General features: G+C 44.9%; 118 protein-coding genes, 1 pseudogene and 3 other annotated features (1 of these 122 cut by a window edge). Of the genes and pseudogenes, 106 read left to right on the top strand and 13 right to left on the bottom strand.

Features of this window, described 5'->3' with window-relative positions; translation table 11 throughout:
- The 3 genes from pheT to queA all read left to right on the top strand — a co-directional run.
- A protein-coding gene (pheT, locus tag B5G33_RS03730) for a phenylalanine--tRNA ligase subunit beta (RefSeq protein ID WP_087416797.1) crosses the window boundary here: on the top strand, nt 1-1,978 show its 3' portion. It extends 440 nt beyond the left edge of the window; 1,978 of the gene's 2,418 nt are visible here — the last part of the coding sequence; its start codon lies off the left edge, out of view; it ends in the stop codon at nt 1,976-1,978.
- 43 nt (nt 1,979-2,021) lie between these two features.
- A complete protein-coding gene (locus B5G33_RS03735) occupies nt 2,022-2,627 on the top strand; it encodes a histidine phosphatase family protein (RefSeq protein ID WP_087416798.1) in 606 nt (201 codons plus the stop codon).
- Between the two features lie 149 nt (nt 2,628-2,776).
- Nucleotides 2,777-3,802, top strand: a complete 1,026-nt coding sequence (gene queA, locus B5G33_RS03740; protein ID WP_087416799.1) for a tRNA preQ1(34) S-adenosylmethionine ribosyltransferase-isomerase QueA — start codon at nt 2,777-2,779, stop codon at nt 3,800-3,802.
- An 88-nt stretch (nt 3,803-3,890) separates the two neighbouring features.
- Here the strand turns inward: queA and B5G33_RS03745 are convergent, their stop codons facing one another.
- Complete coding sequence (locus B5G33_RS03745) at nt 3,891-5,222, bottom strand: MATE family efflux transporter (RefSeq protein WP_087416800.1); 1,332 nt, start codon at nt 5,220-5,222, stop codon at nt 3,891-3,893.
- Nucleotides 5,223-5,484: 262 nt separating this feature from the next.
- Here B5G33_RS03745 and B5G33_RS03750 point away from each other — a divergent pair, with 262 nt between their 5' ends.
- Together B5G33_RS03750 and B5G33_RS03755 are read left to right on the top strand one after the other, a co-directional pair.
- Nucleotides 5,485-6,624 carry a glycerate kinase family protein gene (locus B5G33_RS03750; RefSeq protein WP_087416801.1) on the top strand — a complete coding sequence of 380 codons (1,140 nt, stop codon included), beginning with the start codon at nt 5,485-5,487 and terminating at the stop codon, nt 6,622-6,624.
- 122 nt (nt 6,625-6,746) lie between these two features.
- On the top strand, nt 6,747-8,282 hold the full coding sequence (locus tag B5G33_RS03755; RefSeq protein WP_087416802.1) for an ASKHA domain-containing protein: 1,536 nt from the start codon (nt 6,747-6,749) through the stop codon (nt 8,280-8,282).
- Between the two features lie 56 nt (nt 8,283-8,338).
- Here the strand turns inward: B5G33_RS03755 and aroA are convergent, their stop codons facing one another.
- Nucleotides 8,339-9,616 (bottom strand): 3-phosphoshikimate 1-carboxyvinyltransferase, encoded by a 1,278-nt coding sequence (gene aroA, locus B5G33_RS03760; RefSeq protein ID WP_087416803.1) that lies wholly within the window; start codon nt 9,614-9,616, stop codon nt 8,339-8,341.
- An 8-nt stretch (nt 9,617-9,624) separates the two neighbouring features.
- The gene (locus B5G33_RS03765; RefSeq protein WP_087416804.1) at nt 9,625-10,722 is read right to left on the bottom strand and encodes a prephenate dehydrogenase; all 1,098 of its coding nucleotides are present in this window, start codon (nt 10,720-10,722) and stop codon (nt 9,625-9,627) included.
- Nucleotides 10,723-11,025: 303 nt separating this feature from the next.
- Between B5G33_RS03765 and B5G33_RS03770 the strand changes: the two genes are divergently transcribed.
- The 3 genes from B5G33_RS03770 (at nt 11,026) to leuS (ending at nt 17,783) form a co-directional block, all read left to right on the top strand.
- On the top strand, nt 11,026-13,113 hold the full coding sequence (locus B5G33_RS03770) for an elongation factor G (RefSeq protein WP_087271120.1): 2,088 nt from the start codon (nt 11,026-11,028) through the stop codon (nt 13,111-13,113).
- A gap of 209 nt (nt 13,114-13,322) precedes the next feature.
- Entirely contained in the window at nt 13,323-14,975 is a 1,653-nt protein-coding gene (locus B5G33_RS03775; RefSeq protein ID WP_087271118.1) for a hypothetical protein, read from the top strand.
- A gap of 85 nt (nt 14,976-15,060) precedes the next feature.
- Nucleotides 15,061-15,297, top strand: a binding site (T-box leader).
- Between the two features lie 71 nt (nt 15,298-15,368).
- Complete coding sequence (leuS, locus tag B5G33_RS03780) at nt 15,369-17,783, top strand: leucine--tRNA ligase (RefSeq protein WP_087416805.1); 2,415 nt, start codon at nt 15,369-15,371, stop codon at nt 17,781-17,783.
- A 440-nt stretch (nt 17,784-18,223) separates the two neighbouring features.
- Here leuS and B5G33_RS03785 read toward each other — a convergent pair whose 3' ends face one another.
- The gene (locus B5G33_RS03785) at nt 18,224-18,829 is read right to left on the bottom strand and encodes a GNAT family N-acetyltransferase (RefSeq protein ID WP_087416806.1); all 606 of its coding nucleotides are present in this window, start codon (nt 18,827-18,829) and stop codon (nt 18,224-18,226) included.
- Nucleotides 18,830-19,044: 215 nt separating this feature from the next.
- On the opposite strand from B5G33_RS03785, the gene B5G33_RS03790 reads away from it, so the two are divergent.
- From B5G33_RS03790 to B5G33_RS03860, 15 genes are all read left to right on the top strand, one after another.
- Nucleotides 19,045-20,118 carry an alpha/beta hydrolase gene (locus tag B5G33_RS03790; RefSeq protein WP_087416807.1) on the top strand — a complete coding sequence of 358 codons (1,074 nt, stop codon included), beginning with the start codon at nt 19,045-19,047 and terminating at the stop codon, nt 20,116-20,118.
- Between the two features lie 86 nt (nt 20,119-20,204).
- Nucleotides 20,205-20,660: a flavodoxin family protein gene (locus B5G33_RS03795; RefSeq protein WP_087416808.1), complete on the top strand. Its 456-nt coding sequence runs from the start codon at nt 20,205-20,207 to the stop codon at nt 20,658-20,660.
- Between the two features lie 6 nt (nt 20,661-20,666).
- Nucleotides 20,667-21,380, top strand: coding sequence for a RibD family protein (locus B5G33_RS03800; protein ID WP_087416809.1), 714 nt, complete (start codon nt 20,667-20,669; stop codon nt 21,378-21,380).
- A gap of 71 nt (nt 21,381-21,451) precedes the next feature.
- A complete protein-coding gene (locus B5G33_RS03805; protein ID WP_087416810.1) occupies nt 21,452-22,321 on the top strand; it encodes an alpha/beta fold hydrolase in 870 nt (289 codons plus the stop codon).
- Between the two features lie 142 nt (nt 22,322-22,463).
- Nucleotides 22,464-22,820, top strand: a complete 357-nt coding sequence (locus B5G33_RS03810; protein ID WP_087416811.1) for a hypothetical protein — start codon at nt 22,464-22,466, stop codon at nt 22,818-22,820.
- Between the two features lie 204 nt (nt 22,821-23,024).
- Nucleotides 23,025-23,303, top strand: coding sequence for an acylphosphatase (locus B5G33_RS03815; protein ID WP_087416909.1), 279 nt, complete (start codon nt 23,025-23,027; stop codon nt 23,301-23,303).
- Nucleotides 23,304-23,321: 18 nt separating this feature from the next.
- Nucleotides 23,322-23,687, top strand: a complete 366-nt coding sequence (locus B5G33_RS03820; protein ID WP_087416812.1) for a DUF4186 domain-containing protein — start codon at nt 23,322-23,324, stop codon at nt 23,685-23,687.
- Nucleotides 23,688-23,718: 31 nt separating this feature from the next.
- Entirely contained in the window at nt 23,719-24,306 is a 588-nt protein-coding gene (locus B5G33_RS03825; RefSeq protein ID WP_087416813.1) for a GNAT family N-acetyltransferase, read from the top strand.
- A 10-nt stretch (nt 24,307-24,316) separates the two neighbouring features.
- Nucleotides 24,317-24,646 carry an MmcQ/YjbR family DNA-binding protein gene (locus B5G33_RS03830; protein WP_087416814.1) on the top strand — a complete coding sequence of 110 codons (330 nt, stop codon included), beginning with the start codon at nt 24,317-24,319 and terminating at the stop codon, nt 24,644-24,646.
- A gap of 11 nt (nt 24,647-24,657) precedes the next feature.
- Entirely contained in the window at nt 24,658-25,749 is a 1,092-nt protein-coding gene (locus B5G33_RS03835; RefSeq protein WP_087416815.1) for a hypothetical protein, read from the top strand.
- A 9-nt stretch (nt 25,750-25,758) separates the two neighbouring features.
- Nucleotides 25,759-26,112, top strand: a complete 354-nt coding sequence (locus B5G33_RS03840; protein ID WP_087416816.1) for a hypothetical protein — start codon at nt 25,759-25,761, stop codon at nt 26,110-26,112.
- A gap of 19 nt (nt 26,113-26,131) precedes the next feature.
- Nucleotides 26,132-26,968, top strand: coding sequence for a hypothetical protein (locus B5G33_RS03845; RefSeq protein WP_087416817.1), 837 nt, complete (start codon nt 26,132-26,134; stop codon nt 26,966-26,968).
- A complete protein-coding gene (locus tag B5G33_RS21595; RefSeq protein WP_204247336.1) occupies nt 26,925-27,158 on the top strand; it encodes a hypothetical protein in 234 nt (77 codons plus the stop codon). The genes B5G33_RS03845 and B5G33_RS21595 overlap by 44 nt, the downstream gene beginning before the upstream one ends.
- 114 nt (nt 27,159-27,272) lie before the next feature.
- Nucleotides 27,273-28,466, top strand: a complete 1,194-nt coding sequence (locus tag B5G33_RS03855; protein WP_087416819.1) for an MFS transporter — start codon at nt 27,273-27,275, stop codon at nt 28,464-28,466.
- Nucleotides 28,456-29,328, top strand: a complete 873-nt coding sequence (locus tag B5G33_RS03860) for an aminoglycoside 6-adenylyltransferase (RefSeq protein ID WP_087416820.1) — start codon at nt 28,456-28,458, stop codon at nt 29,326-29,328. Before B5G33_RS03855 ends, B5G33_RS03860 begins: the two co-directional genes overlap by 11 nt.
- Here the strand turns inward: B5G33_RS03860 and B5G33_RS03865 are convergent.
- Entirely contained in the window at nt 29,322-29,801 is a 480-nt protein-coding gene (locus B5G33_RS03865) for a YbaK/EbsC family protein (RefSeq protein ID WP_087416821.1), read from the bottom strand. The genes B5G33_RS03860 and B5G33_RS03865 overlap by 7 nt on opposite strands.
- Nucleotides 29,802-29,892: 91 nt before the next feature.
- A complete protein-coding gene (locus B5G33_RS03870) occupies nt 29,893-30,354 on the bottom strand; it encodes an ABC transporter permease (RefSeq protein ID WP_330396632.1) in 462 nt (153 codons plus the stop codon).
- Here B5G33_RS03870 and B5G33_RS03875 point away from each other — a divergent pair.
- The 6 genes from B5G33_RS03875 to B5G33_RS03900 all read left to right on the top strand — a co-directional run bounded on the left by B5G33_RS03875 (nt 30,311) and on the right by B5G33_RS03900 (nt 33,728).
- Nucleotides 30,311-30,967: a lysoplasmalogenase family protein gene (locus B5G33_RS03875; RefSeq protein ID WP_087416822.1), complete on the top strand. Its 657-nt coding sequence runs from the start codon at nt 30,311-30,313 to the stop codon at nt 30,965-30,967. The two genes, B5G33_RS03870 and B5G33_RS03875, sit on opposite strands and share 44 nt — an antisense overlap.
- A gap of 30 nt (nt 30,968-30,997) precedes the next feature.
- The gene (locus B5G33_RS03880; RefSeq protein ID WP_087416910.1) at nt 30,998-31,465 is read left to right on the top strand and encodes a methylated-DNA--[protein]-cysteine S-methyltransferase; all 468 of its coding nucleotides are present in this window, start codon (nt 30,998-31,000) and stop codon (nt 31,463-31,465) included.
- A 151-nt stretch (nt 31,466-31,616) separates the two neighbouring features.
- Nucleotides 31,617-31,988, top strand: a complete 372-nt coding sequence (locus B5G33_RS03885; protein WP_087416823.1) for a GntR family transcriptional regulator — start codon at nt 31,617-31,619, stop codon at nt 31,986-31,988.
- Nucleotides 31,989-31,990: 2 nt separating this feature from the next.
- Nucleotides 31,991-32,842: an ABC transporter ATP-binding protein gene (locus B5G33_RS03890; protein WP_087416824.1), complete on the top strand. Its 852-nt coding sequence runs from the start codon at nt 31,991-31,993 to the stop codon at nt 32,840-32,842.
- Nucleotides 32,839-33,492 (top strand): ABC-2 transporter permease, encoded by a 654-nt coding sequence (locus B5G33_RS03895; RefSeq protein ID WP_087416825.1) that lies wholly within the window; start codon nt 32,839-32,841, stop codon nt 33,490-33,492. The genes B5G33_RS03890 and B5G33_RS03895 overlap by 4 nt, the downstream gene beginning before the upstream one ends.
- 14 nt (nt 33,493-33,506) lie before the next feature.
- Entirely contained in the window at nt 33,507-33,728 is a 222-nt protein-coding gene (locus tag B5G33_RS03900; RefSeq protein ID WP_087271047.1) for a hypothetical protein, read from the top strand.
- Nucleotides 33,729-34,267: 539 nt separating this feature from the next.
- On the opposite strand, the gene B5G33_RS03905 is transcribed toward B5G33_RS03900, so the two are convergent.
- Nucleotides 34,268-36,013: an Rqc2 family fibronectin-binding protein gene (locus B5G33_RS03905; protein WP_087416826.1), complete on the bottom strand. Its 1,746-nt coding sequence runs from the start codon at nt 36,011-36,013 to the stop codon at nt 34,268-34,270.
- A gap of 163 nt (nt 36,014-36,176) precedes the next feature.
- On the opposite strand from B5G33_RS03905, the gene B5G33_RS03910 reads away from it, so the two are divergent.
- The 7 genes from B5G33_RS03910 to B5G33_RS03940 all read left to right on the top strand — a co-directional run bounded on the left by B5G33_RS03910 (nt 36,177) and on the right by B5G33_RS03940 (nt 41,480).
- Complete coding sequence (locus B5G33_RS03910) at nt 36,177-37,055, top strand: YicC/YloC family endoribonuclease (protein WP_087416911.1); 879 nt, start codon at nt 36,177-36,179, stop codon at nt 37,053-37,055.
- Nucleotides 37,056-37,069: 14 nt separating this feature from the next.
- The gene (locus tag B5G33_RS03915) at nt 37,070-37,342 is read left to right on the top strand and encodes a DUF370 domain-containing protein (RefSeq protein ID WP_087271042.1); all 273 of its coding nucleotides are present in this window, start codon (nt 37,070-37,072) and stop codon (nt 37,340-37,342) included.
- Entirely contained in the window at nt 37,335-37,967 is a 633-nt protein-coding gene (gene gmk / locus B5G33_RS03920; protein WP_087271039.1) for a guanylate kinase, read from the top strand. The genes B5G33_RS03915 and gmk overlap by 8 nt, the downstream gene beginning before the upstream one ends.
- A 4-nt stretch (nt 37,968-37,971) precedes the next feature.
- The gene (gene rpoZ / locus B5G33_RS03925; protein WP_087271036.1) at nt 37,972-38,226 is read left to right on the top strand and encodes a DNA-directed RNA polymerase subunit omega; all 255 of its coding nucleotides are present in this window, start codon (nt 37,972-37,974) and stop codon (nt 38,224-38,226) included.
- A 75-nt stretch (nt 38,227-38,301) separates the two neighbouring features.
- A complete protein-coding gene (gene rimO, locus B5G33_RS03930; protein ID WP_087416827.1) occupies nt 38,302-39,642 on the top strand; it encodes a 30S ribosomal protein S12 methylthiotransferase RimO in 1,341 nt (446 codons plus the stop codon).
- On the top strand, nt 39,626-40,168 hold the full coding sequence (pgsA, locus tag B5G33_RS03935; protein ID WP_087271030.1) for a CDP-diacylglycerol--glycerol-3-phosphate 3-phosphatidyltransferase: 543 nt from the start codon (nt 39,626-39,628) through the stop codon (nt 40,166-40,168). Before rimO ends, pgsA begins: the two co-directional genes overlap by 17 nt.
- Nucleotides 40,169-40,184: 16 nt before the next feature.
- Nucleotides 40,185-41,480, top strand: a complete 1,296-nt coding sequence (locus B5G33_RS03940; RefSeq protein ID WP_087416828.1) for a competence/damage-inducible protein A — start codon at nt 40,185-40,187, stop codon at nt 41,478-41,480.
- Here B5G33_RS03940 and B5G33_RS03945 read toward each other — a convergent pair.
- Entirely contained in the window at nt 41,452-41,769 is a 318-nt protein-coding gene (locus B5G33_RS03945) for a hypothetical protein (protein WP_191386464.1), read from the bottom strand. The genes B5G33_RS03940 and B5G33_RS03945 overlap by 29 nt on opposite strands.
- Nucleotides 41,762-42,130, bottom strand: coding sequence for a hypothetical protein (locus B5G33_RS03950; RefSeq protein ID WP_087271021.1), 369 nt, complete (start codon nt 42,128-42,130; stop codon nt 41,762-41,764). Before B5G33_RS03950 ends, B5G33_RS03945 begins: the two co-directional genes overlap by 8 nt.
- Nucleotides 42,131-42,382: 252 nt before the next feature.
- On the opposite strand from B5G33_RS03950, the gene B5G33_RS21600 reads away from it, so the two are divergent.
- From B5G33_RS21600 to rpsA, 36 genes and pseudogenes are all read left to right on the top strand, one after another.
- Nucleotides 42,383-42,532, top strand: coding sequence for a hypothetical protein (locus B5G33_RS21600; RefSeq protein WP_164496689.1), 150 nt, complete (start codon nt 42,383-42,385; stop codon nt 42,530-42,532).
- Nucleotides 42,533-42,705: 173 nt separating this feature from the next.
- On the top strand, nt 42,706-45,345 hold the full coding sequence (gene alaS / locus B5G33_RS03955) for an alanine--tRNA ligase (protein ID WP_087416912.1): 2,640 nt from the start codon (nt 42,706-42,708) through the stop codon (nt 45,343-45,345).
- A 137-nt stretch (nt 45,346-45,482) separates the two neighbouring features.
- Nucleotides 45,483-45,659 carry a 30S ribosomal protein S21 gene (rpsU, locus tag B5G33_RS03960; protein WP_004222305.1) on the top strand — a complete coding sequence of 59 codons (177 nt, stop codon included), beginning with the start codon at nt 45,483-45,485 and terminating at the stop codon, nt 45,657-45,659.
- 59 nt (nt 45,660-45,718) lie between these two features.
- On the top strand, nt 45,719-47,254 hold the full coding sequence (cls, locus tag B5G33_RS03965; RefSeq protein WP_087272336.1) for a cardiolipin synthase: 1,536 nt from the start codon (nt 45,719-45,721) through the stop codon (nt 47,252-47,254).
- Between the two features lie 64 nt (nt 47,255-47,318).
- Nucleotides 47,319-48,491: a D-alanyl-D-alanine carboxypeptidase family protein gene (locus B5G33_RS03970; RefSeq protein ID WP_204247337.1), complete on the top strand. Its 1,173-nt coding sequence runs from the start codon at nt 47,319-47,321 to the stop codon at nt 48,489-48,491.
- A gap of 142 nt (nt 48,492-48,633) precedes the next feature.
- Nucleotides 48,634-49,992 carry an MATE family efflux transporter gene (locus B5G33_RS03975; RefSeq protein WP_087271969.1) on the top strand — a complete coding sequence of 453 codons (1,359 nt, stop codon included), beginning with the start codon at nt 48,634-48,636 and terminating at the stop codon, nt 49,990-49,992.
- A 100-nt stretch (nt 49,993-50,092) separates the two neighbouring features.
- Nucleotides 50,093-50,911, top strand: a complete 819-nt coding sequence (locus B5G33_RS03980) for a metallophosphoesterase (RefSeq protein ID WP_087416830.1) — start codon at nt 50,093-50,095, stop codon at nt 50,909-50,911.
- Nucleotides 50,908-51,840 carry an AAA family ATPase gene (locus B5G33_RS03985; protein WP_087271975.1) on the top strand — a complete coding sequence of 311 codons (933 nt, stop codon included), beginning with the start codon at nt 50,908-50,910 and terminating at the stop codon, nt 51,838-51,840. Before B5G33_RS03980 ends, B5G33_RS03985 begins: the two co-directional genes overlap by 4 nt.
- A gap of 1 nt (nt 51,841) precedes the next feature.
- Nucleotides 51,842-52,966 (top strand): DUF58 domain-containing protein, encoded by a 1,125-nt coding sequence (locus tag B5G33_RS03990; protein WP_087416831.1) that lies wholly within the window; start codon nt 51,842-51,844, stop codon nt 52,964-52,966.
- Nucleotides 52,963-54,186 carry a DUF4129 domain-containing protein gene (locus tag B5G33_RS03995; RefSeq protein ID WP_087416832.1) on the top strand — a complete coding sequence of 408 codons (1,224 nt, stop codon included), beginning with the start codon at nt 52,963-52,965 and terminating at the stop codon, nt 54,184-54,186. The genes B5G33_RS03990 and B5G33_RS03995 overlap by 4 nt, the downstream gene beginning before the upstream one ends.
- Before the next feature lie 46 nt (nt 54,187-54,232).
- Complete coding sequence (locus B5G33_RS04000) at nt 54,233-54,988, top strand: segregation and condensation protein A (protein ID WP_087271984.1); 756 nt, start codon at nt 54,233-54,235, stop codon at nt 54,986-54,988.
- 5 nt (nt 54,989-54,993) lie between these two features.
- Nucleotides 54,994-55,563, top strand: coding sequence for an SMC-Scp complex subunit ScpB (gene scpB / locus B5G33_RS04005; protein ID WP_087271987.1), 570 nt, complete (start codon nt 54,994-54,996; stop codon nt 55,561-55,563).
- 85 nt (nt 55,564-55,648) lie between these two features.
- Complete coding sequence (locus tag B5G33_RS04010; RefSeq protein WP_087416833.1) at nt 55,649-56,878, top strand: D-alanyl-D-alanine carboxypeptidase family protein; 1,230 nt, start codon at nt 55,649-55,651, stop codon at nt 56,876-56,878.
- 46 nt (nt 56,879-56,924) lie between these two features.
- A complete protein-coding gene (locus B5G33_RS04015) occupies nt 56,925-57,443 on the top strand; it encodes a nitroreductase (RefSeq protein ID WP_087271993.1) in 519 nt (172 codons plus the stop codon).
- 13 nt (nt 57,444-57,456) lie between these two features.
- A complete protein-coding gene (locus B5G33_RS04020; RefSeq protein WP_087416834.1) occupies nt 57,457-58,206 on the top strand; it encodes an arginase family protein in 750 nt (249 codons plus the stop codon).
- An 83-nt stretch (nt 58,207-58,289) separates the two neighbouring features.
- On the top strand, nt 58,290-60,173 hold the full coding sequence (cooS, locus tag B5G33_RS04025; RefSeq protein WP_087416835.1) for an anaerobic carbon-monoxide dehydrogenase catalytic subunit: 1,884 nt from the start codon (nt 58,290-58,292) through the stop codon (nt 60,171-60,173).
- 16 nt (nt 60,174-60,189) lie between these two features.
- Complete coding sequence (locus B5G33_RS04030; RefSeq protein WP_087272003.1) at nt 60,190-60,636, top strand: 4Fe-4S dicluster domain-containing protein; 447 nt, start codon at nt 60,190-60,192, stop codon at nt 60,634-60,636.
- Between the two features lie 2 nt (nt 60,637-60,638).
- Nucleotides 60,639-61,877 carry an NAD(P)/FAD-dependent oxidoreductase gene (locus tag B5G33_RS04035; RefSeq protein ID WP_087416836.1) on the top strand — a complete coding sequence of 413 codons (1,239 nt, stop codon included), beginning with the start codon at nt 60,639-60,641 and terminating at the stop codon, nt 61,875-61,877.
- Nucleotides 61,878-61,959: 82 nt separating this feature from the next.
- Nucleotides 61,960-62,213 (top strand) — a binding site (T-box leader).
- Nucleotides 62,214-62,637: 424 nt separating this feature from the next.
- Nucleotides 62,638-63,861, top strand: a complete 1,224-nt coding sequence (gene tyrS / locus B5G33_RS04040) for a tyrosine--tRNA ligase (protein ID WP_087272009.1) — start codon at nt 62,638-62,640, stop codon at nt 63,859-63,861.
- A 484-nt stretch (nt 63,862-64,345) separates the two neighbouring features.
- Nucleotides 64,346-65,035, top strand: coding sequence for a hypothetical protein (locus B5G33_RS04045; RefSeq protein WP_087416837.1), 690 nt, complete (start codon nt 64,346-64,348; stop codon nt 65,033-65,035).
- A 35-nt stretch (nt 65,036-65,070) separates the two neighbouring features.
- Nucleotides 65,071-65,353 (top strand) — a binding site (T-box leader).
- Nucleotides 65,354-65,476: 123 nt separating this feature from the next.
- Nucleotides 65,477-66,776, top strand: a pseudogene (locus tag B5G33_RS22560) (anthranilate synthase component I family protein).
- Nucleotides 66,773-68,377 (top strand): bifunctional anthranilate synthase component II/anthranilate phosphoribosyltransferase, encoded by a 1,605-nt coding sequence (locus tag B5G33_RS04055; RefSeq protein ID WP_087416838.1) that lies wholly within the window; start codon nt 66,773-66,775, stop codon nt 68,375-68,377. The pseudogene B5G33_RS22560 and the gene B5G33_RS04055 overlap by 4 nt, the downstream one beginning before the upstream one ends.
- 3 nt (nt 68,378-68,380) lie before the next feature.
- A complete protein-coding gene (gene trpC, locus B5G33_RS04060) occupies nt 68,381-69,178 on the top strand; it encodes an indole-3-glycerol phosphate synthase TrpC (RefSeq protein ID WP_204247338.1) in 798 nt (265 codons plus the stop codon).
- Between the two features lie 37 nt (nt 69,179-69,215).
- Nucleotides 69,216-69,773: a phosphoribosylanthranilate isomerase gene (locus B5G33_RS04065; RefSeq protein ID WP_242974500.1), complete on the top strand. Its 558-nt coding sequence runs from the start codon at nt 69,216-69,218 to the stop codon at nt 69,771-69,773.
- Nucleotides 69,774-69,777: 4 nt separating this feature from the next.
- Nucleotides 69,778-70,962: a tryptophan synthase subunit beta gene (gene trpB, locus B5G33_RS04070; RefSeq protein WP_087272027.1), complete on the top strand. Its 1,185-nt coding sequence runs from the start codon at nt 69,778-69,780 to the stop codon at nt 70,960-70,962.
- Nucleotides 70,955-71,731, top strand: a complete 777-nt coding sequence (gene trpA / locus B5G33_RS04075; RefSeq protein WP_087416840.1) for a tryptophan synthase subunit alpha — start codon at nt 70,955-70,957, stop codon at nt 71,729-71,731. The genes trpB and trpA overlap by 8 nt, the downstream gene beginning before the upstream one ends.
- 128 nt (nt 71,732-71,859) lie before the next feature.
- Entirely contained in the window at nt 71,860-73,296 is a 1,437-nt protein-coding gene (locus B5G33_RS04080) for an acyl-CoA carboxylase subunit beta (RefSeq protein WP_087416841.1), read from the top strand.
- 14 nt (nt 73,297-73,310) lie between these two features.
- Nucleotides 73,311-74,081 carry an OadG family transporter subunit gene (locus B5G33_RS04085; protein WP_087272035.1) on the top strand — a complete coding sequence of 257 codons (771 nt, stop codon included), beginning with the start codon at nt 73,311-73,313 and terminating at the stop codon, nt 74,079-74,081.
- A 25-nt stretch (nt 74,082-74,106) separates the two neighbouring features.
- Nucleotides 74,107-74,484 carry a biotin/lipoyl-binding carrier protein gene (locus B5G33_RS04090; RefSeq protein ID WP_087416842.1) on the top strand — a complete coding sequence of 126 codons (378 nt, stop codon included), beginning with the start codon at nt 74,107-74,109 and terminating at the stop codon, nt 74,482-74,484.
- Nucleotides 74,485-74,532: 48 nt separating this feature from the next.
- Entirely contained in the window at nt 74,533-75,681 is a 1,149-nt protein-coding gene (locus tag B5G33_RS04095; protein ID WP_087272041.1) for a sodium ion-translocating decarboxylase subunit beta, read from the top strand.
- A 47-nt stretch (nt 75,682-75,728) separates the two neighbouring features.
- Entirely contained in the window at nt 75,729-77,141 is a 1,413-nt protein-coding gene (locus tag B5G33_RS04100; RefSeq protein ID WP_087272345.1) for an oxaloacetate decarboxylase subunit alpha, read from the top strand.
- 133 nt (nt 77,142-77,274) lie between these two features.
- Nucleotides 77,275-78,207, top strand: a complete 933-nt coding sequence (locus B5G33_RS04105) for a MurR/RpiR family transcriptional regulator (RefSeq protein WP_087272044.1) — start codon at nt 77,275-77,277, stop codon at nt 78,205-78,207.
- A gap of 38 nt (nt 78,208-78,245) precedes the next feature.
- A complete protein-coding gene (locus B5G33_RS04110) occupies nt 78,246-79,502 on the top strand; it encodes an NAD(P)/FAD-dependent oxidoreductase (protein WP_087272047.1) in 1,257 nt (418 codons plus the stop codon).
- A 4-nt stretch (nt 79,503-79,506) separates the two neighbouring features.
- Nucleotides 79,507-80,184: a (d)CMP kinase gene (cmk, locus tag B5G33_RS04115; protein WP_087272049.1), complete on the top strand. Its 678-nt coding sequence runs from the start codon at nt 79,507-79,509 to the stop codon at nt 80,182-80,184.
- A gap of 4 nt (nt 80,185-80,188) precedes the next feature.
- Nucleotides 80,189-81,040 carry a 4-hydroxy-3-methylbut-2-enyl diphosphate reductase gene (gene ispH, locus B5G33_RS04120; RefSeq protein ID WP_087272052.1) on the top strand — a complete coding sequence of 284 codons (852 nt, stop codon included), beginning with the start codon at nt 80,189-80,191 and terminating at the stop codon, nt 81,038-81,040.
- Nucleotides 81,021-82,130: a 30S ribosomal protein S1 gene (gene rpsA / locus B5G33_RS04125; protein ID WP_087272055.1), complete on the top strand. Its 1,110-nt coding sequence runs from the start codon at nt 81,021-81,023 to the stop codon at nt 82,128-82,130. Before ispH ends, rpsA begins: the two co-directional genes overlap by 20 nt.
- Nucleotides 82,131-82,159: 29 nt before the next feature.
- On the opposite strand, the gene B5G33_RS04130 is transcribed toward rpsA, so the two are convergent.
- Entirely contained in the window at nt 82,160-83,278 is a 1,119-nt protein-coding gene (locus B5G33_RS04130) for a ribonuclease H-like domain-containing protein (RefSeq protein ID WP_087272059.1), read from the bottom strand.
- A gap of 106 nt (nt 83,279-83,384) precedes the next feature.
- On the opposite strand from B5G33_RS04130, the gene B5G33_RS04135 reads away from it, so the two are divergent.
- From B5G33_RS04135 to B5G33_RS21605, 24 genes are all read left to right on the top strand, one after another.
- Nucleotides 83,385-84,308: a putative ABC transporter permease gene (locus tag B5G33_RS04135; protein ID WP_087272061.1), complete on the top strand. Its 924-nt coding sequence runs from the start codon at nt 83,385-83,387 to the stop codon at nt 84,306-84,308.
- A 51-nt stretch (nt 84,309-84,359) separates the two neighbouring features.
- On the top strand, nt 84,360-85,682 hold the full coding sequence (gene rsxC / locus B5G33_RS04140) for an electron transport complex subunit RsxC (protein ID WP_087272064.1): 1,323 nt from the start codon (nt 84,360-84,362) through the stop codon (nt 85,680-85,682).
- Nucleotides 85,683-85,694: 12 nt separating this feature from the next.
- Nucleotides 85,695-86,654: an RnfABCDGE type electron transport complex subunit D gene (locus tag B5G33_RS04145; RefSeq protein WP_087272067.1), complete on the top strand. Its 960-nt coding sequence runs from the start codon at nt 85,695-85,697 to the stop codon at nt 86,652-86,654.
- Nucleotides 86,651-87,259 (top strand): RnfABCDGE type electron transport complex subunit G, encoded by a 609-nt coding sequence (locus B5G33_RS04150; protein WP_087272070.1) that lies wholly within the window; start codon nt 86,651-86,653, stop codon nt 87,257-87,259. Before B5G33_RS04145 ends, B5G33_RS04150 begins: the two co-directional genes overlap by 4 nt.
- A 1-nt stretch (nt 87,260) precedes the next feature.
- Entirely contained in the window at nt 87,261-87,965 is a 705-nt protein-coding gene (gene rsxE, locus B5G33_RS04155; protein WP_087272073.1) for an electron transport complex subunit RsxE, read from the top strand.
- 14 nt (nt 87,966-87,979) lie between these two features.
- Nucleotides 87,980-88,564: an electron transport complex protein RnfA gene (locus tag B5G33_RS04160; protein ID WP_087272077.1), complete on the top strand. Its 585-nt coding sequence runs from the start codon at nt 87,980-87,982 to the stop codon at nt 88,562-88,564.
- A gap of 13 nt (nt 88,565-88,577) precedes the next feature.
- Complete coding sequence (gene rnfB / locus B5G33_RS04165; RefSeq protein WP_087416843.1) at nt 88,578-89,366, top strand: RnfABCDGE type electron transport complex subunit B; 789 nt, start codon at nt 88,578-88,580, stop codon at nt 89,364-89,366.
- Nucleotides 89,367-89,471: 105 nt separating this feature from the next.
- Complete coding sequence (locus B5G33_RS04170) at nt 89,472-89,927, top strand: GNAT family N-acetyltransferase (protein WP_087416844.1); 456 nt, start codon at nt 89,472-89,474, stop codon at nt 89,925-89,927.
- A complete protein-coding gene (locus tag B5G33_RS21035) occupies nt 89,906-90,226 on the top strand; it encodes a hypothetical protein (protein ID WP_143276494.1) in 321 nt (106 codons plus the stop codon). Before B5G33_RS04170 ends, B5G33_RS21035 begins: the two co-directional genes overlap by 22 nt.
- Before the next feature lie 128 nt (nt 90,227-90,354).
- Nucleotides 90,355-91,344, top strand: coding sequence for an Rpn family recombination-promoting nuclease/putative transposase (locus B5G33_RS04175; RefSeq protein ID WP_087272086.1), 990 nt, complete (start codon nt 90,355-90,357; stop codon nt 91,342-91,344).
- A gap of 185 nt (nt 91,345-91,529) precedes the next feature.
- Nucleotides 91,530-91,898 (top strand): NusG domain II-containing protein, encoded by a 369-nt coding sequence (locus B5G33_RS04180; protein WP_087272089.1) that lies wholly within the window; start codon nt 91,530-91,532, stop codon nt 91,896-91,898.
- 12 nt (nt 91,899-91,910) lie between these two features.
- Nucleotides 91,911-92,402 carry a Gx transporter family protein gene (locus tag B5G33_RS04185; protein WP_087272092.1) on the top strand — a complete coding sequence of 164 codons (492 nt, stop codon included), beginning with the start codon at nt 91,911-91,913 and terminating at the stop codon, nt 92,400-92,402.
- Complete coding sequence (gene ruvA / locus B5G33_RS04190) at nt 92,399-93,010, top strand: Holliday junction branch migration protein RuvA (RefSeq protein ID WP_087272095.1); 612 nt, start codon at nt 92,399-92,401, stop codon at nt 93,008-93,010. Before B5G33_RS04185 ends, ruvA begins: the two co-directional genes overlap by 4 nt.
- A gap of 93 nt (nt 93,011-93,103) precedes the next feature.
- Nucleotides 93,104-94,093 (top strand): Holliday junction branch migration DNA helicase RuvB, encoded by a 990-nt coding sequence (gene ruvB, locus B5G33_RS04195; protein WP_087272099.1) that lies wholly within the window; start codon nt 93,104-93,106, stop codon nt 94,091-94,093.
- 68 nt (nt 94,094-94,161) lie between these two features.
- Entirely contained in the window at nt 94,162-94,569 is a 408-nt protein-coding gene (locus tag B5G33_RS04200; RefSeq protein WP_087272102.1) for a cell division protein ZapA, read from the top strand.
- Nucleotides 94,570-94,647: 78 nt separating this feature from the next.
- The gene (locus tag B5G33_RS04205) at nt 94,648-96,906 is read left to right on the top strand and encodes a U32 family peptidase (RefSeq protein ID WP_242974493.1); all 2,259 of its coding nucleotides are present in this window, start codon (nt 94,648-94,650) and stop codon (nt 96,904-96,906) included.
- A gap of 8 nt (nt 96,907-96,914) precedes the next feature.
- A complete protein-coding gene (locus tag B5G33_RS04210) occupies nt 96,915-98,252 on the top strand; it encodes an FtsW/RodA/SpoVE family cell cycle protein (protein ID WP_087272106.1) in 1,338 nt (445 codons plus the stop codon).
- Entirely contained in the window at nt 98,218-99,717 is a 1,500-nt protein-coding gene (locus B5G33_RS04215) for a peptidoglycan D,D-transpeptidase FtsI family protein (RefSeq protein ID WP_087416845.1), read from the top strand. The genes B5G33_RS04210 and B5G33_RS04215 overlap by 35 nt, the downstream gene beginning before the upstream one ends.
- A gap of 102 nt (nt 99,718-99,819) precedes the next feature.
- Nucleotides 99,820-100,272 (top strand): NUDIX hydrolase, encoded by a 453-nt coding sequence (locus B5G33_RS04220; protein WP_087272112.1) that lies wholly within the window; start codon nt 99,820-99,822, stop codon nt 100,270-100,272.
- Between the two features lie 136 nt (nt 100,273-100,408).
- Nucleotides 100,409-101,923: a polyphosphate:AMP phosphotransferase gene (gene pap / locus B5G33_RS04225; protein ID WP_087416846.1), complete on the top strand. Its 1,515-nt coding sequence runs from the start codon at nt 100,409-100,411 to the stop codon at nt 101,921-101,923.
- 25 nt (nt 101,924-101,948) lie between these two features.
- Nucleotides 101,949-102,281, top strand: a complete 333-nt coding sequence (locus B5G33_RS04230) for a hypothetical protein (RefSeq protein WP_087272118.1) — start codon at nt 101,949-101,951, stop codon at nt 102,279-102,281.
- Nucleotides 102,282-102,285: 4 nt separating this feature from the next.
- The gene (locus B5G33_RS04235) at nt 102,286-103,224 is read left to right on the top strand and encodes a DUF2953 domain-containing protein (RefSeq protein ID WP_087416847.1); all 939 of its coding nucleotides are present in this window, start codon (nt 102,286-102,288) and stop codon (nt 103,222-103,224) included.
- Nucleotides 103,225-103,243: 19 nt separating this feature from the next.
- Nucleotides 103,244-103,663, top strand: a complete 420-nt coding sequence (locus tag B5G33_RS04240) for a GerW family sporulation protein (RefSeq protein WP_087272124.1) — start codon at nt 103,244-103,246, stop codon at nt 103,661-103,663.
- A 65-nt stretch (nt 103,664-103,728) separates the two neighbouring features.
- Nucleotides 103,729-103,866, top strand: coding sequence for a hypothetical protein (locus B5G33_RS21605; RefSeq protein ID WP_164496692.1), 138 nt, complete (start codon nt 103,729-103,731; stop codon nt 103,864-103,866).
- A gap of 79 nt (nt 103,867-103,945) precedes the next feature.
- On the opposite strand, the gene rpmB is transcribed toward B5G33_RS21605, so the two are convergent.
- Nucleotides 103,946-104,134: a 50S ribosomal protein L28 gene (gene rpmB / locus B5G33_RS04245; protein ID WP_087272127.1), complete on the bottom strand. Its 189-nt coding sequence runs from the start codon at nt 104,132-104,134 to the stop codon at nt 103,946-103,948.
- 173 nt (nt 104,135-104,307) lie between these two features.
- Here rpmB and B5G33_RS04250 point away from each other — a divergent pair, with 173 nt between their 5' ends.
- From B5G33_RS04250 to B5G33_RS04265, 5 genes are all read left to right on the top strand, one after another.
- The gene (locus tag B5G33_RS04250; RefSeq protein ID WP_087272131.1) at nt 104,308-104,664 is read left to right on the top strand and encodes an Asp23/Gls24 family envelope stress response protein; all 357 of its coding nucleotides are present in this window, start codon (nt 104,308-104,310) and stop codon (nt 104,662-104,664) included.
- A gap of 17 nt (nt 104,665-104,681) precedes the next feature.
- Nucleotides 104,682-106,343 (top strand): DAK2 domain-containing protein, encoded by a 1,662-nt coding sequence (locus B5G33_RS04255; protein WP_087416848.1) that lies wholly within the window; start codon nt 104,682-104,684, stop codon nt 106,341-106,343.
- Nucleotides 106,344-106,369: 26 nt separating this feature from the next.
- A complete protein-coding gene (locus B5G33_RS22190; protein WP_275532370.1) occupies nt 106,370-106,492 on the top strand; it encodes a hypothetical protein in 123 nt (40 codons plus the stop codon).
- Nucleotides 106,489-108,546, top strand: a complete 2,058-nt coding sequence (gene recG / locus B5G33_RS04260; protein WP_087416849.1) for an ATP-dependent DNA helicase RecG — start codon at nt 106,489-106,491, stop codon at nt 108,544-108,546. The genes B5G33_RS22190 and recG overlap by 4 nt, the downstream gene beginning before the upstream one ends.
- Nucleotides 108,547-108,711: 165 nt before the next feature.
- The gene (locus B5G33_RS04265) at nt 108,712-109,122 is read left to right on the top strand and encodes a DUF6465 family protein (protein ID WP_242971329.1); all 411 of its coding nucleotides are present in this window, start codon (nt 108,712-108,714) and stop codon (nt 109,120-109,122) included.
- A gap of 133 nt (nt 109,123-109,255) precedes the next feature.
- Here the strand turns inward: B5G33_RS04265 and B5G33_RS04270 are convergent, their stop codons facing one another.
- Nucleotides 109,256-109,480 carry an alpha/beta-type small acid-soluble spore protein gene (locus B5G33_RS04270; RefSeq protein WP_087416850.1) on the bottom strand — a complete coding sequence of 75 codons (225 nt, stop codon included), beginning with the start codon at nt 109,478-109,480 and terminating at the stop codon, nt 109,256-109,258.
- 286 nt (nt 109,481-109,766) lie between these two features.
- Between B5G33_RS04270 and B5G33_RS04275 the strand changes: the two genes are divergently transcribed.
- Genes B5G33_RS04275 through B5G33_RS04290 form a run of 4 tightly spaced genes read left to right on the top strand, consistent with a single transcriptional unit; the run spans nt 109,767 to nt 111,976 of the window.
- Nucleotides 109,767-110,159: a methylglyoxal synthase gene (locus B5G33_RS04275; RefSeq protein ID WP_087272144.1), complete on the top strand. Its 393-nt coding sequence runs from the start codon at nt 109,767-109,769 to the stop codon at nt 110,157-110,159.
- Nucleotides 110,160-110,178: 19 nt separating this feature from the next.
- Nucleotides 110,179-110,730 (top strand): 16S rRNA (guanine(966)-N(2))-methyltransferase RsmD, encoded by a 552-nt coding sequence (rsmD, locus tag B5G33_RS04280; RefSeq protein WP_087416851.1) that lies wholly within the window; start codon nt 110,179-110,181, stop codon nt 110,728-110,730.
- Between the two features lie 2 nt (nt 110,731-110,732).
- A complete protein-coding gene (gene coaD / locus B5G33_RS04285) occupies nt 110,733-111,224 on the top strand; it encodes a pantetheine-phosphate adenylyltransferase (RefSeq protein WP_087416852.1) in 492 nt (163 codons plus the stop codon).
- 59 nt (nt 111,225-111,283) lie between these two features.
- Nucleotides 111,284-111,976, top strand: coding sequence for an ATPase (locus tag B5G33_RS04290; protein ID WP_087416853.1), 693 nt, complete (start codon nt 111,284-111,286; stop codon nt 111,974-111,976).
- Here the strand turns inward: B5G33_RS04290 and B5G33_RS04295 are convergent.
- Nucleotides 111,944-112,888: a hypothetical protein gene (locus B5G33_RS04295; RefSeq protein WP_087416854.1), complete on the bottom strand. Its 945-nt coding sequence runs from the start codon at nt 112,886-112,888 to the stop codon at nt 111,944-111,946. The two genes, B5G33_RS04290 and B5G33_RS04295, sit on opposite strands and share 33 nt — an antisense overlap.
- Before the next feature lie 134 nt (nt 112,889-113,022).
- Here B5G33_RS04295 and B5G33_RS04300 point away from each other — a divergent pair, with 134 nt between their 5' ends.
- Nucleotides 113,023-114,474, top strand: a complete 1,452-nt coding sequence (locus B5G33_RS04300; RefSeq protein WP_087416855.1) for an aminoacyl-histidine dipeptidase — start codon at nt 113,023-113,025, stop codon at nt 114,472-114,474.
- Nucleotides 114,475-114,564 lie beyond the last annotated feature (90 nt).

A 114,564-nucleotide genomic window follows, 5' to 3' on the forward strand; every position in this document is an offset into this window, starting at 1 on the left:
TGGAATTTATATTTTCCCTGAAGACGCAGTAGTGGGAGAAAGCGCTATCCACGCTCTGGGACTGGACGACGTGATCTTTGAATATGAGATTACTTCCAACAGAGTGGACTGCTACAGTGTTATCGGTATTGCAAGAGAGGCTGCGGCAACTTTTAATAAAAAATTCGTTCCTCCTGTAGTTGAGGTAAAGGGAAACAGCGAAGACGCTCATGACTATGTAAAGGTTACTGTGGAAGATACAGAATTGTGCCCAAGATACTGTGCGAGAGTGGTAAAAAATGTAAAAATCGGACCTTCTCCAAAATGGATGCAGAGATGTCTGGCAGCCAACGGCATCCGCCCCATTAACAACCTGGTAGATATTACCAATTACGTTATGGAAGAGTTTGGACAGCCTATGCATGCCTATGACATGGATACAGTTGCAGGACAGGAAATCGTTGTCCGCCGGGCAAAGGACGGAGAAAAATTTGTGACCCTGGACGGCCAGGAGAGAACTCTGGATGATTCTGTGCTGATGATCTGCGACGGTGAAAAGCCTATCGGTCTGGCAGGTATCATGGGAGGAGAGAACTCTATGATCACAGACCACGTTTCCACTGTACTTTTTGAGGCAGCTAATTTCAACGGAGTAAATATCCGTCTTTCCAGCAAAAAGGTAGGGCTTCGTACAGACGCTTCCGGAAAGTTCGAGAAAGGTCTGGATCCCAATAATGCCCAGGCAGCTATTGACAGAGCCTGCCAGCTGGTGGAAGAATTCGGCTGCGGCGAAGTCGTAGGAGGAATGGTGGATGTATACACCACAAAGAAAGAGCCTGTACGGGTTCCTTTCGAGCCGGAGAAGATCAACAACCTTCTGGGTACAGAACTGTCCAAAGAGGAAATGCTGGAGTATTTTAACAGAGTAGAACTGGCATATGATGAGAAGACTAATGAAATCGTAGCGCCTACTTTCCGCCATGACATTTTCCGTACCGCAGACCTGGCAGAGGAAGTAGCAAGATTCTATGGTTATGATAATATTCCTACCACTCTTCCAAAGGGAGAGGCTACTACGGGAAAACTGCCTTTTGATCTGCGTATCCAGCAGACAGCCAGAGATATGGCAGAGTTCAACGGATTTTCTCAGGGATACTGCTATTCCTTTGAGAGCCCTAAAGTATTTGACAAGCTTCTGCTGCCCGCAGATGATCCTCACAGAAAGGCCATTGTGATCGCAAATCCTCTGGGAGAAGACTTCAGCATTATGCGTACCCTTTCCTTAAACGGTATGCTCACTTCTCTGGGAACTAACTACAAGAGAAGAAATAAGAATGTCCGCCTGTATGAGATGGGAAATATCTATATTCCAAAGGCTCTTCCATTAACAGAGCTGCCTGATGAGAGAATGATCTTTACTCTGGGTATGTACGGGGATGGAGATTTCTATACCATGAAAGGCGTGGTAGAGGAATTCCTGGATAAGATCGGTATGAGCAGCAAGGAAGACTATAACCCCAATGCAGGAAAGACCTTCCTTCATCCGGGACGCCAGGCAAATATTGTCTATGAAGGAACTGTTATCGGTTATATGGGAGAGGTGCATCCTACTGTTGCAGCCTCCTATGGAATTGGCGACAGAGCTTATGTAGCTGTGCTGGATATGCCCTCTATCATGAAGTTTGCTACCTTTGACAGAAAGTATGAAGGAATCGCAAAATTCCCTGCAGTGAGCCGCGATATCAGTATGGTGGTGCCGAAAAATATTCTGGCAGGCCAGATTGAGCATATCATTGCCCAGAGGGGAGGCAAGATCCTGGAGAGCTATGAACTTTTCGATATTTATGAAGGAAGCCAGATCCAGGAGGGCTATAAGTCTATGGCCTACTCTGTAACCTTCAGAGCTAAGGACAGGACTTTGGAAGATGCCGATGTAAATGCAGCTATGAAGAAAATCCTGAATGGTCTGGAAGGACTGGGAATCGAGCTGAGAAAATAAAAACGGACTGAGATGCAGCCGGGCATAAAAGGAGTATGTATAAGTGAAGATTTATATTGTACGACATGGAGAAACCTGCTGGAATGTCCAGAGGCGGCTTCAGGGCGCTTCAGACACAGAACTAAATGAAAAAGGGACAGCCCTGGCTGAGATTACGGGAAAGGCACTGAAAGAGGTGCCTTTTTCCTGCTGTTTCACCAGCCCCTTAAAAAGAGCAAGGGACACGGCCAAGCTGGTGCTGGGAGAACGGGAAATCCCTATTTATGATGACGAAAGGATCCGGGAGATTTCCTTCGGCGTATGGGAGGGGAAGGACTCCGCCCTTCTTCCCCAGGAAATGCTGGACAACTTTTTCCATCACCCGGAAAAGTATATTCCCCCGGAAGGAGGAGAACCCCTGCCTCATATTCTTCAGAGAACAAAGGACTTCTGGAAGGACATTACCTCCCGAAAAGAACTTCAGGACAAGACGGTGCTTATCGCATCCCATGGCTGTGCCATACGGGCCCTTCTCCACAATGTATATAAGGAAGAAGGGCTGGAAAATTACTGGCATGGGAAAGTGCCGCCTAACTGCTGTGTGAACATAGTGGAAGTCCGGGAAGGAAAGGCAGCGCTGCTGGAGGAAGATAAGGTGTATTATCATTGAACTGCTTGACAAATCCTGCCTGATGATATATAACAAGACATTGCAGACCAGAGCAGAAACTGCCAAAACAGGGACTGATGTCCCAGGTTAGAATACAGCGGCAGGAAAACTCTTTTGGTCTCAGAGTATTTGGAAGATAGGAATAGATTATGAAAACATCAGATTTTTATTATGACCTGCCGGAGGAGCTGATCGCCCAGGACCCTCTTGCAGACAGGTCCTCCTCCAGGCTCATGCACCTGGATAAGAAAACAGGAGAAATTACCCATACAGACTTTAAGCATGTGATTGATTACCTGAATCCGGGAGACTGCCTGGTAATCAATGATACAAAGGTAATCCCTGCCCGGCTTTATGGAAGCAAGATCGGCACAGAGGCCGGCATAGAAATCCTGCTTTTAAAGAGAAAGGGAGACAATATCTGGGAGACTCTGGTAAAACCGGGGAAAAAGGCGAAAGTGGGAACCAGGATCAGTTTTGGCGATGGCCTTCTGATCGGAGAGGTTATTGATATCGTAGAGGAAGGAAACCGTTTGATCCGCTTTGAATATGAGGGGATTTTCGAGGAAATCCTGGATAAGCTGGGAGAGATGCCTCTGCCTCCTTATATCACCCATAAGCTTCAGGATAAAAACCGGTATCAGACGGTCTATGCAAAACATGAGGGCAGTGCGGCAGCTCCCACAGCAGGCCTTCATTTTACTCAGGAACTTCTTCACCAGATAGAGGAAAAGGGTGTGAAGATTGCTCATGTAACCCTTCATGTAGGGTTGGGAACTTTTCGTCCGGTAAAGGTAGACGATGTAGAAAGCCACCATATGCACTCGGAATTTTATGTGGTGGAAGAAGACCAGGCGAAGCTGATCAATGATACGAAGAAGGCGGGAAAAAGAGTTATTTCTGTAGGAACCACAAGCTGCAGGACCCTGGAATCTGCTACAGATGAGAATGGAATCCTTCAGGCTAAGAGCGGCTGGACGGAAATTTTTATTTATCCGGGATATCAGTTTAAGATGATTGATGCTCTGATCACTAATTTCCATCTGCCGGAATCCACCCTTTTGATGCTGGTGTCTGCACTGGCAGGAAAGGAACATATCCTGGCGGCCTATGAAGAGGCAGTGAAGGAAAGGTATCGGTTCTTTAGCTTTGGAGATGCTATGATTATTGAATAAGAACAGACAGAACCCCGGAAATGCTGATAAAATGGGCATTTCCGGGGGTTGTTTTATGCCATAGCGTCTTTTACGCAAGCAGCTGATGTTAATGGCTCCTGACTGCTCTGCGGTAGATAAACACAGAAATCACCCCGGTCACAGCTTCTGCAATCCAGAATGCATTCCAGACTCCTGCAGGACCAAAAGCTCTGCCAAGGAGGAAAGCAGCGGGGATAATGATCACCACATAGCGGAGCAGGGAGATAATGAGAGAAGGGGTTCCCTTTCCCAGGCCTTCCAGGGCGCCGCAGGAGGTGATGGATAAGGTGGAGACAAGGAAACCTCCGCTGATGATCCGAAGGGCCAGGCTTCCTGCTTCTATAGTCTGAGGATTTTCTGTAAACAGTCCCATAAGCTGATCAGGGATCAGAAGACAGATGACGGTTCCGATAACCATGATACAGCCGTCAATAGCCAGGGTAGTGAGATAAATTTTATTTACTCTGTGATATTCCTTTGCACCGTAATTATACCCTACCAGAGGCCGGATCCCCTGGATGATGCCGTTGGCAGGAAGATATAAAAAAGTCTGGAGCTTATAGTAAATTCCCAGGATCGTTACATAAATCTGGGAAAAAGAAGTCAGAATCACATTCAGGGAGGCAATCAGCAGGGATGGAAGGGCGATGTTCAGAGAAGCCGGAATGCCAATGGAATATAACCGGGCCGTAAGCCCCTTTTCCCTCACCAGATGCTGAATCCCGATATGGAGAGGAAGGGTCCCTGAAAAATAGACTCCCAGATAGATCACAAGGGATACTACCTGTCCCAGCCCGGTGGCCAGGGCTGCTCCTTCGATTCCCATTTCCGGGCAGGGACCAAGGCCGAAGATCATGATGGGATCCAGGATAATATTAGTGATACATCCAGCCATAAGACTGACCATACTGACGGTCATCTGGCCGGTAGACTGGAAGATTTTTTCAAAAGAAATCCCCAGAGTAATTATGGGAGAAAAGGCAAATACGATCATGGAATAGCGCATGCCCAGATCAAAGAGAGAAGCCTGGGAAGTAAACATCCGGAGAAAGGCAGGCATTAGGGCAATGGATCCAACAGCCAGCAGCAATCCATGGAACAGAGCCAGAACAAGTCCCCAGGTAGCCGCCCGGTTGGCCTTTTCTTTTTCCGAAGCGCCCAGATAAAATGCAATGACGGCATTGATCCCTACGCCAAAACCAATGGCGATGGCATTGATAAAGTTCTGGACAGGATAGACCAGGGATAGGGCCGTCATGGCGTCTTCGCTGATCTTTGCCACAAAAAAACTGTCTACAATATTGTACAGAGAATTCACCAGCATAGAGATCATCATAGGAAATCCCATGGATAAGATCAGAGAGAATACTGGTTTTTCCTTCATAAAAGTTTCGTTCATTTTTCTTATCACTCCTTGTGTAATAATATTTACCGCCGCTATGAGCAAAAGAAAAGCCACATAATCACCGACGGCGATTATGTGGCGAAAAATGGGATGCTCCCAGAAAAATCCACATGGAATTTTAGCAGTACCATTATATGCAGAACCTTCCAAGATTGTCAAGATATTATTTAACAAGAAAATACGTTGAACTGCGAAAGGATTCGTTTTATAATCAAAGAGATTGAAAGAACAGAAGAACCAGACAAGGAGTAAGGGTATGAAAGTAGTGATTGCGATTGATTCATTTAAAGGGAGCCTGTCTTCTCTGGAGGCAGGAGAGGCAGCAAAAAGGGGAATATTGAAAAGTAATCCTCAGGCACAGGTAGAGATCAGACCGCTGGCAGATGGAGGCGAAGGAACCGTAGAAGCATTGGTCCAGGGAATGGGAGGACGTACCTGTAAAGTGACAGTTACAGGACCTCTTGGAAATCCGGTAGAGGCAGAATATGGAATTGTAGGAGAGAACACGGCGGTAATCGAAATGTCTGCGGCAGCAGGAATTACTCTGGTTCCGGACCAGATGAGAAATCCTCTCTATACCACTACCTATGGAGTAGGAGAAATGATAAAAGATGCTGTTGAAAAGGGATGCAGAAGATTTCTGGTGGGAATCGGAGGCAGTGCTACCAATGATGGAGGAGTGGGGATGCTCCAGGCTCTGGGTTATGAATTTTTGGATGCTGAAGGGAATGAGGTTCCTCTGGGGGCCAGAGGGCTGGAACAGCTGTCAGCCATCAAAGACGAAAAAGTTCTTCCCCAGTTAAAGGAATGTGAGTTCCGTGTTGCCTGTGATGTGGAAAATCCTCTGTGCGGACCTCAGGGCAGCAGCGCCATCTATGGCCCTCAGAAGGGGGCAGATGCGGAAATGATCGACAAGATGGATAAATGGCTGGGTGCTTATGCAGAGCTGGCTGGAAAAACTTTTCCTCAGGCAGACCCGGAAAAACCGGGGACCGGAGCAGCAGGCGGCCTGGGCTTTGCTTTTCTTACTTTTACAAACAGTGTTCTGGAATCAGGGATACAGATTATTCTGGAAGAAACCAGACTGGAAGATTACGTGAAAGATGCAGATGTGGTTGTTACCGGAGAAGGACGCCTTGACGGACAGACGGCTATGGGAAAAGCGCCTGTAGGAGTAGCCAGCCTTGCAAAAAAATACGGGAAGACTGTAGTTGCCTTTTCAGGAAGTGTGACCAGAGATGCAGTAAAATGCAATGAAAAAGGAATCGATGCATTTTTCCCTGTTGTCAGGGGAACCTCCACTTTGGAAGAAGCTATGGAGCCGGAGACTGCAGGGCAGAATCTGTCTGATACGGCAGAACAGGTATTTCGCCTTATAAATTTAAAATCTATATAAAGCAAAATATATACCCTCTCTGAACAAGAGGCCTGTGTGTCCCTGTACAGAGAGGGTAGGATTTTTCCAGCATAAGACAGCTGGAAGGGATAGAAAGATGAAGGACAGAAAAGGAGAAGAGAATGGAAACAGAGAAAAAGCCAGAGGGCTGGAGCCGGAAAATTTATCTGGAACTGACGCCTCCAAGCCAGGAGGATAATGTCTCGGATCAGGAGCGGATTTTGAGGGCTCTGAGAGGGGAATATGGAGAAGTCAGCTGCAGCCTTCCGGTCTTAAAGAAACTATATCCTCTCTGCTGCCAGGCGGACTGGAAGATTACACTGCTTCTTGTATGGAACGGGAAAAGCTGGGAGCTGGCAAATATAGAACCGGGAGATACTTCAGATGAACATTATGGGTTCTGTGCGGATTTGGGGAGTACGATTTTAGCCGGAGAGCTGGTAGATATGAATACGGGGAAAGTTCTCTGGCAGAAGTCTGTGTTTAACCATCAGATCGCCTATGGAGAAGATATTCTTACAAGAATTTTTTACGGAAAGGATAATCCTCAGAAGCTGGAAGAAATCAGGAAAGCCACAGTAGACAGCTTTTTGGAACTATTTGAAAAAATGGAGCAGGATACCGGAATCTCCGGGGAGCAGTGTGCATCTATGGTCATAGCGGGAAACACTACGATGATGCATTTTCTCTATGGTCTGGACGCTTTCTGCGCATTTTCCGCCCCTTACGCGGTGCGCACCCTGAAACCGGACTGCTATAGAGCCGTGGACCTGGGCTTTCCTTTAAAAGGATATGTATATGGTTATCCTGGACAGGCGAACTATCTGGGAGGAGATATTTTAAGCGGTATAGTAGAAACAGAAATATACAAAGGGGAAGAGATTTCGGTTTTTCTGGATATCGGGACTAACGGAGAACTGGTCATTGGAAATAAGGATTTCCTGGTGGCAGGTGCAGGAGCTGCAGGACCGGCTCTGGAAGGCGGTGTAGTAAAAACAGGTATGCGGGCGGAACCGGGAGCCGTGGACCGGGTTCATATAGAAAATGGACAGGTACAGATTCATGTGATCGGTGAAAGGGCGCCGGCAGGTATCTGCGGTTCCGGTATTGTGGATCTGCTGGCTGAGATGTTTCTCAATGGCTGGATTGATGTAAGAGGCCGTTATGTGGAGGAAGCTTCTGAAAAAATCCGGAAAGTAGAAGGAGAACTGGCTGCCGAATATGGGCCCGGCCTCTTTTTCTTCCAGAAGGATATAGAAGAGTTTCTGAAGACAAAAGCCGCAGCCGGGACCATGGTAGAATATATGATGGGAGAAGTAGGACTGGAAATGAAGGATATTGGGCGCTTTTATGTGGCAGGAGCCTTTGGAACCCATATTTCTAAAGAGGCTGGAATTACTGTAGGGCTTTATCCGGATATTCCCAGAGACAGGCTTCTTCTTCCGGGAAACAGTTCTCTGGCCGGCGCAAGGAAAATGCTTCTCCATAAAGAGATTAAGGAAGCGGTAGAGAAAATCCTGGATAAGATGACCTATATCCAGTTTGGGGCCGTAGACAATTTCCTGCATCTCATGGTGGCGGCAGAGGCCATTCCCCATACAGATATCGGCAGATATCCAACAGTGGAAAAAGAATTGAAAAAAAGAGGACTGCTGTAGCAGGAAAGAGCCGGAAAATTCCGGGACATCTTCACTGGGGACAGCAGTCCTCTTTTTTAATGCTGAAGACTTTGAAGGTCTTCGTAGAAGTTTGGATAAGAGATATTTACACAATCTGCCTGGGTAATCTCTGTCTCTCCTTCTGAAGCCAGCCCTGCTACAGCGAAGGACATGGCAATCCGGTGATCCAGATGACTGTCCAGCTGGGCTCCGTGGAGAAGAGGGCCTCCTTTAATGATCATACCATCTTCTGTAGGCGTTACATCGGCCCCCATAGCCTGTAAATGATGGACCATAATATCCAGGCGGTTAGATTCTTTTACTTTCAGTTCCTGGGCATCTCGGATCACTGTGACGCCTTCTGCAAAAGCAGCCATTACCGCTATGACAGGAAGTTCGTCGATGAGAGTGGGAATCAGCTCTCCCTGTATCACAGTACCTTTCAGGGAGCTGTATTTTACAAGAAGATCTGCCGCCGGTTCCTGACAGTGCTCACGCTGATTTAAAATCTGGATATTGGCGCCCATCTGCCGGCATACCCGTAGGATTCCGTCTCTGGTAGGATTGATTCCCACATTCTTGATCAAGATTTCAGAGCCTGGCACCAGAAGACCTGCGGCTATAAAATAGGCAGCGGAAGAAATATCTCCCGGTACCTGGACTTCCTGGCCGGTGAGAGCAGGTTCCGGTTCAATAGTTACAGTTGTATTTTGGCTTGTCACTGTGGCCCCAAAGGAGCGGAGCATTAACTCAGAATGGTTTCTGGAAAGGAATGGCTCTGTAACACTGGTAGGCCCATCGGCGTAAAGACCTGCAAGAAGCACACAGGACTTCACCTGGGCGGAACTTACCGGGGAATTATAATGAATCCCTTTGAGAGGGCTGCCCTGGATCTCCAGGGGTACACAGTCGTTGCCACGGATGCTTTTTATATTTCCGCCCATAGCGGTAAGAGGAGTGATAATTCGTCTCATAGGCCTCTTCTGAATGGATTCGTCCCCGGTCAGAGCACTTTGAAAATTCTGGCCTGCCAGGATACCGCTGAGGAGACGGACAGTTGTGCCGCTGTTGCCTGCGTCCAGAATATCAGAAGGAGCAGTAAGGCCGTGGAGTCCTTTTCCATGGATAAGGATTTCACCCGGTTTTTTCTCGATTTCAATTCCCATTTTCTGAAAACAGTCTATAGTGGAAAGACAGTCCGCGCCTTCCAGAAAATTAGTAATACTGGTGGTACCCTTGGAAAGAGCGCCCAGCATTACACTGCGATGGGAGATGGATTTATCTCCCGGAACCGTCACTTCCCCTTTTAATGGAGCTGATTTGCTGAATTTCATAGATTTTTCTACCTCTCGTAAATAATATAATTTCGCTTTTTAAGCTGCTCTGCAGCAAGCTTCTGGGCTTCCTCTTCATAAAATTCGATTCGGAGAACGCCGTCTTCAAACTCACGGTTGTGGACAATGCCGATATTTTTAATACTTATATTGTTCATGGAAAGAATCGTGGCAATGGTGGCAATGGCGCCTGTTTCGTCTACCACATCACAGTATAAGGTAAAAGATTTTTTCAGAGGACCGCTGGGAGCGTCACTGAAAGAATTCCGGTATTCCCGTGACTGGGCAAACATTTCATAGAGACCGTTCTCATCTCTCTGGTCTACCAGATACTTGGCCTGGACAATCTGCCGGATATACTCATCCAGGACTCTGGAAATATACTCCGGGTTCTCCAGGCAGATCTGCTGCCACATATGAGGAGAAGAAGAGGCAATCCTGGTAATATCCTTAAATCCTCCGGCGGCAATGGTCTTCATATGCTCCTGAGGAGAATCCAGTTTCTTTACTACGTTTACCAGAGAGGCTGCTACAATATGAGGCAGATGACTGACAGAGGCAGTGATAAAGTCGTGCTCATCCCAGGACAGGATTATAGGCAGGGCTCCGATAGAGGAAACCAGTTCTGTATAAGCACCGATTTTATCAAGTCCCGCTTCCTCCGATGGAGTAAGGATATAATAAGCATTTTCAATTAAGTGATCGGTAGAATATTCATAACCTGTTTTTTCGCTGCCGGCCATGGGATGACCACCGATAAAATTGCCCGCCATGCCAAGAGCAGTGACCTGACGGTGGATTTCTCCTTTTACACTTCCTACATCTGTGAGGATACAGCCTGGCCGTATGGTTTCTTTCAGCCAGGGGAGACACTCCAGATTATAATCTACTGTGGCGCAGAGAAAGATATAATCGCAGAGAGCAAAACGGGTATCCCGTTCTGTGCAGGGGATATCCACAATGCCGTCAAAGACTGCGTCCTCCAGAACCTCTTTGGTCCTGTTATAGGCCAGGATCTGGTAATCCGGATGAAATTTTCGAATCGCTTTTGCAATGGAGCCTCCGATGAGCCCCAGTCCGATAAAACCTATGGTGGTGGTTTCCATTTAAATGTGTACTCCTTCTGAAACTTAATATTCTGACATGCAGAGAGCTGATAAGCTGATACCTGGGTTCATGTACCAGTTTTGCTGACTACCAATAGTAATAATTTTATGATAGGTGTTGAAAAATGTCAACAGTTTAGTGCTTTAAAGTGAAAAATAAAGAGGATTTACAACAAGTAGGGCAGAATACCCTGTGATTTCAGAAATGGTTTGTAAAAACCTTGTCTAATTTGAATGAAATACTTGAATTGTTGAGAAATTTTTAGTAGAATATACACATATTAAGTTTGGGAGGTATTACATATGGACGTTTTTAGAACCGACAGAATTAGAAATGTGGTCCTGCTCGGCCATGGCGGTGCCGGTAAGACGAGTCTGGTAGAAGCGATGGCTTATTTATCAGGTATTACAAGCCGCTTGGGGAAAGTGACAGATGGAAACACCGTGAGCGACTATGATAAAGAGGAGATAAAGAGAAAGTTTTCAATTTCAACATCTGTTGTACCAATCATATGGGGTAAGGTAAAAATCAATGTATTGGATACGCCAGGCTATTTCGACTTTGTGGGGGAAGTGGAAGAAGCTGTTGCAGCGGCAGATGCAGCTATTATCGTGGTTTCCGGTAAGGACGGCATTCAGGTAGGAACCCAGAAAGCATGGGAGCTTTGCGAGAAATATAAACTTCCGAGAATGTTCTTTGTTACAGAGATGGATATTGACGATGTCAGCTATCGTCAGGTAGTGGAGGATCTTACAGAGATGTACGGAAAGAAGATCGCTCCTATCCATATGCCCATCCGTGAGGAAGGAAAATTTGTAGGATATGTAAATATCGTAAAACAGGCCGGAAGAAAATATATCGACAGAGGCAAGAAAAAAGAATGCCCGGTGCCGGATTATCTTCAGGAGTATCTGGAAAAATATCACGAAATCCTTATGGAATCTGTGGCAGAGATCAGCGAGGAATTTATGGACCGTTATTTCGCCGGCGAAGAATTCTCAGTAGCTGAGGTTTCCGCAGCACTGAAGATGAATATTTCTGAAGGCAGCATCATTCCTGTATGTATGGGCTCTACTATCAATATTCAGGGCGTGGCAAATCTGCTGGATGATATCTGCGGATACTTCCCAAGCCCGGATCAGAGAACCTGTGCAGGTATGAATTCCAAGACAAATGAAATCTATCAGGCAGATTACGATTTCACAAAAGCAAAATCTGCTTATGTATTTAAGACTATCGTAGACCCATTCCTGGGCAAATATTCTCTGGTCAAGGTATGCTCCGGCGTTATCAAAGGAGATGATACCCTTTACAACACAGGCAAAGAAGCAGAGGAAAAACTGAATAAGCTTTATGTTCTGGAAGGCTCCAAGCCGCTGGAAGTTCCGGAACTTCATGCAGGGGATATCGGCGCTATTGCAAAACTGAGTACTGTAGCCACAGGAGACACCCTTGCTACAAAGAATACCCCGCTCCTCTATGGCAAAACTGAGATTTCCACACCATATACTTATAAGAGATATAAGACCGTGAATAAAGGTGATGAGGATAAGGTATCACAGGCTCTGAGCAGAATGATGCAGGAAGACCTGACTTTGAAAGTTGTAAATGACTCCCTGAACCGCCAGACTTTGCTCTATGGAATTGGTGAGCAGCATCTGGATATCGTTGTTAGTAAATTAAAAGAACGTTATAAAGTAGACATTGTTCTTTCTGAACCTAAGGTTCCATTTAAAGAAACCATCCGGAAGAAAGCAGATGTAGAAGCAAAATATAAGAAACAGTCCGGCGGCCATGGTCAGTATGGACATGTTAAGATGATCTTTGAGCCATCCGGAGATCTGGAAACTCCCTATGTATTTGAACAGACCGTTGTAGGCGGAGCCGTTCCAAAGAACTACTTCCCTGCAGTAGAAAAAGGTGTTCAGGAATCTGTGGTAAAGGGACCTCTGGCTTCTTATCCTGTAGTTGGTATAAAGGCTACACTTTATGATGGATCTTATCATCCGGTAGATTCTTCGGAAATGGCATTTAAGACTGCTGCTATCCAGGCCTTCAAGAAGGGCTTTATGGAAGCTTCACCGGTACTCTTAGAGCCTATCGTTTCCATGAAAGTCAGTGTTCCTGACAAATTTACAGGAGACGTTATGGGTGATCTGAATAAGAGGAGAGGCCGTGTGCTGGGAATGAATCCAGACACAGATCATAAAGGAAACACAGTGATCGAGGCTGATGTTCCGATGCTTTCCATTTATGGATATTCTACAGACCTTCGTTCCATGACAGGCGGCAGCGGAAACTTCTCCTATGAATTTGCCCGTTATGAGCAGGCTCCTTCTGATATTCAGGAAAAAGAAATCGCAGCAAGAGCAAAAGCAGAAGAAGACTAAACTTTACCAAGGTAAATCTCTTTCTTATAACTTATAAAAGGAAACCGCCCTTATACAGGAAAACTGTACAGGGCGGTTTCTCTTTTTCAAAGCCCCTTTTGCGGGCTTTTTCTTTTCTGTGAGAAATCGGATGACAACCTGCAAAGGGAGTGTTACAATGGAACAACACAGACCAGAACAAACTGTGTAGAAAGGTATGGTAAAGATTTATGAAAAAGAAAATTCTGGCAGGGTTGGTCATCATTTTTCTGGCCTTTATTTATTACTATGTGACTCTTCCTGCTGTGAACATCCACGAAAGCGGATTCTGGGCCTTTCTGGGGGGACTGGTGCTGCTGATCCTTATTATTTACGGCATTCGGAAAAGAATTGCCACCATCCATCAGTTGAAGTCCGATAAGGTACTAAAGGGCGGGCTGGTGCTCATATTGGCCATTGCAGTTGTCTATGCAGTTGGAGCCCTTTTGTCTTCTCCAGTTGTCAATGCAGAAAAATATCAGGCTCTGATGGAACCGGAAGAACGGAACTTTGCAGAAGATATCAAAGAAATCAGCTATGACCAGATTCCCCTTTTGGATAAAGAGTCGGCAGAACTGCTGGGAAACAGAAAGATGGGAAGTATGGTGGATATGGTGTCCCAGTTTGAGGTGAGCAGTCTCTATTCCCAGATCAATTATAAGGAGCAGCCCTATCGGGTAAGCCCCCTGGTCTATGCCAGTCCTATTAAATGGCTGACCAATCAGAAGGAGGGGATTCCTGCCTATGTGCGTATTGATATGGCGACACAGAATACAGAGCTGGTAAAGTTAGATGAAGGGATCAAGTATTCGGAATCAGAATACTTCAACAGAAATATTTACCGGCATTTGAGATTTAAATATCCTACCTATATGTTTGACCAGATAAGTTTTGAGATTGATGATGACGGAACTCCTTATTGGATCTGTCCGGTAAAGAAGTTTAACATCGGTCTTTTCGGAGGCCAGACCATAGGCAGAGTGGTACTATGCAATGCCCAGACAGGAGAGTGCCAGGACCTGAAGATCGAAGACTGTCCCAAATGGGTAGACCGGGCATATCCGGCAGATCTTCTGGTGGAACTGTATAATTATCATGGCATGCTGCAGAATGGATTCTTTAACAGTGTGCTGGGACAGAAGGGATGCCTTCAGACTACAGAAGGATATAATTATCTGGCCCTTGATGATGATGTGTGGGTTTACACAGGGGTGACCTCTGTGAGCGGAGATAAATCCAATGTGGGATTTGTCCTTATGAACCAGAGGACTATGGAGACCAGATACTATGCCTGTGAAGGCGCTCAGGAGCGGTCCGCCATGGACTCTGCAGAAGGACAGGTGCAGAACCTGAAGTATACAGCGGCATTTCCCCTTCTTCTGAACATCTCTGACCAGCCCACTTATTTCATGGCTTTAAAGGACGGAGCCGGTCTGGTGAAGAAATATGCCATGGTCAATGTTCAGAAATATCAGAATGTAGCCATCGGAGATACGGTTCAGGAATGCGAGGAGAATTATGTGGAACTGCTGAAAAGCAGCGGTATTGAAGTCAGCGGAGCTTCAGACAGTGACCTCAGTGCAGAGGGCGTCATATACCGCATGGCCCAGGCTGTGCTGGATGGAAACTCTCATTTCTACATTACACTGGAAGGACAGGAGCTGATTTTTGATATTCCGGTAACAGAGTTCCCGGAAATCGTAGGCTATGATACCGGAGACCAGATTTCTCTCAGGTATGAGGAAGAAGAATCCATCTGTACTGTTACCCAGCTTGAAGGCCGGGAAGCGGAAACTAAGCAGGTACAGACAGAGGAAGAGACTTCCGGGGAAGAAGAGGGATGATTTTCCTTTTTTGAACGGGAAGAAATCTCGTTCAGGGGTTGACAAATGGAAAATCCCTGAGTAAAATGTGTAATAGTTTTATAAACTAAAAACTGTGAAGAGGATTATTAAGAAACCCTGCGTGTCAAGAGAGCTGCCGTCTGGTGCAAGGCAGTCACGTAAGCTTCCCAACTGGCCTCGGAGTTCCCAAATCGAACTTTCCCCATTGGCGGATCAGTAGATGCGGGCGGGATTTCCCGTTACAGAAAAAATGAGTGCACAGAATAATTTAAACCTGTGAATTAGAGTGGTACCACGGAATTTAAGCCCTTTCGTCTCTAGCTGGAGAAGAGAGGGCTTTTTGTATTGCCGGTACGATCAGAAACCGGCAGAAAGAATAAGGAGGAAAAGAAAATGGCAGTACCATATAATCATAAGGCCATTGAAGCAAAATGGCGTAAGATCTGGGATGAAAAACCAGTAAACGTAGATGACGGCAAAAAGCCAAAATATTATTGCCTGGATATGTTTCCATATCCATCAGGAAACGGACTTCACGTAGGACACTGGAGAGGTTATGTAATCTCTGACGTCTGGAGCCGTTACAAATTAATGCATGGATATTATCTGATCCATCCTATGGGCTGGGATGCTTTTGGTCTTCCGGCAGAAAACTATGCCATTAAGATGGGCGTACATCCTGCAAAATCTACTGCAGAAAATGTGAAAAATATCAAGAAACAGATTCAGGATATCGCTGCAATCTATGATTGGGACAGAGAGGTAAATACTACAGATCCTAATTTCTACAAATGGACTCAGTGGATCTTTGTAAAAATGTTTAAAGAAGGCCTGGCCTATGAGAAGGAATTCCCCATTAACTGGTGTCCTTCCTGTAAGACTGGTCTGGCAAATGAAGAGGTAGTAAACGGTAAATGTGAGCGCTGCGGTGCAGAAGTAACCAAGAAAAACCTTCGTCAGTGGATGCTCCGCATTACCAAATATGCAGACCGTCTCTTGAATGACCTGGACAAACTGGACTGGCCGGAAAAGGTTAAGAAGATGCAGACCGACTGGATCGGAAAATCCTACGGCGCAGAGGTGGATTTCCCGGTAGAAGGCAGAGATGAGAAAATCACTGTGTACACTACAAGACCGGATACTCTCCATGGAGCAACCTTCATGGTTCTGGCTCCTGAGCATGCTCTGGCAAAGAGCCTGGCTACAGAGGAGACAAGGGAAGCTGTAGAAAAATACATCTATGATGCTTCTATGAAATCTAATGTAGACCGTCTTCAGGATAAAGAAAAGACCGGCGTATTCACAGGAACCTACGCCATCAATCCACTTAATGGAAAGAAAGTGCCTATCTGGCTTTCTGATTACGTACTGGCTGATTATGGTACAGGAGCTATCATGTGTGTACCGGCTCATGATGACCGTGACTTTGAATTTGCAACAAAATTCAATATTCCGATCATCCAGGTAATCGCTAAGGACGGAAAAGAAATCGAAAATATGACAGAGGCTTATACAGAAGCTTCCGGAACTATGATCAACTCCGGAGACTGGAACGGCATGGAATCTGCAGTTCTGAAGAAAGAAGCTCCTGAAATGATCGAGAAGATGGGAATCGGAAGAAAGACAGTAAATTATAAGCTTCGTGACTGGGTATTCTCCCGTCAGCGTTACTGGGGCGAGCCTATTCCCATCATCCACTGTCCAAAATGCGGAAACGTACCGGTTCCGGAAGACCAGCTTCCTCTGACTCTTCCAGAAGTAGAATCCTATGAGCCTACCGGCACAGGAGAATCTCCTCTGGCTGCTATTGATGAGTGGGTAAACACCACTTGCCCATGCTGTGGTTCTCCAGCCAAGAGAGAGACCAATACCATGCCTCAGTGGGCAGGTTCTTCCTGGTATTTCCTCCGCTATGTGGATAACAAAAACGACAAAGGACTGGTATCCAGAGAAAAAGCAGACAAATACCTTCCAGTAGATATGTATATCGGCGGTGTAGAGCATGCAGTTCTTCATCTGCTGTATTCCCGTTTCTATACCAAGTTCCTCTATGATATCGGCGTGATCGATTTTGACGAACCATTCCAGAAGCTGTTTAACCAGGGTATGATCACCGGTAAGAACGGTATTAAGATGAGTAAGTCAAAAGGCAATGTGGTTTCTCCAGATGATCTGGTAAGAGACTACGGCTGTGACTCTCTGCGACTTTACGAACTTTTCGTAGGTCCGCCGGAACTGGATGCAGAATGGGATGACAGAGGAATCGACGGCGTTTACCGTTTCCTGAACCGTTTCTGGAAACTGGCCATGGACAGCAAAGATGCAAATGTAGCTGAGACAAAAGAAATGGTGAAGCTTCGCCATAAACTGGTTTATGACGTTACGCAGCGTCTGGAAAGCTTCAGCCTGAACACAGTTATCTCCGGTTTCATGGAGTACAATAACAAGCTTATTGATATGGCGAAAAAGACAGGAGGAATCGACAGAAAGACTATCGAAACCTTTATCCAGCTGTTGGCTCCTTTTGCTCCTCATGTGGCAGAAGAGCTGTGGCAGGAATACGGCCATGAGGATTCTGTATTCCATACCCAGTGGCCAGAGGCTGATGAAGAAGCTATGAAAGATGACGAGATCGAGATTCCTGTACAGATCAACGGAAAGACAAGAGCCGTTATCAGCATCAGTGCAGAAGCTTCCAAAGAAGAGGCTATTGCCGCAGGAAAAGAAGCGATTGCCGATAAGCTGACAGGAAACGTGATAAAAGAAATCTATGTTCCTAAGAAGATTATTAACATTGTAATGAAATAAGAAACAGAAAGCCGGGAACCCGCTTAAATTGGGAACCCGGCTTCTTTTATATTCATTAATGATACTAATCAAATTCTTTGGCGTCTTTCTGTTCATTCGGTCCGGCCAGGGCGTGGGAATGAGAGGAAAATCTTATGGTTGAAAAAATTTTCTGCTTGACATATAATATATTTAACAAGGAAGCCGATACGATAGTTCACACCTATCCGTTTCCGGCGAAATATTGTACTGAGAATAGCACCTTTACTTTACCAGAGCGGGGGTGCTATTTTCTATGTGTAAAATTCAGAATGGCGACAATCAGTAAAGCAGTGCTTACAATCAGGCTTAATTCCTCATATGTACTCATAAAAACCGCCTCCTTTCTGCAAGGCTCAGAAACGGAGGTATTCACACCCTATCGGCTCCCTGGGTAAGTATATTATATTGTCATGGTTCAATCAGGAATCCTGTACCCCGATTTCTAGCAGAACTTTCCGGTCCAATTCAGGAAAGGGTATGACTGGAGCCGGAGCAGCTCCGTGTGTGCTGATGATCTTTTCCATCCAGATCATATGGTACCAGCGGCCAAATTTTAGACCGCAGTTATAAAACTTTCCAGCCAGACGATAGCCTAGATGGGCATGAAATTCTGCACTGTTTTTAGTCAGGTATTCGTCTTCTGTCTCAGGATATCCGATACAGGCGTATAAATTCGTGATATTCTGAGCTTTGCAGATCCCTTCAATGGCACTGTAAAGCTTTCTGCCGATTCCCATTTTACGTTTGGTCTCATCCAGATAGATGGTCATTTCTGAAGAATGGTCGTAAGCAACTCGCCCTACAAAATCGCTTGTATAGGCATAACCTAAGATTTCACCGTCTTTTTCTGCCACGAGATAGGGATGTTTTTTTAAGGTGTTTATTATTCTGCCTTTGAACTCATCAAGAGAGGGTACCTCATATTCAAAAGAGATGGCGGTTTTCTCCACATAAGGCCGGTAGATTTCCAGCAATTTTTCTGCATCCTCTGTTCTAGCTGTTCGAAGTTTTATATCTGATATCATAAATTATTTTTGGGCCCCCATTCATATATATTTCGAGATTATATGCTTGGTAAGATTATATTATCGGAGGAAGGAGAAGTCAATGAACCGGAAAAATCTTTAATGGAAAAAGAACAGTAAAAACCCTCAGGTATATATTCCACAACTAAAACATAGCTTCTTCAGCTATTTCCTATGGTCTATAATATAGATGATTATAAACAGGAGGTGAAGCTGTGAAAAAATACAGACTGTTGGCGGGCTGTCTGGCATTGCTGGTTTTTGGAGCAGGCTGCGGACAAACAGGAACTGAGGAAAACAAAAGGAGCAGTGAGCAGTCAGCACCGGCCGGGGAAGAAAGACTGGACAAGGAAGAAGCTTCAGACCAGACAGAAGAGGCGGTGACAGAAACGGAAGGTGAAACAGTAACAAGAGGAGCGCTCCCGGAAGAACTGGCAGAGATTCCCCAGGATTATTTTTCTCAGTCAGACCAGCAGGGGACTCTTGTGAAATTAGAATATGACACCTATGAGTCTATGACCTATGAGGAGCAGGAACAGGTCCTTTATAAACGGGCGATTGTATATCTGCCCTACGGCTATTCAGAAGATACCCAATATAATGTGTTTTATTTAATGCATGGAGGATGGAGCAACGAGACTACATATCTAGGAACGCCGGACCAGCCTGCTGAATTTAAAAATGTGCTGGACAATGGTATTGCCGATGGAAAAATCCAGCCAATAATCGTTGTCTGCCCTACTTATAATAACGAAAGTGAATCGGACAGCTCTGACTATTCCCTGGCTCTCCGGCTGACTGAGAATTATCATAATGAATTGATCAATGACCTGATACCGGCAGTGGAAGGTACATATAGTACCTATGCGGAGGATACAACTTTAGATGGAATCCGGAACTCCAGGGACCATCGTGCTTTCTGCGGTTTTTCCATGGGCTCTGTGGCAACCTGGAGGACCTTTCAGTATTGTCTGGATTATTTTCGATATTTTATGCCCTCCAGCGGAAATCTAACCTCAGATGGCGAGTACATGGCCTCTATTGTGAAGGATTCCGGTCATGAGTGGAATGACTTTTTTATCTTTGCAGCCTCTGGGACAGAAGACTTTGCCTACGCTTCTTTTAAGAACCAGATTGAGGCTATGGCAGATGTCAGTGACGGTACATTTCGCTATGCAGATAATGAAAGAGAAGGCAATCTGTATTTCCTGGAGCAGGAGGGAGGCACCCACAGCGGTGAGTACGCCATGGAATATTTCTATAACGGATTATGCTGGATCTGGAAGTAAAAGGCATGTCAGTGCAGATAACACATGAAGCCTGGCAGGAATGCAGACAGTATCCTAAAATTTAAAAATATAGGAGGAATTTTAAAATGAGTATTTTATTTATTAACGGAAGTCCAAACAAAAACGGAAACACAGCAAAACTGGCGGCAGAGCTTCTGGCAGGAAAAGAGTATGAGACTTTGAATCTGGTGGATTATAAGCTCTATGCCTATGGACAGAAATTCGAAGATGACCAGTTTTCGGAGATTTTAGAGAAAATGAAAGAAGCAGATACAATTGTTATCGGCTCTCCTGTCTACTGGCATAATATGTGCGGAGCAGTAAGAAATCTCCTGGACCGTTTCTACGGCCCTGTAAACTCCGGGAAACTGTCAGGAAGAAAATTTGCTTTTATATTCCAGGGAGCCGCACCAGAGCAGTGGATGCTGGAGAAAGCAGAATATACCACGAGCCGCTTTGCAAAGATGTATGGCATGGAATATGCAGGTATGGTTACAGACAACAGGGAAGCAGAAAAAGTTTCTGGGAAACTTGGGAGGTAAGCGCTGATGAAAAGACCTTATGTGATCTGTCATATCCTTAGTTCCCTGGACGGGAAAATCAACGGCCCTTTTATGGGGACAGAAACTGTGGCAGAACTGAGCCGGGAATATGGAGCCATCCGCAGTCAGATGCAGGGAGATGCCTGGCTGTACGGAACAACTACCACAAAGGAATTTACTGGATTTGCGAAACCAGTGTTGGAAGAGAAAAATCAGGTGCCGGAAGGGGACTTCGTGGCAGACGACCGGGCAGAAATGTACTATGTATCTTTGGACACCGAAGGGGAGATTGGATGGCAGTCCGGAACCTTTGACAACAGAGGCAGGGGAAAAGCCCACGTCATTGAAATTCTTACAGAAGCAACCTCTGCTGCGTATAAAGCTTATCTGCGAAGAAGAGGAGTTTCCTATATCCTTGCCGGAAAGGATGAGCTGGACTGCAGGCTGGCAATGGAAAAATTGTATGAACTTTTTCATATCGAAAAGCTGCTGATCTGCGGCGGCGGTATGGCAAACTGGAGTTTTCTCCAGGCAGGTATGGTAGATGAGCTAAGCCTTGTGCTGGCGCCGGTAACAGACGGAGGAAAGGGAGCGGCGGCTCTTTTCACCCAGCTTCCTTCTCAGAAAGAGGAAAGTCCGGTAGAATTTACTCTGGAAAAGGCAGAGAAGATCGGAGACGGCGGGCTGCATTTAAAATATCTGGCCAAGAACGCTTTATAAAATCTTATAGATGATTTCTCACAGAGAATGTGTTAGAATCGAAGAAAGCACAGAAGATGTGAGGAATAAAATTGGAAGAATTAAAAGTACATACGTCTTATGGAAATATACATGTTTATAAAAGAGGAACCGGAGAAAAAATCCTCTTTCTCCTCCACGGCAGCGGCCCGGACAGCGCCATGATCTCCTGGTGGGGGATGATGAAAAATTTTACCAGAGAATATACGGTATACGCTCCAGACCTGCTGGGCTATGGAAAAAGTGACAAGCCGGACATACGAGGCGAAAATTTTTACTCTGCCCATATCGAAGCTCTGAACGAAGCGGCAGATCAGTTAGGTGCAGAAGAATTTTACCTGGCAGGTCTGGCTATGGGCGGAGCAGTGGCCATTGGATATGCGTTGAAATACCCTGGCAGAGTAAAGGCTTTATTTCCCATTGATTCCTGGGGATTAACCTTAACTCTGCCATTTCATCCCTTGTCTTATTTACTTATACAGAAGACAAATCTGACCTTGTGGCAATATAAGCTTTTGGGAAAAAGCAGGTGGCTGGTCCAGTACATGCTTCAGGAGTATCTTATTGGGAGCAAACGGAAAATAACCAATAAAATGCTGGGTGAAGTTCAGAAAGCCTGCCAGGAGGAATCCTGCGGAAAGGCTATGCAGGATTTTCAGAGAAGCTCCTGTGATAAGAAGAGGGCAATTCCCTGTTATGTTCAGGAACTGCATAAGCTGAAAATGCCAGTGATCTTCATACACGGGGAAAAAGATCCTCTGGTACCGGTAAGCGATATTTTTAAGGTGGTAAATTTATGCCCCAATGGAAAAGTTCATGTAATGAGAGGCTGTAAGCACTGGCCTGTAAGGGAGCGTCCCGAAGAGGTGACCATGATCATCTTGGAAAATACAGATGAGAGGCAGGCAGAGGAAAATGGATAAAAAAGTCTGTGATACGGCCACAATATAATAAAAACCCGGCTGGTCAGGATATAGAGATTAATAGGAAATGCTTTTCCCTGCAGGTTATGATAAAATAGTACCATCATTTATGGCAATATGCAGAAGACAGGGGAGAGCGGACATGAAGAAATATCTGGGCCTGCTGCTGTGCGGATGTTTGCTGGCAGGATGCGGTATGGCGGACTTTAACGGGAGCAGAACAGGAAATGACAGTCAGTTCCTTATGGAATATACGATTTTTAATACTACAGATTCCCAATTGCTGGAACTGAAAAAGGGAGATAAGATACACGGAGAAATTGAAAAGAAAGCAGGAAAACTTGCTGTCACCATTCAGCAGGAAGGGGAAGAGCCTATTTTAGAGAGCCGGGATATGCCCCCAGGTTCCTTGGATATTGAGATTGAGGAAGATGGGGCCTATCGGATTACAGTGACCGGAGAAAAGGCAAAAGGCAGCGTCAGCTTTACAAAAGAGTAGGAGATGGTCCTGCAGGACTGATTATGAGAATAGTCAGATATCAGTTGTTCCTCCAGAAAAGATTTGATACAATGGAATTTAACAGGAGGAGCAAAAAGTCAGTTGAAAAATGATATATTGTTTTTCCATTTTCGCCTTCCCTGGAAGGCGATTTTTGTATTTTCAAGAAAAGCGTTGATTTATGACAGACAGGAGCTGAGGATAATGTTTAGAGAAAAAGAGATTAGAAAACACCTGATCTTTTCCGGCAGGGTACAGGGAGTGGGGTTCCGCTACCGGGCCATGCACATTGCCCAGATGCTGGGGCTGACCGGCTGGGTGAAGAACCGCTGGGACGGAAAGGTGGAGATGGAAGTCCAGGGAAAGCGGGATGAGATCGGAAAGATGATCTCCATGCTGTATCAGCAGAGATTTATCTGGATTGAGGATATAGAAGAAAAAGAAATCCCTGCGGAAAAGGAAAGCAGCTTTTCTATTCACTGAAAGAGGAGAGAGATGGCTATGACGGAAGAAGAATGGCTGAAACAGCTTTTTACAGGGCTTTCCCAATCCAATTTTCGCAGCAGATTTCATCTGAAAGAACAGGACAAGGAGTATGTGAGGCAGAAGGGATTGGATAGGATCCGGGAGCATGCCCAGGCTTTTATAGAAAAGAGACTGGCTCCGGCAGTGATCCCAAACGATGGAAAGCAGACTCCTATGCGAGGCCATCCGGTTTTTATCGCCCAGCATGCTACGGCGACCTGCTGCAGAGGATGCCTGGAAAAATGGCATAAGATCCGGGCAGGAAAGGAACTTACCCCCAGGCAAAAGGAGTATATTGTACATGTGATTATGCTTTGGATCAAGGGGGAGATGGAAAGATGAAGAAGAAAAATCCGTCTTATGGAGAATAAAAATGGAAAGCAAAGAGATTGTAACAAAACGGCTGCTTTTAAGAAAACTTCAGAAGGAAGACTGTGGATTTTTCCATAAGCTTCTGAGTGATCAGGAGGTGAACCGTTTCCTTCCCTGGTTCCCGGTAAAGTCCATGGGAGAAACAGAGCAGTTCTTAAAAGAGCGTTATCTGACCGTATATGAAAAGGGACAAGGCTATGTCTATGTCATATGCCTGAAAGAAACAGGAACACCTGTAGGATATGTGAACATCAGCGGTGAGGAAAGCCATGACCTGGGATACGGGCTGGCCAGACAGTACTGGAACCAGGGAATCGTCACTGAAGCCTGTCAGGGCCTGATCCAAAAAGTGAAACAGGAGGGGCTGCCTTATATTACAGCCACTCATGACAGAGAAAATATTCCCAGCGGAAAGGTAATGAGAAAACTGGGAATGAGTTACCAATATTCCTATGAAGAACAATGGCAGCCGAAAAATTACAAGGTGATATTCCGGATGTATCAGCTGAATTTTACCATGCCAAAAGAATGGCGGTATGACCGATACTGGAAGGAATCTCAGATACATTTTGTAGAAGAAGAGTTATAAGGAGAAGCCTATGAAAACCAGAGAAGAAGCAGTTCAGTATGCCCTGACCTTTCCTGATGTTTACAGAGACGAGCCTTTTCACGATCTAAACTGGACGGTGATCCGCAAAAAGAAAAGCAGGAAGGTGTTTCTCTGGATATTTGAAAGAGAGGGACATATCTGGCTGAATGTAAAGGCAGACCCGGAGTGGAGAGATTTCTGGAGAGAGGTATATCCTTCGGTGGTTCCGGCCTATCATTTGAATAAAAAATACTGGAATTCCATTATTTTGGACGGCACTGTACCGGAGGAGAAGATACGGCAGATGATAGGTGAGAGCTATGATCTGGTAAAAGGATAACAAGTGAGAAAATGAAAAGATATGGTTTTATGGTGTGGGGATTTTTCTGCCATTTTTGGATTGATTTTTCCTGCTCATGGTTTATTTTTCAGGAGGTTGTAGGGGAGGCTGGCTGGTATACACTCTTATTCTTTTATAATTTTTTTGCCTTTGCTTTAGAGCTGCCTCTGGGAGTTCTGCTGGACAGGATTTGTGAGAAGAATAAGGGCAGCTTAAAAGGCTATTCCTGGACAGGAATTGCAGGAATTTTTCTGGTGCTGCTGGCGCTGTATGGAGATATTCCCCTGTGGCTGGGCATTTTTCTGGCTGGTTTTGGGAATGCTGCCTTTCATGTGGGAACAGGTGCCCTGGTCCTGGCTGTATTTCCGGAGAAAATCTGGCCCTCAGGGCTATTTGTATCTTCCGGGGCTCTGGGAATCTGCCTTGGAAAGCTGCTTTCCGGGAAAACCGGTATGAAAATAGCTATGGGAATAATGCTGTCACTGCTGTTTTCGACGGCGGTACTTGGAGAGGCGACAGGGAAAAAGAAGAAAAAATGCAGGGAAATCCAAAGGGAAAAGGTTCCGATGGCAACTAAAGGAATATTACCGGAAACTGCATTTGACCTGCTCTCAGTGCTCTGTATTTTTATGACTGTGGTTCTCCGCTCCTATCAGGGAATGGCCCTTTCTTTTCCCTGGAATCAGACTGTAAAGACCGGTCTGATCCTGGCGGGGGCTACGGCAGCAGGAAAGCTTGCAGGAGGTATTGGAGCGGACCTGACAGGTATGAAAAAAACAGTTGTTTTATCTCTGGGTCTGGGAGGAATCCTGCTGCTGCAGCCTTCCTCTATGTGGTCTGGTACTGCCGGAACCCTGCTTTTTAACATGACCATGCCGATTACCCTGGTGCTTTTGTACAGGACTTTTCCGAAATGGCCGGGAATTTCTTTTGGACTGCTGACCTTTGCTCTGTTTATAGGTTTTTTGCCTTCTTATTTTGGAGTTGGAAGCCTTCCAATGCCTTTTGGAGCCGGTTTTTTATCTTTTCTGTCCTTAATTCTTTTATGGATGACTATAAAGAGAAGGGAAAGGGCAGGGCAGCAAGGGAAAAGCGATCAGTAGGAGGAAAATATGCATATTTGGATAAAAACCCTGTTCCTTTCTCTGGTTCTTACCTGGATCATCGAGACCCTGGTTTTTCTGGGAATGGGAATCCGAAAAAGGAAGGATCTGTTGCTGCTGTTTTTTATAAATTTATTTACAAATCCTATGGCAGTAACAATCTATCAGCTTCAGCCAGTTCATAGTGGCTTTATGAGCTGGATAATACAGATTTTTCTGGAAATTTTTGTGGTTTTGACAGAGGGAATCCTGCTGTATAAATGTATGGAGAGAAAGAAAAATCCATGGATTTTGTCTCTGGCGGCCAACGGAGTTTCTTATTTGTGCGGAGCAGTTTATACAGTGGCGCTATACTGGAAGTAGAAAATGATAGGAGGAGGCTATGAAAGAGAAAAAGTTTGCAGATGTTGAAAATTGGAGGAGCCGGTTGGTTTGGGGAGTTTTACTTGCTGCGGTGATTTTTTTTCTGGTCATAAAGCCGGAGGAGGTCCAGGCGGACCTGATCCTGGAGCCGGAGGACCAGTTCTATCAGGCACATGCTGACCAGTGCGAATATGTGGACCGGAATTATTATACAGATGGCAGCGTGGACTTCTGGACGGCGCCTAACGGGAGAAAAAAGGGGAGTTTTCCGGCAGATACCAGGCTTCAGGTTACCCATGTATATACAGACAGCCAGGGAGCGCAATGGGGTGTGTTTTTGGAGCAGGAAAGCGGCTGGATACTGATGGCGGATGTATATCTGGATTATGACAGCAGGCAATTCAGCGAAGACCATGAAGAAGAAATCCTGCCAGGAGAAGAGCAGGTGCTGGCAGAAGGGGAAAAGGTTGTATTCTGGTCCTATCCCTGCTCGGGAGAGAACTGGGGAACAGAAGAATTACAGCAGGAACTAAAATTTTCCGAATTTTACACGGACAGCCAGGAACGGCTCTGGGGAAATGTAGGGTACTATATGGGAAGCAGAGATTTCTGGATCTGCCTTTCCGAACCCGGAAACCAGGAGATCCCCATGGAAGAGGAGCCGCCTAAAGTACCGGGACAGGCAGTAGTGATACAGGGACAAACAGCAGAACAGGAAAATGCTGTCTCAGAAGAAACTCTGGAGAAAATAAAAGAACAGGGGAGTCTGCCGGTGTGGATATTGGTTCTTCCGGCTCTTCTGACTGTTGCAGTTGCCGGAGGATGTATCTGGTTTTTCTGGTTACGGAAAAAGTAGATTTTCCTTGTATTGGGACAGGCATTGTGCTATACTTTTTTGGGCTGCCGGTGCAGCGGCAGCTTTCTTAAAAGGTAAATTTTTGAAAAAGGAGGGCGCACAAGTGGGCTGGAAAACACCATTTTTAATGATTAAAAAAGGTAACTTTTTTGGTGTTCAGGCTATAAGTGCGCCCATTTTTAGAAGATAATCTTATCTGTGGCAGGGCCTGAGGAGAACAGGAAACTGTTCTGCCGGACGTAAAAGACTGCTATCTGAAATTCTGAAAATGGGCATTATCTAGGAAGAATGAGAGGATAATGCTATGAACATCAAGAAACAAATTTCCAGGTTATATCTATATGAAATTGTAAGTGGTTTGCAGATCGTAGATGCAGTATGGGTATTTTTCCTTTTGCAGCGGGGATTTTCCCTGGGACAGGTGGGAATTGCCGAAGGAGTTTTCCACGCAGTGAGTATGTGCTTTGAAATTCCAAGCGGCATGGTATCGGATACCATAGGCAGGAGAAGGACGCTTATGCTGTCGGGAATCGTATCGGCTATGGCTGCATTCTTTATGATCGCTTCGGATAACTTTGCAATGATACTTCTGGCTATGGGAATCAACGCAGTTAGCTACAATCTGGTCTCCGGTACCAGAGAGGCTCTGACCTATGATAGCCTTCTGGTGACTGGACAGGAGGAAATGTATCTGAAGGTAGCGTCCAGACAGGATTTCCTTTATGAGGCCCTGTTTGCCTTTACCAGCCTGATGAGTGTGGTAACGGTAAGTTTAGGCTACAAAAAAGCCTATCTGCTTGGGATTCTTCAGGGGATTTTGTGTACTTTCTGCGCATCTCTTCTGAAAGAAGCTGTTGTTGAAGAGAAAAAGAATAGAGAAAAAATGTCTCTGGGAATCATGGCAAAAGAAGTTGCCGGACATTTTGTGAGAACGGCGAAGTTTCTGAGAAAGACCCCAAAAGTTGCCTGGCGGATGGCCTGTTCCGGACTGGTATCTGCGGCAGTGTATGTGGTCTATATGCTTCTGCAGGACCATCTTGTAGCCGTGGGACTTGAGCCGGGATTTCTGGGAATCCCTCTGCTGCTGATTTCCTTGTGCACTATGGCAGGAGCAGTTCTGGCGGAGAAAAGCAGAAAGATTTCTTCCAGAAAGCTCTATCTGGCAGGGGGAATCCTTACAGGGCTTTCTCTGATCTTTGCCGGGAGAAATTCTCTGGTGATTTCAGTTATGGGAGGAGGAATTGCCCACTGTGTCAGCGAGGTCATCATGCTCCGTACAGAAACTGAAAATCAGAAGTTCTTTTCCAGCGAATCTCGTGCTACAATGGTATCAGCAGGCAGTATGGCTTACAGTGTTTTTATGACCATTTTAAGTCCCGGAGCGGGGGCTCTGGCAGATGTTCTTTCTGTTTCAGAAGCCTTTGCTCTGCTGGGGTTATTGGCTGCGGCTGCCGGTGTGATCATGTTTTGCAGGATGAGGTATGAAAATGAGAAGTGAAAAAGAAATGTTTGAACTGTTAATTTCTACGGCCAGGGATGATGAACGGATATTGGCTGCTTATCTGGAGGGGTCCCGGACAGTACCCCAGGTTCCAAGGGATATTTTTCAGGACTTTGATCTGGTCTACGTAGTGACAGAAACCAGGCCTTTTATAGAAGAAAAAGAATGGATCAACAGGTTTGGTCAGCGCCTGTATATGCAGTACCCGGATGAGGGAATCTGGGATAATGGGAATCATGAGAACTGCTATGGATGGCTGATGCAGTTTGCAGACGGCAACCGTCTGGACCTCCATGTATGTACCCTGGCTTTTGTAAAGGAACAGTTAAAGAAAGGGGAACCTTATCGGATTCTTTTAGATAAAACCGGCTGCCTGCCCCAGCCCGGAGAAAATCTTGAAAAAGTATACTGGGTGAAGAAACCTTCCCAGGAAGAATTTCTGGCAGTCTGCAATGAATTCTGGTGGTGTCTGAATAATGTGGCAAAAGGTTTGTGGAGGGAAGAACTCCCCTATGTGATGGAACAGCTGAACTTCGTGATACGGCCAATGCTTTTTAAAGTTCTTGCCTGGAAGGCTGGAAAGGACCATGATTTTTCTGCCAGTGTAGGAAAGGGAGGAAAATATTTGAAAAACTATCTGCCGGAGGCGGTTTATGAAAGCTATATGAGAACCTATCCGGCAGGAGAAAAAGAAGCGATACAGAAAAGTGTCTTTGAGATGTGCAGTCTTTTTGAGACAATGGCCAGAGAGGTGGCCCAGGCTCTGGGATTTTCCTACCATGAAGAGGAAGGGAGAAATTCCAGAGCTTATCTGGAACATGTCTGCCAGCTCCCCAAAGACGCAAAAGAGATTTACTGATCCATAGGTTTGCAGACGTCTATCCAGTCTTTGGCGTTTGTATAGTTTTCCAGCTCGCTGCAGGTCAGCTCAATAGCGGAGTTTTCGCTGCCTGCAGCAGGGAAAACGGTTTCAAAGCGTTTTAAAGACTGGTCCAGATAGATTTCCGTATGAGAAGGATTGGCAAAAGGACATACGCCTCCGATCCCATGGCCGGTGAGAGGTTCTACGTCATCCTTTGCCAGCATTTTCGCCTTCATACCGAAGTAATGTTTGAATTTGCTGTTATCGATTTTCATATCCCCGGCGGTGACAATGAGGATTGCATGGTCCTTTTCTTTGCTGTAAAAAGACAGGGTTTTTGCAATCCGGGCAGGGGCGGTTCCTACTGCCTGGGCAGCCAGCTCCACAGTAGCGCTGGACTGGGAAAATTCCCGGATATCATTCTCCCTTCCCAGGGATTTGAAATATTGTTTTACAGATTCTAGTGACATGGTGAATAATTCCTTTCTGTTTTATATAAAAGTTTGTTGAGTTTTGCTGCTATAGAGTTATTTTATATAGTTATTTGGAAGATGTCAAAGTTTATTGCACACTGATATTTTCAACGATAGACATTTTCTGTAACTGTTTTGCAGGTCCCCGAATCGCTAAAAAAGAAGTAAACAAAACAATAGCGATTATGAGCATAAGAGGAATGAACGGAACACTCCAAGGCGTTCCCCAAATATTTGTTATCAGGCTTACATAGATGACCCAGTGCATGGGAAGACCGATAATACAGCCTAAAATAACTCCGCTTATCCCATAGGTCCCTGCTTCGGCAATTATCATTTTTACAAGCTGCCGATTACTCATTCCAATCGCCCTCATACCTCCGTATTCTTTCATTTTGGCGGCAACTCCCATATTATTTTGAATCATAGCATGTATGAATAAATAGCTGAAAAAGACATAGAAATGCGGTATAATTATAAAACACAGAAAAATAAGGGGGTGCTTTATGCTGTATGTGATCTGGGGGATTTTAGTCCTTCCTGTGATCATTGTGGGAATGATCCTGCATTTTAAGATCAAGGAATGGGGGAAGCGCAGATGGAATATCCTTCCCAAATGTCTTTCTACCTGGATGATCGTGTGTACTGGTTTTTTAGGAATCTGGGCCAGAGGAGACAGCCAGGGACTGGATAAGAAATGGATTTTGGCGGCCTTGGTCCTTTTCCTGCTGGCGGACGGTTTTCTGGAAGTACAGTTTTTCCTGGGTATGGGAGTATTTGCAGCGGGACATCTGATCTTGATCGGATGGTTTCTCACAAGAGGAGCCTATACGCCGGTAAGTTTTTTCTGGTGGGTTCTCTTTATGGGAGTTTCCTTATATCTGTTCCACAGGGAACTAAGGGGAGCCAGAGAGAATCCCAAACTGTATGCCATGATCTTGTATCCGGCAGTGCTTATGGGAATGACAGCGGTGGCTGTTATGCTTCCTTCAAAGCTGGGGCCGGATTACCTGAGAGCAGCAGTGGGAGCAGTGCTGTTTGCGGTTTCGGATTTAATGGTGGGAAAGGGTTTTTTTAACAAGCTGTCAAAGCCTATGAGCGTACTGGCGTTGAGCCTCTATTATGCAGGAATATTTTGCATAGCATTGATTACGTGGATATAAAAGGAGATAAGAGTGGAAGAAAAAACAGAAATGATTTATGGAGAAATTTATCAAAGTCCCATAGGAGCTCTGACAATTTTGTCTGGAGACAAAGGAATTAAGGCCATAAAATTTTATGAAGATGAGAAAGTGAAAGCCCAGGGCAGGACTAATGAGATGACCAGGTGGGCGGTGAAAGAGCTGGAGGAATATTTTCAGGGAAAGAGAAAGGCCTTTACGGTGCCCTGTGTTCCTCAGGGTACAGATTTTCAGAAAAGAGTATGGGAAGCTCTTACTCAGATTCCTTATGGCGAGACAAGGACTTATAAAGAAATTGCAGCGGCGGCAGGGAACTCCAAAGCCAGCCGGGCGGTGGGAATGGCAAATAACAGGAATCCCATACCCATTATCATTCCCTGCCACAGAGTGATCGGAACTAATGGAAGTCTGACTGGTTATGCAGGGGGACTGAAAGTTAAAGAATATTTGCTGAAACTGGAAAGCAATTTGAATTTTTGAAAGTATGCAGGGAAAGGAAGATTGGTTTGCTTGTTTACGATAGCTGGCAGGCCGGTTTTCCTTTTTTTAAAATTTTAAAATAAACAGTATATAACACTTGACAAAAGTTAACTACTGTTATATACTGTTTACAACAAAGGAGGAACAATGCATGAAGATAATCATAAACAATTCTCTGATGATCCCAATCTACGAGCAGATTGTAGACCAGATCAAGACCCTTATCCGGAAAGGGGAGTTAAAGGAGAATGATAATCTGCCTTCTGTACGGGCTTTGGCCAGGGAACTGAAGATCAGCGCCCTGACAGTGAAAAAGGCCTATGACGATCTGGAAACTGAAGGCTTTACCGTTACGGTACACGGCAAAGGAACCTATGTGGCGGCGACCAATGCAGAACGGCTTTTGGAAGAGCAGAAAAAGGAAGTAGAGGCAGATTTGGAAAAAGCTATACAGAAAGCCAGACGATGCGGAATCAGCGATGAAGACTTAAAAGACATTTTTGAGTTATTGTTGGAGGGATGATTATGTTAAAAATCGATCATTTAAGAAAGAACTATGGAAGTTTTGCTTTGGACTGTACCCTGGAAGTGCAGCCAGGCTGTATCACAGGACTGATCGGCCAGAACGGAGCGGGAAAAAGCACTACATTTAAAGCGGTTTTAGGTCTTATCTCTACAGAGGGCGGGAGCATCCGGATTTTTGGAAAGGACCTGAAGGACTTTACCGCAAAAGACAAACAGGGGTTGGGAGTGGTCCTCTCCGATTCCGGATTCAGCGGATATCTGACTATTGAAGATATCATCCCTGTGATGGAAAGCCTCTATACCAAATTTGACAAGACCTTTTTTAAAGAGCAGATAAAGCGGTTTCAGCTTCCTGAAAAGAAACGTCTAAAGGATTTTTCTACGGGAATGAAGGCAAAGCTGAAGGTCCTGGCAGCGATTTCTCATAATGCAAAACTGCTGATCCTTGACGAGCCTACAGCAGGTCTTGATGTGGTGGCCAGAGATGAACTTCTGGAAATGCTCCGGGAGTTTATGGAAAAGGACGAGGAACGGTCTATTCTCATAAGCTCCCATATTTCCAGTGACCTGGAAACTTTGTGTGATGACCTTTACATGATCCATGAAGGAAAGATCATTCTCCATGAAGATACAGATGTGCTCCTCAGCGACTATGGACTTTTGAAAGTGGACAGAGAACAGTATACGGGATTGGATAAAGAATATATTCTGAGAAGAAAAAAGGAGAGCTACGGATATAGCTGCCTGACAAACCAGAAACAATATTATGTGGAGAATTATCCAGATATTGTCATTGAAAAAGGAAATATTGATGAAGTGATAACTATGATGATCAGAGGTGAAAGATTATGAAAGGATTATTGATAAAAGATTTTCGGTTAATGAAAGTTCAGAAAAATTTTTTGACTTTAATCACAGTCATAGGAGTTTTTATGGCTCTGTTTTCTGAAAATGTATCGTATACGATTGGCTTTATATCTTTTATATTTTCGCTGTTTTCAATAAGCTCTATCAGTTATGATGAGCTTGACAATGGAAATGCTTTTTTGTTTTCCCTGCCCGTTACCAGAAAGACTTATACCATCGAAAAATATTGTTTCGGAATGATCATGGGACTGGGGGCCTGGATTATAATATCAATGCTGTCAGTAGCTATAGGAATCGGAAGAGGACAGGAGCCTGTTGGAGAATTAATTACAATTGCTTTTATAATTCTGCCCCTGGTATTATTTATGCTGGCAGTGATGGTGCCTGTAATGCTGAAATTTGGGGCTGAAAAGGGAAGAGTTGCGGTAGTCATTCTCTTTGCAGTGCTTTATTTGACAATAGTAATGCTGGCAGAGAGTGTACAACAGTGGGGAGAAGATTTTTTGCCGATTCTGGATTCTCTTCCTGAAATAGGAATTGGAACTTTTCTGGGAATCCTGATTGCCGCTGCTGTTTTAATTTTACTTTTGTCCGTGAGAATCAGTATCGGAATTGTAAAAAAGAAAGAATTTTAAGAGGGAAAACAAGTATGAAAAATTCAGGCAGATGTCCAAAATGCGGTTCTGTAGATATTGTTCGTGTTCCGGATAATCCCCGTCGTTATACCAGCGGAAACAATATCTATACCACTTCAATAACTTTAATAGGGAAAATCCCTGTTATCCGCTATGTATGTTGCTGCTGCGGCTATGTAGAGAACTGGGTGGAGAAGGCAGGGGAGCTGGATACCATTAAAAGAAATTTTGGATAAAGTGGAAGTATATGGATTTTGGAAATGAAAACCATCAAGAAGAGAAATTTACGGTTGAAAAATGGTTTTTACAATTTGAACCGTAGTTTTAAACAGGGTAAAACGGTTAAATTTGGAATTTCCAAAATATAACCGTACTTTTTCCAGAAATTAAACGGTTAAAAAAGGCATTCGTTAAATTATAACCGTACAATAGCCTGGAAATGAACGGTTATAATGGCATTTTTAGGATTATAACCGTATAACAGTCCGGAAATGAACGGTTAAATATAGCAATTTTGAATTATAACCGTATAATCCTGGAGAATCCCCAAGTTTAGTGATGATTTATGCGAAAAATAGGGGATAAAAAGAAAAGCTCAGAGTAAGGCGTTTCCGCATTAACCAAAATTGAGAATATTTATACATTTTATTGCTCATTCTGCGCTGCTTTGAGCTTATGGTCTGTCTCAAAGCAATGCTCGACAAATTGGCATAAAATGTATAAATATTCCTGAAATATGATTCATGCCACAACGCCTTGCTTTTTATGAAGATTATTATTCCACCTGCTCAATCCCGGAGATATCCGGTTCAATCATCAGGGAATAGTTGGTGTAGTAGACGACAAACCCTGGTTTGGCGCCGTTGGGTTTTTTCACATGTTTTTTCTGGATATAATCAATTTCTACTTTGGGGGCTGTTCTGCCGCTGGAATAGTAGGCGGCCAGCCGTCCGGCTTCTTCAAAGGTTCTGTCAGGCAGTTCTTCATTATTGCTCTTTATGATTACGTGGGAGCCGGCCATTTTCTTGGCGTGAAACCACCAGTCATTTCCTGTGGCAAATTTAAAAGTCAGCTCATCATTCTGATAATTATTTTTTCCTATATAGATATGGTAGCCGTCGCTGGAAATATAATGAAGTGGTTTGGACTTTGCCATTGCCTTCTTTTTATTTCCGGAATAATGTTTCTTGATATATCCGTATTCGGTCAGCTCGTCTTTAATCTGGGACAGATCGTTTTCCTGAAGAGCAATGTCCAGTGCCGTGCTGATGGATTCCAGATGCTGGATTTCTTCTTCCGTATCTTTTAACTGTTCCTCCAGAGCCTGGGCAGTACGTTTCATCTTATTGTAACGGTCAAAATATTTCTTGGCGTTTTCCTGAGGGCTCATAGTGGGATCCAGAGGAATAGTAATCTCCTCGTTGGTATAATAATTCAGAGCCTTAAAGGATTTGCAGCCTTCCTCCAGGTTATATCCGTAGGTGTTGATCAGTTCTCCGTAAACTTTGTACTTGTCCATTTTCTGAGTATCCTTCATCTGCTTGGACTGGAGATCCAGTTTTTTCCGATTCCGCTCCAGGGCGGTCTGAACGATCCGGCGAAGGTCAGAAGATTTCTGACGGATCCGGGTAATCTGATCTTTCTGGGCGTAATACTGTTCCAGTACCTGGGACATGGAAGAAAAGCTTTTCACAGGAGCGTTCATATATTTTGTCAAAGGAAGGGCGGCGTATTCCACCGGCTCTTCTTTTTCGTTATAGACAATATTTGGCTGGAAATTACCTTCCTTTACATCTTCCATAAGCCTTTGAAAAGTATGAAAGAGGTGCTCCTTTGCCGGAGGCGTGAGAGATTTTGCCGGCTGACTGCCGTCCAGAGAAGCCCGATGGCAGATTTCCTCGGCAATACAGGGGCTGATCCCTGTAAGGGAGGTATAGAGGGCTTTGGACAGATTTACAGGCTTTTCACATACAGATTGGGAAAAGTCTTCCTCGGACACAGTCATAGGATTATATTTTTCCTGAGTCTTTGGGAGAAAGTAGGCTCTGCCTGGAAGCACTTCCCGGACAGAGCTTACATTTCCGGAAATATGCTTGATGCTGTCCAGGATCATCCGCTCTTCATTTAAGAAAATAATATTGCTGTGTTTTCCCATGATCTCTACCACCAGGATTTTATGGCACAGATCGCCCAGCTCATTTAAATGCTCGATTTCAAATTCAATAGCTCTTTCCATATCCGGCTGGGTCACAGAGACGATCCTTCCGCTTCCGATATGTTTCCGAAGAAGCATGCAGAAATTAGGGGCGGTTAAGGGGCTGGTTTTATTTTTATCTGTAAAATAGATCAATGGAAGGGAAGCACTGGCGGAGATCAGGAGACGGTACTGAGTCTTGTTGCTTTTTATGGTGATCAGCAGCTCATCTGCCTCCGGCTGGGCGATTTTATTGATCTTTCCTCCCACGATAGTATCTTGAAATTCTTTTACCATGTTTGCAATGGTGATTCCGTCAAATGCCATAGTCTTTGCACTCCTTTATCAATCATTTGGGGATATCCTTTTTATCTTATCATAAATTTTTGTAAGAAGCAAAAAAATGTTTGACGGGTATGTGCCTTTGACTTATAATGACTATGTATGTTTATGCCCTCAGGCAAATAATGGACACAGAAAAGAGTTTTACATGATTAAAAGTATGACCGGCTTCGGCAGAGCCGAGCTAGTAGACGAAGAAAAAAAGATCACCGTAGAGATGAAGTCTGTGAATCACCGGTATCTGGATATTAATATGCGGATGCCAAAGAAGCTCAGCTTTTTTGAGGCGGCGATTCGTAATCTTTTGAAAGAGTATATCCAGAGAGGAAAGGTAGATCTCTTTATTACTTATGAAGATTACACTCAGAGCAGAGTTTCGGTAAAATACAATCGGGAGATTGCACAGCAGTATCTTACCTACATCAGGGAGATGGGCAGTGAATTTGGACTTGAGACAGAGATCACTGCGGCGGCTCTTTCTAAATATCCGGAAGTGTTTACCATGGAAGAGCAGACTCCTGATGAGAAAGAGCTTTGGACAGCTCTGGAACAGGTGATCCGCGGCGCAGCCGGACAGTTTGTAGAGAGCCGAACCCAGGAAGGTGCTCATCTGAGACAGGATATCCTGGAAAAACTGGAGGCTATGGATAAAAAGGTAGATCTGGTAGAAGCGAGATCCCCTGAGATTCTGCGGGAATACCGGGAGAAGCTGGAAGGCAAGGTGAAAGAGCTTCTGGCGGATGCCCAGATCGAGGAGAGTCGGATCGCAGCAGAGGTAATTCTTTTTGCCGATAAGATCTGTACAGATGAGGAAACGGTCCGGCTGAAAAGCCATATCCATCGTATGGAGGAAGTTCTCCATGAGAACGAAGGGATTGGGCGAAAATTGGATTTCATAGCTCAGGAGATGAATCGGGAGGCAAATACCATCCTCTCTAAGGCAAATGACCTGGAGACTTCCAATCTGGCCATTGATCTTAAGACAGAGATTGAAAAAGTCCGGGAACAGATCCAGAATATTGAATAAAGGCAGGAATGTCTATGACAAAGTTGTTGAATATCGGATTTGGAAATGTAGTAAATATGGATAAGGTGGTAGCGGTGGTCAGTCCCGACGCGGCACCTATCAAACGTCTGGTCCAGGCGGCAAAGGAATCAGGTAAAGCAGTGGATGCCACCCAGGGGAGAAAGACCAAAGCTGTTCTTATTACAGACGGCGATATGGTTGTGCTTTCTGCCCTTCAGCCTGAAACCATATCCAAGAGGTTTGGTACATTTCCGGAAAATGAAACAAGAGGGGAATATGATGTCTGAAAAAGGAATTTTAGTTGTGGTTTCCGGTTTCTCCGGTGCAGGAAAGGGAACACTGATCAAAAGGCTGATGGAAAAGTATGATAATTATGCTCTTTCCATTTCTGCCACTACCAGGGCGCCCAGGCCGGGAGAAGAGCACGGAAGAGAGTATTTTTTCCATACAAAAAGAGAGTTTGAAGAGCTGATCCTTCAGGACGCGCTGATCGAATATGCTCAATATGTGGAAAATTATTATGGGACGCCCAAGGCATATGTAGAAAAACAGTTAAACGCCGGAAAAGACGTGATCCTGGAAATTGAGATCCAGGGAGCGCTTAAGGTAAAGGAAAAACTTCCGGATACATTGCTGCTTTTTGTGACGCCGCCTACGGCTGACGAACTGAAAAGACGTCTGATAGGAAGAGGCACAGAGACAATGGAAGTGATCCAGTCCAGGCTTTCCAGGGCTTTTGAAGAGGCCAAGGGTATGCCGGAGTATGATTATATCCTGGTCAACGACCAGCTGGAGGAGTGTGTGGACCGTATGCATGCCATTATCCAGAGTCAGCATGACAGGGCAGATAACTGTCAGGATTTTATAGAAAAAATAACAGAGGAAATTGCTGTATTCCAGAAAGGAGAATGAATTTATGATACATCCATCTTACACAGAACTTATGGAAGCTATTAACGAAGGAGCAGAGCTGGAGGATGAACCTTTAGTAACCAGCCGCTATTCCGTGGTACTTGCCACCAGTAAGAGAGCAAGACAGCTGATCGCAGGGAGAGAGCCTATGGTACCTGCTGCAGGAAAGAAACCTTTATCCACTGCGGTAGAGGAGATTTATAAAGGTAAAGTCCACATTCTGCCGGAAGATCCTGAGACAGAAGAGGAAGAGAACTAAAAAGATGAATATTATGTACAGGGACTGCTGACAGCTTCTTGCCGGCGGTCCTTTGTGCTAATCCAAGGAGGTTTCATGAGAAAGGTACTGTTTATTTCTCTGGGCTGCGACAAAAACCTGGCAGACTCGGAAGACATGCTTGGTATGCTGGTAGAGAAAGGCTACGAGATTACCAATGAGGAAAAAGAGGCAGAGGTGATCGTTATCAATACCTGCGCCTTTATCCATGATGCAAAAGAGGAAAGTGTTAACAGTATATTGGAGATGGCCCAGTATAAAGAAACCGGCAGGCTGAAGGCCCTGCTGGTCACCGGCTGTCTGGCTCAGCGTTATCAGAAAGAGATTACAGAGGAGATCCCGGAAGTAGATGCTGTTCTGGGAACGGGAAGCTGGGACGAGCTTATCCAGGCCCTGGATAAAGTTTTTGACGGAGAAAAGTATCTGGATTTCCAGGATGTGGATCGTCTTCCTCAGGCAGAAGGAAAAAGGGTGATTACTACAGGAGGGCATTACGATTATCTGAAAATCGCAGAAGGCTGCGATAAACGATGTACTTACTGTATTATTCCAAAACTTAGAGGAAAATATCGGAGTATTCCTATGGAGAAGCTGGTGTCTCAGGCAGAGTATCTGGCCTCTCAGGGTGTGCGGGAACTGATCGTGGTGGCCCAGGAGACCACTATATACGGACAGGATCTCTATGGAGAAAAATCCCTTCATATCCTGCTGAAAAAGCTTTGCCAGATACCGGGAATCCAGTGGATCCGTATTCTCTACTGCTATCCTGAAGAGATCTATCCGGAGCTTATTCAGACAATGAAGGAAGAACGGAAGATCTGCCATTATCTGGACCTTCCCATTCAGCACTGCAATGACAGAATTTTAAAGAGAATGGGGAGAAGAACCACGAAAGCGGAACTGGTTCAGATCGTAGAGACTCTTCGGAGAGAAATCCCGGACATCATCCTGAGAACTACTCTGATCACAGGATTCCCAGGAGAGACCCAGGAGGAACATGAAGAATTGATGGAATTTATTGATACCATGGAATTTGACCGTCTGGGTGTGTTTACCTATTCTGCGGAAGAGGATACTCCTGCAGCCAGAATGCCGGACCAGATTGAAGAGGAAGAGAAAGAGAGACGTCAGGCGGAGCTGATGGAGCTTCAGCAGGAGATTTCTATAGATAAGGGAAACGCCAGGATTGGAAGCAACGTAGAAGTTATGGTAGAGGGAAAGGTGGCAGATGAAAACGCCTATGTGGCCCGGACCTACGGAGATGCTCCCGGAGTAGATGGTTATATGTTTATCAACACGGATACGGAACTGATGTCCGGAGATTTTGCTCTGGTCCATGTGACGGGAGCCCTTGAATATGATTTGATAGGAGAGTTGAAAGATGAATACACCGAATAAACTGACAATTGCAAGAGTGATCATGATACCATTCTTTGTAGCCTTTTTAATGTATGACATAACAGGGGCGGCAGATAAGTGGATTGCCCTGGTAATCTTTGTAGTGGCCAGCCTCACAGATACCCTGGATGGTTATCTGGCCAGAAAACATAACCTGGTAACGAATTTTGGAAAATTTATGGACCCCCTGGCGGACAAGCTTCTGGTATGTTCTGCTCTGATCTGCTTTACTGCAATGGGAAAACTGGCGGCCTGGATTACCATTGTGATCATTGCCAGAGAATTTATTATCAGTGGATTCCGCCTTGTTGCGGCAGATAACGGCATTGTCATTGCGGCCAGCTACTGGGGAAAATTTAAAACAGTATCTCAGATGATCCTTATCATCCTGATGATCATGGATATCCAGAATACAATCTTCCAGACTCTGATCACAGTATTTATTGTAATCGCTGTGGCTCTGACGATTATTTCGCTGGTAGATTATATTGCAAAAAACAGAAAAGTGTTAAGCATGCAGGATTAGGAAAGAGGGAAAACAGATGACAGCAGAATTGATCTGTGTGGGAACAGAGCTGCTTTTGGGAAACATTGTTAATACAAACGGCGCCTATATTGCTCAGAAATGTGCGGATCTGGGACTGTCCATGTACTACCAGAGTGTAGTGGGAGACAATATGCGCCGGCTGTGCAAATGTTTCCGGGCAGCGCTGAAGCGGTCTGACGTGGTAATCCTTTGCGGCGGACTGGGGCCTACCCAGGATGACCTTACAAAAGAAGCAGTGGCCAGAGTCCTGAAGCGGGAGCTGGTGGAGGACAAAAAAAGCCGGCGTCACATTGAAAAATTTATGAAACAGTATCTGAGAAATACTCCGGGAAAAGCCATTACCCAGAATAACTGGAAACAGGCTCTCATACCTGAAGGGGCAATAGCGGTAGAGAATGACAATGGCACTGCCCCTGGAATTATTGTAGAAGAAGGGGAAAAGACGATCATTCTTCTTCCAGGTCCTCCAGGGGAACTGATTCCGATGTTCGAGAGCAGGATTTATCCATATCTCCATAAAAAGCAGCCGGAGATCATTTCTTCCAGAACCCTGAAAATATGCGGAGTGGGAGAGAGTCAGGCTGAAACAGATATCCAGGACCTGATTCAAAAGCAGAAAAATCCCACAGTGGCAACCTATGCCAAGCCGGGAGAAGTCCACATCCGTGTGACTGCCAAAGCAGCAGATGAAGAGACTGCTCAGCAGCTTATAGAGCCTGTGGCTGAAGAGCTTCGGAAGAGATTTCAGGGAAGTGTTTATACAGAGGAGGAAGATAAGACTCTGGAAATGGCAGCGGTAGAGCTTTTGAGAGAGAGGGGACTTACTGTGACAACTGTAGAGTCCTGTACAGGAGGAGCCCTTTCTGCCAGGCTGGTGGATGTGCCGGGAGCTTCTGAGGTGCTGAAACAGGGATTTATTACCTATTCTGATAAAGCAAAGAAAAAACTTGTCCATGTTAAGAAAGGTACCCTGAAAAATCACGGTGCAGTAAGCAGGAAATGCGCAAAAGAAATGGCAGAAGGAGGAGCTGCGGCAGCAGGAGCAGATGCAGCCCTGTCAGTTACCGGTTTTGCAGGCCCCGAGGGAGGAACGGAAGAGTATCCTGTGGGGACCGTTTTTATCGGATGCTGTTTTAAAGGAAAGACAAAAGTGAAGGAATGTCATTTTAATGGAGACCGAAGCAGCGTAAGGGAACAGGCAGTAGTCAATGCCCTTGTGCTGCTCCGGAAATGTATTTTAGAGGGAGATGAGACCGGCAGGCTCACTGGAGCATCTTCATCATCTGAATGATCCTGTCCATGCGGGCAGTCTCTTCAGGAGATTTTCCGGTTTTCAAAACTTCTATAATGGTTTCGATTTCTGCATTAGAAAACCTGGTACCGTTGGAACGGTTCCGGGAGGCAGCTGCCATAAGCAGCGGCAGGAGCTCTTGAGGGCTTTTTCCAGAGCTTTGCTGCGCGAAAGAATTTAACATAGCCAGTTTGGCCGGGTCCATTCCAGCCAGACCGGGATGCTCCACCCAGGAAGTCTTTTCCTGGGTGTTTTTTTGCCCTTTATTGTCAGATTTTTGATTATTCACAGGAATCTGCACCTCCTTCCTCTACATCTTTCTGAGGGAAAGGCTTCTGGCTTAATTCAAACATCTGGACCATGGCCATGGTCTGGATGATATTGTCCAGCTGCTCTTTGGTCCGGCCATGACATACATTGCTGCAGGCGGTGAGCATTTCCAGAGGATTATTCTTTTCCCTGGATTGAGCGCAGATTTCTGTAGTGCCGGGAGAAGAACGGAAAAGCCGAAGGGTGTTTTTAAACTCCAGAAATTTTGCGAAGACAGATACAAAGGACTGCCCTTGGGCCGGAAGATATGGCAGGGCGGCCTTCAGCATTTCTATGGAATCTTCACTTACCATTTCGTCAAGAAGAGACTGATTATCCATATAATTCTCTTTTTTGCATTTTGCTCCATTATATGCCGGGAAAGAAAAATGTATGACCCGATATCCAACAGTTATCGGATGCTTCCCCAAAGCCATTCGATATCTGGAAACAGCAAATGTAAAATAAAGCCTAAAATAATGATTTGTCAACTTGCTATAACATCTCGAGATTTGTGCGTTTTAGCAGTATTTTGCACCACATGACCATTTGACTATGGAAATCATAAGATATAGGGAAAGGAGTTTTGCGTTATGGAAAGAGAGAAAACAAAACTTGTGGAGGAAGGCAACACCATTTATGAAATAGATCTGAACTGTATGAGAAAAAAAGAGATAGAACGGGAGAAAGTACTGAAAAGACAGGATGAAAATCAGAGCAGGGACACCTGTAGGAAACGTTAGAGGGCGTCTTTTGGCAGGCTGTCTGCTGTTATAAACAAGAAAACCCCTCAGCTTTCGGCTTTTCAGAGCCTGGCTGGGGAGTTTTTGTCTTGAAATACCATTCTGGCTGTGCTATCATAAAAAACAATGACTGCTTAAGAAGAGAATATGGGCAGCAACGGGAGGGAAAAACCGTGAAGAAATACGGAGTAAATGAATTAAGAAGAATGTTTTTAGAATTTTTTGAGAGCAAGGGACATCTGGCTATGAAGAGCTTTTCCCTGGTTCCTCACAATGATAAAAGTCTCCTTTTGATCAATTCCGGTATGGCGCCGCTGAAGCCATACTTTACCGGAGCAGAGATTCCACCGAGACGGAGAGTGACAACCTGTCAGAAGTGTATCCGTACAGGAGATATCGAGAATGTGGGAAAGACTGCCCGCCACGGCACATTTTTTGAAATGCTGGGAAACTTTTCCTTTGGAGATTATTTCAAGCATGAAGCCATTGCCTGGTCCTGGGAATTCCTGACTGAGGTGGTAGGACTGGATCCGGAAAGACTGTACCCATCTGTTTATCTGGATGACGACGAGGCCTTTGATATCTGGAATAAGGAAATCGGCATACCGGCAGAAAGAATCTACCGTTTTGGAAAAGAAGATAATTTCTGGGAACATGGAGCAGGTCCCTGCGGTCCCTGTTCAGAGATTTACTATGACAGAGGAGAGAAATACGGCTGTGGAAAACCGGGCTGTACTGTAGGATGCGACTGTGACCGCTACATGGAAATCTGGAACAACGTATTTACTCAGTTTGATAATGATGGAGAGGGCCATTATACAGAACTGGAGCAGAAGAATATTGATACCGGTATGGGACTGGAGCGTCTGGCTTCTGTAGTCCAGGATGTAGATTCCATTTTTGATGTGGATACTCTTTGCGCCCTGAGAAATAAGGTATGTGAGCTGGCTCATACAGAGTATAAGAAAGACGAGGAGAAAGATGTTTCCATCCGTCTGATCACAGACCATATCCGTTCTGCTACTTTTATGATTTCAGATGGTATTATGCCTACCAATGAGGGCAGAGGCTATGTTCTCCGCCGTCTGATCCGCCGGGCTGCCCGTCACGGACGCCTTCTGGGAATCCAGGGCAAGTTCCTGGCAGAGTTAAGCGCCACTGTAATTGAAGGTTCCAAGGATGGATATCCGGAACTGGACGAGAAGAAGAGCTTTATCTTCCAGGTACTTACCAAGGAAGAAGAGCAGTTTAATAAAACCATTGACCAGGGTCTCCATATTCTGGGAGAGATGGAAGAGGCCATGGAAAAAGAAGGAAAGAAAGAGCTGTCAGGGGACGATGCCTTTAAGCTTTATGATACCTATGGATTCCCTCTGGATCTGACAAAAGAAATCCTGGAGGAGAAGGGATATACGGTAGATGAAGAAGGCTTTAAAAAATCTATGGATGTCCAGAGAGAAAAAGCCAGAAAAGCCAGAGAAGTTACCAACTATATGGGAGCAGACGCTACAGTATACGACGAGATCGATCCTTCCATTACCACAGAATTTGTAGGATATGACCATCTGGTATGGGATTCAAAAGTAACCGTTTTAACTACCCAGGAAGAGGTAACTGACGCCCTTACTGAGGACCAGAGAGGAACTGTGTTTGTAGAGGAAACTCCTTTCTATGCTACTATGGGCGGACAGGAAGGCGATAAGGGTATTATCACTATAGGAGATGCAGAATTCCAGGTTGAAGACACCATTCATTTAAGAGGCGGAAAAGTAGGACATGTAGGTATCCTTACCAAAGGAATGATCAAGGTAGGGGATGTGGTGACTCTTCATGTAGATGAGGCAGGAAGAGCAGACTGCTGTAAGAACCACAGTGCTACCCATCTGCTGCAGAAAGCCTTAAAAACCGTTTTGGGCTCTCACGTTGAGCAGAAAGGTTCTCTGGTAACTCCTGACAGACTTCGCTTTGACTTTGCTCATTTCCAGGCTATGACCCAGGAAGAATTGGCACAGACAGAAGCACTTGTAAACAAAGAGATTCAGGCAAATCTTCCTGTACAGACAGATATTATGACTATTGACGAGGCTAAGAAGACAGGGGCTATGGCTCTGTTTGGTGAGAAATACGGGGAGAAAGTCCGGGTAGTTTCTATGGGAGACTTCTCAAAAGAGCTTTGTGGAGGTACCCATGTGCCAAATACCGGTGTGATCACAACCTTTAAGATTGTATCAGAAAGCGGAATCGCTGCAGGCGTCCGTCGTATCGAGGCCCTTACCGGCGACGGCGTATTTGCTTACTATAAGGAAATTGAGAAACGCCAGGGAGAGATTGCAGCTATGCTGAAAACTACTCCGGCGGAGATCGAGGAGAAGATTGCCCATCTTCAGGCTGAGGTAAAGGCTCTTCACAGTGAAAACGAATCTTTGAAAGCAAAAATGGCTCAGGATGCTGTAGGAGATGTAATGAGCCAGGTACAGGAAATTAAAGGCGTCAAACTGCTGGCAACAGCCCTTGAAGATGTAGATATGAACGGTCTGAGAGATCTGGGCGACCAGTTAAAGGAAAAACTGGGCGAAGGTGTTGTTGTTTTAGCCAGCGTTAACGGTGGAAAAGTAAACCTTCTGGCAATGGTTACAGATCAGGCACAGAAAACAGGTGCCCATGCCGGAAATCTGATTAAAGGTATTGCGGCTATTGTAGGCGGAGGCGGCGGAGGCCGTCCGAATATGGCCCAGGCAGGTGGAAAAAATCCGGATAAAGTACCGGAAGCATTAAAGGCTGCAGGGAATATTTTGGCGGACCAGATAAAATAATGCAGGTTTTTAAGAAAAATTAATTCAAACCAGTTGACGTACGGGAAAAATCTGCTATAATGGTTTGTGTGCAAAAAAATACCCAGACAGTTGTATTATGCACAATTTACAGCTGGAGGGAGGTTAGGTGTGAGACTATGTCAAACGTAATCGTAAAAGAGAACGAGACTTTGGATAGCGCTTTACGTCGTTTCAAGCGTAGCTGTGCTAAGGCCGGCATTCAGCAGGAAATCCGTAAAAGAGAGCATTACGAGAAACCTAGTGTTCGTCGTAAGAAAAAATCTGAAGCAGCTAGAAAACGTAAATATAATTAATGTGCAGTAAAAGCCTCTGGAGCATACCAGAGGCTTTCTTACTTGACAAGGACAGATTTATGAAAAAGTTAGTAGACTTGTTATCCAACAGGCTGTTTGTTACAATAGTGGCGGTGCTTCTGCAGCTGGCCTGGATTTTTGCTCTGCTGTGGGGAGTGGGGGCTTTTTCCGGACACTTGATGAACCTGATCAATGTACTGAGCCTGATTTTGGTATTGTGGATAGTTAATAAAAAGAGCAATCCTTCCTATAAGCTGGCCTGGAGTATATTGATCCTGGCGGTGCCGGTCTTTGGCGTAATCATTTACCTTCTGTTTGGCCAGTCAAGAGTGGCTGGAAAAATGACCCAGGATTCCCAGACAGTAATGAAGAAAATCGCCAATTATTTTAAAGAGGATAAAAAGACCAGGGAGGCCCTGGAGAACACAGATCTGGGAGCCTCCATACAGTCTGCCTATATCCGGGATTTTGCAGGATTTCCTGTTCAGGGGAATACTACCACAAAGTATTACTCTGTGGGAGACGACATGTTCATCGATATGCTGGAAGATATGAAAAAAGCAGAGCATTATATTTTCCTGGAATATTTTATTATCCGGGAAGGCAGGATGTGGGGAGCGATCCTGGATGTTTTGGAAGAGAAAGTAAAACAGGGAGTGGATGTCCGACTTATATATGATGACATGGGCTGTGTAAATACCCTTCCCCATAAATATTATAAAAAGCTTCAGGCAAAGGGGATAAAATGTGCGGCATTTAATCCGGTAAGACCCATTCTGAATATTGTGCTGAATAACCGAGACCACAGAAAAATACTGGTAATTGATGGACACACCGGCTATACAGGAGGGCTCAACCTGGCAGATGAGTATATCAATGAGCTGGAGAGGTTTGGTCACTGGAAGGATACAGGGGTGCGGCTCTATGGTCAGGGTGTATGGAACCTTACGGTAATGTTCCTCCAGATGTGGTCAGTGATTACCAGGACCCAGGTTCAGTTTCCGGCTTATGGGCCATATATTTATCATACAGAGGAATTTGAAAATGATGGCTTTGTCCAGCCTTACGGAGATTCTCCTCTGGACGGGGAAGTAGTAGGAGAAAATGTATATCTGAATATGATTAATCAGGCTAAGAAATATGTATATATTTCTACGCCCTACCTGATTATAGATAATGAGATGATGACTGCTCTCTGTCTGGCTTCCAAGAAAGGGGTAGATGTTCGGATCATCACTCCTGGAATACCGGATAAGAAGATGGTATTTTTGCTGACACAGTCTTACTATGAGCAGCTGATCAGTGCAGGGGTAAGGATTTATGAATATACACCGGGATTTATTCATGCAAAGAACTTTGTCTGTGATGACGAGTTTGCGGCAGTGGGAACCATTAATCTGGATTACCGAAGTCTTTATCTGCATTTTGAATGCGGTGTATGGATGTACCAGAGCCAGGCAGTTGGCCAGGTAAAAGAGGATATGCTGAGGACTTTCGAGATTAGTGAAGAAATTACCCTTGATTGGTGCCTGAAACAAAATGTGGTCCGCAGGGCAGGGCAGAGTATTCTCCGGCTATTTGCTCCAATGCTTTAAAAAATTGCATATTTTACTGCTGCTTTGCTTACAATAATCTAAGAGGATTTTTGGAGCGCATTGTATGACAGGGAAAGCGGCGGGAGTTATCATGGCAGGGATTCTTATGATCTCTGCCATATTTGCAGGAGGAACGGTGTCTGTAAAGGCAGAAGGGGAGGAGCTGATCACATCTCCCCACGGAGTTCTAATGGAGGCCTCTACAGGACAGATTATTTACGAAAAAGATATGGATACGCAGGTGAAACCTGCCAGTATCACAAAGATTATGACACTTCTTCTGATCTTTGACGAATTGGCGAAAGGAACCATACATATGGAGGACCAGGTGGTTACCAGCGCTTATGCAAAATCTATGGGAGGCTCGCAGGTCTTTCTGGAAGAAGGAGAAAAACAGACTGTGGAGACCATGATTAAATGTATCGTCATAGCTTCCGGCAACGATGCCAGTGTGGCCATGGCAGAGCACATTGCAGGCAGCGAGGGAGAATTTGTCAAAAGAATGAATGAACGTGGGGCAGGACTTGGCATGGAGAATACCCATTTTGAGGATTGCTGCGGGCTGACAGAATCGGATAATCATTATACCAGCGCCCATGATGTAGCCATTATGTCCAGGGAACTGGTGACCAGATATCCCAAAGTCCTGGAATATTCCTCTGTGTGGATGGAAAACATTACCCATGAGACGGACAAAGGAACTTCTGAATTTGGGTTGACCAATACGAATAAATTGATTCGCAGCTATGACGGCTGCGTGGGACTGAAGACTGGAAGTACCAGTGTGGCAAAATACTGTGTCAGTGCTGTGGCACAGAGAGAGGGCATTACATTGATCAGTGTAGTCATGACGGCTCCAGATTATAAGGTGCGTTTTACCGATGCGGCAGCTATGCTGAATCTGGGCTTTGGAAGCTGCCAGCTTTATACAGACAGCGAACCGGAAGGGCTGCCCCAAATACCTGTAGAGGGCGGGGTGAAAGAACAGGTTCCCTGTGAGTATAAGGAAGAATTCCGATATCTGGATACCACGGGAGCCTCTCTTGAAAATGTGGAAAAGAAAATTGTGCTTCCCGAATCTGTGCAGGCCCCGGTGGCTCAGGGGGATAAGGCAGGAACAGCGGAATATTATCTGGATGGGGAAAAGATCGGCAGTGTAGACCTGATTTTCAGTCAGGACTGCAGGGAAGCTGGTTATACAGACTGCCTGAAAAAGGTTTGGGATATTTTTTTATAAAAATACCTATTGCAAGCCTTTACTTTTTATACTATAATGACCAGGCTGTAAACGAGCTGTCGCATTAATCAAAATCAAGAATATTTTTAATGTGACAGTTCCTTGAGCTAGAAATACAGGAGTATAAGTATTTGGAGATAGCATGGCAAGAAAAGAATTACAGATTGATATGACGGCTGGAAACCCGGCTAAAATTATTTTGAATTTTACTATACCGATTTTTATAGGAAATATTTTTCAACAGTTTTATAACATGGCGGATACCATCATTGTAGGAAAATTTGTGGGAACGGGGGCCTTGGCTGCCGTTGGAAGTGTTGGCACCATTGTCTTTCTGATCATCGGATTTCTTCAGGGACTGACAGCAGGATTTTCTGTACTGACTGCCCAGCGTTTTGGCGCGGGAGATATGGAAAACATGAGAAAATCCGTGGGCACCGCCTGCATTTTATCTCTGATCATTACAGTGGTGATGACGGCGGGAAGTATGCTGAGTATGAATTGGCTCCTTCATTTTATGAATACGCCGGAGGATATTTTTGCGGATGCTTATGCCTATATCATGATCATCTGCGGAGGAATTGCTGCCACTGTGCTTTATAATCTTCTTTCCGGAATCCTCCGTGCTTTGGGAGACAGCAAGACACCGTTATACTTTCTGATATTGTCTGCAGTGCTGAATATAGGGCTTGACTTATTTTTGATCATTGTTTTTCATATGGGTGTAGCAGGAGCTGCCTATGCAACGGTAATCTCCCAGGGCGTATCCGGTATAGGATGTCTGATTTATATTATAAAAAAGGTGCCTCTTCTGAGGATGAAGAAGGAAGATTTCCGGCCAAGAGGATATCTGGTAAAGATGGAGATGGCAGTGGGATTTCCTATGGCTCTTCAGTATTCTATTACTGCAGTAGGAACTATGATGGTCCAGTCTTCCCTGAATCTGCTGGGCTCTTTGTCCGTGGCAGCATTTACTGCAGCCAATAAGATTGAATCCATAGGAACCCAGGCATATGTGGCATTAGGGACTACTATGGCAACTTATTGTGCGCAGAATATCGGAGCCGGAGATATAAAGAGAATCCGTCAGGGATTTAGAAATGCTACAGTTATGGGCTGTGTTTATGGTGTTATCCTGGCTGTTCCCATGATGACGGTAGGAAAATATCTGGCATACCTTTTTGTTTCTCAGGATGTAGAAGCTATTATTGGCCAGGTAGACATTTATTTGAAATGTGTGGGACTGTTTCTGATTCCTCTGACTGTGGTGAATGTTTACCGCAACGGGATTCAGGGAATGGGATATGGATTTTTGCCTATGCTGGCAGGTGTTGCAGAACTTTTAGGAAGAGGAGCCGTAGCTTTCTGGGCAGCAGGGCAGAGAAGTTATGTGGGGGCCTGCATGGCCAGTCCCATAGCCTGGATATTGGCAGGAAGTCTGCTGCTGGTTATGTATTTTCGGATTATGAAGAGTCAGAGCAGATACGGGAATTTAGAATGAGGATTAAAATAGAGAGAACAGGAGGGAGGGCCTTTTGGGTTCTCTCTTTCTTTTTACAAAGAAATGCGGTAAGATATAAGAAAATTTGAGAGGTAAAAAAGTGAAGAAATTTGTTACAGTAAAATACCAAATAGATTCAGATAAAATAAAGTGTCCTTTTACTGTAGTCATGGTCAGTGACCTGCACAATGTGGTCTTTGGAGAAAAGAACAGCCAGCTTCTGAAAAAAATCGGGGAGATTGCTCCAGATTTTCTGGTGATTGCAGGAGATCTGGTCCTGGGCAAGCCGGAAGCTTCCCTGAAAGAGCCAGAGGAATTTTTAAAACAGGCGCTGAAGATTGCCCCTGTTTTTTACGCTCCAGGCAATCATGAGCAGAGAATGAAGCTTTATCCCCAGACTTATGGAAAGGCTTATATAGGCTATGAGAAAAGGATTCAGAGAATGGGCGTAAAGCTCTTGGAAAACCGGACGGAAATCATACAGATAAAAGGTCAGGATGTGGCGGTTACAGGTCTGGAGCTGCCCTATGAATATTATCTGAAAAGAAAGCAGAAGACATTGGAGAAGAGAGAACTTACCAGACTTCTGGGAAAGCCGAAAAAGGACTGCTTCCAGATTCTCCTTGCCCATACGCCAAAATATGGAAAGACTTATCTGGAGTGGGGAGGAGATCTGATTTTTTCCGGCCACTATCATGGAGGTATGGTCCGGCTGCCTTTTTTCGGAGGTGTGGTCAGTCCGGACCTGCGGCTTTTCCCAAGATTCTCCCATGGGAAATTTACACAGGAAGACCGGCATCTTATCGTAGGAGCAGGACTGGGGGAACATACCATACCCCTTCGGATATTTAACCCCAGAGAACTGGTGGTTGTTTGTTGCGCCCCAAAGGATGGACAGGAGAAAGGAAAGACAAAATGAGCAGAGAGAGTTTAAAAGCTATCGGAGATAATATAGAAAAGGTAATTATAGGAAAGAGGGATGTTATCGATCTCATACTTGCCGCAATAGTATCTCAGGGACATGTGCTGCTGGAGGATGTGCCTGGTACGGGAAAGACCAAGCTGGCCAAGGCTCTGGCAAGATCTGTGGAAGGGAGATTTTCCCGTATTCAGTTTACTCCGGATTTACTGCCATCGGATGTGACAGGTATGAATTATTATAACCAAAAAGAAGGGGAGTTTCGTTTTAAACCGGGACCAGTGTTCTGCCACGTGCTGCTGGCGGACGAAATCAACCGGGCAGCACCCCGTACCCAGTCCAGTCTTCTGGAATGTATGGAGGAAAAGCAGGTAACTACGGAAGGAGAAACCAGAAAGCTTGAGGCCCCCTTTTTTGTTATCGCAACTCAGAATCCCATTGAAAATGCAGGAACCTTTCCCCTTCCTGAAGCCCAGATGGACCGTTTTCTCATGAGACTGTCTCTGGGAATGCCAACCAGAGAAGAAGAACTCCAGATTCTGGAGCGTTTTGAAAGAGCGGACCCTCTGGACAGTCTGGAGCCGGTGAGCACGGTGGAAGAGCTGAGAAAAGACCAGGAGGAATATAAAAAGGTTTATGTACATCCGGAGCTGAAAGGCTATCTGACAGATATCTGCGAGAGGACCAGAAATATGGGAGAAATCCTTGGAGGGGTCAGCCCCAGAGGAACCATAGCTCTTTACCAGGCTGTACGGGCCTGGGCCTATATCCAGGGAAGAGAGTATGTGGTTCCTGAAGATATTAAGAAGCTGGCTGTGCCGGTGCTTTCTCACCGTCTGATCCTGGGCGGAGGCTTTCTGAAGGGGGAAGAGCTGATTCGCCGGATATTGAAAGAGACTGACGTACCAACGGAAGAATGGGGAAAATGAGATGATTTTTTTGCTCATACTGGCAGGAGGGATACTGGCCCAGTTCCTGGCAGGAATATATTATGAAAAAAACTGGAGAAAAGGACTGAAAGTGGAGGTCCATTTCCAAGGGGAGCCTATCTTTCAGGGAGAAGAAGGATTTCTTACCGAAATCATTGAAAATGCCAAAAGGCTGTTTCTGCCAACTCTTCAGGCAGGATTTGCCGTAAGCAGGAATCTTTCTTTCGGGCAGGAAGAGAATACCAGTGTGTCGGATCAGAGCTATAAAAGGGATATTTTTTCCGTTATGGGGAGACAGAGGATTATCCGCCAGGTCCCTTTTATGGCTGTAAGGCGGGGATACTACGAAATACAGAAAGTGGACCTGGTAACCAGGGGAATCCTTTTGAATGGAGAGATGTATCATACGGTTCCTGCCAGTACATATCTCTATGTATATCCTAAAAGACTTTCAGGAGAAAACTGGGAAATGCTTTTTCGGCGGATTTCAGGAATCTACGAGTCCAGAAAAAGACTTCTGGAGGATCCCTTTCAGTTTCGCGGCATCCGGGAGTATACCCCGGAAGACCCTATGAATAAGATTAACTGGAAGGCCAGTGCCAGGACCGGCAGTCTTATGGTGAACCAGTTAAACTCAGCGGTGTCTGGCAATGTGTATATTCTTTTAGATGTGGAAGATGAGACGGTATGGAAATATGAGGAAATCCATGAAGAAGGAATCCGTCTGGCTGCAGCTGCAGCGGAATATTTTTTATCCAGAGGGATTGATGTAGGACTGATTACCAATGGAAAAGACTGCAAAGAAAAGTCCGAGATTTTTCTGGCCGGACAGTCTGGCAGAGGACAGAGGGAAAAACTTTTTCAATGTCTTTCCAGGATTGATCTGGGACAAGACTGCAGGAAATTTTCCGACTGCCTGGAGGGAAAAAAGGAGTTTCTTTTATCAAGAGAAAGCCTCTGCATTCTCATTACAAAAAATCAGTATGGAGAGCTGGAAGAGATTATGGCAGAACTGGGAGAAAAAAATCAGGGTAGCGTTTATCTGGCTACGCTGTATTCAGAGATGGAGCTGAAAATAAAAAGAAAACAAAGGATGGAAGTCCTTCGCTGGGAGGTGAAGAGATGAAGGAAGACAAAATTCTGAAAATATATGGCTTTCTTCACCTGTGGCTTTTTATGACAGGCATTCTTCTTCTCCTTCTGTATTTGGGAGATGGGTTATATGCAGGAACTCCGGTAAAGATTTTCTGCATGCTCATATCTGCCCCGGTCTTCCGGGAAGTATCGATGAGAGGAAAGAAAATCTGGAGTTATCTGGCTGTATCATTTTTGATTCTGGCAGGTTTCTGGCTTTTGGGAAAGGCGGGATGGGAAAGAGGCTGTCTTCTTCTGGGTGTCCTTTTCTTTCTGACCCTGTTTTTTGTACAGAGGATAAAGGGGAACAGAAAGGCTTTTTTTCGGCCTTCTTATCCCTGCCTGCTGGTTTTTGCACTGGAATATATTTTTGCTCTGGAGTATGGGCTGGAAATCTTTCAGAATGTGTTTCTGGTCTTTGCCGGGTGTTATTGGCTTTTGATTCTGTGGTGCCGGAACAGGGAAGGTTTTCTGGAATACTGCGGCGCTCATGAAAAATTATACCGGTTTCCAAAACAGGGAATTGCTTATGGAAACCGGCTGATGCTGATCTTTCTCACAGGACTGACTGTGGGCTGCATGGTTATCCTGCCTTTTCTGGAAATTGACAGGGGAATCCTGGCTGTACTGGAGCTGCTGAGGCGGTTTCTGGCGATGCTCCTGTCTGGTGAAAGAGAAGCTCCGGAGCCGGAAGAACTGCCCCAGGAGGATATGGGAGCCCAGCCCCCTTTTCTGGGAGCCGGAGAAGAACCCTCTCCTCTGCTGACAGCTATTTGGGAAGTGCTGGAAAAAATATTAATCGCAGCATTCGTTCTGGCCATCCTGGGAGGAATCTGTGTGTTTCTTTACTGGTTGTATAGGAAATATAACAGTGAGACTGAAGTCAATGGGGATATACTGGAAAGCCTGGATGTTTCCAGAAAGGAAAAGACTGAGAAACTGGGAAAAAGCCGGATGCCGAGGTTGGGATTCTTTTGGGGCAGGACGCCTGAGGCCAGAATACGGAAATCTTACCGGCAAAAAATTATGAGAGAAGGGAAACCTTCTGCCGTCTTCACCCCCATGGAACTGGAGGAAGCAGCAGGTCTTCCAGAAGGGGAGGAAAGAGAAGAGTTTCACAGCCTTTACGAAAAGGCCAGATACGGAAATGCTCCCTGCTCCCAGGAAGAGGCCAGGCGCATGGGGGAGCTGGAGAGGGTGGACTTTTCCTGAAAAATAGTGTAGAATGGCACATAGCGAAAAAAAGAGGTAAGGAAATATGGGAACTGGAATTCCGGTAAAACTCCAGGTGTTTGAAGGTCCTCTGGATCTTCTTCTCCATCTGATCGAGAAAAATAAAGTGAATATCTATGATATACCGATTGCTGAGATCACAGATCAGTACATGGAGTATATCCATCAGATGCAGCAGGAAGACCTGAATATCATGAGTGAGTTTATGGTAATGGCAGCAACGCTGATTTCTATCAAGTGCCGGATGCTCCTGCCGAAAGAGGTAAACGAAGAAGGAGAGGAAGAGGACCCAAGGGAGGAACTGGTCCGTCAGCTCCTGGAATATAAGATGTATAAATACATGTCCTATGAACTCCGGGATCGAATGGCGGCAGCGGCGAAAAATGTGTATAAAGCCCCTACGGTTCCCAAGGAAGTACTGGCCTACAGAGAACCGGTGGATCCGGAAGAACTTCTGAAGGGCATTACCTTGGCAAAACTCAATGATATTTTCCAGAGCGTTATCCGCAGACAGGAGGATAAGGTAGACCCTATCCGGAGCAAATTTGGAAAAATCGAGAAGGAAGAGATCAGTCTTCCTGACAAAATGGAAGAGGTAGAGGACTATGCAAGGAGCCACAGATACTTCGGCTTTCGAGATCTGCTCTCAAGACAGTCCAGCAAGGTCCAGGTGATCGTTACCTTTCTTTCCATCCTGGAATTGATGAAGATGGGAAAAATCCGTATCAGCCAGAAAGAAACTTTCGGGGAAATTTATATTGAAAGCTGCATGAAAGGATAGAATCAATGGAACTGAAAAAAATCGAGGGTGCCATAGAGGCCATACTCTTTGCTATGGGAGACGCAGTATCATTAAGAGATATTGCCAAGACTATTGGTCATGATATGGAAACTACGAAAAAAATCATTCGAAATATGATGCTGAAATATCAGACAGAAGACAGAGGCATTAAGATCATTGAGCTGGAAGACTCCTTTCAGATGTGTTCAAAGGAAGAATACTATGATTATCTGGTGGCCATGGCACTTCAGCCTAAGAAGGCGGTTCTGTCCGATGTCATGTTGGAGACTCTGTCCATTATTGCTTATAAGCAGCCTGTTACAAAACTGGAGATTGAGAAAATCCGGGGCGTGAAAAGTGACCATGCAGTGAATAAGCTGGTTGAATACGGACTGGTGAGAGAGGTAGGCCGTCTGGATGCTCCGGGAAGACCGATTTTGTTTGGGACCACAGAGGAATTTCTCAGGAATTTTGGCGTTCAGGGTCTGGACGACCTGCCGGAGATCGATCCGGTACAGATTGAAGATTTTAAAGCAGAGGCAGAGGAGGAGATCCAGCTTCAGCTTGATGTTTAAAGAGATACTGCAGACGGGAGGAAGACCTGTTTGTGGTATCTTTTTTTGGGCCTGTTCATAACCTTTATAAGAAGGAGAGACAGGTATGAAAAAAGCTGGGAAAATATGGATAATAGGAATTCTGATCTGCCTGGAGATAATTCTTCTTCCCTGGCAGGTCTATGGAGAAGAAGTTCAGGAGCCGGACAGCCTGTATGCCCTGTCTGCAGTGCTCATGGACGGTGATTCAGGAAGGGTACTCTTTGAAAAGAACGGGGAGGAACAGAGACCAATGGCCAGTACCACTAAAGTGATGACCTGTATTCTGGTACTGGAATCGGGAAGGACAGGGGAGACAGCCCAAACTTCTGCCTATGCCGCATCTATGCCGGAAGTGCATATGGGAGCCAGAGAGGGCGAGAGTTATGGCGTCAGAGATCTTCTCTATGCCCTGATGCTGGAAAGTTACAATGACGCAGCGGTGATCCTGGCAGAGCATATCGGGGGAAGCACAGAAGGATTTGCAGATATGATGAACGAGAAAGCCAGGGAAATCGGCTGTGAGGATACATGGTTTATCACCCCCAATGGCCTGGACGCCCAGGCAGAAACAGAAGAAGGGGTAAAGATACATTCTACCACAGCAGAAGATCTGGCCAGAATCCTTCGCTACTGCATAAGAGAATCTTCTGCCAGGGAAGAGTTTCTGGAAATTACCCGTACGCCGTCTTACACTTTTACAGACTCTTCAGGAAACAAAACCATCTCCTGCACCAACCACAATGCTTTTCTGAGCATGATGGAAGGGGCGTTGACGGGAAAAACGGGATTTACCGCAGATGCAGGCTACTGTTATGTAGGGGCTCTTGAGAGAGAGGGCAGGACTTTGATCGTGGCCCTGCTGGGCTGCGGCTGGCCTAACAATAAAAATTATAAATGGTCAGATACCAGAAAGCTGATGGAATACGGACTGGAAAACTATACCTGGCAGAGCTTTGCCCAGGCTGAACTTCCTCTGATTCCACAGTATCTGCCGGTAGAAAATGGACAGACGGAGATACTGGGAGTCCCGGCCCAGGTGGCGGTTTCCCTGGAGGAACTTTCTCAGGAAGAAGGAATGCTCATCAGGAAAGACGAAAAACTGGAGGCGGTTGTGGAGATAGAGCAGAGCCTTCAGGCACCGGTAAAAGAAGGAGAAAAAGCCGGAGAGATTTTATATCAGGTAAATGGTCAGACCTGGAAGACCAGGGAGATCCATACAGCGGCTTCTCTGGAAAAAATTGATTTTCCCTGGTGTCTGGAGGAGACCTTAAAGAGACTGGTATTTGCTCCATGACCGTGATAAAATAGTTATAAAACTACGAATATAGGAGGAATGGATGATGAATGCAGCTATGGAAAATATTCTTACAAGAAGAAGTGTCAGAGCCTTTGAGGAGAAGGAAATCCCCAGAGAAGAACTGGAGCAGATTGCAAAAGCTGCGATCTATGCGCCAAGTGGACAGAACAAACAAACCTGGAAGATAACTGTAGTTACAGACCGGACTAAGATCCAGGCACTGGCAAAGGCTGTAGGAGAAAAACTGGGAAGAGAGGGGTATGATATGTACAGTCCGCAAGTCCTGGTAATCCCTTCCAATGACAGAGATAATCACCACTCTCAGGATGATAATGCCTGTGCTATGGAAAACATTATGCTGGCGGCCCATTCCTTCGGAATTGGTTCTGTTTGGATCAATCAGGTAAGAGATGTCTGCGACGTCCAGGAAGTGAGAGCTATTTTGAGAGGCTGGGAGATCCCGGACAATCATGTGATATTTGGAATCGCTGCCCTGGGATATGCGAAGACTCCTGTTACTCAGAATCCTGAGAAAAAAGGGCAGATACATTTTGTGGATTAAGGATAGAAACAAGATGAAACCAATCATAATGGACTTTTCCGGCATCTACCGGGAAGAAAATTTTTTGAAAGAGGAAGAGGCTTTGTGGCTGGATTTTCGAAAGCTTCAGGGAGTAAACTGTTACTGTACCCAGGAGGCGGAGGATGAGATTAAAGAAAAGATTTACAGTCTGCCCTTTCAGGGAATCCATTTTCTGGATTCCGGCAATTATCATTACCTTACAAAATTCTGGCTGGAGAAAATCCAGAAGCCTTTTTCCCTTCTGGTATTCGACAATCATACAGATATGCAGGAGGCAGCCTTTTTCGGGCTGCTTTCCTGCGGCAGCTGGGCTGGAGAGGTCCTGGAAAGCCATACATTCCTTTCCAGTATGTGTGTAGCAGGCCCTCCTGAAAAAGCCTTTGAAGAATATCATGGCCCAGGCAGGGAGAAACTGACCTGCATCAGCAGGGAAGAACTGTCGATAAAGGGAGAAAATCTCTTTCTGGAATTTCTGGAGACAAATAGAGACGTGCCTTTGTACATCTCTATAGATAAAGATGTTTTAAGAGAAGAGGATGCCAGGACCAACTGGGACCAGGGAGTGCTTTCTCTGGAACAACTTTTAAAATGGCTGGAACTGGCCTTTAAAAAAAGGAAAATCTTGGGAGTAGATATCTGTGGAGAAAATCCTCCGGATACAGCCAGGCCTCTTTCAGGAGAAGAGCTGAAGATTAATTCCCGGACAAACAGAGAACTGTTATCCTTTTTAAAAAATAAATAAAAAAGCAAGTTATACTTGACTAATTTAATCTAGATTCGTTATAATTTTAACATACAATTATTTACATAGGAGGAATTTAAGAAATGAACCAGTGTTATGGATGCAATACCTGTGCCAGTGCGGACAAGCCTTTGGAGGGATTTATCCGCAGCCTTCCCATGGAGACTTCTCATCACAGAGTAGAAGGACAGAGCACCAAATGCGGCTTCGGCCTTCAGGGTGTGTGCTGCCGTCTCTGCGCTAACGGCCCATGCCGGATCACACCAAAAGCTCCCAGAGGAATCTGCGGTGCTACTGCAGATGTTATCGTGGCAAGAAACTTCCTGCGGGCAGTTGCCAGCGGTTCCGGCTGCTATATCCACATTGTGGAGAATACAGCTCTGAACGTGAAGAAAACAGCAGAGATCAAGGGAGAGATCAAAGGTGAAAAATCCCTGGCAAAACTGGCAGAGATTTTTGGCGTACAGGGAACCGACAAGTGGGATACTGCAAAACAGGTAGCCCAGATGGTCCTGGACGATCTGTATAAACCGGAATACGAAAAAATGGAACTGGTGGAAAAAATGGCTTACGGCCCCAGATTTAAGAGATGGCAGGAACTGAATATCCTTCCCGGAGGAGCCAAAGGCGAAGTGTTCCATGGCGTGGTGAAATGTTCCACAAACCTGAATTCTGACCCTGTAGATATGTATACAGACTGCCTGAAACTGGGTATTTCCACAGGTATCTACGGACTGACACTGACAAACCTGCTGAACGACGTACTTTTAGGAGAACCGGAACTTCGCATGGCACCGGTAGGCCTTCGTGTGATTGACCCAGATTATATCAACATTATGATCACAGGACATCAGCACACGATTTTCGTAGATCTTCAGGAGAGACTTACCTCCAAAGAAGCTGTTGCAAAAGCTCAGGCAGCAGGAGCCAAAGGCTTTAAGCTGGTTGGCTGTACTTGCGTGGGACAGGATCTTCAGCTTAGAGGCGCTCATTATACAGAAGTATTTGACGGCCATGCAGGAAACAACTACACCAGTGAAGCTGTTCTTGCCACAGGCGGCATTGACGCTGTTCTTTCTGAGTTTAACTGTACTCTTCCAGGCATTGAGCCTATCTGTGATGAACTGATGATCAAACAGATCTGTCTGGATGATGTAGCAAAGAAGGCCAATGCAGAGCTGAAACCTTTCAAATTTGAAGAGAGAGAAAAACAGAGCGAAGAGATTATTGACGAGATCGTAGAAGCTTATAAAGCGAGAAGAGGCAAAGTAACCATGAATCTTCAGCCGGAACATGGAAACGACCACACTCTTACCGGTGTTTCCGAAGGTTCCTTAAAGGAATTCCTGGGAGGAAACTGGAAACCTCTTATCGACCTTATCGTATCCGGAGATATTAAAGGTGTTGCCGGCGTGGTAGGATGCTCCAACCTGACAGCAGGGGGCCATGACGTTCTTACAGTAGACCTGGTAAAAGAACTGATCTCCAGAGACATTATCGTTCTCACAGCAGGATGTTCTTCAGGGGGAATCGAAAACTGCGGTCTGATGACGCCGGAAGCAGCAAAACTGGCAGGACCAAAGCTCCGTGCAGTCTGCGAAAAACTGAATATTCCTCCAGTGCTGAACTTTGGTCCATGTCTGGCTATCGGACGTCTGGAAATCGTTGCCACAGAGCTGGCAGAAGCTCTGGGAATCGATATTCCTCAGCTTCCGCTGGTACTTTCTGCCGCACAGTGGCTGGAAGAGCAGGCTCTGGCAGACGGATGCTTCGGCCTGGCCCTGGGACTGCCCCTTCATTTAGGACTGCCGCCTTTCGTTACAGGAAGCGATCTGGCAGTGAAACTTCTTACGGAAGATATGAAGAGCCTTACCGGCGGACAGGTGATCATTAACCCGGACGCTAAGGCAAGTGCAGATATCCTGGAAAAGATCATTGAGGAGAAACGTGCAGGTTTAAATATTTAAAAGACAGGAGCCTAAGATGAAGAGAATAATGATAGACGCCTCGAAATGCGACGGCTGCAAGAGCTGCTCCGTGGCATGTATGCAGGCCCACAGAAAAGATGAAGGCGATGTCTATACACTGGATCTCACAGACATTGCCAATGAGACCAGGAATTTTATCTATAAAAATCCTGATGGAAGTTATACTCCGGTGTTCTGCAGACACTGTGACCAGCCGGAGTGTGTCATGTCCTGTATGAGCGGCGCTCTTGCCAAAGACCCGGAAACAGGCCATGTACAGTACGATGAGAAGAAGTGCGGTTCCTGCTTTATGTGCGTGATGAACTGTCCTTACGGCGTACTGAAACCTGATGACAGCACCCGCAGCAAGGTGATCAAATGTGATTTCTGCATTGACAAGGGAGAAGATCCCAGCTGCGTAAAGGCCTGTCCAAAGCAGGCTATCTGGGTTGAGGAGGTGTAGAGATGGAATATGTGATCTTAGGAGCAGGAGCAGCAGGCATTACTGCTGCAAAGACTATCCGGAAAGCAGACAAAAATGGAAAGATTACGGTGATCTCTACAGATACTCAGGTACATTCCAGATGTATGCTCCACAAATATCTGAGCCATGAAAGAGATGCTGCAGGGATCAGCTTTGTGGATCCGGACTTTTTCGAGAAAAATCAGTTCACCTGGCTGCAGGGAAAAACCGTAAACCGCCTGGATACCCAGGGGAAAAAGGTTTATACCGACCAGGGAGATGAAGTAAGCTATGACCGTCTTCTCATTGCCACAGGAGCAGAGAGCTTTATCCCACCGGTGGGAAATTTAAGAGAAGCTGAAAATGTTTTCGGACTCCGTCATTTAAGAGACGCCCAGGCTATTGATGAACTGGCAAAAAATGCTGAGAACATTGTGATCATCGGTTCCGGTCTGGTTGGCCTGGATGCAGCCTATGGTCTGATGGAGACTGGAAAGAAAGTATCCATTGTAGAGATGGCAGATCAGATCCTGCCCGTACAGCTTGATAAGACGGCGGCTTTTGAATATCAGAAACACTTTGAAGAAGCAGGAGCCCGGTTCTATCTGGGAAGAAAGGCTGCGGACACCATTATGGGAGAAGATAAGAACATTCATGAGATTGTCCTGGATAATGGAGAAAAGCTGGCCTGTGACCTGATCATTGTGGCTGCCGGCGTCCGCTCTGCAGTTGCAGGAATGGAAGGAGAAGGGATCGTCATTGACCGTGGAATTAAGGTAGACGATTATCTTCAGACAGGAGCCGAAGGAGTATATGCGGCAGGTGATGTAACCGGCCTTTCCGGTATCTGGCCAAACGCTCAGAAGCAGGGAGAAACGGCGGCTCTGAATATGTGCGGTTCTCATGTAGAATACACAGACCGTTATGCCATTAAGAATACCATTAACTTCTTCGGACTGGTTTCTATGTGTGTAGGTGTGATCCTTCCTCAGGAGGGCGATGTGGTCATTGCCAGAGAGGATTCCAGAAACTACAAACGTGTAGTCCTTCGGGATGGAAAGGTAGTTGGCGTTCTTCTCCAGGGAGATATTTCCCACGGCGGAATCTGGCAGTATCTGATCAAAAATCAGATTTCCATATCCGGGATCCAGAAAGATATCTTTGACCTGAACTTCGGAGATTTCTATGGTATTAAGGACAATGGAGAATACCAGTGGAGAATGAAAGCCATAAGCAGATAAACCGGATTACTGCGTCATTGCAAGTTGTTAAAGTGCCCTTGACAAAGCCGGCAAGGTTTCTGTATACTGGTCTTCGTAAATGAGAAAAGCGAAGATGGGAACAAGTAGTATGCAGAGAGACCTACAGAAAGGAGCCGGCAGATGAGAGGCCCAGGAGAACTGCAGTGCGAATACCTCCCGGAGCTTCACACCGAAAAGCAATGAGTAGGCTGTGACGTTTTGGTGTACGTTACAACACTTTGAGTATCGCGTAAGCTGTACTTGCAGAGGCAGGCAGTGTGAGCTGTCTGTGAATAAAGGTGGTAACACGGGAATCTATAAGCTCTCGTCCTTTTGTAACAGGAAGGACGGGGGCTTTTTATCATTGTGGGGACTGCCCTGTAAAAGTTTTGCAGAATATTTACTATGTTTTCTTGAACAGTCTGGGGAGCTATCGCATTAAACAAAATCGAGAATATTTATGTATTTTATTGCTCAGTCTGCGCCGCTTTGAGCCTGCAGTCTCAAAGCTGTGCTCGACAAATTCGCATAAAATACATAAATATTCCTGACACATGTTTAATGCGACAACTCCTGCTCGACAAATTTGCAGAAAACATAGCAAATATTCTCTGTAATTCTTCGAGGGCAGTTGAAAATGATAAAAGTTTGTGAGCTGTTTATCGGACAGACGATAGCGTCCTTCAGAAAAAAGCAAAAACTGTGGCAGCTGTTATTTGTATACTGCCATGGTCAAGTAAAGAGAAAAGGAGAATCTAAGATGAAAATTTATGAGGAATTGCAGGCCAGGGGGCTGATCGCACAGGTGACGGATGAAGAAGAGATCAGGGAATTGATCAACAACGGAAAGGCAACTTTTTATATCGGGTTTGACCCTACGGCGGACAGCCTTCATGTAGGGCATTTTATGGCTCTGTGTCTGATGAAGCGCCTTCAGATGGCGGGAAATAAGCCTATCGCTCTGATCGGCGGAGGCACCGGTTATATCGGGGATCCTTCCGGAAGATCGGATATGCGTTCTATGATGACAGCGGAGACTATTCAGCACAACTGTGACTGCTTTAAGAAACAGATGGAAAGATTCATTGATTTTTCTGATGGAAAAGCCCTTATGGTAAATAATGCAGAGTGGCTGTTAGATCTGAATTACATTGACTTTTTAAGAGAGGTAGGCCCTCACTTCTCGGTAAACCGTATGCTTACTGCAGAATGCTATAAGCAGCGTATGGAGAAGGGCCTGAGCTTTCTGGAGTTTAACTATATGATCATGCAGAGCTATGATTTCTACATGCTGTATCAGAAATATGGCTGCAATATGCAGTTCGGCGGAGATGACCAGTGGAGCAATATGCTGGGCGGTACAGAACTGATCCGGAGAAAGCTGGGCAAGAACGCCTGTGCCATGACCATTACCCTTCTTCTGAATTCTGAGGGCAAAAAGATGGGCAAGACCCAGTCCGGGGCTGTATGGCTGGATCCAAACAAGACCTCACCTTTTGACTTCTACCAGTACTGGAGAAATGTGGCAGACGCCGATGTGCTGAAATGTATCCGTATGCTGACCTTCCTTCCCCTGGAACAGATCGATGAGATGGATAAATGGGAAGGCAGCCAGTTAAATACGGCAAAAGAAATCCTGGCTTATGAGCTTACAGAACTGGTTCACGGAACCGAAGAAGCCCAGAAGGCCCAGGAAGCGGCAAAGGCCCTGTTTACCAGTGGAAATGCAGCAAATATGCCTTCTGCCCAGATTGAGGAGTCTGAGCTTACAGATGGAAACATCGACTTGATCTCCCTTCTGCACAAAAGCGGACTGGCTAATTCCCGTTCAGAGGCCAGAAGAGCTATTGAACAGGGAGGCGTAGCCATTGACGGAGAAAAAATTACAGATATCAAATATCTGGTTCCAGGAGAAAAACTTCAGGGAGAGGGAATTGTCCTGAAAAAAGGAAAGAAGAACTTCCGGAAGATTACATTAAAATAATAAAAGGTATTTTTGGAAAAAGCAGGGAGCTGTCACATTGATCAAATTCGGGAATATTTATACATTTTGCTGCTCAGCCTGCGCAGCTTTGAGCCTATAGTCTCAAAGCTGCGCTTGACAAATTCGCATAAAATCTATAAATATTCCTGATATATGTTAAACGAGACAGCTTCTTTTCTTTTGCAGAAAAGTGCAGGGAATTTTTGGCAAATCTGCCAGTTGTTTTTCGGATCTGATTGTAGTAGACTGAGAATCAGAGAGGCTGACAAATAACAAGTCTGTATCTGCATTTCATTTTTCAGCCGGAAAATACAGGATTTCTGATCTTTCATCATTTCACAGGTCTTTTTGCTTATCTATACTCTTTTTAAAAGAGATCTTTCAGATTCTGAAAAATTCCAGGGAAAATTTTTCTATCAGCCATATACTGCAAAAAAAGTATTCTCACCTTTGAGAAATGCACTGCAGACGGAAAAGAGGTTTTATGTTAAAAAAAGGTATTTTATTTCAGGGGCTGCCAAAGATGGAAGGAGGCGATTATCGGGACATCACCTATCTTTTTCTGTATGGACTTTCCAGAAATGTGCTTTGCAGGGCGAAGATCAGGGATATGAAAAGAGAATGGAGGGAATATCTGCTGGAAAAAGCAGACAGAAGCGCTTATCAAGCTCCGGTTTTCTGGAAAATGCTGAAGAAGGAAGAAAAAAAGTGTGCCAGAATTGTCCTTGGCCTTTTAGAAGATCTGCGGAATTGTGAAGACGTAAGGGCAGAAAAGGCTTGGGTCTGCCTCAGGTATCTGATACGTTCCGGATACCGGGCAGAAGAAGAATATCTGAGAGAGAAAAAAGAGATATTCTTTTCCAGTCTTTGGGAATTGGCCGGTGAAGAGAAAGGGGATATCCTTTTAAGAAGCAGCCGGATATGCATGTGTCTGCTTATGGCGGAGGAAGATCACAGAGAGATAAAAGCAGATAAGGGAATTTTTCTTTTTGAAGAGGGCATAAAAAAGACGGAAGAATTATGGAAAAATGGAGAAAAAACAACCACTGACAATTCTTTCAGAGATGAGAAGGCAGAATTTTTGCGTGTATGGATACCATTCTTTTTCTGTCTGAACAAGGCGCCGGCAGGATCTGCAAGAATTGGAAAAAAACAGACAAAAGTCTTGACATGAGAAAAATATATGTTATAATTCTACCAAATTAGAACTTTAAACCGTTGAACAAGAGTAGTAGGTAAAAATATTTGTTTACAGAGAGTTCCGGGGGGTGAGATCGGAACAGCAAGAGTTTTTATTGAATGGACTTGTGAGGGCAGCTCGAAATTTCTTGGGAAAGAGTAGACGCTGACGGGTGTACCGATCCGTTATCAGCAGGGAGTGTATGTCAGTACATGTAAAGAGTGGCCAGGAGTCTTTTTGTTTTATCAATAGAAGAAAAGAACAACTGGCAATTTGGGTGGTACCGCAGGAGATGATTCCCCTGTCCCAATAGAAGCAGAGACGCTTCTGTTGGGACAGGGGTTTTTTAATGCATTAATATTTCCCTATGCATTCAAAACTCCCAAAGGAAGTCCTTTACCGACATACGAAAATATCATTTAAGGAGGAATGTAAATGCTGAAACCTGATTATGCAACAGCCAGGAAACTGGCAAAGAACTATTCTGTGATTCCTGTATGCCGGGAAATCCTGGGAGACAGTACCACCCCTATTGCAGTACTGAAAAGACTGGCGGCAAAAAGCAGCCGGTATTTCCTTCTGGAAAGTGTAGAAGGAGGAGAAAAGTGGGGCCGGTATTCCTTTCTGGGATGTGATCCAAAGCGGAGGATTTTCTGTCAGAAGGGAAAGGTAAAGATCCAGGGACAAGAAGGAGCATACGAAACAACTGAGAAGCCTCTGAAAGCAGTGAGAAAACTGATGAAAAAATATAAGGCGCCGGTACTTCCGGATTATCCCCCTTTTACCGGAGGACTGGTGGGATACTTTTCTTATTCTGTCATTGGTCTGGCGGAACCGGTCCTCCATATAAAAAATGAGAAATTTCCGGATTTTGACCTTTTTCTTTTTGACAAGGTCATTGCCTATGATCATCTGAAACAGCGGCTCCTTTTTATGGTCAATATAAAAACCGATGATCTGGAAAAAAATTACCGGAAGGCAGAGGAGGAAATCGACAAGCTTCAGAAGCTTTTAGAAGAAGCTGAAGAAAAGCAGGAAGACTTAAGAGAGAAGATGGACTTCCAATCCTTCTCCCTATATGGTGTATTTTCACACAGAGGAGCTGGAACTGATGAGCACTTCACCGGAGACTCTTGTAAAGCTTCACAACGGAAAGGTGACCACCTTTCCTGTGGCGGGAAGCAGACCCAGAGGAAAGAATGAGGAAGAAGACAGAAGACTGGAAAAAGAACTTCTCCAGGACGAAAAAGAACTGTCCGAGCATAATATGCTGGTAGATCTGGGAAGAAATGACCTGGGAAAGATCTGCAGATTCGGAAGTGTGAAAGTGACAGAGTATATGGCTGTTCATAAGTATTCAAAGATTATGCATATCTGCTCTCAGGTAGAAGGTGTGATCCGGGAAGACAAAGATGCATTAGACGCTATCGAGGCGGTGCTTCCTGCAGGCACTTTGTCAGGAGCTCCTAAGATCCGGGCCTGCCAGATCATAGAGGAGCTGGAAAAAGAGGAACGGGGCATTTACGGAGGCGCCCTGGGATATCTGGATTTTACAGGAAATATGGATACCTGCATTGCCATCCGCATGGCGGTGAAAAAAGATCAAAAGGTTTATGTCCAGGCAGGAGGCGGTATCGTGGCAGACAGTATTCCGGAGAAAGAATACGAAGAATCCGCCAATAAAGCGGCGGCTGTGATCCAGGCCATCATTCAGGCAGAGGAGGAAGGAATATGATCTTAGTGATTGATAATTACGACAGCTTTACTTATAACCTGGTCCAATATCTGGGCACTATCCGGCCAGATATCCAGGTGGTCCGAAACGACCAGGTGACTCTGGAAGAAATCGAAAAATGGGATCCTTCCCATATCCTCCTTTCCCCGGGACCGGGCTATCCGGAGAAAGCCGGGATCTGCATAAATGTGGTGAAAAAATTTCAGGGAAAGATCCCTATACTGGGAATCTGTCTGGGACATCAGGCTATCTGCCAGGCATATGGGGCGGTGATCGCCCCGGCAAAAGAACTGATGCACGGAAAGAAAAGCCTGATAACCCTAAAACCGGACTGTTCCCTGTTTGCAGGACTGGCCGGGACTATAGAAGCAGCCAGGTATCATTCTCTGGCTGTAAAAAGAGATACCCTTCCGGACTGTCTGAAGATCACGGCGCAGACAGAAGACGGCGAGGTTATGGCGGTAGAGCATAAAGAATATCCTGTATATGGGCTTCAGTTTCACCCGGAGTCGGTGCTGACGCCAAAGGGAATGAAGATACTGGGAAATTTTGTAAAGATTGAGAGAAAGGAAAGAAAAGTTATGATAAAAGAAGCAATCCACACATTAATGGATGGAAAAGATCTGTCTTATGAGATGGCGAAAGGCGTTATGGAGGAGATGATGGACGGAACTGCTACCCAGGCCCAGATGGGAGCCTTTCTGGCGGCTCTGCGGATGCAGGGAGAGACCATTGATGAAATCACGGCTTTTGCCCAGGTTATGCGGGATAAGGGGATCAAGATCCAGCCTCAGAGAGAAGTTATCGATATTGTGGGTACAGGAGGCGATGAAGCTGGAACCTTTAACATCTCCACCACCTCTGCCTTTGTAGTGGCAGCAGGGGGAATTCCTGTGGCAAAGCATGGAAACCGGAGTGTTTCCAGCAAGAGCGGAGCCGCAGACGTGCTGGAAAAGCTGGGAGCCAATGTTTCCCTGGATCCGGAACAGAATGAAACTATTTTAAACCGTACAGGCATGTGCTTTCTTTTTGCCCCGGTATATCATTCTTCCATGAAATATGCAGCCCCGGTAAGACAGCAGATGGGTGTGCGGACAGTCTTTAACATTCTGGGGCCTCTTTCCAATCCGGCGGCAGCTACCATGCAGCTGTTAGGCGTCTATGACAAAAAGCTGGTAGAGCCTCTGGCAAAGGTCCTGGGAAATCTGGGTGTGACCAGAGGGGTGGCTGTTTGCGGAGCAGACGGCCTGGATGAGATCACCCTTACCGGAGAGACCCTGGTGTGTGAGATCCGGTTTGGAAAAGTAAAAAGCTATACCATTTCCCCGGAACAGTTTGGTATGGAGCGGTGTGATCTTTCCTGTCTGGTAGGAGGAGATCCTCAGGAAAACGCCAGGATCACCAGAGATATCCTGGAAGGAAGAGAGAGGGGGCCCAAGCGGAACGTAGTACTTTTAAATGCCGGCATGAGCCTGTATCTGGGCATTGACGGCATTACTCTGGAGGAAGGGATAAAGATGGCGGGCGAGCTTATTGACAGTGGAAAAGCTGCTGAGAAACTGGAAGAGTTTATCAAAGCCACAAAGGAATACGAGGTATAGAAAATGATATTAGAGAAAATTGCAGCTTCCACCAGAAAACGGGTGGAAGAAAGAAAAAAGGAAGTTCCGCTGGAGAAGATGAAAGCTCAGGCGGAAGCTATGGAGAAAAATACCGGCTTTCCCTTTTACCGGGCTTTGGCTCAGAAAGATATGTCCTTTATCTGTGAGGTAAAGAAAGCTTCCCCCTCCAAGGGAATTATTGCAGAAAACTTCCCTTATCTGGAAATTGCCAGAGAATATGAAAGGGCAGGAGCTTCTGCAATATCCTGTCTTACAGAGCCGGAGTTTTTCCTGGGAAAGGACCAGTATCTGAAAGAAATTGCCGGGGAAGTTTCTATTCCGGTCCTGAGAAAGGATTTTGTGATAGATTCCTATCAGATTTATGAGGCCAAGACTCTGGGAGCTTCTGCAGTGCTGCTGATCTGTTCCCTGTTAGGGGAAGAGTCCTTGAAAGAATATCTGAAGATTGCCAGGTCCCTGGGGATGACGGCCCTGACGGAAGCCCATGATGAAGAAGAGATCCGCCAGGCCCTCAGGGCGGGAGCTGATGTGATCGGGGTAAACAACCGGAACCTGAAAAACTTTACAGTAGATGTGGAAAACAGTCTGCGGCTTCGGAGATATATACCGGAAGGAATCCTTTTTGTGGCAGAAAGCGGTATTCACAGCCCTGAGGATATTTCCAGACTTCGGGAGGCTGGAGTGGACGCTGTGCTCATCGGAGAAGCCCTTATGAAAAGTGAGAACAAAAAGGAAATGCTGAACTGGCTGAAGAAAGGAGACATCAGTGACCAAGATTAAGATCTGCGGACTGAAGACAATAGAAGATATACAAGCCATGAACCGCTGGAAGCCGGACTTTGCAGGATTTGTTTTTGCATCGGGAAAGCGGCAGATCACACCTGGGCAGGCTGCAGAGCTTCGTAGGGCTCTTGATCCCAAGATCCAGGCGGTAGGGGTTTTTGTAAATGCTCCTCTGAAGGAAGCGGCTGTTTTGGCAGAGACAGGAGTGATCCAGTATATACAGCTTCACGGAGATGAGGACGCCGCCTATATGGAGGCTCTCAGGAAACAGACAGATAAGCCTCTGGTCAAAGCCGTGGCGGCCAGGAGCAGAGAAGAGATCCTGGAAGCTGAAAAACTTCCCTGTGAATATCTTCTCCTTGACGCTTACAAAAAAGGCAGCCCGGGAGGAAATGGGGAAACTTTTGACTGGAAGATCATTCCTCCCCTTAAAAAGCCCTGGTTTCTGGCAGGAGGCCTTTCTCCGGGAAATGTGGAGCAGGCCATAAAAACCTGCCGGCCTTTTGGCGTGGATGTCAGCAGCGGAGTGGAGATACAAGGGAAAAAATCCCAACAGCGGATCAGAGAATTTATAGAAAAAGTGAGAGGATAAGAATATGGGAAAAGGAAGATATGGAATTTTTGGAGGACAGTATATACCGGAAACCCTGATGAATGCCGTGGAGGAACTGGAGGAGGCTTATGCCAGATACAGTCAGGATCCGGAATTTCTGGAAGAGCTGGAGAATCTGTTGAAAAATTATGCGGGAAGGCCTTCTATGTTGTATTATGCAGAGAAAATGACCAGGGATCTTAAGGGAGCAAAGATTTATCTGAAAAGGGAAGATCTCAACCATACCGGTTCCCACAAGATCAACAATGTACTGGGGCAGGCCCTTCTGGCAAAGAAAATGGGAAAGACCAGGATCATTGCGGAAACAGGGGCCGGACAGCACGGAGTGGCAGCAGCCACAGCAGCAGCCCTTATGGATATGGAATGTGATATTTACATGGGAAAAGAGGATATGGACAGGCAGGCCTTAAATGTTTACCGTATGGAGTTGCTGGGGGCAAAGGTCCATGGAGTTTCCAGCGGAACGGGAACTTTAAAAGACGCAGTAAACGAAACTATGCGGGAATGGACCAGGAGAATGGAAGATACCCTCTATGTACTGGGATCTGTTATGGGTCCCCATCCCTTCCCTATGATGGTCCGGGATTTCCAGAAGGTGATCGGAAAAGAGATCCGGGAACAGCTTATGGAGAAAGAAGGCCGTCTTCCTGACGCGGTCATCGCCTGTGTGGGAGGAGGCAGCAACGCCATGGGAGCTTTCTATGAATTTATTCCCGATGAAAAAGTCCGCCTTATTGGCTGTGAGGCTGGAGGTCTGGGTATTGATACAGAGAAACATGCGGCGACTTTAAGCCGTGGGACCACAGGAATTTTTCACGGAATGAAATCCGTTTTCTGTCAGGATGAATATGGACAGATCGCTCCGGTATATTCCATATCTGCAGGGCTGGATTATCCAGGCATTGGACCGGAACATGCTCATCTGGCGAAAATCGGAAGAGCAGAGTATGTTCCTATAACTGACCGGGAAGCTGTGGAAGCCTTTGAGTATCTGTCCCGGACCGAAGGGATCATACCAGCCATAGAAAGCGCTCATGCAGTGGCTTATGCCAGAAAGCTGGCACCAAAGATGGGAAAAGACCAGATCATAGTGGTAAACCTCTCCGGAAGAGGAGACAAGGATGTAGCGGCAATCGCAAGATACAGAGGAGTGGAGATTTATGAGTAAGATTTCAGAAGCATTTAAAGACACCAAAGCATTTATTCCATTTATTACAGGAGGAGATCTTTCACTGGAGATCACAGAACAGCTTTTATATGCCATGGAAGAGGCGGGAGCAGATATTATTGAGATCGGGATTCCCTTTTCAGACCCTATTGCAGAAGGACCTGTGATCCAGGCCGCAAATGAGCGGGCTCTGGCAGCAGGCTGTACTACAGACAAGCTTTTTAAGACAGTGAAGAAAGCAAGAAAGAAAGTACAGGTTCCCATGGTTTTTCTTACCTATCTGAACCCTATCTATACTTACGGGAAAGAACGTTTTATGGAACGGTGCAGGGAATGCGGGATCCAGGGCGTGATCGTGCCGGACATGCCTTTTGAGGAGAAAGGGGAACTTAAGGAAGTCTGCAAAGAATATGGGATAGAGATTATTTCCCTGATCGCTCCTACCTCCAATGAAAGGATCGCGGCTATTGCAAAGGAAGCGGAAGGATATATCTACTGTGTATCTTCTCTGGGGGTTACAGGGGTGCGGGAACAGATTTCTACAGATATTAAAGGCATGGTGGATAAGGTCCGGCAGGTGACAGAGGTTCCCTGTGCAGTAGGATTCGGCATTTCTACACCGGAACAGGCACAGAAAATGGCGGCAGTTTCTGACGGGGTCATTGTTGGAAGCAGAATTGTGAAAATTGTGGAGGAATATGGAGAACATGCAGTGCCCTATGTAAAAGAATATGTTGAAAACATGAAAAAGGCGCTGAAAAAAAGCTGAGAAGATGTTAAATTATTATCATAGCCTATTGAAAAAAATCTTAAAAAAGAGTAAAATTAATACGCACGTTGGTTTTATTTATGCAGTGTTTTAAATGACCAAAATATTAAAAAACGGAGGGCTGATAAATGAGTAGTACAGCACAAAGCTTGGCAGGCAAAAGAATCTATTCTTTGCTTGATGAGAACAGTTTTGTTGAAATTGGCGGCTGTGTGACCGCAAGAAATACAGATTTCAACTTATCTGAAAAAGAAACGCCGGCAGATGGTGTCATCACCGGATACGGCGTCATTGACGGCAGTCTGGTCTATGTTTACAGTCAGGATGCATCTGTGTTAAATGGGTCTATCGGTGAGATGCATGCGAAGAAGATCGTAAATCTGTATGATCTGGCCATGAAGACAGGAGCTCCTGTGATCGGACTGATCGACTGTGCAGGCCTCAGACTGCAGGAGGCTACAGATGCCTTAAATGCTTTTGGCGAAATCTACACAAAGCAGGTAATGGCTTCAGGGGTGATTCCTCAGATTACGGGTATTTTTGGAACCTGCGGAGGAGGACTGGCAGTAGTCCCCGGACTTACAGACTTTACTTTTATGGAGAAAGATATGGCAAGACTGTTTGTAAATTCTCCCAATGCTCTGGAAGGAAATGATATTTCCAAATGCGATACTTCCAGCGCTCAGTATCAGAGCCAGAATGCAGGTCTGGTAGATGTGCTGGGAACAGAGGAAGAGATCCTGGCACAGATGAGACAGTTGATATCTATGCTGCCATCCAACTATGAAGATAATTCTGCATATACAGAATGCACAGACGATCTGAACCGGGTGTGCCCGGAACTGGCAAATTGTGTGGGAGATACTTCCATTGCACTGTCTCAGATCGCAGACAACAACGAATTCTTTGAAGTGAAAGCAGAGTACGCAAAGGATATGGTAACGGGCTTTATCCGCTTAAATGGAGCAACTGTAGGCTGTGTGGCAAACAGAAGCGAGATCTACAATGAAGAGGGAGAAAAGACAGATTCCTTTGATAATGTATTATCTGCAAGAGGATGCAAGAAGGCAGCACAGTTCGTAAAATTCTGTGACGCTTTTGAGATCCCTGTGTTGACTCTTACCAATGTAAAGGGATATAAAGCAACTAAATGCTCTGAGGCAAATATGGCAAGAAATGCGGCAGAGCTGACCAATGCATTTATCAGCGCTACTGTTCCAAAGGTAAATGTGGTGATCGGGGAAGCTTTCGGAAGCGCTTATCTGACTATGAACAGCAAATCCACAGGTGCCGATATGGTTTATGCATGGCCTTCTGCTCAGATCGGTATGATGGACGCAAAACTGGCAGCCAAGATCATGTATGCCGGATCTGACGTACAGACTATTAATGAGAAGGCAGCAGAATATGCTATGCTCCAGTCCAGCGCTCTTTCAGCAGCAAAGAGAGGCTATGTAGACACTATCATCGAGCCTCTGGATACCAGAAAATATGTCATCGGTGCTTTTGAGATGTTATTCACAAAGAGAGAAAATCGTCCTGACAAAAAACACGGCACGGTTTAAGCGAGGTGAAGCATATGAAGCAGATAGGAAAAAAATTAGGAGGACTCGTATCCTTAGGTATTCTGACCCTTACCCTGACTGCCTGTACCGGTTCCCAGGAGGAGATCAACGAAACAGTAGCAAATAATCTGTACAGCACCACTACCTCTACTATGGAGACTCTGGTTGCTTATGACAACGCAACCATGGAGCAGGCCATAGAAGAAAATCCCAATATGGACGATTTTACCAGGAGTGCTTTTCAGGCCTGGATGGATTCTTCAGAGGAACTGGGTGTCTATATCGGATTTGAAGATGTAGATCCTTCAGAGGCAGTAAGAAAAGATGGAAGCAACTATGTAGTGGATCTGGAAGCAGAATTTGAAAATGGTACAGCCGATGTTCAGATGGTTTACGACAGCAAGCTGAATGCGGACAGCATCGGATTCAGTATGCAGTATACCATGGGAGAGAAGATGCAGGATGCTGCCATGAATGCCGTAGTCGGCCTTGGAACAGTGTTTATCGTACTGTTCTTCTTGGTTTTTGTTATTTCTCTTTTTAAATATATACCCGGTCTTGTGGATTCTTTTGGAAAAAAGAAAACAGAAACCCCGGCCCCGGCTCCTGTTTCTGCAGCCCCTGCGCCTGCGGTTGTTCCTGCAGCAGAAGAGGAGGAAGTACTTACAGATGATCTGGAACTGGTGGCTGTTATCGCAGCAGCTATTGCAGCTTCTGAAAATACATCCCCGGACAGCTTTGTAGTCCGTTCGATCAGAAAATCAAAGAAAAATAATTGGCGTTAGCTGAAAGCCATAGGAGGAAAAGAATATGAAATCTTATACAATCACTGTAAACGGCGTTGCATATGATGTAACAGTAGAAGAAGGCGCAGGAAATGGAGCAGCACCTGTGGCCGCACCAAAAGCAGCACCAAAGGCCGCTCCCAAGGCAGCACCTGCTCCCGCAGCAGCACCTGCACCTGCAGCAGCAGGCTCTATCGAAGTAAAGGCTTCTGTACCAGGCAAAGTTTGCAGCGTGGCAGCCAATGCCGGACAGGCTCTGAAAGCAGGAGACCCTATCGTTGTTCTGGAAGCCATGAAGATGGAAATTCCCGTAGTAGCACCTCAGGACGGCACAGTGGCAAGCATTAACGTGGCAGTAGGAGACGCTGTGGAAAACGGCGATGTCCTTGCTACCATGAACTAAGCGCTATGGACTGTGTAAAGTCAAAGAAAAAATACGGGAGGTAAAAAAATGTCAAACATTGCAGATGTTGCGTCAAATCTTATCAGCCAGACCGCTTTTATGAATTTGACATTTGGAAATCTGATCATGATCCTAGTGGCGTTTGTATTCCTGTTCCTCGCCATTAAAATGGGGTTTGAACCCCTTTTGCTGGTGCCCATTGCATTCGGTATGCTTTTGGTAAATATTTATCCGGATATTATGATCTCAGCGGAAGAGGCTTCAAACGGAACACCGGGACTTCTGCACGTTTTCTATATCCTGGATGAGTGGAGTGTTCTGCCTTCTCTGATCTTCCTGGGAGTTGGCGCTATGACAGACTTTGGTCCCCTGATCGCAAACCCCAAAAGTTTCCTTATGGGTGCTGCAGCACAGTTAGGTATTTATGTGGCTTATTTCCTGGCGATCTTTATGGGATTCAATGGAAAAGCAGCAGCAGCTATTTCCATTATCGGAGGCGCTGACGGACCGACTTCTATTTTCCTGGCCGGCAAGCTGGGACAGTCGGGACTTATGGGAGCCATTGCAGTGGCAGCATATTCCTATATGTCTCTGGTTCCCATCATCCAGCCGCCTATTATGAAACTTCTTACAACAGAGGAAGAGAGAAAGATCAAGATGGAACAGCTTCGTCCGGTTTCCAAACTGGAAAAGATCCTGTTCCCTATCGTTATCACTGTAGTAGTATGTCTGATCCTGCCTACTACCGCTCCTCTGGTTGGTATGCTGATGCTGGGAAATCTGTTCCGTGAGTCAGGCGTGGTAAAACAGCTGACTGAGACAGCTTCCAATGCCCTTATGTATATCGTGGTTATCCTTCTGGGAACTTCTGTAGGAGCTTCCACAAGCGCAGAGGCTTTCCTGAAGATGGATACTCTGAAAATCGTTGTCCTGGGTCTGGTGGCCTTTGCCTTTGGTACTGCGGGAGGCGTGCTCCTGGGCAAGCTGATGTGTAAGCTGTCCCACGGCAAGATCAATCCTCTGATCGGTTCTGCCGGAGTATCTGCCGTACCTATGGCAGCCCGTGTATCTCAGAAGGTAGGCGCTGAGGCTGATCCTACCAACTTCCTGCTGATGCACGCCATGGGACCAAACGTAGCAGGCGTTATCGGTACAGCCGTAGCTGCCGGAACCTTTATGGCAATTTTCGGCGTATAGTAAAATCCGCATCAGCGGACATGGAAATATAAATGGAGGAAAAAAAGATGGCAGAAGTAGTAAAAAAACCTATTAAGATTACTGAGACGATCCTGCGTGACGCTCATCAGTCTCTGATTGCCACCAGAATGACAACAGAACAGATGATGCCTATCGTGGATAAACTGGATAAAGTGGGTTATCATTCTGTAGAATGCTGGGGCGGCGCTACCTTTGATGCATCCCTGCGTTTTCTGAAAGAAGACCCATGGGAAAGACTTCGTAAATTCCGTGACGGATTCAAAAATACAAAGCTTCAGATGCTGTTTAGAGGACAGAACATTCTTGGCTACCGTCCTTATGCAGATGATGTGGTAGAGTATTTTGTGCAGAAATCTATTGCCAACGGAATCGATATTATTCGTATTTTTGACTGCCTGAATGATCTGAGAAATCTGCAGACAGCAGTAAAGGCAGCGAATAAAGAAAAAGGACACGCTCAGGTGGCTATGTCCTACACTTTAGGCGAGGCTTATACCCTGGAATATTGGGTAGATCTTGCAAAAAGAATTGAAGATATGGGAGCCAACTCTATCTGTATTAAAGATATGGCAGGACTTCTCCTTCCATATGCAGCAACTGAGCTGGTAACAGCCCTGAAAGAAGCTGTTGATATACCAATTCAGCTTCATACCCATTATACTTCCGGTGTGGCTTCTATGACTTATCTGAAAGCAGTAGAGGCAGGGGTAGATGTAATCGATACGGCTATGTCACCCTTTGCTCTGGGAACTTCCCAGCCAGCTACAGAGGTTATGGTAGAGACCTTTAAAGGAACTCCCTATGATACGGGATTTGATCAGAACCTGCTGGCAGAGATTGCCGATTATTTCCGTCCGATTCGTGATGAGGCTCTGGATTCCGGCCTTCTGAATCCGAAGAACCTGGGAGTAAATATCAAGACCCTTCTGTATCAGGTGCCGGGCGGTATGCTTTCCAACCTGACTTCTCAGCTGAAAGACCAGCATGCAGAAGATAAATATTACGATGTTCTGGAAGAAGTTCCGAGAGTTCGTAAGGATCTGGGAGAGCCGCCTCTGGTTACACCATCTTCTCAGATCGTTGGTACTCAGGCCGTATTTAACGTGCTTATGGGTGAGCGTTACAAGATGGTAACAAAAGAGACAAAGGACGTTTTAAGCGGCAAATACGGCGCAACTGTAAAGCCTTTCAATCCGGAAGTTCAGAAGAAATGTATCGGTGATGCAGAAGTGATCACCTGCCGTCCAGCAGACCTTCTGGAGCCTGAACTGGATACTCTGAGAGATGAAATGGCTCAGTGGTCTGAACAGGAGGAGGATGTATTGACTTATGCACTGTTCCCACAGGTTGCTACAGACTTCTTTAAATACAGAGAAGCGCAGCAGACAAAGGTAGACCCGAAAGAAGCGGATACAGAAAACGGAGTATATCCGGTATAAGAGGTAAATAATTAAAAGAAGCTGCCTTCTGCAAGACCGGCTGGTTTTGCAGGGCAGCTCCTTTTGCTTTCTTCAGAAAATTGTGCTATGATAAAAAACATCTGAAAGAAAAAGAAAAGAAGAGGCACGGAAAATGAACAATACGGAACATCTGCTTGGCAGAATTAACCATCAATATCAGAGTTTCAGTAAAGGTCAGAAAAAACTGGCATCCTATATTCTGGATAATTATGATAAGGCGGCATTTCTTACTGCAGCAAAGCTGGGGGAGACAGTAGGAGTCAGCGAATCTACGGTAGTGCGTTTTGCTATACATCTGGGCTACAAAGGATACCCGGAATTTCAGAAGGCTTTGGAAGAACTGGTACGCAATAAACTGAATTCTATACAAAGGATGGAAGTGACATATGGAAAAGTACCTCAGTCAAAAATCCTGGATACGGTACTCCATTCAGATATAGACAAAATCAAGCTGACTCTGGAAGGAATTGACCATCAGGCATTTGAACTGGCCATAGAGCTTCTTCTTTCAGCCAGAAACATTTATGTTGTGGGAATCAGAAGCTGTGCTCCTCTTGCCAGTTTTATGAGCTTCTATTTGAACCTGATCTTTGATAATGTACGGCTTTTAACTACCAGTAGTTCCAGCGAGATCTTTGAGCAGATGATTCATATAAGCGAGGAAGATGTAATTGTGGGTATCAGCTTTCCAAGATATTCTATGCGAACCCTGAAAGCTCTGGAATTTGCCAATAACCGGAAAGCCAGGGTGATTACCCTTACAGACAGCGTTCATTCCCCTATGAATCTATATTCTTCTTGTAATCTTATTGCAAGAAGTGATATGGCTTCTATTGTGGACTCTCTGGTAGCTCCATTAAGCGTGGTCAATGCTCTTGTGGTGGCCTTGAGTATGAGAAAACAAAAGGAAGTAGTGGAGCGGTTGGAATCTCTGGAAAAAATATGGGATGAATATCAGGTTTATAATAGCGACGAGATCAATCCTGCAGATAATCAGGAAATAGAGCTGCTGGACCCGGAACATGGAACCAGGCAGACTGACTGAAGCGAAAGGAAAAGGAGCGGGCATTAAAGGAGCAGTTTATGGAAAAGATAGTAATCATAGGAGGCGGTGCGGCTGGCATGGCAGCCGGTATTTTTCTAGGGGAACAGGGACACAAGGTTCATATTTTTGAAAAAAATGAAAAGCTTGGAAAAAAACTGTTCATTACGGGAAAGGGCAGATGTAATCTGACAAATTCCTGCGATGAAGAGGCTTTTTTCCAGTCTGTAGTGACAAATGCAAAATTTCTTTATAGTTCTTTTTATGGCTTTACAAACCAGAATGTAATTTCTTTTTTTGAAGACCTGGGACTGAAGCTCAAGGAGGAACGGGGAGGAAGGATTTTTCCTGTGTCTGATCATTCCTCAGATGTTATAGGAGCTCTGGAGAAAAAGCTCCATCAGCTGGATGTGAAGATACATTTAAAAAGCCAGGTTCAGGAAATTTGGACAGATGAGGATGGAGAAGGAGAGAAAAAGGTAAGAGGAGTGCTGCTGGAAAATGGAGAGAAGATAGAGGCAGACAGGGTGATTGTAGCTACAGGCGGCTGCTCCTATCAGGCTACAGGCTCTACTGGGGATGGCTACCATTTTGCACGAGCCACTGGACATACTGTTACGGAAATTCGTCCTGCTTTGGTTCCGATAGAGACAGAAGAGGCCTATATTACCAGTATGCAGGGACTTTCTCTGAAAAATGTAGAGCTGACCATAAAGGATGGAAAAAAAGTCCTGTACAAAAATTTTGGAGAACTTTTGTTTACGCATTTTGGAATGTCCGGTCCCCTGGTGCTTACCGCCAGCTCATATATTGGAAAACGGCTGCAGAAGGGCTCTCTGCTGGGAACACTGGATTTAAAGCCGGCCTTGACCAGGGAACAGTTGGATAGGCGGCTTTTGAGAGAATTCGAGGAAGGGACAAATAAGCAGTTTAAAAATATAATAAACAGCTGGTTTCCTGCAAAGCTTTATCCTGTAATGCTGGAGCTGGGAGGGATCGCCCCGGAGAAAAAAGTTCATGAGATTACAAGAGAAGAGAGAAATGCTTTCCTTGAGAAGGTGAAGAATCTGCCTTTTACTATTACAGGACTGCGGGGATTCAATGAGGCTATTATTACCCAGGGAGGAGTCAAAGTAAAGGAAATTGATCCAGGGACTATGGAGTCAAAAAAGGTGAAGGGCCTTTATTTTATTGGAGAGGTGCTGGATGTAGATGCCGTTACCGGAGGGTTTAATCTGCAGATCGCCTGGTCTACAGCAAAAGCGGCAGCCAGAGAAAGCGAAAGGAAAAGGAGTTAGAAAAATGGCAGTGAATATTGCAATTGACGGGCCGGCAGGCGCCGGAAAAAGTACCATAGCAAAAGCAGTGGCGAAAGAACTGGAATTCATTTATGTGGATACGGGAGCTATGTACAGAGCCATGGCTCTGTACCTGATCCGACAGGGAATTTCCCCTGAAGAAAAAGAAAAGATGGAAGAGGCCTGCAGGGAAGCAGATATCTCCATTGTGTATGAAGAGGGGGCTCAGCAGGTTCTTCTTAATGGAGAAAACGTAACTCCTTACCTCAGAAAAGAAGAGGTAGGGAATATGGCATCTGTAAGCGCTGGAAATCCTGTGATCAGAGAAAAACTAGTGGAGCTTCAGAGAAATTTGGCTGCAAGAGCTAATGTGGTCATGGACGGCAGAGATATTGGCACCTGTGTGCTGCCAGATGCAGATATAAAGATTTATCTTACTGCAAGTGCCAGGACCAGAGCCCTTAGAAGGTGCAGGGAGCTGGAGGAAAAAGGAATTCCCTGCAGTCTGGAAGAAATCCAGGAGGATATCTGTCAGAGAGATAAAAGAGACATGGAAAGAAAGATATCGCCTCTGCGGCAGGCAGAGGATGCCTGCCTTGTGGATTCCTCAGACATGAATATCCAGGAAGTGAAGGAGGAAATCCTTCGCCTTTACAGAGAAAAAAGCGGGGAAGAAAAATAGGATTATGAAAGTAAAAGTTGCAAAAACCGCAGGCTTCTGCTTTGGTGTAAAAAGGGCAGTAGAAAAGGCCTATGAAGTGGCTGACGCCAAAAAGGGACCGGTTTATACCTATGGTCCTATTATCCACAATGAAGAAGTGGTAGCAGACCTGAAAAAAAGGGGAGTTCAGGTTCTGGAAACAGAGGAGGAGCTGAGAGCGCTGAAAAGCGGTACTGTGATCATCCGTTCCCATGGCGTGCCGGAATATATTTATGATCTGCTGAAAGAGAAAAAGCTGGATTATGTGGACGTCACCTGCCCCTTCGTGCTGAAGATCCACAGGATTGTAGAACGGGAGAGTAAAGGTGGCCGTCATATTGTTATCATAGGAAATCCGGACCATCCTGAGGTGGCTGGTATCCGTGGGTGGTGCCATGGTCCTTCCACTGTGATCCGAACCAAGGAAGAAGCAGAGGGCTTTTTGTCAGAAGACCACGAAAAAGTTTGTATTGTGTCTCAAACGACATTTAATTACAATAATTTTCAAGAAATAGTTGAAATTCTGAACAAAAAGAGGTATGATAGACTTGTTTTAAATACGATTTGCAATGCCACCCAGGACAGACAGGCTGAGGCAGAGGAAATCGCAAAACAGGTAGACGCCATGATTGTCGTTGGGGGCAGGCATAGCTCAAATACCCAGAAGCTTTATGAAATATGTAAAAAGGAATGTAGAAATACTTACTATATACAGACACTTGCTGATTTGGATTCTGAACGTTTTCGTTCCGTTCAATGTATAGGTATTACAGCAGGGGCGTCAACCCCAAATAAAATAATTGAGGAGGTTTCAAAACATGTCAGAATTAAGTTTTGAACAGATGCTGGACGAGACATTTAAAACTATAAGAAATGGAGAGGTAGTCGAAGGCACAGTTATTGATGTCAAAGAAGATCAGATTATCTTAAACATTGACTATAAAGCAGACGGCATTATTACCAGAAGCGAATATTCCAATGACCAGAACCTTGACCTGAGAACTGTTGTACACCCAGGGGACACCATGGAGGCAAAGGTGCTGAAGCTTAACGACGGGGATGGACAGGTACTTCTGTCTTCTAAGAGACTGGCTGCAGACAAGGGAAATAAGAGACTGGAAGAAGCCTTCGAAAACAAAGAAGTGCTGAAAGCAAAGGTTACGCAGGTATTAGAAGGCGGTTTAAGTGTTGTAATCGACGAGGCCAGAGTATTTATTCCTGCAAGCCTTGTATCCGATACTTATGAAAGAGACCTGACAAAATACCAGGATCAGGAAATTGAATTTGTTATTACTGAGTTCAATCCTAGAAGAAGAAGAGTTATCGGTGACAGAAAACAGCTTCTGGTTGCAAAGAAGGAAGAGATGAAGAAAGAACTCTTCGAGAGAATCCATCCAGGAGATGTTGTAGAGGGTACAATTAAGAATGTAACTGACTTTGGTGCTTTCATCGATTTAGGTGGGGCTGACGGACTTCTTCATATTTCAGAAATGTCCTGGGGCAGAGTGGAAAATCCTAAGAAGGTATTTAAGGCAGGAGAAAAACTTACTGTCCTGATCAAAGAAATCAATGGCGACAAGATTGCACTGAGTCTGAAGTTCGAGGATCAGAACCCATGGCTTCATGCAGCAGAAAAGTATGCTGTAGGCAATATTGTAGAAGGTAAAATTGCTCGTATGACAGACTTCGGCGCTTTTATCGAGCTGGAACCTGGAGTAGATGCCCTTCTTCATGTTTCTCAGATTTCAAGAGCTCATGTGGATAAACCATCTGATGTTCTCAAAGTGGGACAGGAAGTAACTGCAAAGGTCGTAGACTTTAACGAAGAAGAGAAAAAAATCAGCCTGAGTATGAAAGTCCTGGAACCTGCCAAAGAAGAAACTGCTGAACCAGTTCAGGAAGAAGCAGCAGAAGCTGAAGAAGAATAAAAATCCAAAACAGATTAAGGGGTACCGCATTAATGCGATACCCCTTTTAATATTGCCAGAAGATAGTCGTGAAGGGAATCAGAGGACATATCCTGAAATGGCCATAGAGCATATGTGGCCTGACTTTTGTAGCTTTCTTTAAGAAGGGGAACCGGTTGGTTTCCAGGAGCAGCTACAAAGGTTCCGGTATATTTCTTATAACAGTTGGAGGCCTTGGCTTTTTTTCTTCGGGAAGGGTCTGTGTATACAGCTACGCTTTTGTGGATGGCTTCATCTTCATAAGGCAGATAGTAATAATTCTGATAGTCAGGATAGAAATATTTCAGGGTACCCTGATAAAGAGGCATTTTAAGCTTTCCGTGGGAACCTTCTATAGCTATGCGGAAGAAATCTGTGACCCCAGTAAGCCGGACTGGAATGGAAAAGGGAAAATCCAAAGAAAAGAGGAGTTCTCTTTTTTGACCTCCTTCCAATGCAGGCTCCAGTATTTCTTCGGAGTTGAGAACAAAAAAGCTGCCAGAGAGAAAATCTTTCAGTTTTCCAAGAGGAAGGAGAGAAAACATGCCTTTTAAATCATCTTGATTGTGAAGAAGAAGCAGGTCCAGTACTTTCGTTTCTTTAGATTTTACATAAATTTGATAAAAATTTATCATATCTTTTCCCGAAAGCTTATCTCTTCTGGGATAATTCATCAGGGTCTCAAAGGTTTTCTGTTTATGGTCAGGCATTTGCCGGAAAAAGCCGGGGAGTCCTGTAAGCTCTCTGTAAAGGTCGATCTGCATCAGAGAAGAGAAGGGAGATACAAGGCCCAGAGCTTTGTATCGATGGCACAGATATGGGACATCAAAGGAGGTGCCGTTAAAGTGTACCAGATATTTTTTGCCAGAAATAAGCTTTGCAAAGGATTTCAGTAATTTCTTTTCTTCTTCAGCGGTTCTGGATTCCGCCAGAAACTGTATAAGAGACCAGGGAGAGCCGTCCTTTCTTTTTTCAACAGCGCCAATGAGAAATACCTGGCTGTTTCCTGGACTTAGTCCGGTGGTTTCAATATCAAAGAAAAGTACATCTTCAGGCTTCAGATCTTTTGGAAAAAATCCCTCTCTGATATCGATATTTTTTTGACAGAGAATTGTTCTATTTGTTATCATTTTAACAAAAACCTTTCAAATTGTATTTAAAATAGTACGAAAAGTGCACAATTTTTTCTAGTGCTTTCTATAAAAAGATGATATATTATATAGAAAGGAGAAAAATATGGATTTTGAAATAGCAGGAATATCTCTTTATTATATCATAAGCTGGTTTTTTATCTACAGTTTTTTAGGATGGGTATGGGAATCAGTTTATGTATCTGTAAAGAAAAGAAAGCTTGTAAACAGAGGCTTTATTAACGGCCCTTTCTGTACCATATATGGTGCAGGAGCTGTGACAATTTATCTGCTTTTAAGGCCTCTGAGGGGAAATCTGGCTCTTCTGTATCTGGGAGGTGTGCTCACTGCCACGGTACTGGAATATTTCACGGGCTGGATCATGGAAGCTGTTTTTCATACCAGATGGTGGGATTACAGCAGCAAGAAGTTTAATCTCCATGGATATATATCCCTGGCCTCCTCATTACTGTGGGGAGTTTTTTCTATTTTGCTTTTTAAAATACTGCAGCCATTTGTCTCCTGGCTTACCAGCCTGTATCCTCAACCTGCAGGAGAGGTAATACTGGCTGTGGTGATCATTCTGTACTGTGCGGACTTTGCCGTTTCCGCATACACAGCTTTTGGACTTTCCAAGACCTTTGGAAAGGTGGAAGATATGCTTGAGGACCTTACCTCTTATCTGCAGAATACCCGCCTTTATGAAACAAGGGAAGAAATTGGAGAAAAGCTCGAGAGCATCCGCACTGCCATCAGACAGGGTGAGCTCATGGAACGTCTGGAAGCTCGAAGAGAAGAATTTATTGACCGTTTTGAGACGGTAATCGCCGAAAATTCTCTGAAAGAAGGCAGATTCTACAGCGAAAAGAAAGAGGAACTGGAAAAGCGGCTGGATGATTTTTTAAGAAAATATATGGAAATTCGCCAGAAACAGAATGTGTTTAAAAGGCGTATGGTTCGTGCCTATCCAAATCTGAAAAATGGATTTAAGCGTTACAGAGAAAAGCATCAGGATAAAAGAACCAGATAGACGATAGCCGGAAATTATCCGGTTATGGATAGATAAAGGAGGGACTAACATATGGCGTTTTTAACCTTTCGAGGCGGCGTTCATCCTTATGACGGAAAAGAGCTGTCAAAGGAAAAACCTGTCCGGGAACTCCTTCCCGGAAAAGAACTGGTATATCCGCTGTCACAGCATATCGGCGCTCCGGCGAAACCGATAGTGGCAAAAGGCGACCATGTTCTGGCAGGTCAGAAAATTGCAGAAATGGGGGGCTTCGTTTCTGCGAACATTCACGCTTCCGTGTCAGGAACTGTGAAGGAGATCAAAAAAGTCAGAAATAATGTAGGAGCCATGGTGGATGCCATTGTGGTAGAAAACGACGAAAAGTATGAAACTGTAGAATTTCAGAGTGCAGCATCTCTGGAGGCTCTGTCCAAGGAAGAAGTCCTTGAACGGATCAAAGAAGGCGGCGTTGTGGGAATGGGAGGCGCAGGTTTCCCTACTCATGTAAAGCTGGCGCCAAAAGAACCGGAGAAGATCGAGTATGTGCTGGTAAACGGTGCAGAGTGTGAGCCGTACCTTACCTCTGATTACAGAAGAATGCTGGAACAGCCGGAATGGATCATCGGCGGATTAAAGTGTATTCTGAAACTTTTCGACAACGCAAAAGGCTATATCTGTATTGAGGATAACAAGCCAGACTGTATTTCCAAACTTACAGAGATGGTAAAGGATGAGCCGAAAATCGAAGTAAAGACTTTGAAGACCAAGTACCCTCAGGGGGCTGAGCGCTGTCTGATCTATGCGGTGAGCGGCAGAGAAATCAATTCCTCCATGCTTCCTGCAGATGCAGGCTGCGTCGTGGACAATATTGATACAGTGTGCGCTGTTTACCGGGCAGTTATGGCCGGAGAGCCGGTAATGGACCGTATTGTGACAGTGACTGGTGAAGCTGTGGCCGATCCCTGTAACTTTAAGGCTAAAATGGGAATGTCCTTTGCTGAGCTTCTGGAGGCAGCCGGCGGACTTAAACAGCCTGCCAAGAAAATTGTTTCCGGCGGCCCCATGATGGGATTTGCCATGTTTGACTATCATGTTCCTGTGGTAAAGACCTCATCAGCCATGCTTTGCATGACAGAGGACGATATCTCTGAGAAAGAACCTACAGCCTGTATTAACTGCGGCAGATGCGTCAATGCCTGCCCGGCAAGGCTGGTGCCTTCAAGACTGGCCACCTATTCGGAACACGGACAGGCAGAACTGTTCGAGAAACATCATGGTATGGAATGTGTAGAGTGTGGGTGCTGCAGTTTTGTCTGTCCGGCAAAACGCCCCCTGACCCAGTCCATGCGTTCCATGAGAAAAATGGTTATGGCAAACCGCAGAAAAGCGAAATAGGAGGAGAAAGTCATGAGTGAATTATTACACGTATCATCTTCCCCTCATGTAAGGTCGAAGGTGGACACCAGCAGCATAATGCTTACAGTGATCATTGCATTACTGCCTGCCACATTATTCGGAATTTATAATTTCGGACCCCACGCCCTTCTGCTTATCCTGGTAACCATAGCCACCTGTGTGGTAACAGAAGCGGTTTATGAGAAGATTGTACATAAAAAACTTACAGTGAAGGATTACAGTGCAGTAGTTACAGGACTTCTGCTGGCGCTGAACCTTCCCCCCAAGGCCCCATGGTGGATTGCCGTAATCGGCGGTGTTTTTGCTATTTTGGTAGTAAAACAGCTTTTTGGCGGTCTTGGACAGAACTTTATGAACCCGGCTCTGGCAGCCAGATGTTTCCTTTTAATTTCCTTTACAGGAAGAATGACAGACTTTGCCGTACCGGATGGCGCCTGGGGAAATATTGTAGATACTGTATCAGGAGCTACTCCTCTGGCAGCTATGAAATCCGGAGAAACTGTGGATCTGTTAAGTCTCTTCATCGGAAATGTACAGGGAACCATCGGTGAAACATCAGCTCTTGCCATTTTGATCGGTGCAGCAATCCTTCTGATCAGAGGAATCATTGATTTCAGGATCCCGGTTGCATATATCCTTACTTTCAGTGTCTTTGCTCTGATTTTTGGCGGACACGGACTGGACTTCTACTATCTGCTGTGCCAGCTCTGCGGCGGCGGATTGATGATGGGTGCATGGTTTATGGCTACAGATTATGTCACATCTCCTATTACAAGCAAGGGACGGATCGTATATGGCATCTGCTTAGGTATTTTTACAGGACTTTTCCGTATCTTCGGAGGAGCCGCAGAGGGGGTTTCCTATGCGATCATTTTCTGCAACCTGCTGGTTCCGCTTATTGAGCGCTTTACCATGCCGGCAGCCTTCGGAAAAGGAGGTAAGAAAGCATGAAAAATACAATCATAAAAGATACCATTATCCTTACACTGATCACTTTAGTATCCGGCGGTCTTCTGGGACTGGTCTATCAGGTTACCAAAGAGCCTATCGCCCAGCAGGAAGAGCTGGCAAAACAGGAAGCCTATCAGGCGGTTTTTGAAGATGCAGATTCTTTTGAGGTCTGTGTAGAAGAAGGAGATACGGAAATCTCTCAGTATCTGGCAGACAACGGTTTTGCAAACCAAACTGTCAATGAAGTTATGGAGGCAAAGGATGCTTCCGGTGAGACTATCGGTTATGCTCTGAATATGACTACTTCTGAAGGCTATGGCGGCGATATTACTTTCTCCATGGGCGTACAGCTTGATGGAACATTAAATGGAATTTCCATTCTGACCATTAATGAAACGGCAGGTCTTGGAATGAACGCTACAGATGAATCCTTTAAGGGACAGTTCAGCAATAAAAATGTGGAGTCTTTCACAGTAACGAAAACAGGGGCTTCCGCAGATAATGAGATCAATGCTATCAGCGGTGCGACCATTACTTCAGATGCGATTACAGGCGGTGTAAACGCTGGTCTGTGTGCCTTCAATTATGTAAAGGAGGGAGAATAAGATGAAAGCAAATACACCTGTGGAACGTTTGTATAACGGTATCATTAAAGAAAATCCCACCTTTGTGCTGGTTTTGGGTATGTGTCCTACTCTGGCGGTAACAACGGCGGCTATTAACGGTATCGGTATGGGACTTACCACCACCGTAGTCCTTGCTATGTCTAACCTGTTTATTTCCCTTTTACGGAATATCATTCCGGATAAAGTGCGTATGCCTGCTTACATCGTTGTAGTTGCTTCTTTCGTAACCATCGTTCAGCTGCTTTTACAGGGATTTATTCCAAGCCTTTATGATTCTCTGGGACTTTATATTCCTCTGATCGTAGTAAACTGTATCATTCTGGGAAGAGCAGAAGCCTATGCTTCTCAGAACGGCCCTGTAGCTTCTATCTTTGACGGTATTGGTATGGGTCTGGGCTTTACCATGTCCATTACGATTCTGGCTGCTTTCCGTGAACTGATCGGCACAGGAACAGTTTTTGGATTCCAGATTATGCCAAGCGCTTATGAACCTGCGACGATCTTTATCCTGGCGCCAGGAGCTTTCTTTGTATTGGCTTTTCTGGCAGCAGTAAGGGCAAAGATCATGGAGAAAAAACCAAAAGAAGAACAGAAACCGGTACATTGCATGGAAGGCGGCTGTGCTTCCTGCAGCAATGAAGCCTGCAGCGGAAAATTTTATGACAATACGGTTGTGAAGAAGTAAGGGGGGACAGATAAATGGAAGGTTTAGGAAATTTATTAATCATAGCAGTCAGCGCTGCAGTAGTAAATAATGTCGTATTAAGCCAGTTCTTAGGTCTGTGTCCTTTCTTTGGAGTTTCCAAGAAAATTGAGACAGCGGCAGGAATGGGCGGAGCGGTAATCTTCGTTATCACCCTTTCTTCCTTTGTGACAGGTCTGGTTTACCAGTTTATCCTGGTTCCGTTGGACATGAGTTATATGCAGACCATTGTGTTTATCCTGGTGATCGCAGCTCTGGTACAGTTCGTGGAAATGTTTCTGAAAAAGTCCATGCCTTCTCTGTATCAGAGTCTGGGTGTTTACCTGCCTCTGATCACTACAAACTGTGCAGTTTTAGGTGTTGCCCTGAATAATGTGCAGTATGGATATAACCTGTTGGAAGGTGTGGTTTACGGTTTTGCTACAGCTACAGGTTTTACCATCTCCATCATCTTGATGGCAGGGTTAAGAGAAAAAATGGAGTACAATGATATTCCCAAGTATTTCCAGGGATTTCCTCACGTACTCCTTACAGCCGGATTGATGGCCATCGCTTTCTTCGGCTTTTCAGGAATCATATAAGGAGGCGTAAGACATGGTAACAGGTATTATCATTGCGGCAGTCCTGGTAGGGGGCGTAGGTCTCTTTATTGGACTTTTCCTGGGAATTGCCGGAAAGAAATTTGCAGTAGAAGTAGATGAAAAAGAAATACTGGTAAGGGAAGCTCTTCCCGGAAATAACTGCGGCGGCTGCGGTTATCCAGGCTGTGACGGTCTGGCAGCAGCTATCGCCAAAGGGGAAGCTCCTGTAAATGCATGTCCCGTAGGCGGTGCAGCAGCGGCAGCTAAGATTGGAGAGATCATGGGACAGGAGGCAGGAGAAAGTGTTCGGATGACAGCCTTTGTGAAATGTGCAGGGGACTGTGAGAAGGCTGGACAGAGCTATGAATATACAGGCGTAAAAGACTGTAAGATGGCGGCTCTGATGCAGAACGGCGGTTCCAAGGCTTGTACCTATGGATGTCTGGGCTATGGTTCCTGCGTAAAGGTCTGCCCCTTTGACGCTATTCATATTATCAACGGCATTGCCAAAGTAGATAAAGAGAAATGTAAGGCCTGCGGCAAATGTGTGGCAGAATGCCCGAAGAAACTCATTGAGCTGATTCCTTATGACCAGAAACAGGCAGTAGCCTGCAGTTCTAAAGACAAAGGAAAAGCAGTTATGAGCGCCTGTGAGGTAGGATGTATCGGATGTAGAAAATGTGTGAAAGAGTGTCCGAAAGAAGCTATCACCGTAGTGGACAACGTAGCTCACATTGACCCGGAAAAATGCATCAACTGCGGCAAGTGCAAGGCCACCTGCCCAAGGAAGATCATTGTATAAAAGTGATTGAGAAAGAGCAAGGTGCTGTCGTATTACTCAAATTCGAGAATATTTATACATTTTATTGCTCAGCCTGCGCAGCTTTGAGACTGTAGTCTCAAAGCTGTGCTCGGCAAATCAACCAGCAGGGAAACACCCTATTTAATAAGAGAACCGGAGGAGATCACCCTCACCCTGGAAGAAGAAAAAGAATTTATCAAAGGACAGAACAACTCCGAACATAATCTGCTTCTGATCGGACTGCTGAATGGAGAACATGTAGGAAATTGTTCACTGATGAGAATGGATTTAAAACGATACCAGCACAGAGCAGTTATGGCCATTGCCCTGTATCAGAAATATGCAGGGCTGGGTATCGGGAGCATCATGATAGAAAAGATATTTTCCATAGCAAAAGCACAGGGCATTGAACAGATAGAACTGGAAGTGGCAGCAAGTAATCAGAGAGCGGTTGCCTTATACCAAAAACTGGGATTTAAAATCTTCGGAACTCTTCCAGACAATATGAAATATAAAGACGGAACTTACGAGGCGGCATATTGGATGATGAAAAAGTTATAAATTGCCTGACCATGCCATTTCACGCAATAAAAGCTACCATTCCCGTCACAGCACCCTCTGACCTAAAAAGCCAGCAGCCCACCGCACCCTTCTCGCCGGCGAATTCCAGTCTGAGCCGGAAGAAGGGTGCGGTGGGCTGCGTCCTTTTTTGCCTAAACATCTATTTTTGCTTGCAGACTACAGAAGGCTGTTTTATAATTAATTTAATTCGCAACATTTCTTACCTATACGGTGCAGAAGTAAATCGCACCAAGTTTCAAAACGGCTATTCAGCCGGAAAATCCCACAAATTTTTATAACAACTGAATGGGAGAGGCTTGCACCCAAAATAAGGGAACAGTATAATGATTTTATAGGATAGCTGAGAATCCTGTCTCCTGCCGTTATATTCTGTAAGCTCTTCCATAACAGACAAGGAGGAAGAGCTATGAGCAGAAGAAAAAAAGGAAGAATAGCATTGTCTGCATATGATGTCGAAATTTATGAAGCCCTTCAAGAGCCAAAGGTATTTGCAGATTTGTTTAACGGCAGTCTTTTTGCTGGCCGGCAGCTGATACGAGAAGATATGCTGGAGGAGGAAAATGAAAAAGGGTTGGTAAAAGCACAGGATAACCATGGAAATCCGGCAATTATTTACCGTGTAAGAGATAACAGTAAGAAAGGATATTTTTCAGAAAACCGGCTGAAGGTTATTCTCGCAGTAGAAAATCAAAGATCTGTACATTACGGCATGCCAGTACGGAATATGATGTATGATGCAATTGCCTATACGAAAGAAGCTAAGACTTTAGAACAACAAAATCGGAAATCTCTGGCATTACAGAAATCAGAGGAATTTTTAAGTGGTTTAAAGAAAGAAGCTAAACTGTCACCAGTCCTTACATTAATATTTTATTATGGAGAAAACCAGCATTGGGACGGTCCGGTATCCCTGCATGAAATGCTGAACATTCCAAAGGAGCTAGAATCATGGAAAAACTATATACCGGATTATAAGATTAATCTGGTAAGCAGCGAAACAGTAAATAAAAACAATTTTCGAACAGGACTAAAAGAAGTGTTCGAGCTTTTGAAAGTTTTTTCAAACAAAGATGAATTGGAACAACTTTTGAAAGAAAAAGAAGCACACTATAAAAGTTTAGATATAGAAAAATCTAGGCTTATAGAAACATTTCTCGATATCCCAGTGCTGAAAGAAAATCAGGAGAAATATAGAGATGAAAGGGGAAAAGTGAATATGTGCACAGCAATCAGAGATATGGTAAAAAGCGGCGAAAAACGGGGAGAAGAAAGAGGAGAGGAACGAAGTGCCAGACTGGCATTCCTTCTGGCAAAGATGGACAGATTAGAGGATCTGGAAAAGATATCCAAGGATAAAGAGTACCGTGATAAGCTGTTCCAGGAGTTTGGAATATAGCGCAACCTGTCAGTAGCACAACCTTCCACCCTAAAAAGCCAGCAGCCCGCCTATCCCTTCTCGCCGGCGAATTTCAGTCTGAGCCGGAAGAAGGAATAGGCGGGCTGCGTCCCTTTTCTAATCAATTTGCAATTTCACTTCTCCTATGGTAAGATAAAACACAGCCAATCAAACAGGAGAGATTCATGAAGAAAAGAGACTTTATACTGATCGGCGCTGTGCTGGCTGTAGCCCTGCTGTGCTGGCTTATCCCCAGAGGTCTGGGGATTTTTGCTGGAGAGGATGCTTCTCAGGTACGGATTACCGTGGCCGGGGAAGAATATGGGACCTACAGTCTGTCAGAAGATCAGACAATAGAAATCAATGACACGAACGTCTGTGAAATACAGAATGGAGAAGTAAATATGACAGAGGCGGACTGTCCAGATCAGCTATGTATCCATCAGGGGCCTATTCATATACAAGGTGAGACGATTGTATGCCTCCCTAACCGCGTAGTGCTGGAAATTACAGGAATGGATACGGAAGAACAATTAGACGGCGTTGTCCAGTAGCAGGAGAGAAGAATGAAGAAAACAGCATATATGGGCCTTTTTGCGGCAGTTGCCATTATTTTTGGATATGTGGAATCCCTTCTTCCTGTATTTGCAGGAATACCGGGAATTAAGCTTGGACTGGCAAATCTGGTCACTGTATTTATACTCTATACTTATAGTTTCAGAGAAGCGGCTGCTATATCCCTGATAAGGATTTTAGTAATAGGCTTTATGTTTGGAAATCTTTTTTCCATTCTGTTCAGCCTGGCAGGAGCTGCCTTAAGTCTTGCATGCATGACTCTGGCAAAAAAATATCTGGGACTTTCTGTGACAGGGGTAAGTATTCTGGGAGGAGTTACTCATAATCTGGGGCAGATCGTAGTGGCAGTTTTGGTAGTAGAAAATGTAAATCTGTTCTACTATTTCCCGGCATTGCTGATTGCAGGACTGATCACAGGATTTTTAATCGGAATCCTGTCAGGGGAAATTTTAAAGAGAACACCAGGAAGGAAACTTGTATGATCGCATATATTAAAGGCACAGTAGCCGAAGTCCTGGAAGACAGGGTGATCCTGGAAGCGGGAAATATGGGCTACAATATTTTTATGCCTATGGGGGCTGTGGAACACCTTCTCCATAAAGGCCAGGAAGTTAAAATACATACGTATTTGAATGTAAAAGAGGAGGCTCTTCAGCTGTTCGGATTTTTGACCAGGGATGACTTGAATACTTTTAAGCTTCTTTTGGGAGTAAACGGTATAGGGCCTAAGGCAGCTTTGGGAATTCTATCAGGCCTTACTGCAGATGAACTGCGTTTTGCGGTTTTGGCAGATGATGTGAAGACTATTTCCAGAGCGCCGGGCATAGGAAAAAAGACCGCACAGAAACTAATTTTGGAATTGAAGGACAAATTTAATATCCAGGAAGCCCTGGAGATGAAGGCAGAACATACCCAGACCGTCAGCGGTGAGGAGACAGACCTTACCGATGTGAAGAAGGAGGCCATAGAGGCTCTTACAGCTCTGGGTTATTCAGGGGCAGATGCTCTTCGGGCTGTAAAAAAGGTAGAGCTGGCTCCGGATATGAGTGTGGAAACACTGCTGAAGCAGGCTCTGAAAAATATGTTTTAGTGACTATATCCTCTCTTGATAAGGTATGTAGATTTTTTTAAGAGAGGATAAACAGACAAAAAAGGCTGCCTTGGAACAGCCTGGGAGAGTAACATGGAAAGAAGAATCATTACCACAGATATTATGGAAGAAGACATCCGTACAGAAGGCAGTCTCCGCCCTCAATATCTGAAAGATTATATCGGCCAGGAAAAGGCTAAAAGCAATTTGAAAATTTATATTGAAGCGGCGAAGCAAAGAGGGGATGCCCTGGACCATGTACTGTTTTACGGCCCTCCTGGACTGGGTAAGACCACTCTGGCAGGGATTATTGCAAATGAGATGGGAGTGCATATGAAGGTCACCAGCGGACCGGCTATAGAAAAACCAGGGGAAATGGCAGCGATTTTAAACAGCCTCCAGGAAAACGATGTGCTTTTTGTAGATGAGATCCACAGACTGAACCGCCAGGTAGAAGAGGTTCTTTACCCGGCTATGGAAGATTATGCCATTGATATTATGATAGGAAAAGGTGCTACTGCCCGTTCTATCCGTCTGGATCTTCCAAAATTTACGCTTGTGGGCGCAACAACCAGAGCAGGACTTCTTACGGCGCCCTTAAGAGACCGTTTCGGCGTGGTCCATCATTTGGAATTCTATACGGAAGAAGAGCTTCAGAAGATTATTATCCACTCTGCTGGGATACTGGGAGTGGAGATTGATAGGGAAGGGGCTTTGGAGATGGCCAGACGTTCCAGAGGAACTCCTCGTCTTGCCAACAGACTTTTGAAGCGAGTAAGGGATTTTGCCCAAGTGAAATATGACGGAAAGATTACCAGGGACGTGGCCGACTTTGCTATGGACCTTCTGGAAGTGGACAGATATGGGCTGGATCAGACAGACAGGCTGCTGCTTTCCACTATTATTGAAAAATTTGCAGGAGGGCCGGTAGGTCTGGATACTTTGGCAGCAGCCATTGGGGAAGACGCAGGAACCATTGAAGATGTTTATGAACCGTATCTGATCAAGAAAGGATTTCTTCTCCGTACGCCCAGGGGAAGAGCCGTTACAGATCTGACGTATCATCATCTGGGGACAAAATAATAGTTGTTTTTCCATAAAATTCGATTATAATAGACATAGAAACCTAAGAAAAAGGCGGGAGGAAGCAGATGGCAGTGAAAAATACCACCCAGGTGCTGATTGGGGGAAAGATTGTCACATTAAGCGGCTATGAAAGTGAAGAATACTTGCAAAAAGTTGCCAATTATATGAATAACAAACTTACGGAGCTGGGGCAGCTTCCGGGATATAACCGGCAGGCTCTGGAAACGAGACATACTTTATTGAGCCTGAATATTGCAGATGATTATTTCAAAGCAAAGCGCCAGGCCGAAATGTATGAGGAAGAGCTGGAAGCAAAAGACCGGGAAATGTATGATCTGAAGCATGATCTGATCAATGGACAGGTGGAACTGGACAAAGAAAAAAAATCTCAGGCGGAGAAAGACCGGCAGATCGCAGAGCTTCAAGCAAAGGTAGATGAGTTGGAGAAGGAGCTGGAAGAGCTCCTGAAGTAAGAGAATAAAAAGCAGGGGCGGCAGATAATGTAACGCCCCCTTTTCTTTTTATATAGAAAATAAGGAGTTTAAGGCTGTATGGGAGAAAAGGAAAAAGAAAGGAAAAGAGAGCCTATGAATATAGAACTATTGTCTCCTGCCGGATCTTATCAGGGGCTTCAAGCCGTGATAAGAGCCGGTGCAGACGCAGTGTATATTGGCGGCAGCAGATTCGGGGCCAGGGCCTATGCGGATAACCCTGACGTGGAAGAACTGAAAGAAGCCATTGATTTTACTCACATCCATGGAAAGAAAATTTATCTGGCAGTAAATACATTGCTGAAGAATCAGGAGTTATACGGACAGCTTTATGATTTTATGGCTCCCTTTTATGAACAGGGAGCAGATGGAGTCATTGTTCAGGACTTTGGCGTACTGTCTTTCTTAAAAAGAGAATTTCCCGGACTGCCCCTTCACGCCAGTACGCAGATGACGGTTACAGGCCCAAAAGGGGCCGGGATCCTGAAGGAAGCCGGCGTCTCCAGAATTGTGCCGGCCAGGGAACTTTCTCTGAAAGAAATAAAGGCTATCCACGAAGAGACAGGAATGGAAATTGAATGCTTTGTTCACGGAGCCCTCTGCTATTGTTATTCTGGCATGTGTCTGTTCAGCAGCATGCTGGGAGGAAGAAGCGGCAACCGGGGACGATGCGCACAGCCCTGCAGACTTCCTTACCAGGCTTTTTGCGAAGGAAAACTTTTAAACGACGAACAGAGCCGGTATCTTCTCAGTCCCAAGGATATGTGTACCATTGAAATCCTTCCGGAGATACTGAAAGCAGGTGTCTATTCTCTGAAAATCGAGGGAAGGATGAAAAGACCGGAATACGCGGCAGGGGTAACTGCCGTTTATCGAAAATATCTGGATCTTTATCGGCAAAATCCGGAGAATTACCAGGTAGAAGAGGAAGACAGGAAAAGGCTTCTGGACCTGTATCAGAGGGATGGGTTTAACCAGGGGTACTATCACAGCCATAATGGAAGAGATATGATGGCTGTGGTCAATTATAAAGAGCAGAACAGAAAGAAAAAAAATTCAGAAAATCGTAATGAAGAACTGTTTACTGAATTAAAAAAGAAATATCTGGATACAAAAACACAAGAAAAAATTTATGGAAATTTAATCCTCTTTGCCGGCAGTCCTGCTATACTGGATTTAGATTTTCAGGACATCCATGTACAGGCTCAGGGAGCTGTGGTGGAGGAGGCTATAAAACAGCCTCTTTCCTCTGAAAGAGTAAGACGCCAGATGGAAAGGACCGGCGATACCCCTTTTGTCTTTGAAGATCTGGAAATCCTGACAGATGAAAAGGGATTTCTGCCGATGCAGAGTCTGAACACCCTGCGCAGAGAGGCTCTTGGAAAGCTTCAGGAAGAATTCTTGAAAAAATTCAGGCGGAGCCTTCCTGAAGGACAGACAGTGATGCCAAAAAGGGGGGAGAACAGTCAGGAAGAGGTTCCGGAGAAAAAACTTTATGTGCTTACAGAGACCAGAGAACAATGGAAAGCGGCTCTGGAGACAGATTTTGTCACAGGGATTTATTGTGGGATTTCCATGGCTGGGCTGAAGGAATTAGAGCAGAATACCAGAGAATTGGCAGAGGAAGCCGCCAAGTCAGGAAAAGAGTTTTATCTGGCAATGCCTTATATGCTCAGAGAGGGGCGGCTGGATGGATATGAGGATATTTTCAGAAATCTGGGAAAGGATATAGATGGATTTCTGGTGAGAAATCTGGAAGAGCTGGGTTATTTAAAAGAGCTGGGACTGGAGAACAAAATCGTCTGCGATTATTCTCTATATACCTTTAATGATATTGCAGGAGAATTTCTGAGAGATCTGGGGGTCCTGCGGACTACAGTTCCTCTGGAACTGAATGGGAATGAGATAAGGGAAAAGGACTGCCGCAGAAGCGAAATGGTTATCTACGGATACTATCCCATGATGGTTTCCGCTCAGTGTATTAAGAAAACCTGCGGGGCCTGTGACCACAAGCCGGGAAAAATCCTGCTGAAAGATCGGTACGGCCAACGTTTTCTGACAAAATCCTTCTGTGATTTCTGTTACAATGTGATTTACAACAGTATTCCTACCGGACTTCTAAAAGAAGCAGAGGAGATACTGGTAATGGATATTCCTGTTCTTCGTATGAATTTTACAGACGAAAGCTACAGAGAAGCAAAGGAGATGCTGGAGCTTTTTGCCCAGGCATATGATTACAGACAAAATACAGAGAAAAAGAAAAACCGGTCTGAATTGCCAGCTTTTACTAAGGGACATTTCAGACGGGGAGTAGAGTAGGTGAAAAAGTGCTTAATATTATTGTTGAAATATCGAAATATCTGATACTGATTATTATGTTGCTGTATACCCTGGAAAGTTTTTGGGTCTTTCGGTATGAGGAGGATTATGATCAGAGATACGTTCTGAGAAATCAGCTTCTGCTGATCATTTTTTTAGATTTTACAGCTTTTCTCGTAATCTTTTTACAGACAGAAGAATTAAAGGTGCTGTATATTTTCGGGACTCTGATTCTGTACCTGGTTATTGTCCAGGCTTTGTACAGAGTCTTTTATAAAACATCGTCTATCTTGCTGCTGAATCACATGTGCATGCTTCTTTCTGTAGGATTTATTATGCTGGCCAGGCTGGATCCGGATTCAGGGCTGAGACAGATGGCAATTGCAGTGGCAGCTACGGTTCTGGCTATGGTTATTCCTGTGATGATTCGGAAAATGTATTTTTTGAAAAAGCTGACTTGGCTTTATGCCGTCGTAGGATTTCTGATGCTGTTGGTTGTTCTGGTAGTAGGGTCAAATGTAAACGGAGCCAAGATTAATATCAATATTGGATCTTTTACATTCCAGCCATCTGAGTTTGTAAAGATTATTTTTGTGTTTTTTGTGGCCAGCAGGCTTTATAAGAAAAGCGCCACATTCCGGGATCATGTGATTACTACTGCAGTTGCGGCAGCTTATGTGCTGGTCCTGGTGCTGTCCAGAGACCTGGGAAGCGCGGTGGTATTTTTCATCACTTACGTGGTGATGCTCTATGTGGCTACGAAAAAACCAGTGTACCTTTTGGCTGGTCTGGGAAGCGGCTGTGGAGCAGCAGTTATTGCTTACTTCCTGTTTTCTCATGTACGGCAGAGAGTAGTAGCCTGGAGCGACCCATTCTCTGTCTGGGAAACCTCCGGCTATCAGATTCTTCAGGGGCTTTTTGCAATAGGGGCAGGAGGATGGTTTGGCGTGGGACTCTGTAAGGGTTCTCCGGAACTGATTCCTTTTGTACAGCAGGATTACATGTTTGCAGCAATCTGCGAAGAACTGGGCAGCCTTTTTGCCATCTGTATGATATTGGTGTGCATGAGCATGTTCCTTCTGGTTGTAAATATTTCTCTGAGGATTAAAAAACGTTTTTATAAATTAATTGCCCTGGGTCTTGGAACGGAATATGCTTTTCAGGTGTTCCTGACTATTGGAGGCGTCAGCAAATTTATTCCCATGACAGGAATCACGCTGCCTTTGGTCAGCTATGGAGGAAGTTCTGTGCTGGCTACCATTATCATGCTGGCTATTATCCAGGGACTGTATATTTTGAGAGAAGACGAGGATGAGGAATTTGAACGGCAAAAAGAAAAAATATGAGAAGCAGCTTCGAAAAGAAGAAGCGCTGCAGAAGAAAAAACAAAAAAAAGCGAAAAGACGGAAAAACAGAGAATATACCATTGTCAGCTATTTCTTCGTGTTGATTTTTGTTTCCTTAATTGGCTATATGGCTTATTTCAATATTTGGGAGAGAGATGCCATAACCAGCAGCCCATATAACAGCAGACAGAATCAGGCAGAGGACCGAATCGTGAGAGGGAGTATTCTGTCTTCCGACGGTCAGGCCCTGGCCTATACACAGGTGGATGATCAGGGGAATGAAACCAGGATTTATCCCTATGGAAATATGTTTGCCCATGTAGTGGGATATGAAGCAAATGGAAGAAACGGCCTGGAGTCTCTGGCCAATTCGTCTCTTATGTCCACTCATCATGAATATGTTGACAGGCTGAAAAATGAAATCCTGGAGCTGAAAAATCCTGGAGACAATGTAGTGACAACGCTGAATACAAGACTTCAGGAGGTTGCCTACAACGCCCTGGGAGGATATAACGGAGCTGTGGTAGTAATGGATCCTAAGACTGGAGCGGTACTGGCTTCTGTGAGCAAGCCGGATTTTGATCCTAATACAGTGGAAGCCAACTGGGATTCCCTGGTTAACGATTCTACAAACAGCAGTCTCTTAAACCGGGCTACACAGGGAGCTTATCCTCCAGGCTCCATCTTTAAAATAGTGACGGCGCTTACTTATCTCAGGGAGCATGGTACTTTAGATGACTTTTCCTATAACTGCACGGGAAGCATTACCCAGGAAGGACATACAATTCCTTGTATTTACGGAGAGGTTCATGGACAGGTGGACTTTACCACTGCCTTTGCAGAGTCCTGCAACACGGCTTTCGTTCAGATGGGACTGGACCTGGGGGCAGATGCCATTCAGGAAACAGCGGAGGACTTGCTTTTTAATCAGGAATTGCCTATTTCTCTGGACTATAGGAAGAGTACTATTGATCTGAAAGAATCTGAGGGAATTCCATTCCTTATGCAGTCTTCTATCGGACAGGGAACTACCCTGGTATCACCGATGCATATGGCTATGATCGTCAGCGCTATTGCAAACGGCGGAGAATTAATGGAGCCTTACTATATTGACCATGTGGAGAATGATGCGGGCGATGTGGTAAAGACTACCAGCCCTTCCACATATAAGGAATTAATGAGCGAAAGCGAAGCAGAGACGCTGAAAAATCTTATGGCAGAAGTAGTCAATTCCGGTACTGGTACCCAGCTTTCAGGAGAGAGCTACAGCGCCGCAGGAAAAACAGGCTCTGCGGAATATGAAGGCAGTGATGGTTCTATCCAGACCCATTCCTGGTTTGTGGGATTTTCCAATGTAGAAGATCCGGATCTGGTAGTAGCAGTAATCGCAGAGGGCGCTGGTACGGGAAGTAAAGTAGCCCTTCCTATTGCCCATGAGATATTTAACGCTTATTATTACGGGTAAGCAGATGGAATAAGATATTGCGTCGTTCCTAAAAAAGAGGTATACTACTTTTAAGAACACAACGCAGGCATTTTGGATGCCATTAGCAGGAGGACGCACAAAATGATCGAAGCAACAAGCTGTGGCGGGGTGGTAATATATCGGGGAAAGATACTGACTTTATATAAGTCCTATAAACATAAATATGAGGGATGGGTACTGCCGAAAGGAACAGTGGAAAAGGGCGAAGATTATAAAACAACTGCCCTCAGAGAGGTAAAAGAGGAAGCAGGAGTTAACGCCAGTATCATTAAATATATAGGAAAAAGTCAGTATAGTTTTTGCATACCGGAAGATACTGTAGAAAAGAATGTCTACTGGTATCTGATGTCTGCAAACAGTTATTACAGCAGACCGCAAAGGGAGGAATACTTTGTAGATTCCGGCTTTTACAAGTTCCATGAGGCTTATCACCTGTTGCGTTTTTCCAATGAGAAGCAGATTCTGGAAAGAGCTTATAATGAATATTTGGATTTGAAGAAAGCAAATCTTTGGGGGAATCGAAAGTACTTTTAAGAGAAGGCTGCCGCACTAAACAAATATATGCTGTTTATTGCGGCAGCTTCTTCCATATTCACCCATTGGATAAGGCCTTTGACCCTTTGGGTAAGGAGATTATGGTATGGATAAAACAAAGGAGGTGCAGTAAGAAATGTTAGAACAGATCAATCTTACAAAAAAAATGGAGAAAAGTGTATACCAGGAGAAAATGGAAGTCATGGAGCCTCAGCTTGCCAAGCTTCAGAGAGAATGTAAAGCCCTTGGAATTCCGGTGATCATTGTTTTCGAGGGGGTGGGGGCCTCTGGAAAGGGACTCCAGATCAGTAAGCTGATCTATCCTCTGGACCCCAGGGGATTTCAGGTTTTTGCAATTAAGAAGCCGACAGAGGAAGAGGAGATGCACCCCTTTTTATGGCGGTTCTGGACAAAAACTCCGGAAAAAGGCCGCATTGCAATTTTTGATACAAGCTGGTACAGAAAGGTTTCTGTGGACCGGTTTGAGAATAAGCTTTCCAGGGAAGAATTAATTTATGCATATCAGGAAATCAATACATTTGAACGAACATTAACAGACGATGGAGCGGTCCTGATCAAATTCTTTCTTCATATCAGCCAGAAAGAACAGAAAAAACGCTTTGACAAGCTGCTGAATTCCAAGGAAACAGCCTGGAGAGTCAGCAAAGAGGATATAAAGAGAAATAAAGAATACGACCACTATAAAGCTATGAATGAGGAAATGCTGGAGAAGACGGAAACGGAGTGTGCTCCATGGACCATTATTGAGGCAGAGGACAGGCGTTTTGCTACAGCTAAGATTTACAGTACGGTAGTGGAAAAACTTTCTGAAAAAGTTCTGGAGAAAAAAGCAGAGCTGGCTTTGGCGGAAGAAAAGAAAAAAGCCGCAGATGAGCTGCAGAAAAGGCAGCCCAAGGAAGATAAGGATCTGGATTCCACAGTGCTCAGCAAGGTGGACCTCTCACTTTCCTATACCAAAGAAGAGTATAAAGAAAAGCTGAAAAAGCTTCAGGATCGTATGGAAATCCTTCACAGCGAATTGTATCGGCAGAGGATACCGGTAGTCCTGGGATTTGAAGGCTGGGACGCAGGAGGAAAAGGCGGAGCTATCAAACGCCTGACAGAGTCTATGGACCCTAGAGGATATGTGGTGAGTCCTACGGCTTCTCCTACGCCTACAGAGAAAAGCCATCATTATCTCTGGAGATTCTGGAGGGCTATGCCAAAGGACGGACATATTACGATTTTTGACCGAACCTGGTATGGACGAGTTATGGTAGAAAGAATAGAAGGCTTTTGCACCAGAGAAGAGTGGCAGAGGGCTTATAGGGAGATCAACGATATGGAGGCCCATCTGGCCCATTCCGGCGCTATTGTTTTGAAATTCTGGATGCAGATTGATAAGGATGAGCAGGAGCGCAGGTTTAAAGAGCGGATGGAGAATTCGGAAAAACAATGGAAGATTACAGACGAAGACTGGCGGAACCGTGAAAAATGGGATCAGTATGAGGAGGCTGTCAATGAAATGATCATTAAGACCTCTACATCCTATGCTCCGTGGATCATTGTGGAAGGAAATAATAAATATTATGCCAGGATCAAAGTTTTGGAGTCTGTAGTCAGTGCTATAGAAGAGAGACTGAAAAAATAAAGAATCCGATGGGAAAGAGAATTTTATGTTAAACTGGTATAAGGGGCTGTATGTTGGCAATAATGCAAAAAAGAAAAAAAAGAAGCTGGTCCGCAGGATCAACCAGGGCATCGGGGTGATCGACGTTTATCTGATCACCCTTGCCTCCAACTCCAGGGATCAATTAGATATTTTTTCTGCCAATGAATTGCTGCAGAAACCCAGGCGGAGAAATTGTCCTGTGATTATAGGACTCGCCTGCGGATATTGGGAGGCCCTGGAGCTGGTGGAAGAACTGGTGCGGCGGACATATAGGGAAACCGGAACCGGAGAAGTGAGAAAATGGCTGCAGCGGCAGATAGGGGAGGACAGCAGGTAACAAAATGGCGGTGTTACATATTGTTTTGATGATCTTAAAATTTATAGGTATCCTTCTGTTAATACTGCTGGGGATTTTCTTGCTGACAGTACTTGGGGTTCTTTTCTGTCCTGTTAGATACAGCGCCCAGGGATATAAAGATGAGAATAAATATGGAGGAAAAGCCAAAGTATCCTGGCTCTGTCACCTGGTTTCTTTTTCTGTGTGGTATGACAGCAGTCAGGGAGAAGCAGGATATGGAGTCCGTATTTTCGGGATTCCTCTTTTAAAGGTTCTTGAAGAACTTTCCAAGAGAAAAGAGAAGAAAAAAAAGAAAGCAAAGGCAGCCAAAGTACAGGCGGCAGAAAGAGAAGGGCGGGAAATACCGGAACAGGACAAAGCTTCAGAAGAAAAAACTTCCAAGGAAAGTTCTGAAGCAAAAGAAGCTTTGGAGGAGAAAGGCTCACGAAAAGAACAAAGGGGAGAAGATTTCCGGCAGACTGAAGGAAAAGCTCAGAGACTGCTGGGAAAAGTTAAAGCTATTTTCCAGATTCCGGGAAAAATATTTGAGGCTTTCCGTAAATTTCAATTAACAGCAAAAGGTATCTGTGATAAAATAAGGAAAATTAAAAATTTTTTGGAAAGTGAAAAATTCAAAAGAGGAATGTGTCTGATTCTTCAGGAAGGAAAAAAGATGTTTGCTCATGTGAAACCAAGGAAAATAGAAGGGCGTATAAAGTTCGGTACAGAAGATCCCTGTCTTACGGGAGAAATTCTTGGGGCAGCAGGCATATTTTATCCGCTGTATGGAGAAAATTTTAGCATAGAACCCTGCTTTGACCAGACAGTTTTAGAAGGAACAATCTCTCTTAAAGGGAGAATGTATGGCATTGTACTGCTTATCTCAGCAGTGAAGATTCTTCGCAGCCGGGATATCCGCTATATAATCAGACATTTTAATTAACATGAAGGAGGAACCAGCTATGGCTTCAGAAAACAATAACTTTCAATCTACAGTAGAATCTTTGTTTAAAGGAATGGACAGTTTTATTACCACTAAGACTGTGGTAGGGGAAACGATTACAGTGGGAGACACGATCATCCTTCCTCTGGTAGATGTTACTTTCGGAGTGGGGGCAGGAGCCTTCTCCGGTGAGAAAAAAAATAATGGCGGCGGCGGTATGGGAGGAAAGGTTTCTCCCAGTGCAGTCTTGGTTATTTCCGGCGGCGTGACCAAGCTGGTAAATATCAAGAATCAGGACGGACTGACCAAAATTCTGGATATGGTACCGGACTTCCTGAATAAATTTACCGACAGTAAGAAAAGTGAGGTAGTCCTTTCTGAGGAAAAGGAAGAAAAAAAGACGGAAGATAAGACAGAAGAAGAGAAAAAAGAAATATAATATTATATAATGGGTCCCCACAGGTCTGCATATACTGTTAATGAGAGATAAAGGAGAAACAGAACATGCGCAGAGTGTGGGGACTTGCATTATTTTGTGTGGGAGCAGGGCTTTTTATCGCTCTGATCTTTCCAAAAAGCTTTTTGATGGTGGTGGCTGCCGCCCTGTGTCTCCTGGCAGGGTATAATTTATTTTGCTGTTGACACAGCTGTGGAAAGAAGTTTCCTGTATAATAAAAACAGGCCTTGTCCTACCGGGCAAGACCTGTTCATATAATACTCATTATGCTCTCTCAACTTTACCGCTTCTTAAGCAGGAAGTACAAACATACATTTTCTTTGCATTTCCGTTCTCTGTCTTAACTCTTACAGATTTAATATTGGATTTCCACATCTTGTTTGTTCTTCTATGAGAATGGCTGACATTAATTCCGAAATGAGCGCCTTTGTCACAAATAGCACATCTTGCCATGGTAGCACCTCCCTAAATATATATTAAGTCCGTATAAACAAACTCACAACACTAGCTATTTTAGCAGATTAGATTTTAATTTGCAAGTAAAATTCTAAAAAAATTAAATTATTATTTCGTTTTAGGAAAAGATATGTTAGAATAGCTTATATAAAATTATGGAGGTGTCCGGCATGAATGGATTTGTTGATACAGGTTTAGGAAAAATTACGATTGATACAGATGTCATTGCCACTTATGCGGGAAGCGTAGCGGTTGAATGTTTTGGAATAGTAGGTATGGCCGCAGTGAGTATGAAGGACGGGCTTGTAAAACTTTTAAAGAAAGACAGCCTGAAACACGGAATTAATGTGACGATAGCGGACAACAGGATCACTTTGGAATTTCATGTGATCGTTGCTTATGGGGTAAGCATTTCTGCAGTGTCTGATAATCTGATTAGTAATGTAAAGTATAAGGTAGAGGAATTTACCGGTCTTACTATAGAGAAAATCAACATCCTTGTAGAAGGCGTGAGAGTAATTGATTAATAAGGAGGAAACTTGTTGTGAATACCAATACTGTTGATGCAAAGATCCTTGGACGGATGTTTCTTTCAGGGGCCAAGAATCTGGAAGCAAAGAAAGAGTGGATTAATGAGCTGAATGTTTTCCCGGTTCCTGATGGAGATACAGGGACAAATATGACTTTGACCATTATGTCTGCGGCGTCTGAGGTGAATGCACTGTCAGATCCGGATATGAAAAGTCTGGCAAAGGCCATATCTTCCGGCTCTTTAAGAGGGGCGAGAGGTAACTCCGGAGTTATTCTGTCACAGCTTTTAAGGGGATTTACAAAGGTTATTGAGAAGCATGAGGAGATTGATGCTCCCATTTTTGCAAAAGCTTTTGAGCGGGCAGTAGAAACGGCTTATAAAGCAGTCATGAAGCCAAAGGAAGGTACAATCCTTACGGTGGCTAAGGGCGTATCAGAAAAAGCATCAGAAATTGCAGAGGACAGTGAAAGCCTGGAGAGTTTTTTTACAGATGTGATTGCAGAAGCGGAGACAGTCCTTGCCAAAACACCAGAACTTTTGCCTGTCTTAAAAGAAGCAGGAGTGGTAGATTCCGGCGGACAGGGGCTTGTAGAAGTGCTGAAAGGCGCTTTTGACGGCTACCTGGGCAAAGAGATCAATCTGGATTTTGAGAAACCGGCAGTAAAGCTTACGGGAACAAAACCGGTATCGGCAGAAGAGAGTGATATCAAATTTGGATATTGTACAGAATTTATTATCATGCTGGAAAAAGAATTTACCGATAAGGACGAAGAAGATTTTAAGGATTATCTGATGTCTATCGGAGATTCTTTGGTAGTAGTGGCAGATGACGATATTGTGAAAGTCCACGTCCATACCAATGACCCGGGAGAAGCCATCCAGAGAGCTCTGACCTATGGCCAGCTTTCCAATATGAAGATTGACAACATGCGTCTGGAGCATCATGAGAAAGTGATAAAAGAAGCAGAAAAAATGGCGGCTCAGCAGGCGGCTCAAAAAGCTGCAAAACCGGAGAAAGAAGTTGGTTTCATTTCTGTATCCGTAGGCGAAGGTATGGGAGAGATTTTCAAGGAGCTGGGAGCCGACTATCTTATCCAGGGCGGACAGACTATGAATCCCAGTACAGAGGATATGCTGAAGGCTATTGAAGAAGTAAATGCGAAAAACATATTTATCTTCCCGAATAACAAAAATATTATACTGGCTGCAAACCAGGCCAGAGACCTGACGGAAGATAAAAATATCGTAGTCATTCCGACCAAAACTATTCCCCAGGGAATTTCGGCTATGATCTCCTATGTGCCGGAAAAGAACGTAGAGGAAAATACCGCAGAGATGATGGAAGCTATCGGGAATGTAAAGACCGGCCAGGTAACCTATGCGGTACGTGATACCAGAATTGATGACAAGGAAATCCATCAGGGCGATATCATGGGAATCGGCGACAAGGGTATTCTGTCAGTAGGACAGGATATCCAGGATGTAGCTGTGGAAATGACAGGGCAGATGACAGATGATGACTGTGAATTGATCAGCATATATTATGGAGAAGAAGTTACAGAGGCAGATGCAGAGGAAATTTCTTCCCGTCTGGAAGAGTTGTATCCGGATTATGATATTGAGATCAACTATGGCGGACAGCCTATCTATTACTACGTGATTTCTGTAGAATAATAAAACCGGTATATGGTTTCCTTGTGATGAAAGTAAATGAAATTGTACACAGGAAGATTCAGATGAGCTGGAAGAGGACTGCGGCATTGAAAGATGCAGCAGTTTCCTTCCAGCCTCTTTTTACCATCAAGGCAGGAGTGAGAGAATGAGAGAACAGGACAGTATACGAACAATTAAAGGAATTGGTGAAAAGACGGAAAAGCTCCTGGGAAAGCTGGGGATATTTACAGTGGGAGATTTCCTGCGGTATTATCCCAGAGACTATGATGAATATCGGGAACCCGTAGAAATCCCACAGACGACTCCGGGAAAGAAATGGGCGGTACTGGCAAGACTTTCTGGAAAAGTAGGGGTGAAAAATACAGGCAGGCTTACGGTTATTACCGCCAGCGCCAGAGAAGGAAAGGAAACACTGTGGTTTACCTGGTATAATATGCCTTTCCTCAGAAATACTCTGAGGCCGGGAGGCCTGTATATTTTCCGGGGACTGGTAGTGGAAAAAAAGGGAAGAAAGACTATGGAACATCCGGAAATCTTCTCCAGGGAACAGTATGAGGAACGGCTCCATGTCCTCTATCCGATCTACAGTCTGACCAAGGGACTGACCAATAAATTCATGGCAAAGACTATGAGACAGATACTGGAAGAAAGGGAGATGACCCAGGAATATCTTCCGGAAGAATACAGGACTCATTATCAGCTGGCAGAGTACAATTATGCAGTAACCCATATTCATTTCCCAGAAAACAGAGAAGACATGATACTGGGAAGAAAGCGTCTGGTCTTTGATGAGTTTTTACTTTTTGTTCTTTCTGTTCGCATGATGAAAGAAAAGAACCAAAACCAAGAGAATGCCTTTCATTTAAAACCAGTTTGGGAGACTGAAAATATTATCGAAAATCTGCCTTATTCCCTTACAAAGGCTCAGAAGCGGGTCTGGAATGAGATTGAGACAAATATGACCGGGGAGCATCTTATGTCCAGACTGGTCCAGGGAGATGTGGGAAGCGGGAAAACCATTATTGCTTTTCTGGCTATGATTCTGGCTGCAGCTAATGGATATCAGGCAGCGTTGATGGCGCCTACAGAGGTCCTTGCCCGACAGCATTATGAGGGTTTGTGCAAGCTTTTAGAGGAACAGGGCCTTTCCTATCAGGCAGTGCTGCTCACAGGCTCTACTAAGGCCAGGGAGAAAAGGGAAATCTATAAACAGATTGAAGATGGAGTAGCAAAGCTGATTATTGGTACCCATGCATTAATCCAGGAAAAAGTCTTCTATCATGACCTGGCTCTCGTGATCACAGATGAACAGCACAGATTTGGAGTTGACCAGAGAGAGGATCTTTCCAGAAAAGGACAGAAGCCCCATGTGCTGGTTATGAGTGCAACGCCTATTCCCAGAACTCTGGGGATCATCCTCTATGGGGACCTGGACATATCCATTATGGATGAACTTCCTGCCAGGCGGCTCCCCATAAAAAACTGTGTAGTGGATACTTCTTACCGGCCAAAAGCTTATAGATTCATTGAAAACCAGGTCCAGCAGGGAAGACAGGTTTATGTGATCTGTCCTATGGTAGAAGAAAGCGAAGGATTGGAGGCAGAGAACGTGCTGGATTACAGCAAGATGCTTTCTGAGATCCTTCCTTCTCAGATTAAGGTAGCGTACCTCCATGGGAGAATGAAAGCAGCCCAGAAGAACGAGATCATGGGAGCGTTTGCCCGAAATGAGATACAGGTGCTGGTATCTACAACCGTTATTGAGGTAGGCGTAAATGTTCCAAATGCTACAGTGATGCTGGTAGAAAATGCAGAGCGGTTCGGACTGGCCCAGCTTCATCAGCTAAGAGGGAGAGTAGGCCGGGGAGAGCATCAGTCTTACTGTATCTTTATTTACGGAGGCAATGATGAGGAGACCAGAAAACGGCTGGATATCCTGGTTAAATCTAATGACGGATTTTTCATAGCAGGAGAGGACCTGAGACTGCGGGGCCCGGGAGATCTGCTGGGTATACGTCAGAGCGGCATGCTGGAATTCCGACTGGGAGATATTTTTCAGGATGCGGATATCCTGAAAAAAGCCAGTGAGGCAGCCGGGTCCATCTTGCTCCTGGACCCGGAGCTGAGTCTGGAACAGAACAGCCGATTAAAGGATCGGCTTCTGTCCTATGCCAGGGATAAAATGGAGTCTCCGGGGCTGTAATCCAGGGCTTACGATGCCATATAAAACCATGACTTTTTGATTCTGACTGTATGTTATGTTTCTGTAAAAAACCATAAACTTCCGGGAAAAACTTGAAAATTAAAAAAAAAAGGTATATGATAAACGGGACATTTAGAGTTGGAAGTATAAAGGAGGAGAATTTTTATGTCACCAAGAAAGACAACATCAAAAGCAGCTCCGGCAACAAAAGCTGCTGTGAAGACAACTCCGGCGAAGACAGAAGAATCTAAAACAGAAACTGCTGCTGCTGAAAAGAAAGCACCGGCAAAAAAAGCAACACCAGTAAAAAAAGAGACCACTACCGTTAGAAAGACTGCTGCTAAAAAGACTGTAGAGAAGGCAGAAATAAAAGAATCTGTATTTGTTCAGTTCGCAGGTGCAGAGTATAATTTAGATGATGTAAAAGCCAATGTAAAAAAAGCATGGATGGCTGAAACTGGCAAAAAAGAAAGCGATATCAAGGATATCCAGATTTACGTAAAGCCTGAAGAGCATGCTGCTTACTATGTAGTAAACGGCGAATTTGTAGAAGGCGGAAGAAAAGTAGAGTTATAAGTTAAGTTTTTATAATTCCAATATAAATGTTGTAAAATTTCAGGGCAGGAGACATCAGCTGTTGATATCTTCTGCCCTGATTTTTTGCCATGAAGTCCTGCTCTATATTTTTACGGCAGGAAATTATGGCTTTTTAGTACTGCTGAGAACTTCCGCTGGACATCTGTCTTTCCTGAGCTTCGATCATTTTCTTGACCATATATCCGCCGACAGAACCGTTCTGCTTAGAAGTCAGATTGCCGTTGTAACCGTCTGTAAGGGGCACTCCCAACTCATTGGCTACCTCATATTTAAAACGGTTTAATGCGCTTTTTGCCTCTGGCACTGCAGCTTTGTTAGAAGAATTACTGTTAGACATTTTTAGTTCCTCCTTTGAAAGTTGTTTTTTGTTACAGTGGTAGTATATGAAAATAAATAAAAAATACACTAGAAGTTCTTTCATGTTTTGACAAATTCTGAGAATTATATTACAATAAGAAATCAGACTTATAGAAAGGAAAAGGGATTCAGAAAGGCAGTACAGAGTATTTTGGAGAGAATTGCCATTGCTTTGTAAAAAATGTATAAATTTATAAATGATAATTGAAAAAAGTTAGCGTTTTTGCTATAATGATTTTTGACAAAAAATAATGAGGATGATGCAGATGAACATAGGAATTATAGCACATAACAGTAAAAAGGCTTTGATCGAGGATTTTTGTATTGCATACAAGAATATTCTTTCAAAGCATGAGATATATGCTACAGGGACAACAGGTAGAAGGATTGAAGAAGCTACGAATCTTCATGTCCATAAATTTCTTCCTGGCAGTATGGGGGGAGACAAACAGTTTACGGAGATGATAGAGAGAGGAGACATTGATATGGTCATCTTTTTCTATAACCCGGCCATGATAGATCCCAAAGAACCAGATGTATATCAGATTTCCAGGTGCTGTGACCAGTACAATATTCCCATTGCCACCAATATCGCAACGGCAGAATCACTGATACTGGGACTGGAACACGGGGATCTGGATTACCGTCTGAATCCCTGACATGGAAAAGGACTAATATATGAGAGTAATTGCAGGAAGCGCAAAAAGTATGCCCCTGAAGACAATTCCGGGTTTGGACACAAGACCCACCACAGACAGGATCAAGGAGACCCTTTTTAACATTCTCCAGCCCTATATGTGCGGATGCCGGTTTCTGGATATTTTTGCCGGAAGCGGCGGAATCGGGATTGAAGCATTGAGCAGGGGGGCAGATTTTTGCGCCTTTATTGAGAAAAACAGAAAAGCAGTAAAAATCATTGAGGAGAACCTGAAATTTACCAGGCTGGACAACAGAACCAGGATTCTGGGGCAGGAGGCGCTGACAGCACTCCGCCTTCTGGAGGGTGAGGATCCCTTTGACTGCGTTTTTATGGATCCTCCCTATGGAAAAGGACTGGAAGAACAGGTACTGGCAGTTTTGAAAGATGCTTCTTATGTAAGCGAGGAGACGCTGATCATTGTTGAGGCATCTCTGGATACAGATTTTTCTTATCTGGAAAGTTATGGATTTGCTACTGTCAGAGAAAAAAAATATAAGACAAACATGCATGTGTTTATCAGAAAGGCATAAGTATGGCGAGAGCAATCTATCCGGGGAGTTTTGACCCCGCCACATATGGTCATTTAGATATTATCCGCAGGGCTGCAGCGCTTTTTGACGAGGTGATTGTAGGAGTTTTGAATAATTCTGCAAAAAGTCCGTTGTTTTCTGTGGAGGAACGTGTTAATATATTAGAGAATATAACAAAAGATGTGCCTAATGTAGCGGTTACATCTTTTAGCGGGTTATCCGTAAATTTTGCAAGAAGCTGTAACGCAAAGGTGATTATCCGGGGACTGCGTGCTATTACAGATTTTGAGTATGAACTTCAGATGGCTCAGACCAACAGGGTATTGGCCCAAGATGTAGATACCATGTTTTTGACTACTAGTCTTGAATATGCCTACCTAAGTTCTACAACAGTGAAAGAAGCCGCCTATTTCGGAGCAGATATTTCCAAGTTTGTACCGGAATACGTGGTGCGCAAAGTAGAGGAAAAATATCGGCGGAATCCTGCCGGATGATAAGAGGCAGAAAGATTCTTCCGCAGCCAGGAAGAAAATACATTAAGGAGAAATGAGAAATGAGCAGCAGAATTGAACAAATCATTGAGGAAATCGAGGAATATGTAGAGAGCTGTAAATATCAGCCTTTATCCACAACAAAGATTATTGTAAATAAAGAAGAAATTGAAGAACTTCTGCGGGAACTGCGTCTGAAAACGCCTGATGAGATTAAACGCTATCAGAAGATCATCAGCAATAAAGATGCCATTCTGGCGGATGCCCAGTCAAAGGCAGATAATATTATTGAAGATACTAAGAAGCAGGTTCAGGAAATGGTGAAAGAGTCCGAGGTTATGCAGCAGGCATATGCCCAGGCAAATGAAACCATCAACAGTGCAAACCAGCAGGCCCAGGCAATCATTGATGCGGCTACTAATGATGCAAATGCTCTTCGTCTGAGCGCGGTGTCCTATACAGATGAGCTTATGGGCAATATGGGACAGATTGCTTCCAGTATGCTGGAAAATGCCGCCGGCAAGTATAATGAATTTGTACAGGCTCTCCAGGCGTCTTTGGATGTAATCCGCCAGAACAGAGCAGAACTGGCGCCTCAGCTTCAGGGTGGGACGGCTCCTCAGAGTGCAGCACCTGTACAGGAAACTGTTCAGAATGACTATCAGGAAGACAGCCAGGTAGAATATGAAGATGATGACGAATACGATGATGAATATGATGATTTAGATGACGATTTTGACGATTTCGATGAATAATCTTCCAAGGAGCAGGGTGAAAAGGGAGGAGCAGGACTTTCCCTTCAGGTAAGGAGACAGAGGAAGGTCTGTTTCGGCCAGCATGGATTTTGACTGGAAAGCGATGCAAAGTCCTCCAGAGGCAGTAAGAGCCAGCAGCAGAGGAAAAGAGACAGACAGATTCCAGTTTCTCTGAGCAATGGCCATAGTTCCAGTGGTGATTTCTGTAAATCCCAGCAGCAGACATTTCAGGTCAGCAGGAAGACCAGGTAAAAGCTCCAGGATTCCCTGGATAAGGGAAAACAGGATGATATATCCCCCCAGCTTGGTAATCGACAAAAAACTGTTCATAATAGAGGCGTCCAGCGCTTCTCCCCAGGAGAAAGCGGCGGATGCCTCTTTTCTTTTGAATTCTGGGAGAGAATTTTCATCAAAGGAATAGCAGCGGCGGAAAAGCAGAGAGGTGAAAAAACTGGAGAGATAAAGGATTCCATAGGCAGGAAGTATGAGCCATTCTCTGTGGAGAAGTTCTACGCAGAGATAAGAAGAGAGAAAGGCAGGTCCGGGATGATTGGAAAAAGTCAGAAGGTAGCAGGCCTCCTGCCGGGAAATCCTGTGGTCCTGATAAAGGTCTGCTGCAGTTTTTGCCCCCATGGGATAACCACAGAAAATTCCTATGAGTAGACCGTATCCCCCCATAGGTGTGAGATGAAAAACAGATTTCCAAAAGCCCTTTGTGAGAGCCAGAAGCTTTTCTATAAAGCCGGCTTTCATGAAAATCCCGGAGAGTATCATAAAAGGAAGCATGGAGGGCAGAAGGGTGTTGAACCAGAGCATGAGACCGGATCTGGCACATGCTACGGCAGTTCTGGGGAAGAAAAGAAGAAAAAGTAAAAAACAGGAAAAAGACAGACAGAAGAAAATACGTTTCATAGAGAATGTCCTCCAAACCTTTATTAAAAATATATGAAAAACAGCCTTTTTCATGACTGGAAAATGGAGGCTTGCCATTTCTCAGGGAATGTGTAAGAATAAGAGAGGAAATCAGGAAAACCAGGAGGTAGAATATGTCTGTTTTAAAAAATTTACAGCCGGAACGGGTATTTTATTATTTTGAGGAAATTACAAAGATTCCCCACGGCTCAGGAAATACAAAGCAGATCAGCGATTATCTGGCGGGATTTGCCAGAGACCATGGGCTGAAATATATACAGGACGAAAGCAATAATATCATCATTTTTAAAGAAGCGTCCAAAGGTTATGAGAAGGCTCCCTGCGTGATTCTTCAGGGCCATATGGATATGGTGTGTGAGAAGACTCCAGGCAGCGCTCACGATTTTACTAAGGACCCTCTGAAACTGGTGGTAGAAGGGGATTATATTTCCGCAGAGGATACCACTCTGGGAGGGGATGACGGCATTGCAGTAGCTTATGCTCTGGCAATCCTGGAGGATGACAGCCTTCCGCATCCTGCTCTTGAGGTGCTGATCACAGTGGACGAAGAAATCGGACTTCTGGGTGCAGCAGCCCTGGATACTGCTCCGCTGAAGGGAAGATATCTGATCAATCTGGATTCTGAGGAGGAAGGATATCTCTGGGTAGGCTGTGCAGGAGGACTCACCGCTCAGACCAGCATACCAGTGAAATACCAGGAGACCAGGGGCATGAAGTACGAAGTTACGGTGTCCGGACTTCTGGGGGGACATTCCGGTGCTGAGATTGATAAAAACCGGGCCAATGCAACCCTTCTTTTAGGAAGATTCCTTTTTGAAGCCAGAGAAAAAGAGGACTATGTTCTGGCAGAGCTGGAAGGAGGGCAAAAAGACAATGCCATTCCAAGGACAGCCAGGGCACTGATATTGGCGGATAGTAAAGCCGGTGCAGAACTCCAGAGTTTTGCCAATGAATTTACAGAGAATCTGAGGAAAGAATATGCGGGCAGTGATGAAGGCATTACAGTTACAGTAGAGGCAAGAGGAGAAGGAGAAGAACCCACACTTCACCCGGTAAGCCTGGAAAAGCTCCTTTTCTTCCTTCTTCACTATCCTAACGGAATCCAGAAGATGTGCGGTTATATGGAAGGTCTGGTGGAGACTTCCTGCAACCTGGGAATTGCCAGACTGACCCAGGAGGATTTCCAGTGTTCAGCCAGTGTCCGCAGTTCTGTAGCTACAGAGAAAAAGGCTCTGGCAGATAAGATTGCTTATCTTACTGAATTTTTAGGCGGGGAATATAAAGCAGAGGGAGATTATCCTTCCTGGGAGTATAAGCAGGATTCGAAACTCCGCCCTTATATGGTGGATATCTACGAGAAACTTTATCATACCAAACCAGAGGTAAAGGTTATCCATGCAGGACTGGAGTGCGGCCTTTTCTATGAGAAAATTCCGGGACTGGACTGTGTGTCTCTGGGACCTGATATGAAAGATATCCATACTACAGAAGAACAGCTGTCGATATCTTCTGTTAAAAGGGTATGGGAATATCTGCTGGAAGTTTTGAAAAATCTGAAAGGATAATGTCATAAATGCCTCTGTCCGTGCATAAAATGATACACTGGTAAGAACTTATTGCCGTCGGGTATCGTCTTTGGAGGACGGAGGTGTTTT

It is taken from the genome of Blautia sp. An81, from assembly GCF_002161285.1.
GTDB classification, from domain to species: Bacteria; Bacillota; Clostridia; order Lachnospirales; family Lachnospiraceae; genus Blautia; species Blautia ornithocaccae.

Coding starts and splice junctions, on each gene's coding strand:
- B5G33_RS04200 (WP_087272102.1), top strand. CDS start 94,162: ATGGCAGTGAAAAATACCACCCAGGTGCTGATTGGGGGAAAGATTGTC.
- rpsU (WP_004222305.1), top strand. CDS start 45,483: ATGTCAAACGTAATCGTAAAAGAGAACGAGACTTTGGATAGCGCTTTA.
- recG (WP_087416849.1), top strand. CDS start 106,489: ATGAGAGAACAGGACAGTATACGAACAATTAAAGGAATTGGTGAAAAG.
- cooS (WP_087416835.1), top strand. CDS start 58,290: ATGAACCAGTGTTATGGATGCAATACCTGTGCCAGTGCGGACAAGCCT.
- B5G33_RS03750 (WP_087416801.1), top strand. CDS start 5,485: ATGAAAGTAGTGATTGCGATTGATTCATTTAAAGGGAGCCTGTCTTCT.
- tyrS (WP_087272009.1), top strand. CDS start 62,638: ATGAAAATTTATGAGGAATTGCAGGCCAGGGGGCTGATCGCACAGGTG.
- B5G33_RS04135 (WP_087272061.1), top strand. CDS start 83,385: ATGGATTTTGAAATAGCAGGAATATCTCTTTATTATATCATAAGCTGG.
- B5G33_RS04085 (WP_087272035.1), top strand. CDS start 73,311: ATGAAGCAGATAGGAAAAAAATTAGGAGGACTCGTATCCTTAGGTATT.
- B5G33_RS04230 (WP_087272118.1), top strand. CDS start 101,949: ATGTTAAACTGGTATAAGGGGCTGTATGTTGGCAATAATGCAAAAAAG.
- B5G33_RS03810 (WP_087416811.1), top strand. CDS start 22,464: ATGAAGAAATATCTGGGCCTGCTGCTGTGCGGATGTTTGCTGGCAGGA.
- B5G33_RS04130 (WP_087272059.1), bottom strand. CDS start 83,278: ATGATAACAAATAGAACAATTCTCTGTCAAAAAAATATCGATATCAGA.
- B5G33_RS03905 (WP_087416826.1), bottom strand. CDS start 36,013: ATGGCATTTGACGGAATCACCATTGCAAACATGGTAAAAGAATTTCAA.
- ruvA (WP_087272095.1), top strand. CDS start 92,399: ATGATCGCATATATTAAAGGCACAGTAGCCGAAGTCCTGGAAGACAGG.
- B5G33_RS03990 (WP_087416831.1), top strand. CDS start 51,842: ATGATTTTTTTGCTCATACTGGCAGGAGGGATACTGGCCCAGTTCCTG.
- cls (WP_087272336.1), top strand. CDS start 45,719: ATGAAAAAGTTAGTAGACTTGTTATCCAACAGGCTGTTTGTTACAATA.
- B5G33_RS04270 (WP_087416850.1), bottom strand. CDS start 109,480: ATGTCTAACAGTAATTCTTCTAACAAAGCTGCAGTGCCAGAGGCAAAA.
- B5G33_RS04065 (WP_242974500.1), top strand. CDS start 69,216: ATGAACCGCTGGAAGCCGGACTTTGCAGGATTTGTTTTTGCATCGGGA.
- B5G33_RS04240 (WP_087272124.1), top strand. CDS start 103,244: ATGGCTTCAGAAAACAATAACTTTCAATCTACAGTAGAATCTTTGTTT.
- rsmD (WP_087416851.1), top strand. CDS start 110,179: ATGAGAGTAATTGCAGGAAGCGCAAAAAGTATGCCCCTGAAGACAATT.
- B5G33_RS03830 (WP_087416814.1), top strand. CDS start 24,317: ATGAAAACCAGAGAAGAAGCAGTTCAGTATGCCCTGACCTTTCCTGAT.
- pgsA (WP_087271030.1), top strand. CDS start 39,626: ATGAATACACCGAATAAACTGACAATTGCAAGAGTGATCATGATACCA.
- B5G33_RS04215 (WP_087416845.1), top strand. CDS start 98,218: ATGAGGAATTTGAACGGCAAAAAGAAAAAATATGAGAAGCAGCTTCGA.
- B5G33_RS03845 (WP_087416817.1), top strand. CDS start 26,132: ATGAAAGAGAAAAAGTTTGCAGATGTTGAAAATTGGAGGAGCCGGTTG.
- ispH (WP_087272052.1), top strand. CDS start 80,189: ATGAAAGTAAAAGTTGCAAAAACCGCAGGCTTCTGCTTTGGTGTAAAA.
- B5G33_RS03800 (WP_087416809.1), top strand. CDS start 20,667: ATGAAAAGACCTTATGTGATCTGTCATATCCTTAGTTCCCTGGACGGG.
- B5G33_RS03875 (WP_087416822.1), top strand. CDS start 30,311: ATGCTGTATGTGATCTGGGGGATTTTAGTCCTTCCTGTGATCATTGTG.
- B5G33_RS04250 (WP_087272131.1), top strand. CDS start 104,308: ATGAATGGATTTGTTGATACAGGTTTAGGAAAAATTACGATTGATACA.
- B5G33_RS21600 (WP_164496689.1), top strand. CDS start 42,383: ATGGAAAGAGAGAAAACAAAACTTGTGGAGGAAGGCAACACCATTTAT.
- B5G33_RS03950 (WP_087271021.1), bottom strand. CDS start 42,130: ATGGATAATCAGTCTCTTCTTGACGAAATGGTAAGTGAAGATTCCATA.
- B5G33_RS03895 (WP_087416825.1), top strand. CDS start 32,839: ATGAAAGGATTATTGATAAAAGATTTTCGGTTAATGAAAGTTCAGAAA.
- B5G33_RS03770 (WP_087271120.1), top strand. CDS start 11,026: ATGGACGTTTTTAGAACCGACAGAATTAGAAATGTGGTCCTGCTCGGC.
- trpC (WP_204247338.1), top strand. CDS start 68,381: ATGATATTAGAGAAAATTGCAGCTTCCACCAGAAAACGGGTGGAAGAA.
- rimO (WP_087416827.1), top strand. CDS start 38,302: ATGAGAAAGGTACTGTTTATTTCTCTGGGCTGCGACAAAAACCTGGCA.
- B5G33_RS03820 (WP_087416812.1), top strand. CDS start 23,322: ATGACGGAAGAAGAATGGCTGAAACAGCTTTTTACAGGGCTTTCCCAA.
- B5G33_RS03855 (WP_087416819.1), top strand. CDS start 27,273: ATGAACATCAAGAAACAAATTTCCAGGTTATATCTATATGAAATTGTA.
- trpB (WP_087272027.1), top strand. CDS start 69,778: ATGGGAAAAGGAAGATATGGAATTTTTGGAGGACAGTATATACCGGAA.
- B5G33_RS03755 (WP_087416802.1), top strand. CDS start 6,747: ATGGAAACAGAGAAAAAGCCAGAGGGCTGGAGCCGGAAAATTTATCTG.
- B5G33_RS04145 (WP_087272067.1), top strand. CDS start 85,695: ATGAGTGAATTATTACACGTATCATCTTCCCCTCATGTAAGGTCGAAG.
- B5G33_RS04205 (WP_242974493.1), top strand. CDS start 94,648: ATGGGAGAAAAGGAAAAAGAAAGGAAAAGAGAGCCTATGAATATAGAA.
- aroA (WP_087416803.1), bottom strand. CDS start 9,616: ATGAAATTCAGCAAATCAGCTCCATTAAAAGGGGAAGTGACGGTTCCG.
- gmk (WP_087271039.1), top strand. CDS start 37,335: ATGTCTGAAAAAGGAATTTTAGTTGTGGTTTCCGGTTTCTCCGGTGCA.
- pap (WP_087416846.1), top strand. CDS start 100,409: ATGTTAGAACAGATCAATCTTACAAAAAAAATGGAGAAAAGTGTATAC.
- B5G33_RS03795 (WP_087416808.1), top strand. CDS start 20,205: ATGAGTATTTTATTTATTAACGGAAGTCCAAACAAAAACGGAAACACA.
- B5G33_RS03785 (WP_087416806.1), bottom strand. CDS start 18,829: ATGATATCAGATATAAAACTTCGAACAGCTAGAACAGAGGATGCAGAA.
- B5G33_RS04010 (WP_087416833.1), top strand. CDS start 55,649: ATGAAAAAAGCTGGGAAAATATGGATAATAGGAATTCTGATCTGCCTG.
- ruvB (WP_087272099.1), top strand. CDS start 93,104: ATGGAAAGAAGAATCATTACCACAGATATTATGGAAGAAGACATCCGT.
- rsxC (WP_087272064.1), top strand. CDS start 84,360: ATGGCGTTTTTAACCTTTCGAGGCGGCGTTCATCCTTATGACGGAAAA.
- B5G33_RS03890 (WP_087416824.1), top strand. CDS start 31,991: ATGTTAAAAATCGATCATTTAAGAAAGAACTATGGAAGTTTTGCTTTG.
- B5G33_RS03910 (WP_087416911.1), top strand. CDS start 36,177: ATGATTAAAAGTATGACCGGCTTCGGCAGAGCCGAGCTAGTAGACGAA.
- cmk (WP_087272049.1), top strand. CDS start 79,507: ATGGCAGTGAATATTGCAATTGACGGGCCGGCAGGCGCCGGAAAAAGT.
- rnfB (WP_087416843.1), top strand. CDS start 88,578: ATGGTAACAGGTATTATCATTGCGGCAGTCCTGGTAGGGGGCGTAGGT.
- B5G33_RS04295 (WP_087416854.1), bottom strand. CDS start 112,888: ATGAAACGTATTTTCTTCTGTCTGTCTTTTTCCTGTTTTTTACTTTTT.
- B5G33_RS04300 (WP_087416855.1), top strand. CDS start 113,023: ATGTCTGTTTTAAAAAATTTACAGCCGGAACGGGTATTTTATTATTTT.
- trpA (WP_087416840.1), top strand. CDS start 70,955: ATGAGTAAGATTTCAGAAGCATTTAAAGACACCAAAGCATTTATTCCA.
- rpsA (WP_087272055.1), top strand. CDS start 81,021: ATGTCAGAATTAAGTTTTGAACAGATGCTGGACGAGACATTTAAAACT.
- B5G33_RS03815 (WP_087416909.1), top strand. CDS start 23,025: ATGTTTAGAGAAAAAGAGATTAGAAAACACCTGATCTTTTCCGGCAGG.
- B5G33_RS03885 (WP_087416823.1), top strand. CDS start 31,617: ATGAAGATAATCATAAACAATTCTCTGATGATCCCAATCTACGAGCAG.
- B5G33_RS04080 (WP_087416841.1), top strand. CDS start 71,860: ATGAGTAGTACAGCACAAAGCTTGGCAGGCAAAAGAATCTATTCTTTG.
- B5G33_RS03860 (WP_087416820.1), top strand. CDS start 28,456: ATGAGAAGTGAAAAAGAAATGTTTGAACTGTTAATTTCTACGGCCAGG.
- B5G33_RS04045 (WP_087416837.1), top strand. CDS start 64,346: ATGTTAAAAAAAGGTATTTTATTTCAGGGGCTGCCAAAGATGGAAGGA.
- B5G33_RS04000 (WP_087271984.1), top strand. CDS start 54,233: ATGGGAACTGGAATTCCGGTAAAACTCCAGGTGTTTGAAGGTCCTCTG.
- B5G33_RS04275 (WP_087272144.1), top strand. CDS start 109,767: ATGAACATAGGAATTATAGCACATAACAGTAAAAAGGCTTTGATCGAG.
- B5G33_RS04095 (WP_087272041.1), top strand. CDS start 74,533: ATGTCAAACATTGCAGATGTTGCGTCAAATCTTATCAGCCAGACCGCT.
- B5G33_RS03835 (WP_087416815.1), top strand. CDS start 24,658: ATGAAAAGATATGGTTTTATGGTGTGGGGATTTTTCTGCCATTTTTGG.
- B5G33_RS03915 (WP_087271042.1), top strand. CDS start 37,070: ATGACAAAGTTGTTGAATATCGGATTTGGAAATGTAGTAAATATGGAT.
- B5G33_RS04105 (WP_087272044.1), top strand. CDS start 77,275: ATGAACAATACGGAACATCTGCTTGGCAGAATTAACCATCAATATCAG.
- B5G33_RS04265 (WP_242971329.1), top strand. CDS start 108,712: ATGTCACCAAGAAAGACAACATCAAAAGCAGCTCCGGCAACAAAAGCT.
- B5G33_RS04110 (WP_087272047.1), top strand. CDS start 78,246: ATGGAAAAGATAGTAATCATAGGAGGCGGTGCGGCTGGCATGGCAGCC.
- B5G33_RS03775 (WP_087271118.1), top strand. CDS start 13,323: ATGAAAAAGAAAATTCTGGCAGGGTTGGTCATCATTTTTCTGGCCTTT.
- B5G33_RS04220 (WP_087272112.1), top strand. CDS start 99,820: ATGATCGAAGCAACAAGCTGTGGCGGGGTGGTAATATATCGGGGAAAG.
- B5G33_RS04175 (WP_087272086.1), top strand. CDS start 90,355: ATGAGCAGAAGAAAAAAAGGAAGAATAGCATTGTCTGCATATGATGTC.
- B5G33_RS04035 (WP_087416836.1), top strand. CDS start 60,639: ATGGAATATGTGATCTTAGGAGCAGGAGCAGCAGGCATTACTGCTGCA.
- B5G33_RS04160 (WP_087272077.1), top strand. CDS start 87,980: ATGGAAGGTTTAGGAAATTTATTAATCATAGCAGTCAGCGCTGCAGTA.
- scpB (WP_087271987.1), top strand. CDS start 54,994: ATGGAACTGAAAAAAATCGAGGGTGCCATAGAGGCCATACTCTTTGCT.
- B5G33_RS03985 (WP_087271975.1), top strand. CDS start 50,908: ATGAGCAGAGAGAGTTTAAAAGCTATCGGAGATAATATAGAAAAGGTA.
- leuS (WP_087416805.1), top strand. CDS start 15,369: ATGGCAGTACCATATAATCATAAGGCCATTGAAGCAAAATGGCGTAAG.
- B5G33_RS03865 (WP_087416821.1), bottom strand. CDS start 29,801: ATGTCACTAGAATCTGTAAAACAATATTTCAAATCCCTGGGAAGGGAG.
- rpmB (WP_087272127.1), bottom strand. CDS start 104,134: ATGGCAAGATGTGCTATTTGTGACAAAGGCGCTCATTTCGGAATTAAT.
- B5G33_RS03880 (WP_087416910.1), top strand. CDS start 30,998: ATGATTTATGGAGAAATTTATCAAAGTCCCATAGGAGCTCTGACAATT.
- coaD (WP_087416852.1), top strand. CDS start 110,733: ATGGCGAGAGCAATCTATCCGGGGAGTTTTGACCCCGCCACATATGGT.
- rpoZ (WP_087271036.1), top strand. CDS start 37,972: ATGATACATCCATCTTACACAGAACTTATGGAAGCTATTAACGAAGGA.
- B5G33_RS03970 (WP_204247337.1), top strand. CDS start 47,319: ATGACAGGGAAAGCGGCGGGAGTTATCATGGCAGGGATTCTTATGATC.
- B5G33_RS03975 (WP_087271969.1), top strand. CDS start 48,634: ATGGCAAGAAAAGAATTACAGATTGATATGACGGCTGGAAACCCGGCT.
- B5G33_RS04185 (WP_087272092.1), top strand. CDS start 91,911: ATGAAGAAAACAGCATATATGGGCCTTTTTGCGGCAGTTGCCATTATT.
- B5G33_RS03745 (WP_087416800.1), bottom strand. CDS start 5,222: ATGAACGAAACTTTTATGAAGGAAAAACCAGTATTCTCTCTGATCTTA.
- B5G33_RS21605 (WP_164496692.1), top strand. CDS start 103,729: ATGCGCAGAGTGTGGGGACTTGCATTATTTTGTGTGGGAGCAGGGCTT.
- B5G33_RS03900 (WP_087271047.1), top strand. CDS start 33,507: ATGAAAAATTCAGGCAGATGTCCAAAATGCGGTTCTGTAGATATTGTT.
- B5G33_RS04020 (WP_087416834.1), top strand. CDS start 57,457: ATGAAACCAATCATAATGGACTTTTCCGGCATCTACCGGGAAGAAAAT.
- B5G33_RS04030 (WP_087272003.1), top strand. CDS start 60,190: ATGAAGAGAATAATGATAGACGCCTCGAAATGCGACGGCTGCAAGAGC.
- B5G33_RS04090 (WP_087416842.1), top strand. CDS start 74,107: ATGAAATCTTATACAATCACTGTAAACGGCGTTGCATATGATGTAACA.
- B5G33_RS04290 (WP_087416853.1), top strand. CDS start 111,284: ATGAGCAGCAGAATTGAACAAATCATTGAGGAAATCGAGGAATATGTA.
- B5G33_RS04015 (WP_087271993.1), top strand. CDS start 56,925: ATGAATGCAGCTATGGAAAATATTCTTACAAGAAGAAGTGTCAGAGCC.
- B5G33_RS03840 (WP_087416816.1), top strand. CDS start 25,759: ATGCATATTTGGATAAAAACCCTGTTCCTTTCTCTGGTTCTTACCTGG.
- queA (WP_087416799.1), top strand. CDS start 2,777: ATGAAAACATCAGATTTTTATTATGACCTGCCGGAGGAGCTGATCGCC.
- B5G33_RS04180 (WP_087272089.1), top strand. CDS start 91,530: ATGAAGAAAAGAGACTTTATACTGATCGGCGCTGTGCTGGCTGTAGCC.
- B5G33_RS03765 (WP_087416804.1), bottom strand. CDS start 10,722: ATGGAAACCACCACCATAGGTTTTATCGGACTGGGGCTCATCGGAGGC.
- B5G33_RS04150 (WP_087272070.1), top strand. CDS start 86,651: ATGAAAAATACAATCATAAAAGATACCATTATCCTTACACTGATCACT.
- B5G33_RS04100 (WP_087272345.1), top strand. CDS start 75,729: ATGGCAGAAGTAGTAAAAAAACCTATTAAGATTACTGAGACGATCCTG.
- B5G33_RS03870 (WP_330396632.1), bottom strand. CDS start 30,354: ATGATCACAGGAAGGACTAAAATCCCCCAGATCACATACAGCATAAAG.
- B5G33_RS03825 (WP_087416813.1), top strand. CDS start 23,719: ATGGAAAGCAAAGAGATTGTAACAAAACGGCTGCTTTTAAGAAAACTT.
- B5G33_RS04235 (WP_087416847.1), top strand. CDS start 102,286: ATGGCGGTGTTACATATTGTTTTGATGATCTTAAAATTTATAGGTATC.
- B5G33_RS04055 (WP_087416838.1), top strand. CDS start 66,773: ATGATCTTAGTGATTGATAATTACGACAGCTTTACTTATAACCTGGTC.
- rsxE (WP_087272073.1), top strand. CDS start 87,261: ATGAAAGCAAATACACCTGTGGAACGTTTGTATAACGGTATCATTAAA.
- B5G33_RS03995 (WP_087416832.1), top strand. CDS start 52,963: ATGAAGGAAGACAAAATTCTGAAAATATATGGCTTTCTTCACCTGTGG.
- B5G33_RS03940 (WP_087416828.1), top strand. CDS start 40,185: ATGACAGCAGAATTGATCTGTGTGGGAACAGAGCTGCTTTTGGGAAAC.
- B5G33_RS22190 (WP_275532370.1), top strand. CDS start 106,370: ATGAAAGTAAATGAAATTGTACACAGGAAGATTCAGATGAGCTGGAAG.